Source organism: Streptomyces sp. NPDC004284 (assembly GCF_042874035.1).
In the GTDB taxonomy this organism is placed as follows: Bacteria; Actinomycetota; Actinomycetes; order Streptomycetales; family Streptomycetaceae; genus Streptomyces.
The window spans coordinates 1-109,759 of the sequence record NZ_JBIAMJ010000009.1 but is presented as its reverse complement, the minus strand read 5'-3'; the positions used below and the strand labels follow the sequence as shown (position 1 = coordinate 109,759).

Here is a 109,759-nt window from a genome sequence, read left to right as displayed (position 1 = left end):
GCCGGGCCGCAGCGCCCAGTTCGTTTCCCCGTACATGCACGCATCCTAAGAAGTCCGCACGCATGCCCAACCGTTCCTAAAGACTGAGTATGAGTTGCACGTACTCAGCCGGGCGCCCCGAACGGTCTTGGGCGTCCTGGTCGACTGCGTTCTGCCCGTGTCCGGCGCGCACGGATCGTGTCCGTGGTCCGGGTACGCGGGGGCAGTGTCCCTCGCTTCCCCGGGTGCCGGGTCGGGCCTGGACGGTCCGATGCCCACGACGATCGCTCTGGTCGTCGCGGGGCGGTGCCGTCCGTCGCCTGATCCGGTGCCCGAGGGCGCGTCTGCCGATCGCCACCGCAGCGGCAGCGTGTCGGCTGGTCTTGCGGTGTGTGGCGGTCAGCGGTTTCTGCCAGTGCTCCGCACCCCACCTACTGGTGTAGGCGGGGTCGACGGCGATGACTCCGATATTGGCCTCGGCGCACATCGACAGCAGGCGGGCACGGAGCTTGCTGGTGGGGATGCCGGAGACCAGCTGCCGGAACCGCTTGCGCCGACCGTGCTTCTCGCGGGTGGTGGAGTCGGTGAAGTCGAGGTCCTCGATCGCGAGCGCCTGCACTCCGGTGGCCTTGGCCCAGTGGAGGAGGCGGGTGAGGGTGTGGCGGAGCTGGGCGTCGCGATGGGGCGCGGGGCCGGTCAGGTCGTAGTCGAACCGGCGGGGCGCGCCGACCGGGTTGCCGTGGGCGTCCAGCTGCCAGGCGGCCAGGTGGTCGGCGTTCATGTCCACGCCGACCGCCCCACCCGTCCGCAGCGCGTTCAGTGGCACGACGGGGAGGTTCTTGCGGGTCCAGGAGGCGTCCAGGTACCAGCGGCCGGAGACGGTATCGAGGTGGATGCGGTACGCGACGGCCCGGTTGCCGGTGACACGGTCGCGCCACTCCTCACCCCTGTGCGGGAACGACACCTTCGCGACCAGCACGTACCGGCCGTGTTTCGCGTTGGCCAGACCGGCGAGCGGCGCGGGCAGCTTGATACTGATCTCGCCAGCGGGGGTGACACGGATCGTCTCGTTTCCGAACCGCTTCCCGGACTCACCATCAGCGGTCAGGAACCAGCGCGACGTCTCCCACTCCGCCCGCCACTGGTCAAGGGTCTTGTCGGCGACGCTGAGATGGTGGCGCTGGTTGAGCAGCCGCCTGCCACCCCGTACGACGGACACCTTCCCGGCTTCGCGCTCGGCTCTGACCTGCTCGTGGCGGTCTTCGAGGATCGCCAGGCGGCGGGACTTGTGGAGCCACTCGTGCTTGCTGCGGTAGCCGCCGGGCCTGCCCCGGGATCCCTTCTCCCCGACCGGCAGCGACAGGCGGTGCCGGAGCATCCGGATACCGGCATCCAGCGACTGCAGATGAGCGTGCTGAGCACGCCGGGACAGCCCCCACTGGTCGTGGGTACTCGCCGTGACCGATCCCGCCCACCGGGAGGACGACTCGGCGGTCAGGTCCCGTTTCCGTGCCGCCCACGTGTCGGTGGAGTGATCGAGGCCGTCGCGGACGCGACGGGCGAGATCCCGGGAGGCCAGGCTTCCCATGTGCGCGCCCACCACACGCAGGACCTTCTCGTCCTCGACGGTCAGCCCCTTGAGCCGGTCACGGACGCTCACGCCCGACGGGCCGCCGACGACGAACGGACGCGCGATCTCCCGCAGCGGCCTGTGCTCGTCAGCCACGCCCGACCACCCCCGCCCGATCCATCGATCACCGACACCACGAACGTAACCGACACCACCGACAACCCACCTGGAAACCGCAGAAGAGACCAACTCATACAAAATTCTGCACACTTCTGTGCACCTCACGACCAGCATTTCCACACCCCGCCACCGTCCTGGACCTGGTCCACCTCCGGGCGAGCCAGATCAACGACTGCAGGTACTGCGTGGTCGGCGGGGCCCTGGAGCCGCAGAAGGAGGGCGAGACGGACGAGCGGCTGCACGCCGTCGCGGCCTGGTGGGAGACCCCGTACTTCACGGAGGCGGAGCGGGCGGCGCTGGCCCTCGCCGAGTACGCGACCCGGCTCGCGGACCGCCCGGACGCGGTGCCGGACGCGGTGTGGGACGAGGCGGCCCGCCACTACGACGAGAAGCAGCTGGCCCAGATCGTGCTGTGGCTCGGGGTCACCAACCTCTTCAACCGGATCAACGCGACGACCCGGCAGCCGGCCGGCGCGACCTGGTAGTCGTAACCGGAACGGCGCCGTCCACGTTGGTGCGGGCATGAAGAGGATCCTCACCGCAGCCGCCCTGACCGTCTTCGCCGCCGCCGGTGCCGCCGGCGCGGCCGCCGGGACCGCGTCCGCCGACACCGGCGGCATGAACCTTCCCTCGGTCATCCCGCTCAGCGGCGTCCTGACCCCCAAGGCCAAGCCCGCCCACACACCCGACCTGCCGCCCGCCAACGCGGCGGTGGAGCGGCTGCTGCCCGGGCGGGGCTAGCAGCTCCAGACCCCGCCACCTCGCCAGCCCCTCCTGCGCCTCCTGCGCCTCCTGCGCCTCCTGCGCCTCCTGCCGACCACACCCGGTCCGCAGGAGGCGTTCTGACTGTGCGCCACATTTCGTCACACTGACATGAAAAGCTCTGAAGCTCGGTCTCCCCCGGAACACTCTGCGATGCTGGAGGCCGATCGAGAGGGGCCGCAGCGATGCAGTGGAAAATCCACGGGGAACGTCCGATCTACGAGAACAGCTGGGTGAACCTGTGGCTCACCGACGTCGAGACGCCGGACGGGAACCGCTGGGAACACCACGTCGTCAAGCTCCGGCACCTGGCCGTGGCCGCCGTCGTCAACAAGCGCCGCGAGGTGCTGATGATGTGGCGGCACCGCTTCATCACGGACGCCTGGGCGTGGGAGCTTCCCATGGGCCTGGTCGAGGAGGGCGAGACACCGGCCGAAGCGGCTGCCCGTGAGGTCCTGGAGGAGACCGGCTGGCGCCCCGGCCCGATCAAGCCGCTGATCTACGCCGAGCCGGCCAACGGCATCACCGACTCCCAGCACCACGTCTTCCGGGCCGACGGGGCGACGTACGAGGGTCCGCCGACCGAGAAGAACGAGTCGGACCGGATCGAGTGGATCCCGCTGGCCGACGTGCGGGGCATGATCGACCGACGCGAGATCGTCAGCAGCGGCTCCCTCGTCGGGCTGCTCTACGTGCTCATGGACGAGGCGATCCGCTGACCTGACGGGGCAGCACTTCGCGGAGTCGAGACTCAAAGGCCGCAGCGGGTGGTTCCCTGCGGAAGGGCTCCAGTTGCTCGTAGAACTCCCGGAGGTGGCCCGCAACTCGTTGCGAGCTGACGGCCGCCGCCGGGGCCAGGGCATCCATGGCCGTTTCGCACGCCTCATCGAGCTTCCCGCGCTGGAGTTGGGCGCGGGCCAGCCAGAAGGCGTGGAAGGCACGGCCTCGGTGGTTCGATGCGTGTTCGCGGCGGAGGGCGTCCGCGATGAGGGGTTCGGCTAGGGCTGCTTCGCCCAGGCGGCCGTGCGCGATGCCGGTGTCCACGATCAGCTTCGGCTCGTCGAAGTAGGCGACCCAGGCCGGGTCCGGGTCACCTGTGCTGATCCGCCCGAACTGGGCGTGGGCTTCCGAGATCGCGGTGTGGGTCGCGCCGTGGTTGCCGAGGGTGGCGTGGGCGAAGGCTTCGCGCATGGCGAGCATGGCCAGCACGCGAGGCGTTGTCCCCACGGCGGCTCGGGCCTGGTCCTGGGCGGCCGTGACGAGGGCGAGGGCGTCGCCGGGCTTGTCCTGGCAGGTGGCCTGGAGACTCATGCAGGCGAGGACGTTGGCCATGAACTGGCGGTCGTCGATGGCCTTGGCCAGTCCGAGGGCTTCGGTGAAGTAGGCGCGTGCCTGGTTGTACTGGCGGGCGTCGAAGTAGGTCCATCCGGTGAGCCGGGCCAGCTCGGCCGCGATGCTGTGCAGGCCGTCCCGTAAAGGAGCTGGCCGCTGCTCCTTGAGGAGGTCGACGACGTAGCGGAGCTGGCCGACGACCGCCGGCCGTAAGGTCTCGCCGCCGTGCTCGTCGTCCCGGCGCCAGTAGTCCGCGATCGACGAATGCAGCGCGTCCAGCGTCGACGCGCTGAGGTCCCGCTCGGCAGCAAGGGCGAGGATGCTGTCCACGTCCGCCCCCGGTAGCCCGGCAGCCAGCGGCTCGACGGCTGAGGCTGGCACCTCAGCCGGTTGGCGGGGCGTGACCGTCAGGCTGGGCGGCGCCTCCCAGGAGCGTCGGGCAAGGCCGAGCATGTGTCCGGGGATGCGCAGTCCGTCCGAGATCCGTTCGATCACGTCCATGTGCAGCAACTGCCGCCGCCCGGCGATCACCTCACCGACACGGCTGGGGGTCAGGTCGCAGCGGCGCGCGATCATCGACGAATAGATGCCTGCTCGTGCCTTGACCAGCTGAAAGATGCGGCCGAAGTCTCTGGCCTGGCATGCCTCGATCATCACTGGGTCCGTGAGTAGGCTGACCGGGAGTTCCTTCGAGCGAGATGGCTCGGGCATCGGGCACGCTCCGGCATGAGGACTACGGATCGCTGCACTTGGTCAACCGAGGGTGATGTTACCCAAGTTGGGTAATCCGCTTGGCCTTTCTGGCCGGGCCCGCGGATCGCGATGCTCCTGGCCATGGCGAACGGACAGGACGACGTACGGATGACGTTGCGGGTCTCCCGCGACTCCGGCCAGACGTGGGGGCCTCGCACAGAGGTACGCGTGGGTGAGGACCCGGTGGTCCCGGAGAACCCGGGCCGCTACCCGCCGTGCGTCTGCCCCCGGTGCTCGCAGCAGGCCCGGAACGCCGTCGCGTCCTTCCGGATGGTGTCGTGATGCGTTGCGCGCACTGGCGCCGGGTGCCCCTCGACCTGGCAAGGGAAGCGCGGGGGAAGTCGGCCGCCCCGTACATCGACAGGGCCGTGCAGTGCCAGCTGTCTGCGCACGACGGGGGTGAGCACTTCGGTCTCCTCACCGACGCCGGGGCGTACGGGACCGCGCTGTGGCTCCGCTGGCGCGGGCCGGACGAGGCGGAACTCGTCGTATTGCCGGACTGCCTGGTGGCCGCCCCGGGGCCCGACGGTGAGGGCTGCTGTCTGTTCGCCGACCACACCGCGCAGCACACCTGGGAAGACGCCATGGAGGAGGTCTCGTGCACCAGCTGATCGCGAGCCCGCACAGGCCCCGGCGCCCTCGCTCGCCTCGTAACGAACGGTGCGGCGACTGCGGTGGCAGTGGCGCCAACTCGTCCGGCAAGACCTGCGGCACCTGCAACGGGCTGGGCGAGGTCCACTGCCGCGCCGGCCGGCAGGAGTCCCGTGTGCTGTCCCGCTCCGTGATCCGGAAGGAGGGCCACCGATGGCCCACGCTCTGATCGCCTCTCCGTTCCTCGACGGACACCTTCTCCTCAAGCCGGGAGCACGGGCCGGCGCCCGAATCTCCGCCGACCACTTCGAGGGTCTGCGCCAGGCCGCCGTCGACGGTGAGTCGCTTCCCGCCTGGGCGGTGCGGACCGCCTCCGACCTGTGGGACCTGGACCTGGGCGGTCGATCTACACAGGGCACCGTGCTGGTGCGTGAGCCGTCCCCGTACGGCTACTGCCGGGCCTCCTGGGAGATCAACCTCGGCTGCAACTTCGGCTGCAAGCACTGCTACCTCGGCGAGCGGCCCTTCTCCGGCCTCGGCTGGGACGACAAGGTGCGGCTGCTGGACATCATGCGCGAGGCCGGCGTCCTCTGGCTCCAGATCACCGGCGGCGAGCCCACCATGGACCCCCACTTCCAGGGCGCCTACCGGTACGCCTGGCAGGCCGGGATGATGCTCACCATCTCCACCAACGGCTCGCTGCTCTGGCGGCCGGACCTCCTCAAGCTCTTCCGGGACTGCCCGCCCTACCGCCTGGTGGTCAGCATGTACGGGGCGAGCGAGGAATCCTTCGACACGCTCACCCAGCGCCGCGGGGCGTGGAAGGCGTTCCGGCGCGGCATGGACGCCGCCCGTGAGGCGGGGCTGCCGCTGCGCATCAACGTCGTGGTGACCGAGGACAACGCCTCCGAAGCCGACGAGATGGCCGCCCTCGCCGACGAGTGGAACGTCGAGAACCACGCGTACACGAACATGACACCCACGATCTACGGCGGCGGTGAACCGCTGCTCGCCCAGTCCGCCGTCCACCTGCGGCAGCGCAAGCCGTTCGCCGGCTGCAACGCGGGACACACCTTCTTCCACGCCGACCCGCACGCCAAGGTGTCGATCTGCAAGGTCGGGCGCGACGACCAGATCGACCTCATGGCCGAAGGCATCGACGGCCTCACCCGGCTCGGCGCCATCGCCGACCGCCTCATGCTTCGCACCGGAGGGTGCGAGGGCTGCGCCCTGTCCGGCACCTGCCGGGTCTGCCCCCCTGGCCAAGCACTACCAGGAGGCCAAGGCGCCGCTGCACAGCTACTGCCAGCACGGAGACAAGGAGAACGCCTCATGACCCCGCCCGTAGCGGTGACCATCCTGCCCGGCCCGCCGGCCTCGGCCCGCCGAGCGGCCCCGCCCGTCGCGACCGTGTCGATCACCGCCGTCCAGGACCTCGACGTGATCGTGGAGAGCGCGGAGTGCTCCTGCGACGCCGGTGACGACAACCCCCACTGACCGACACGATCCGGTCAACTCCGTTCAGGCCCCGGCGTACTCGCGTCGGGGCCTGAGCCCCGCCCGTCCCACCGCTAGGGTGCCGCACATGTTCTTCCGCTGGGACTGGCTCCGGCCCCAACTGACCGCGCCGATCGTGCCGACTCTCGGTCCTGTCCACCCCGATGCCCTGACCGTCGGGATCTTCGAGGACGTCCTGCGAGCGGCTGACACCGGTGGCTTCCTGCCCTACGACAAGGACCGGCGCTGGGGCGGCGAGAAGGACGAGAAAGTCCTTCGCGAGGACGTGGTGCATCAGCCTGAGCACACCCTCATCCCCACCCTGACCCGGCGCGGACGCGGCACCGTGAAGGTCTTCGCCTACGGTCTACGCGACAGCGTCGTGGAGGAGGCCGCCGAGCTGGCAGCCAAGCTCGCCGCCGCGCACGACGTGGCGGGCGCCCGGGTCGTACGCCCTCTCGGCCCCGAGGCCGCGTACCCGCACGGCACCCGCATTCAGCTGAAGGACTTCACCGCCGCCCCCTGCCCCGACGCGGGGGGCCCGGTCCGGCCCATCACCGCCTGGCCGACCGCCGTGCAGGAGACCTTCGCCCCGTTCGCCGAGGCCATGGCGGGCGATGGCCTGGCCTTCCTCCATGCCCGGATGCAGGCCGGCCGGTGCGGCCCGGTCCTCACCACCGCCGTCGAGGACCGCATCGTGGGCGCGATCGGCCCCATGGAGATCCAACCCGACGCCATCGGACGTCCCCAGCTCATGCCTCAGTACTTCGCCGTCCTGTCCGAGGCCCGAGGCCAAGGCCTCGGACGCGCCCTGTGGCGGGCCACCATGCACTGGGGCCAAACCCACGGCGCCGCCTACCAACTCCTCCAGACCGAGGTCGGCGGCCCCTCCGACCGGCTGTGCCAGGCCGAAGGACTGACCTCCCTCGGCTTCACCCACACCACACGGGCGTAATCAGAAAAGCAAAGGCAGCGGACCCCCCACGGGCCGCCGCCTTCGCGTTTCAGGGACGCCTCAGGAGGGCGTCAATCAGTCAGTCCTCGACCACCAGAGCCGGCGTCTCCTTCGTCAGGATCTCGCCGCGGAAGAAGGCGGGGCTCCTGCGCTGCATGATCAGCATGATCACCACGCCGAGGAGGAGCAGGCCGACACCGATCACGAAGACCGAGCCGATGCCGAGGACGGAGGAGCCGGAGCCGTAGGCCGGGTCCCACATGTCGTAGAGGGTCTTGCCGAAGACGGCGGTCAGCATCAGGCCGCCGAGGGCCGGGATGACGCCCTTGAAGGCGAGGTCGCGGGCGGAGGTGAAGAGCTCGGCGCGGAAGAACCAGACGCAGGCGAAGGCCGTGAGGGCGTAGTAGAAGCAGATCATCAGGCCGAGGGCGTAGATGGTGTCGACCAGGACGTTCTCGCTGACGAGGGTCATGACGGTGTAGAAGACGCCGGTGGCGACGCCGGCCACGATGGTGGCCTTGCCGGGGACCTTGAAGACGGGGTGGACCCGGGCGAAGGACGGCGGCAGGGCCTCGTAGCTGGACATGGCGAGGACCGTGCGGGCGACCGGGATGAAGGTGGTCTGGAGGCTCGCGGCGGCGGAGGCGAGGACGGCGACGAAGAGCGCGATGCCGAGGACGGGGCCCATGACGGGGCCCGCGAGGGCGGCGAAGACGTTGTCGGAGGTCTCCGGGTTGGCGAGGCCGAGGCCCTTGTCGCCGGAGCCGACGACCATCTGGGCGGCGACGCCGGTGGCCAGGTAGGAGCCGACGAGGACGACCATCGAGATGAGCGCGGCGCGGCCGGGGGTCTTGTCGCTGTCGGTGGTCTCCTCGTTGGCCGTGAGGCAGGTGTCCCAGCCCCAGTACATGAAGATCGACAGCGAGAGGCCGGCGGTGAAGGAGGCGAAGGAGCCGACGGAGAAGGGGTTCAGCCAGGACCAGGAGAAGGAGGCGCCGGTCGGGAAGTCGACCGAGCCGGCCTTCTGGAAGGCCATGACGACGAAGACCGCGAGGACGGCCAGCTGGAGGCCGACGAGGGTGTACTGCACGCCCTTGGTGGCGGTCATGCCCCGGTAGCTGATCGCGGTCGCGGCGGCGATCAGGGTGAGGCAGGTGACGATGTGGACGGCCTTGTTGTCGTCCAGGGCGGCGATCGAGGGGTTGCCGCTGATCTCTCCGGCGAGCAGCCAGAAGTACGAGGTCGCGACGCCGGCCAGGTTGGACAGCACGATGATCGTCGCGATGACCAGGCCCCAGCCGCACATCCAGCCGACCTTGGGGCCGAAGGCCTTCACGGTCCAGGTGAAGGAGGTGCCGCAGTCCGGCATGCGCTTGTTGAGCTCGCGGTACGCGAACGCGACGAGCAGCATCGGCAGGAAGCCCGCGAGGAAGACGGCGGGCATCTGCAGCCCGACCTCGCCGGCGGTGGAGCCGAGCGTGGAGGTCAGGCAGTAGACGGGGGCGACGGTCGAGATGCCGATGACGGCGCTGCCGAGGAGGCCCACGGAGTTGCCGCCGAGGCCCTTGCCGCGCACGCCTGAGGTGCCGTCCGGGGCGCCGTTGCCCCTTGCCGTGTCTCCGGCCTGCGGCCGTACGTCCACCTGAGTCATGAACTCGACGTTAAATGCTGCGGTTTCCACATCCGGAAGATGAGACTCCGCTCATTTGATCGATCATCGCCTTGCATTGCGCGGGTCGAATCGGGCACCCGCCGATGATTGAAAGATCGACCACCCTGGCGGACCGCTCAACCGACAGGTCCGCCAGGGGGTGTCCGATATGCGGGAACCGCAGTCGTGCCCCAAATGTCCGTTTCAAAAATTTCCCGTGAAACTTTGGAGACGCTTCTCACCCCGGCCGTCCGGGGCCGTCACCCCGGCCAGACGACCGCCTGGAGCTCGCTGTACGCGTGCAGCGCGTACGAGCCCACGTCCCGTCCGACACCGCTCTTCTTGAAGCCGCCGAACGGCGCCTCCATGTTCCGGCCGATCGTGTTCACGCCGACCCCGCCGGCCCGCAGCCGGGCCGCGACGCGGAAGGCGCGGGCGACGTCGCCGGACCACACGTAGTCGATCAGTCCGTAGTCGCTGTCGTTCGCGAGCGCGATGCCCTCCTCCTCGTCGTCGAAGGGGACGACCACGACGACCGGGCCGAAGATCTCCTCCCGGACCACCCGCATCTCGTTGGTGCAGTCGGCGAGCAGCGTCGGGGCCACGTAGAAGCCCTTGGCGAAGTCCGGGCGCTCGCCGCCCGCGACGATCCGGGCCCCTTCCTTCCGCCCCAGCTCGATGTACGACTCCACCCGGTCGCGGTGGGCCGCCGAGATGACCGGGCCGACGACCGTGCCCTTCTCCGCCGGGTCCCCCACCTTCATGAAGGCGAGGTAGCCGGTGAGCTTCTCGATCAGCCGCTCGTAGATCCCGCGCTGGGCGAGGACCCGGGTCGGGGCGGTGCAGATCTGTCCGCTGTAGAAGGCGAAGGTCGTCCCGATGCCCATCACGGCCGAGTCCAGGTCGGCGTCGTCGAAGACGAGCGCGGCGCCCTTCCCGCCCAGTTCCATCAGCTGGCGCTTGAGCGAGCGGCCGCAGACCTCGCCGATCGCCTGGCCGACGGCCGTGGAGCCGGTGAAGGAGACCATGTCGACGTCCGGGGAGTCGACGGCCGCCTCGCCGACGGCCTGGGCGGAGCCGGTGACGACGTTCACGACGCCCGCCGGGACGCCGGCCTCCTCCAGGGCGCGGGTCATCGCGTACACGGAGAGCGGGTCCTGCGGGGCGGGCTTCACCACGACCGTGTTGCCCATGGCGAGCGCCGGGGCGATCTTGCCGGCCGGGTTGGCCCAGGGGTTGTTGTACGAGGTGATGCAGGTGACGACGCCGACCGGGCGCCGTACCGCCACCGCGCCGAACACCCCGGCCCTGCCCATCGGGCCGGCCTCGTTGATCTGCGGGGGCAGCGCCTGCTCGACCGGCTCCATGGCCCCGCGCGCGTACCGCCGGAAGCGGGAGGAGCCCACCGCGACCTGCATCCCGCGCGCGGTGCCGGTGGTGGCGCCGGTCTCGGCCCGGGCGAGCAGGACGTTCTCCTCGGCGTCGCGGGCCATCAGGTCCGCCGCCCGGTCGAGGATCGCCGCCCGCTCCTCCGGTCTCGTACGGGACCAGGTCGCGAAGGCCTCGCGGGCGGCGGCGGCCGCCTCGTACACCTGGGCCCGGGAGGCCTCGGGCGCGAGGCCGACGACCTCCTCCGAGGCCGGGTCGATCACCTCGTAGTGGCCGCCGTCGGGCTCGACCCACTCTCCCCCTATGTAGAGGCGCTCGAACCGGGTCATCGCGTGCTCACCGTCCTCGTGTCCTGGCCCGAACGCAGCACCTTCCCCGGTACCGCGCCGGTCACCTCGTCGTCCCGTACCGTCTCCACGCCGTTGACCCGCACCGACACGATCCCCACCGCGCGCGAGTCGAGGCGCGGGCTGTCCCCCGGCAGGTCGTGCACGAGGGTCGCCGGGCCCGCGTCGATCCGCTCCGGGTCGAAGAGGACCAGGTCGGCGTGGAAGCCCTCCGCGATCCGGCCGCGCTCCCGGAGCCCGAAGAGGCGGGCCGGGTCGTCGCTCAGCATCTGCACGGCCCGCTCCAGGGGCACCAGCTTCCGGCCGCGCAGGCAGTCGCCGAGGAAGCGTGTGGTGTACGGGGCGCCGCACATCCGGTCCAGGTGCGCGCCTGCGTCGGAGCCGCCGAGCAGGACGTCCTCGTGCTGCCAGGTCTCGGCGCGCAGGGCCCAGGAGGCCGGGTCGTTGTCGCTGGGCATCGGCCACAGCACGGTCTTCAGGTCGTCGTTGGCGCAGATCTCGACGAGGGCCTGGAAGGGGTCCTGGCCGCGCTCGGCGGCGATGTCGCCGACGACCCGGCCGGTGAGGCCCTCGTTCTCGCGGCTGTACGTGTCCCCGATGACGTACCGGGCGAAGTGCGCGAGCCGCCGGAAGACCCCGGCCTCCCTGGAGTCGGCGCGGCGCAGCATCTCGGCCCGTACGTCCGGGTCGCGGAGCTTCGCGATCCGCTCGGGGACGGGGAGGGAGAGGACCTCGCCCCAGCCGGGGATGAGGTTGAGGGCGCAGAAGGTCCCCAGGGACATGTTCATGGGGGTGAGGATCGGCATGGTGAGGGCGACGATCCGGCCGCCGGACTTGCGGGCCCGCTCGGAGGCGGTGAGCTGGCGGGGGACGCGCTCGGGGACGGCGGCGTCGATGGTGAGGACGTTCCAGTTGAGGGGCCGCCCGGCGGCGGCCGTCATCTCGACGAACAGCTCGATCTCGTCGTCGGAGAACTGGTCGAGGCAGCCGGCGAGGATGGCCTCGATCTGCGTCCCCTCGTGCTCGCCGACGGCCCTGGACAGGGCGATGAGCTCGGCGGGTCCCGCGTGCCGGGAGGCGACGGGGGCGCCGTCGCCGTCGGAGTGGGTGGAGGACTGGGTGGTGGAGAGCCCCCAGGCGCCGGCGTCCATGGCCTCCTTGAGGAGGGCCACCATCTGCGCGAGCTGCTCCTGCGTGGGCTGCCCGCCGACGGCGTCCGCGCCCATCACGTACCGGCGCAGGGCGCAGTGGCCGACCATGAAGCCGGCGTTGACGGCGATCCGGCCGTCGAGGGCGTCCAGGTACTCGGCGAAGGAGGACCAGCTCCAGTCGACGCCCTCCTCCAGGGCCTTGAGGGCCATGCCCTCGACCTTCGACATCATGCGGCGCGTGTAGTCGGCGTCCTCGGGGCGGTCCGGGTGGAGGGGCGCGAGGGTGAAGCCGCAGTTGCCGCCGGCGACGGTGGTGACGCCGTGGTTCATGGAGGGGGTGGCGTAGGGGTCCCAGAAGAGCTGGGCGTCGTAGTGGGTGTGCGGGTCGACGAAGCCGGGCGCCAGGACGAGGCCGGTGGCGTCCTCGGTGGTGCGGGCCGTCGCGCCGGGCTCCGCGAGGACGATCCGCCCGTCGCGTATGCCGATGTCGGCGACGCGGGCGGGAGCGCCGGTGCCGTCCACGACGGTGGCGCCCTTGATCAGGTGGTCGAGCATGACGATCCCTTCCCTCTCTGCACACGGGTGTGCCCCGGACCGGGGCCGCCGCGGGGCCCCGGCCGGGGCCGGTACGGGGCGGCGGTCCGGGAAGACGCCGCCCCGCGCTCGTGCGTGGGGTCAGTTCCCCGCCGCCTGCCGGAAGCGCGTCGTGCGGTGGACCGGGTCCGTGTCGATCTTCGGGATCACGTGCTCGCCGATCAGCTTGATCGAGTTCATCGTGTCCTCGTAGGAGATCCCGATCGGCAGTCCGAAGGACAGCTGGTCGGCGCCGGCCTGCTCCCAGCGCTTGCACTGGGCGAGGACCTCGGACGGGTCGCCGCAGATCATCAGCTCCTCCTGGATGAGGAGTTCGATGATCTCCGCCGAGTACTCGGGGAGGAGTTCGGGCCACTCGGGGATGCCCTCGGGCCGCGGGAAGGTGTCGTGGTAGCGGAAGAGGAGGGACTGGAGGTAGTTGAGGCCTCCGCCGACCGCGATCTCGACGGCCTTCTCGTGGGTCTCGGCGCAGATCGCGGTCGAGGTCACCATGACGTTGTCGTTGACGAAGTCGCCGACCGCCCTGGCCTCCTTGATCGCGTTCTTGTAGGACTCGACGACCCACTCCATGTCGGAGACCTTCTGGACGCTGAAGCCGAGGACGCCGAGGCCCATCTTCCCGGCCATGGCGTACGAGGAGGGGGAGCCGGCCGCGTACCACATGGCGGGGTGGGACTTCCCGTACGGCTTGGGGAGGATCTTGCGGGGCGGCAGCGACCAGTGCTTGCCCTGGAAGCCCACGTACTCGTCCTGGAGCCACATCTTGGGGAACTCGGCGATGGTCTCCTCCCAGATCTCCTTCGTGTGGTTCATGTCGGTGATGCCCGGCATGAACCCGAGGATCTCGTGGGAGCCCGCCCCGCGCCCGGAGCCGAACTCGAAGCGTCCGCCGGAGAGGTGGTCGAGCATGGCGACCTTCTCGGCGACCTTCACCGGGTGGTTGACGGGGGCGAGGGGGTTGAAGATGCCCGAGCCGAGGTGGATCCGGTCGGTGGCGTGGGCGAGGTAGCCGAGGTAGACGTCGTTGGCGGAGAGGTGCGAGTACTCCTCCAGGAAGTGGTGCTCGGAGGCCCAGGCGTACTTGAAGCCGGACCGGTCCGCCTGGATGACGTACTCGGTCTCCTCCATGAGGGCCTTGTGCTCGGCTTCGGGATCGGTCTCGGCGCGCTTGCCGACGTATCCCTGTACGAAGATCCCGAATTCCAAGGGGGTTCACCGTCCTCATCGTTTCTGACGATCCGTCAGATTCCTTGATGTGCCCGACTCTCGCACCGCGCGATGGGTGCGTCAATACCTGACGAGACGTCAGAAGAGGCTCACGCCCGCCAGCCAGCCGCCGTCGATCACGAACGGCTGGCCCGTGATGTACGCCGACTCCTCCCCGGTCAGGAAGAGCGCGAGGGCCGCCACCTCCTCCGGCCGTCCGATCCGGCCGAGGGGCACGAGCTTGCGGTACAGCTCGGCGGTGGCCGCCGGGTCCACGCCCTCCGGATTGCTCATCGCGGTGTCGATCGCCCCGGGGCAGACCGCGTTGACCCGGATGCCCTTCCCGGCCAGCTCCAGGGCGGCGACCCGGGTCAGCCCGAGGACGGCGTGCTTGCTCGCCGCGTAGGCGCCGACCCCGGCCATGCCGGTGATCCCGGTGTACGAGGCGGTGTTGACGATCGTCCCGCCGCCGGCCGCCGCGATCTCGGGCGCGACCGTGCGGATGCCCAGGAAGCAGCCGGTCTGGTTGACGGAGACGATCGCCCGGAACTCGTCGAGCGGGGTCGAGACGAGCTCGTTGAAGCGGAGGACGCCCGCGTTGTTGACGAGTCCGTCGATCTTCCCGAAGCGCTCCTTGGCCGCCGCCACGGCCGCCGCCCACTCGCCCTCGCTCGTCACGTCCAGGTGGACGTACGCGGCCCGCTCCTCCCCCAGCTCCTCGGCCAGCGCCTCCCCCGCCTCGTCCAGGACGTCCCCGAGGACCACCTTCGCGCCCTCGGCGGCGAACAGCCGGGCCTCCTGCTCGCCCTGCCCGCGCGCCGCGCCGGTGACGAGGACGACCCGCCCGTCGAGCTTGCCCATGTCCGACTCCTTGTCCCTCAGAGGTGGGGGGCGACCTCCGTGCCGAAGGCCGCCATCTGGTCGATGAGTTCGGTACGGCTCCGGGACCGGAACCGGACCTGGATCTGGTGCACGCCCATCTCCCCGTACGCGCGCAGGGAGGCCGCGAGCTCCTCCGGCCGGCCGCTCAGGGTGCGCCGGCCGACCTCCCAGCCGGGCGCGCCGACGTACAGCGCCTCGGTGATCGCGCCGACCGTGATCGGCTCGGCGATCCCCGCCTCGGCACGCAGCCGCAGCAGCGTCCGGATCTGCTCGGCGAGCCTGTCGCGCGGATCGCCCTGCGGCAGCCAGCCGTCCCCCTTGAGCGCGGCCCGGCGCACGGCGGCCGGCGAGGAGCCGCCCACCCAGAGCGGGACCCGCTCCTGCGCGGGCCGGGGCAGCTGCCCGAGGTCCTTGAACGCGAACCGCTCCCCCAGGTGCTCCGGGTACTCCTCGGGCCCGAGGGCCGCCCGCAGCGCGTCGAGCGTCTCGTCGAGCACGGCGCCCCGGCGCGCGAAGTCCACCCCGAGCACCTCGAACTCCTCCTGCACGTGCCCGGCTCCGACCCCGAGGACCAGCCGGCCGCCCGAGAGGTGGTCGAGCGTCGCGTACGCCTTGGCCGTCACCAGCGGATGCCGCAGCCCCACGACGGCGACGTGCGCGAGCAGCCGGACCCGCTCGGTGGCGGCGGCGAGGAAGGAGAGCGTCGCCACCGGGTCGTACCAGACCGTGGACATCGGCCCGGCGAGCCTGCGCGGGATGGCGACGTGGTCGCAGCTCGCGAGGTAGTCGAAGCCGTGGGCGTCCGCGGCGCGCGCGACGGCGAGCAGATCCGCCGGCCCCGCGGCCGCCTCCCAGGCCTCGGCGTAGAGGGTGCTCTGCGACTGGACCGGCAGCTGCATCCCGTAGACCACCATGGGGACCCCTTCGATCTGACGTGCCGTCAGGTATGAGCGGACGAGGGCCATGCTGGTACCTGACGGGGCATCAGGCAAGGGGGGCGTCGTGCGGGAGGGGGGCGATCGGGGGCGCCGAGCGCCGGCACCGGGCCGAGAAGGACGGTCGGTGATCCATCTCCTCGGCACGTCCGGCCCGGTCCGGCCGCTCGGCGATCCCGGCCTCCGGTCGGCCCGGTACGGGGCGATCGACGCCGGGGCGATCACGTCCCGCACCCCGCAGCGCGCCGAGTTCCCGTACAGCGCGCGACGGCCGCGAGTACGACGAGATCGCCGAGACGTTCGCCGGCCTCTCCCCCGACGCGGCGGTACCCAAGAACGCGGGACGCCGGATCGGCTCCGTACGGCGCCGGACGGCGAAGGCCGGGGAGCACGGAAGCGCCTCGGCCGTCGACCTGATCATCGCGGCCACCGCGGCCCACCACGGGCCGGCCGTCCTCCACGACGACGCGGACCACCGCACGCTCGCCCGGCACGCACCCGACCTGGGCGAGCACCGCGTGCGCGACGTCCGATGGCCCGGCGGAGCCCCGGGGTGCCCGTCACGGCCTCCAGAGGCCCTCCGGGGTCAGCCCCAGGAGCTCGATCGCGTTGCCGCGGACGATCCGCTCGACGACGTCCCCGGGCAGGTGCCCCATCTGCGCCTCGCCGACCTCCTTCGACTTGGGCCAGGTGGAGTCCGAGTGCGGGTAGTCGGTCTCGTAGAGGACGTTCGCCGCCCCGATCGCGTCGAGGTTGCGCAGCCCGAAGGCGTCGTCGAAGAAGCAGCCGAAGACGTGGCCCGCGAAGAGCTCCGACGGCGGCCGGGTGACCTTGTCGGCGACACCGCCCCAGGCCCGGTTCTCCTCCCAGACGACGTCCGCGCGCTCCAGGATGTACGGGATCCAGCCGATCTGCCCCTCCGCGTACATGATCCGCAGGTTCGGGAAGCGCTCGAACTTGCCGCTCATCAGCCAGTCGACCATCGAGAAGCAGCAGTTCGCGAAGGTGATGGTGGAGCCGACGGCCGGCGGGGCGTCGGCCGAGGTGGACGGCATCCGGCTGGACGAGCCGATGTGCATGGCGATGACCGTGCCGGTCTCGTCGCAGGCGCGGAAGAAGGGGTCCCAGTGGTCCGTGTGGACCGAGGGGAGCCCGAGGTGCGGCGGGATCTCGGAGAAGGCGACGGCCCGCACCCCGCGCGCGGCGTTGCGGCGGACCTCGGCGGCGGCGAGCTCCGGGTCCCAGAGCGGGATGAGGGTGAGCGGGATGAGCCGGCCGCGCGCCTCGGGCCCGCACCACTCCTCGACCATCCAGTCGTTGTAGGCGCGGACGCAGAGGAGTCCGAGTTCGCGGTCGGAGGCCTCGGTGAAGGTCTGGCCGCAGAAGCGGGGGAAGGTGGGGAAGCAGAGCGCGGACTGGACGTGGTTGACGTCCATGTCGGCGAGCCGGGCGGCGACGTCGTACGAGCCGGGCCGCATCTGCTCGTACGTGATGACTTCGAGGCGTATCTCGTCCCGGTCGTAGCCGACGGCGGTGTCGAGGCGTGTGAGGGGTCTGTGCAGATCCTCGTACACCCACCAGTCGCCGATCGGCCCTTCGTCCCCCTGGGCGCCCATGACCGGGGCGAACCTGCCGCCGAGGAAGGTCATTTCCTTGAGGGGGGCGCGGACGATCCGGGGTCCGGTGTCGCGGTACCGGGACGGGAGCCGGTCCTGCCAGACGTGCGGGGGCTCCACGGTGTGGTCGTCCACCGAGATGATCTTCGGGAAGGTCTCCATGGCTTTCACGGTAGCGTCGATCTGACGGTCCGTCAGCTAGTGGGAGGCAGAACGGCCCGGGTTGCGGCCGGGGAGACGGCGGGGCCGCGGGCCGGGAGACGGCCGGGTTGCGGCCGTACAACGGCTTCACAACGGCCGACCCCATGCTGACGGACCCCCTCCGGACAAGGCAGACTGTCCAGGGCGAAACCAGCGGTAGCGGTAGGAGCAGGGGGAGCGATGGACCGTGAGAACGGGCCGCGAGTTCCGGCGCAGCGGTCTCCGAGGATGAGCCCGACGACTCCGGTGGGCGAAGCGACGGACACCGGTACGGGCACGGAGGCCGACGTGCGCGCCGGAACCGGCACGGGCCCGGAGGCCGACGTACGTGCTGGAACCGGTTCGAACGCCTCCGGCGGCGGGCTCCGCTTCGGCGTGCTCGGCCCCGTCCGCGCCTGGCGCGACGGGGAGGCCGTCCCCACCGGCTCCCCGCAGCAGCGCGCCCTGCTCGCCGCGCTGCTCCTGCGCGGCGGCCGCACCGCCACGGCGCACGAACTGATCGACGCGCTCTGGGGCGAGGAACCGCCCTCGCAGGCGCTCGCCGCGGTCCGCACGTACGCCTCCCGGCTCCGCAAGGCCCTCGACCCGAACGTCCTGGTCAGCGAGTCCGGCGGCTACGCGATCCGCACCACCGCGCTCGACGTGACCGAGGCCCAGGAGCTGGCCGCCGAGGCGGACAAGCTCCGCGCCGCCGGGGACCGGACGGCCGCCCGGGAGCGGCTCGCCGAGGCGCTGGACCTGTGGGACGGCGAGGTGCTGGCGTCCGTACCCGGCCCGTACGCCGAGACGCAGCGGGCCCGCCTGGAGGAATGGCGCCTCACCCTCCTGGAGACCCGCCTCGACATCGACCTGGAGGTCGGCGCGCACGCGGAGGCCGTCTCCGAACTGACCGCGCTGACGGCGGCGCACCCCCTGCGGGAGCGCCTGCGCGAACTCCTCATGCTCGCCCTCTACCGCAGCGGCCGGCAGGCGGAGGCGCTCGCGGTCTACGCGGACACCCGCCGGCTCCTCGCGGACGAGCTCGGCGTCGACCCGACCCCCGAACTCTCCCGCCTCCAGCAGCGCATCCTCCAGGCCGACGCCGAACTCGCCCGCCCGGTCGAGGAACCGTCCCCCACGGCGGCGCCCATCGCACGCCCGGCCCAGCTCCCGGCGACGGTCCCCGACTTCACGGGCCGCATCTCCTTCGTACGCGAACTGGGCGCCCGGCTCGCCACCGCCGAGGGCCACGTCATGGCGGTCTCCGCGCTCGCGGGCATCGGCGGCGTCGGCAAGACGACGCTCGCCGTGCACGTCGCCCACGAGGCGCGGCCGCACTTCCCCGACGGCCAGCTGTACGTCGACCTCCAGGGCGCAGGCAACCGCGCCGCCGCCCCCGAGACCGTCCTCGGCTCCTTCCTCCGCGCCCTCGGCACCGCGGACTCCGCCATCCCGGACTCGCTCGACGAGCGCGCGGCCCTGTACCGCTCGACCCTCGACGGCCGCCGGGTCCTGGTCCTCCTGGACAACGCCCGCGACGCCGCCCAGATCCGCCCCCTCCTCCCCGGCACGGCGGGCTGCGCGGCCCTGGTCACGAGCCGCATCCGCATGGTCGACCTGGCGGGCGCGCACCTGGTCGACCTGGACGTCATGTCCCCCGAGGAGGCCCTCCAGCTCTTCACCCGCATCGTGGGCGAGGAGCGGGTGGGCGCCGAACGGGAAGCGGCCCTCGACGTGGTGGCCGCCTGCGGCTTCCTCCCCCTGGCGATCCGCATCGCGGCCTCCCGCCTGGCGGCCCGCCGCACCTGGACGGTCTCGGTCCTGGCGGCGAAGCTGGCGGACGAGCGGCGACGCCTGGACGAACTCCAGGCGGGCGACCTCGCGGTCAAGGCCACCTTCGAACTCGGCTACGGCCAGCTGGAACCGGCCCAGGCGCGCGCCTTCCGCCTCCTCGGCCTCGCCGACGGCCCGGACATCTCCCTCGTGGCGGCGGCCGCGCTCCTGGACCTCCCCCTCTGGGACACCGAGGACCTCCTGGAGGCCCTGGTCGACACGTCCCTCCTGGAGTCCGCCGCCCCCGGCCGCTACCGCTACCACGACCTCGTCCGCCTCTACGCGCGTGCATGCGCCGACCGCGACGAACAGCCCCCGTCCGAGAAGGAAGCCGCCCTCTCCCGCCTCCTGGACTTCTACCTCTCGACGGCCGCGCGCGTCTACGCGATCGAGCGCCCCGGCGACCGCCTCGTCGACCACCTGGAACCCACCTCCTACGACGGCCTCACCTTCACGGACCGCCACGAGGCCCAGGACTGGCTCTACGCGGAGGCCAACTGCCTCCTGGCCGCGGTCCGCCAGTCCGCCTCGACCCCGACGACCCTGCGACGGGGGGTGGACCTGCTGTGGGCGGCCCTCGACCTGGCGGAGTCGGGCGCGAACTCCCGCGAGTACGAGGCGGTGGCCACGGTGCTGCGGGAGGCGGCGCACGCGGCGGCCGACGTACGGGCGGAGGGGCGGGCGGCGCTGACGCTGGCGTACGTCCAGCACGTGGCGGGCCGCTTCGACGAGGCCGACGGCCACGCCCACAAGTCGATGGACCTCGCCTCCGCGACGGGCGATGACCTTCCGCTGTGCTGGGCGGCCAACGCCCTGGGCATCATGGCCCTCTACCAGGGGCGCAACACCGACGGAGAACGCTTCCTCGCCCAGGCGACGGCAGCCTTCCGCGCCTGCGACGACGCGGCCGGCGAGGCCAGCGCCCTGTGCAACCTCTCCCGGATCCACCTGGCCATGGGGCAGACCGACATCGCGGTCGAACTGGCCCAGCGGGGAACCGACATGTACGACGCCATGGGCCACGCCCTCAAGGGCGCCAACGGTCGCTACGCACTGGGACTCGCACTGACCCAGAGCGGCCGGCTGGACGAGGCCACGGCCCGGCTCACCGAGGCCCTCGAAGTGTTCCAGGACAGCAGGCAGCGCCTCTGGGAGGGCATGTCGCTCTTCAGGATCGCCGAGGTGGACATCGCCGCCTGCCGGTACGCCCAAGCCGCGTCGAACTCCGAAACGGCCCTGATCATCCTCCGGGGAGTGGGCGGCGAGTGGCGCCGCGGACAGGTCCTCGTCGTGCTGGGACGCGGGCTGTCCGGCATAGGGCAGCACGGGCGGGCACGGGTCTGCTGGCGGGAAGCCCTCGACATCTTCGTGGAACTGGGTTCACCGGAGGAATCCGAGGTCCGCACCCTGCTGCTGGAGACCGCCGCGGCCTGACCGCTGAACTGCGCGTTCATCGTTCGTTTATGGCAGTGCGGCAGTCTTCTCTCATCGATCCGCCGCGTCGGGGGGCAGACGGGTCGGTGGTACGGCCGTCACACCGTCGCACTAGGGTGAACGGCTCCGAGTGGGCCCCCCGGCTGTCCACGGGGGAACGGCCGGCAGGGCCCACTCGCCCCATCCGAAGTCATCACGGGAGTTGATCACCATGGCCGACCTGGACCCGACCACGCCCATCGCCAAGCCGACGAACATGCACGCCACCGGGGAAGAGATCGTCGGCATGAACATGCACGCGACGGACGCTCCGCTCACCGACGCGGTGGCCGAGAAGCTCGGCATCAGCGGCAACATGCACGCCACCACGGAGCCCATCGACGGCAGCGGCGGCACGGCCACCACGGACAACATGCACGCCACCACGGAGCCGGCCAAGTAGACCACTCCCGACGGGGAACGGCCGCGGCGGCGACTTCGGGGGAGCTGCCGGGGCCGACCAGGGAGGTCCGGTCGACGGGGGAGCACACGGACTCGGGGGACGCCCGACGGAACCAGGGGGGATCCGTCCGGGCAGGGCCCGTGCGCAACGCGATCGGACCACCGAGAGGAGGGCCGGGCAACTGCCCGGCCCTCCTCTGGTTGTGGCGCCGGCGCCGACCTGACGAAGTAACAGGCTCCATTTCGCACCGATATTCGACAACAGGGGAAGATCGAGCCCTTTCGGATCTCCACACCTCTACGGGAAGTCGAACATGACCCGCAGCAAGCGTTTCCTGGCCGGCGCCCTCCTCGCCGCCGCCGTCGCCGCCGGCACCGCGTCTCCCGCACTGGCCAATGCGCACGCCACGAGCGATCCGACCGGCAACATCCACGCCACCAGCGACTCGACCGGCAACATCCACGCCACCAGCGACTCGACAGGCAACATCCACGCCACGAGCGACTCGACCGACAACCTCCACGCCACCTGATCGGTGACCGGACGGGACGGCTCGCCCCCGGTCCGTACTCACGCGCCCTCCGTGCGGCCCTCCGCCGGTGGGGCGACCGCGCCGCGGGAGACGCAGGTGGTCCAGCGGGCCAGAGCCGAGTCGGACTCCTGTTCGGCATAGCGGGTGCAGCCGTCGCCGCAGGCGGTGTCACGGGTGCAGCCGACGGCCTCCTCGACGGTGACGCAGGCGAGGCGGCTCATGGCTGCCGGTACGTACTCGTCGCGCTGCGCGGGCTTCGTCGGCGGGTTGTCGGGGGGCCTTCGTCCCCATCACGGAGGCCCAGGTGTCCGGCTTGTGGCACATGCCGAGGGACCAGACTCGGTGGGCCCGGTTCAGCGGGTCGTCGTACTTGCCGTCGTCCTCCCCGCGCGGCTCCTTGCCGTCCACGCCGGAGTCCCCGCGGGTCTCGGAGCGTATCCGCAGGGCCGGGGGGTGAGGCGGTGGATTCGCCGTGCGTCATCCGGACGGACGGGCGTCCGCCGGGAAGCGCGCCACCAGGCGCGCGCCCCGCGCCGAGTCCTCCACCGTCAGCGTGCCCCCGTGGTGGGTGGCGATGTCGCGGGCGATGGGGAGGCCCAGGCCCGCCCCGCCCGAGGCGCGGGTGCGGGAGGCGTCGAGGCGGGTGAAGCGGTCGAAGACGCGGGCGCGGTCCTTCAGGGGAACGCCCGGGCCGTCGTCCGTCACCGTGAGCGTGACCGTGGAGCCGTCGGTCCCGACCTCGACCTCGACCTCGATCTTCGACTTCGCGTGGCGGCACGCGTTCGTCAGGAGGTTGCGCAACAGGCGTTCCAGGCGGGTCGCGTTGCCGTGGACGACGGCCGGGGCCGGGGCCTCGCAGCACAGGGCGAGGTGTGTCGCGTCCGGGAGGCGCTGGTGTTCGCGGACCAGGTCCTCCGCGAGGGCGGCCAGGTCGACCGGGTACCCGGCGGGGGCGGTGGCGCGGTGGCTGGCGAGGAGCAGGAGGTCGTCGGCGAGCGCCTGGAGGCGTACGACGTCGGCGGTGGCCTCCCGTACGGTGGACGGCCAGTCGGTGACGGTCTCCGGGTGGCGCAGGGACGTCTCCAGTTGGGCGCGCAACGCGGCGAGGGGGCTGCGGAGTTCGTGGGCCGCGTCCGCGACGAACTGCTGTTGACGGGCCGAGGACTGTTCCAGGCGGTCGAGGGTGTCGTTCGTGGTCTCGGCGAGACGGGCGATCACGTCGCCCGTCGGCCGGGACCGGGACCCGGCGGTCCAGTGACCGGCCCGTCAGCCCCTCCCCCGCAGCTCCCCCTTCACCACCTTCCCGCTCGCGTTCCTCGGCAGCTCGTTCACGAACTCGACCTCCCTCGGGACCTTGTAGTTCGCCATCTCCCGGCGCGACCAGGCGATCAGGTCGTCCGCCGTGACGCCCGACCCGGGCCGCCGTACGGCGAAGGCCTTGCCGACCTCGCCGAGGCGGGGGTCGGGGATGCCGATGACGGCGACGTCGGCGATGTCGGGGTGGAGGCCGAGGAGTTGTTCGATCTCGGCCGGGTAGGCGTTGAAGCCGCCGACGATGAACATGTCCTTCAGGCGGTCGGTGATCCGGAGGTTGCCGGCCTCGTCGAGGACGCCGATGTCGCCGGTGTGGAGCCAGCCGTCCGCGTCGATCGTCGCCGCCGTGGCCTCCTCGTCCTCGAAGTAGCCCTTCATGACGTTGTGGCCCCGGACCAGGACCTCGCCCGTCTCCGAGAGGCGCACCCGGGTGCCGGGGACCGGGCGGCCCGACGTCGTGGCGATCGTCTCGTCCGGGTCGTCGCGGCGGCACATGGTGACGATGCCGCTCGCCTCGGAGAGGCCGTACGCGGTGAGGACCGTGGTCACGCCCAGTTCGGTGCGGAGGCGTTCGACGAGCCGGAGGGGGACGACGGCGGCGCCCGTGACGACGAGGCGGAGGGTGGAGAGCCCGTGGGCGGGGCGGGCCGGGTGGTCGAGGAGGGACTGGTGGAGGGTGGGAGGGCCGGGGAGGACGGTGACGCGTTCGGCGGCGATGTTGGCGAGGACGGTGTCGACGGTGAAGACGGACTGCGGGATGATCACCGCGCCCCGCATGAGGCAGGCGAGGATGCCGGCCTTGTAGCCGAAGGTGTGGAAGAAGGGGTTGACCACGAGGTAGCGGTCGCCCTCCGCCAGGCCGGCGAGTGCGGACCAGATCGCGTAGCAGCGCAGGGTCTGGGCGTGGCTGATGACGGCGCCCTTGGGCCGGCCGGTGGTGCCGGAGGTGTAGATGATGTCGGAGGGGGCGTCGGGGTCGATGCCGTCGGCTCGGGCACGGACCCGGGCGGCCGAGACGCCGTCGCCCTCCGCGAGGAAGGCCTTGAAGGTCGTCCAGCCCTCGTCGTCGGGGGCGGTGTCGCCGAGGACCACCACCCTTTCCAGGTCGGGGAGTTCGATGCCCGAGCGGCGCAGGGAGGCCACGTACGAGGTGCCGAGGAAGGTGCCGGTGACGAAGAGCAGCCTGGCCCGGGAGCGCTTGACGACGTCGGCGGCCTCGGTGCCCTTGAAGCGGGTGTTGAGGGGGACGAGGACGGCGCCGGCGGTGACGGCGCCGAGGGCGGAGACGATCCAGTCGAGGGTGTTGGGGGCCCAGATCGCGACCCGGTCCCCCGTCCGTATCCCGGTGGCGAGGCAGGCGGCGGCGGCCCGTTCGACGCGTTCGCCGAGTTCGGCGTAGGTGACGCGGACGCGGCCGTCGACGACGGCCTCCCGCCGCCCGTGGCGCTCGGCGGCCGCCCGTACGAGTCCGGGGATCGTGCTCCACTCCAGGTCGCCGCGCAGGTCATCACCCGGGTCCATGCTCACGTCCATGCCTCGCCTCCCTGTAGCTGACTATCCGTCAGATTAGTTGTAGCCTGACGCGCTGTCAGCAGTGCTGCCCCATGAGGAGGTTCGGTGCTCAAGGACGCCACGGCCATCGTCGGCATTGGACAGACAGCCTTCGCGAAACAGCTCCCCGAGACCGAGAGGACCCTCGCCTGCCGGGCGATCCTCGCCGCCCTCGACGACGCGGGCATCGAGCCCTCCGAGGTCGACGCCTTCGCCTCGTACACGATGGAGGAGACCGACGAGGTCGAGGTCGCCAAGGCCATCGGTGCCGGTGACGTCACCTTCTTCAGCAAGGTGGGGTACGGAGGCGGAGGCTCCTGCGCCACCGTCGGGCACCTCGCCGCCGCGATCGCCACCGGACAGGCGAGCGTCGGCGTCGCCTGGCGGTCCCGGAAGCGGGGCTCCGGCCCCCGCCCGTGGAAGAACACCGCCGTCCAGCTGCCCACCCCCGGCCAGTGGACCCGCCCCTTCGGGCTGCTCCGCCCCGCCGACGAGATCGGCATGCTCGCCCGCCGCTACATGCACGAGTACGGCGCCACCCGCGACCACCTCTTCAACGTCGCCCTGGCCTGCCGCAACCGCGCCAACCAGAACCCCGCCGCGATCATGTACGAGCGGCCGCTGACCCGCGAGATGTACATGACCGCCCGCTGGATCAGCGAACCCCTCTGCCTCTTCGACAACTGCCTGGAGACGGACGGCGCGCTCGCCTGCGTCATCGTCTCCGCCGAGCGCGCCCGCGACTGCCGGCAGAAGCCGGTGTACGTGCACTCCGCCGCCCAGGGCCTGCCCGCCCAGCACCACGGCATGGTCAACTACTGGAACGACGACCCGCTCTCCGGCCCCGCCTGGACCGCCGCCCGCCACCTCTGGAAGCAGGCCGACTTCGGCCCCGCCGACGTGGACGTCGCCCAGATCTACGACGCCTTCACCCCGCTCGTCCCGCTCTCCCTGGAGGGCTACGGCTTCTGCGGACGAGGGGAAGGGGCCGCCTTCACCGAGGGCGGCGCCCTGGAGATCGGCGGGCGGCTGCCCCTCAACACCGGCGGCGGCGGACTCTCCGAGGCGTACGTGCACGGCTTCAACCTCATCAACGAGGGCGTGAAGCAGCTCCGCGGCACCTCCACCGCCCAGGTCCCCGACGCCGCCACCTGCCTGGTCACGGCGGGCGAGGGCGTCCCCACATCGGCCATCCTGCTGCGAGCCTGAGGAGTTGGTCCCGCCATGCTTTCACCGGTCATCGACGAGGACGGCGCCCCCTTCTGGGAGTACGCCGCCCGGGGCGAACTGCGGATCCAGGCCTGCGCCTCCTGCGGCGAGCTCCGTTTCCCGCCCCGCCCCTGCTGCCCGCACTGCCAGTCCTTCGACAGCGAGTGGCGGCTCATGTCCGGACGCGGCCGGATCTGGTCGTACGTCCTCCCCCATCCGCCGCTCCTGCCCGACTACGCCGCCCAGGCCCCGTACAACGCGGTGCTCGTCGAACTCGCCGAAGCCCCCCGCATCCGCCTCGCCGGCAACGTCGTCGCCACCCCCGACGCCCCCCTGAACTCGGTCGACCCCGCACGGCTGCGGATCGGCGCCGCCGTCCGCGTCGCCTTCACCGAGGTCGACGGCGTCATCGTCCCCCGCTGGCTCCTGGAGCGCGGATGAGCGTCCGGGTCGAGCGCGACAAGGAGACCGGGGTCGCGGTCGTCACCCTCGACCGGCCGGAGAAGCACAACGCGATCACCCTGGACATGGCCCGCGAACTGGGCTCCGTCTGGCGGGGGTTCCGGTACGAGGACGAGGTCCGCGCGATCGTCGTCACCGGGGCCGGCGGGCGGGCCTTCTGCACCGGCATCGACCGCTCCGCGGAGGTGCCGCAGCCCTCCTCCCCGTACACGATCGACGACCCCCTGATCGCCATCGGCCCCAAGGCGAACGACCTGTGGAAACCGGTCGTCGCCGCCGTCGAGGGCATGGCCTGCGGCGGGGCCTTCTACCTGCTCGGCGAGGCGGAGTTCCTGATCGCCGGCGAGAGCGCCACCTTCTTCGACCCGCACACCGCCTACGGAATGGTCAGCGCCTTCGAGACCGTCCACATGGCGCAGAGGATGCCGTACGGGGAAATCGCCCGGATGGCCCTCATGGGCACCGCCGAGCGGGTCTCCGCCCGGCGCGCGTACGAGACGGGACTCGTCAGCGAGGTGACCGAGCCGGGCCGGGCCCTCGAAGCCGCCCGCGAGGCCGCCGCCGTCATCGCCTCCTACCCGACGGAGGCCGTCCAGGGCACGGTCCGGGCCCTCTGGTCCACCAAGGAGGCCTCCCGCGCCCAGGCCCTCGCGCACGCCCCGCACCTGGTGGCCCTCGGGAACCTGCCGGCGGACCGGCAGGCGGAGCTGTTCACGAGCCGGAGGACGGGCTTCCGGACGCGCTAGGAGTGGCGGTGGCGTCCTTCCGGCGGACGTCGTACACGAAGCAGTTCTTCACGGACGAGACGGCCTTCGGGTGCTTCATCGCGACCTCGAAGGTCTTGTCCCCGTAGGCCCCGACCGTGACGAGCGCCGTGGCCGTGTCGACCGCCGAACCCGTGACGCCCTTGAACTCCAGGGTCACCTCGTACGTCCCCGGCAGCGCGTCGTGCGAGGTGATCCGCAGGGTCGAGGTGGTGTCCGCCCCGCGGGCGGGCCTGCCCTTGCGCTTCTTCCCGGCGGGCTTCACGCAGTCGACGACCACGACCTCGACCTGCGGTGACGTGGGGGAAGGGCTGGCCGTGGCCGTGGAACCGCCCGAGTGGTCCGAGCTGATGTAGTCGTCGTTGCCCTGCTCGTCGCTGGAGCAGCCGCCGCCCGAGTCGTCATCGTCGTCGTGGGAGCCCGAGTGGCTCCGGCTCTTGCTCTTGCCGCTCTTGCTCTTCCCGCTGCCGCCACTGCTGCCGTGACCCCCGTGGCCGGTGTGGAAACCGGTCAGCGCGAGGACCACCACGGTGAGCGTCGCCGCGAGCTTCAGACGCGTCCGTATCATCGCCGCCACCCCGTCCTGTCTGTCGTGTCCGCGCCACCCTAGCGCCGCCGCGCCACCTGGCAGGCCGCCCCCACCCGGCGTAGCGTCGGGAGCGAGAGCGGGGACCCGCGAGGAGGCCGCAACGATGATCCGCAACATCGTCGGCTCCGTCCTGGCTCTCGCCGGAGCGACGGCCGCCGTCTGGAGCCCCTTCCGTGCCTGGTACGACGGCCGTCACGGGCGCGACTACGCGATCGGCGAGCTCTTCACCGGCATCACCGACGCCAAGGCCGACGTCGTGGGCTCGATCCTGCTGCCCTTCGCCTTCGCCGCCCTCGTCACCCTCGTCGGCGTACTGCTCCGCTCCCGCCTGCTCGTCGCCCTCGCCGGGCTCGTCGTCCTCGGCTTCACGATCCTGTGGATGGTGCGGGTCGGCCAGGCGGAGGGCGGCCTGACGGTCGACGGCGCCGGTACGGGGCTCGGCGACGGGGTCGCGAACGCCCTCGGCGGCGGGATCCTGCTGCTCCTCGGCGCGCTCGTCATGTCGGGCCGGAGGCATCACGTCCACCGGGTGGACGGGCCGCCCCCGCCCACCCGTCCGACGCCGGCCGGCCCGCCGCCGGACGGCGGCCCGCAGGCCCCCGACCCCTACGCGGAGACCCGGACCTTCGACGTACCGGACCCGGACCGGGAAGACCCGCCGCCCCGGGGCTAGCCCGGGGACGGCGGGTCCGGGGAGGCGCTACGGGCGCGCGGGCGCGCCCCTGCCCGTCGCCGTGCCCTTGACCGCGTCGAGCGCGTACACGCAGCGGTCCTTGCTGCACGCGTACACGACCCCGCCCTTCGCCACCGGCGAGCCGGTGATCTCGCCGCCGGTCGCGAGCTTCCAGCGGAGCTGGCCGCCGGTCGCGTCCAGGGTGTACAGGACGTGGTCGGCCGAGCCGAAGTGGATCCGGCCGTCGGCGACGACCGGGGAGCCGACCAGCTCGCCGCCCGCCGCGAACCGCCAGCGGGGGGTGCCGGTGACCGCGTCGAGCGTGTAGAGCGCGCTGCCGCTGCCGACGTGGACGTTGCCGTCGGCGACGAGCACCGGCTCGGTGGACTGGCGCGGCTCGGTCGCGATCCGCCAGCGGTCCTGGCCGGTGGTGGCGTCGAGCGCGTACACCGTGCCGAGGTGGTCCGACAGGTACACCCCGCCGCCCGTGACGGCCGGTCCCGGCGCGAACGTGGGCGGGGAGAGGAAGACGGCCGGCGCCTCGAAGTGCCAGCGGACGTGACCCGCGGCGATGTCGATCGACAGGACCCGGGTCCCGGCGGAGACGTACACGCAGCCGTCCTCGGCGGGGGCCACCCGTACGGGGACGTTGGCGCAGGAGGCCGCGTCGCCGATCGGGTACGACCAGCGCTCCACGCCCGTGCGGGCGTCGAGGGCCTGGAGCCGGGCGTCCCGCCAGACGTACACGGTGTCGCCGTGCACGGCGGGCCCCGCCTCCGCGGTCTCGAAGTCGGTCTGCGCGCCGGTGACCTCCCACAGCTTGGCGCCGTTGGAGGCCTCCCAGCCCTGCACCCCGCCGCCGCGCGTGCCGGTGACGACCGTGCCCCGGTCGACCTTCAGCGAGTACACGTAGGCGTCCGTGTGCAGCCGCCAGCGCTCGCCGCCGTCGAGGGCGTCGAGGGCGTACAGGGTGGGGCCGTCGGAGGCGTGGATGCGGCCCGCGGCGACGGCCATCGACCAGGCCACGTCCCGGGTCTTGAACTGGCGGCGGCCGCTGCCCGTGTCCAGGGCGTGCACCTCGAAGGAGGTCACGTACAGCAGGTCGCCGTCGACGACCGGGGTGCCCCAGACGTCGTTCGACATCCGGAAGCGCCAGGGCCGCCAGTGGCCGGGCTCCGGCGGCGGCTGCGCGGCCGCCTGGTCGGCGCCCTGCGGGGGCACGGACACCGGCCGCGAGCCGGGCTGCGGGCCCGGCTCGGTGCCGCCGGGCGGGCGGATCCAGCCGGTCGCGGGGCCCGCGTCGGCGCCCCGGCCGACGGCGAGCGCCGCCCGGGTGTCGGCGACCCGGGGGCCGGGGCCGATCGGGACGGTCGCGCCGCCGAGGCGTACGGGACCGCCCGCGCTCTCGGAGGGACCGGCGTGCCGGCCGCCGACGGGCGCGGGGTCCGGCGCCCGGTCCGGCCGCTCCGGGAAGCGCGGGTCGGGGCGGGGGCCCGGCGGGGCCGCCGAGGGCCTCGGCGGCACGGCCGGGGCCGGCAGCTGGCGGCCGCCGCCGCGGCGCCGCTCGATCATGGCGGTGGCGCTCAGCGGCAGCCACGCGGACGCCGTGCCGCTGTCGTCGCTGCCGGGGCCGAACAGGTGCGGGGCCAGCTGCGCCTGGAGGTCGGCCGGGGTGGGCCGGCGGGTGACGTCCATCTGCATGCAGGACTCGATGAGGGGCCGCAGTTCGTCCGGGAGGCCCTCCAGGTCCGGGCCCTCCCGCAGCAGCATGAAGACGGTCTCGACCGGGTTGGCGCCGTGGAAGGGCGCGTGTCCGGTGGCGGCGAAGACCAGCATCGAGCCCAGCGAGAAGACGTCGCTGGCGCCGGTGACGCTGCGCGAGTCGCGGGCCTGCTCGGGCGACATGTAGGCCGGGGTGCCGACGGCGACGTTGGTCATGGTCAGGCGCGTGTTGGACACGCCCGACGCGATGCCGAAGTCGATCACCCGGGGGCCGTCCTCGACGACGAGGACGTTGGAGGGCTTGAGGTCCCGGTGGACCAGGCCCGCGCCGTGGATGGACTGCAGGGCCTCGGCGACGCCCGCCGCGAGCCAGCGGACGGCCTGGGCCGGGAGCGGCCCGCACTCGTTCACTATCTCTTCGAGGGAGGGCGCCGGGACGTAGGCGGTGGCCAGCCACGGCACGGCGGCGCGCGGGTCGGCGTCGACCACCGCGGCCGTGTAGAAGCCGGAGACCGCCCGGGCGGCCTCCACCTCCCGGGTGAAGCGGACCCGGAACAGCTGGTCCTCCGCGAGCTCCGTGCGCACGGTCTTGATCGCCACGCGCCGCCCGGAGGCCGAGCGCGCGAGATAGACCAGGCCCATTCCCCCCGCGCCGAGCCGGCCCAGCACCTCGAAGGGCCCGATACGTCTCGGGTCGTGCTGCGTCAGCTGTTCCACTTGCCTGCCACCTCCCCGTACGGGCCATGAGGGTACGGCCCCGTGACCCCTGATTCTTCCTGTCCGGGGGCCTGGTTGCGAACCCGGGGGCGGATCGGGGTGTCACATGTCATACCGACGGGTGTCCTGGCTCATGCCGGCGGCGGAAAGTCAGCTCGCGTCGGCGCGTTCCGCGAGGACGGCGAAGCGGGCGCCCTGGTTGTCGTGGAGGACGGCGACGCGGCCGTGGGAGGTGTCGAGGGCGGGGGTGGCGACGCGGCCGCCGAGGCGGACGGCGGTCTCGCAGGCCTCGTCGCAGTCGGCGACGGCGAAGTGGACGAGGACGTGGCCGGGCATCTCGGCGGGGAAGTCGTCGGTGATGACGGCCCGCCCGGCGAAGGCGGTGCCGTCGCCGGGACGGGAGCCGGGGGGCGACCAGACGCGGTAGTCGAAGCCGGCGCCCTTGCCCTCCTGCGCGGGGTCGGCCTGGCGGCCGAGGTAGCCGAAGACGGTGGCGTAGAAGGTGTCGACGGCGTCCGGGCGGCGGGTGTGGACCTCCATCCAGCAGAAGGAGCCCGGTTCGCCCGTGACCTCGAAGCCGTCGGGGTCGCCCGCCTGGCGGATGCCGAAGACCGCGCCGCCGGGGTCGGCGGCGAGCGCGTAGACGCCGAAGGGGCCGACGGGATAGGGCTCCATGACCATCTGGCCGCCGGCGGCCTTGATCCGGACGGCGAGGGTGCCCGCGTCCTCGGTGGCGAGGTAGAGGGTCCAGGTGGTGGGCATGCGCCCGTCGCGTTTGGGGACGAGCCCGGCGACCCGGCGTCCGTCGAGGAGGGCCTCGTCGCGGTCGGGGTCGAAGGTCCAGCCGAAGAGCTCGCCGTAGAAGCGCTTGCCCGCTTCCAGGTCGGGGAGCTGTGCGTCCACCCAGCAGGGGGTGCCCTCAGTGCGTACGGCCATGTCCACACGCTAGGACGGCGGAGGCGGTCCCGCACGCCCCGAGATGCGAACAAAGAGGCGATTCGGTGGGGTGGAAGCCTTGCGGGGACGGGGTTGTCCACCGAAGTTGTCCACAGGCTGTTCATAAGCCGATTCGGGTACGGGACAGACGCGCGAGTCCCCCGGCCGGCTCCGAAGTGGCTCGAACCCGTCCCCGGGCTCCCCCGCCCGGACCCGCGCCGACCTCGCAGAACGGGGCCGTGAGGGGTGTGCACCCCATTTGCACTCGGCCGAATCGCGCGCGGACCCCCCCTCGGTAAGCTGACGGCATGACAGGACAAGTACGCACCGTCGACGGCCGCGTGGCCGGACGACGCGGCCAGGCGACGCGGCAGAAGCTGCTCGACTGCCTCGGTGAGATGCTCAGCTCCTCGCCCTACCGGGACGTCAAGGTCATCGATGTGGCCCGGAAGGCGGGTACTTCACCCGCGACGTTCTATCAGTACTTCCCGGACGTCGAGGGAGCGGTCCTCGAGATCGCGGAGGAAATGGCCAAGGAGGGAGCCGCGTTGACCGAGCTGGTCTCCGGCCGCTCCTGGGTCGGCAAGGCCGGCTGGCAGACCTCGGAGGAACTCGTCGAGGGCTTCCTGGACTTCTGGCGGAAGCACGACGCGATCCTGCGGGTCGTGGACCTCGGTGCCGCCGAGGGCGACAAGCGGTTCTACAAGATCCGCATGAAGATCCTGAACTCGGTCACCAACTCCCTCACGGACGCGGTGAAGGAGCTCCAGGCCAAGGGCAAGGTCGACAAGGACGTCAGCCCCGCCGCGATGGCGGGCGCCCTGGTGGCGATGCTGGCCTCGGTCGCCGGCCACCAGAAGGGCTTCCAGACCTGGGGCGTGAAGCAGGCCGAACTCAAGCCGAACCTCGCCCTGTTGGTGCATCTGGGCATCACCGGCAAGAAGCCGACCCGATAGCCCCTCCCGGAGAACGAGGCTCCTCCCCCCGTCCTGTCGCCGACGCCGGCGGCGGCCCGCTCCCCCGAACCGGAGCGGAACCGCCGCCGGCGTCGCCGTCTCCCGGGACCGGTCCCACGGACCGCCACCGGCCGCCGCCTCCGGGCGCCGCCGCCCCGGGGACCCGGCCCACGGACCACCGCCCGGCACCACCACCGGCCACCACCACCGGCCACCGCCGCCACCGGGACCCGGCCCGCAGATCACCGCCCGGCACCACCGCCCCCGAGACCCGGCCCACGGACCACCGCCCGGCACCACCGCCCCCGGAACCCGGCCCACGGACCACCCCGGCGCCGCCGCTTCCCCGGGCGCCCGGCTTCACCTCTGCCCCCGGCGCCCGGCTTCACCTCCGCCCCGGCGCCCGGCTTCGCCTTCGCCCGGGCGCCCCGGCTTCATCTCCGGGTCAGGCGGAAGAGGCGGATCTCGCGCTCGATCCGCGCCTGGTAGGTGGCGTACGGGGGCCAGAAGTCCAGGGCCGCCTTCCAGGCGGCCGCCCGTTCCTCGCCCGTGAGGAGTTCCGCCCGTACGGGGATGTCCTCACCGCGCCAGTTGACCTCGACGTCCGGATGGGCGAGCAGGTTCGCCGTCCAGGCGGGGTGGCCCGGGCGGCCGAAGTTGGAGCCGATGAGGAGCCAGCGGCCGTCGCCCTCGGGCATGCAGGCCAGTGGGGTGACCCGTGGCTGCCCGCTCCTCGCACCCCGGGCGGTGAGGATCACCCCGGGCAGCATCCGGGCGCTGAGCAGGACCTTTCCCTTGGTCAGCCGGTGCACGGCCCGGTCCATGGCCGGGATGACGTGCGGGGCGAGCTTGGCGAAGGTCCGGGTCGAGGACACCTTCTGCACGAGTGCGCGTCCTGCGGGCATCTACGCCGCCTCCTCTCCGAAGAGTCCGGTCCGTTCGGCCGCCCGGTCGCGCAGCTTCCGGGCGGGGCCGAAGAGCAGTTCGTCGGAGGCGGCCCGCTTGAAGGAGAGGTCGTCCCAGGTGTCGCCCTCGTGGAGCTGGAGGGCCTCCAGGGCGGTGGCGCGCAGGGCCTCCAGGGCGTGGGCGAGGGCGAGCGGTCCGCCGTCGGGGCCCGGGCCCGGTTCGCGGGCCGCGCAGTGGGTCAGCGAGCGGGCCGCCTCGACCTGGACGTACAGGTCGGCGAGGCGGTGCCTGGCCGCGTGCTCGGGCGGGCCGAGGTGCCCGGCCGCGCGGTCGAGGGCGGCCCCGGCGGCGCCGACGGCCTCGGCGGCCAGCATCACGGCGGCGGCGCGGCCGGTGACGGCGAGGGCGCCGAGGACGTCGGCGGGTTCCTCGCCGAGGAGTTCGGCCGGGGCGTCCCGGAGCTGGACGGTGGCCTGCGTCCGGGTGAGGTCGAGGGCGGGCTGCCGGGTCCGTACGAGCCCTTCGGCGTCCGCGGGGACGAGGAAGAGGAGCGTCCGGCTGCGGGCGAAGCCGCCGGTGTGGGCGGCGACGAGGAGCAGTCCGGCGCTGTGCCCGTCGATGACCTGGGCGGCCTCGCCGTAGAGCCGCCAGCCGCCGTCCGGGGTGCGGGCGGCCTGGATGCCGCCGGCCCGTCCGTCGCCGGACCAGCCGCCGTCGGCGTTGTCGCCGGTGAGGCCGAGGGCGAGGGCGGGGGCGGTGGGGACGGCGAGGGCGCAGGTGAGGCTGCCGTCGGCGACGCGCGGGAGGTGTGCGGCGCGCTGGGCGGGGGTGCCGAGGGCGGTGAGGAGCGGGGCGGCGAGGACGGTGGTGGCGAGGAGCGGGGAGGGGGCGAGGGCGCGGCCGGTCTCCTCGCAGGCGAGGGCGAGTTCGGCGGGGCCGCGGCCGGCGCCTCCGTACTCCTCGGGGAGGGTGAGTCCGGCGAGGCCGAGGGTGCCGGACATGCGGGCCCAGAGGGCGGTGTCGTAGCCCTCGGGGGTGGCGGTGGCCGCGCGGTTCTCGTGCGGTCCGGCCCGTTCGGCGAGGAGGTCCCGCAGGGTGTGGCGGATCTCCTGCTGCTCCTCGGTGAGCGGGTCCGTCGGCGGGACGGGTGGCGAGGTGTCCATGGAGCTTCCTCCGTATCTGACGGTGCGTCATGCTAGGGCGGTGCAGGGCGGGTTGCCCAGAGCGACGCCGGTCCCGATTCAAAGAATCTGATGTACCGTCAGATTCATGCCCACCACCACACGCAGCGCCCGCCGCGTCGCCGTCGTCGGCGTCTCCCTCTCCGACTGCGGCCGGGTCGACGAGGCCACCCCCTACGCCCTGCACGCCCAGGCCGCCCGGCGCGCCCTCGCGGACAGCGGGCTGGACCGCTCACTGATCGACGGCCTCGCCTCGGCGGGCCTCGGCACGCTCGCCCCGGTCGAGGTCGCCGAGTACCTGGGCCTGCGCCCCCGCTGGGTGGACTCGACCGCCGTCGGCGGCGCCACCTGGGAGGTCATGGCCGCGCACGCCGCCGACGCGATCGCCGCGGGCCACGCGAACGCGGTCCTGCTCGTGTACGGCTCCACCGCCCGCGCCGACATCCGGGCCCGGCGCCGCACCGCGAACCTCTCGTTCGGCTCGCGCGGCCCGCTCCAGTTCGAGGTCCCGTACGGGCACACCCTGATCGCCAAGTACGCGATGGCCGCCCGCCGCCACATGCACGAGTACGGCACGACCCTGGAGCAGCTCGCGGAGGTCGCCGTGCGGGCGCGGGCGAACGCGGCGCTCAACCCGGAGGCGATGTTCCGCGAGCCGATCACCGTCGACGAGGTCCTGGACGGGCCGATGATCGCGGACCCCTTCACCAAGCTGCACTGCTGCATCCGCAGCGACGGCGGCTGCGCGGTGCTGCTCGTGGCCGAGGAGTACGTGAAGGACTGCCGCAAGGCCCCGGTCTGGGTGCTGGGCACGGGCGAGCACGTCTCGCACACCACGATGTCCGAGTGGGAGGACTTCACCGTCTCGCCGGCGGCCGTCAGCGGCCGGCTGGCCTTCGAGCGGGCGGGCGTGCGGCCCGCCGACATCGACGTCGCCGAGATCTACGACGCCTTCACCTACATGACCCTGGTGACCCTGGAGGACCTGGGCTTCTGCGCGAAGGGCGAGGGCGGGGCCTTCGTCCAGGAGAAGGACCGGCTGCCGGTGAACACGGACGGCGGCGGGCTCTCGGCCTGTCACCCGGGGATGCGGGGCCTGTTCCTGCTGGTGGAGGCGGTGCGCCAACTGCGCGGCGAGGCGCCGGGCCTGCAGGTGCGACGGCCGGACGGTTCACTGCCGGAGCTGGCGGTGGCGTCGGGGACGGGGGGCTGGTTCTGCTCCTCGGGGACGGTGGTGCTGGGCCGGAACTGAGGGCGGCCCAGGAATCTATACAAGCGTCATAGACAACTGTGTAGGACATCCGTATAGTCATGTCTGCGGGCAGGGGAACGGCCCGCAGACACCCGACAAGGAGTCCCGCCATGACGCACAACGCCACGACCGCCGCCACGAAGACCGCCAAGACCGTCCTGATCTCCGGCGCCTCCGTCGCCGGCCCCGCCCTCGCCCTCTGGCTGCACCGCTACGGCTTCGCCCCCACCGTCGTCGAGCGCGCCCCCGAACTGCGCACCGGCGGCTACAAGGTGGACATCCGCGGCACCGCGATCGAGGTCTGCCGCCGGATGGGCGTCCTGGACGAGATCCGCGCCAAGTCCACGGACATGCGCGGCGGTTCGTACGTCGACGACGCCGGCCGCACCATCGGCGAACTGCCCGCCGACATCTTCGGCGGCCGCGTCGAGGAGGACGACGAGATCATGCGCGGCGAGCTCGCCCGCATCCTGTACGACCGGACCCGCGAGGACGTCGAGTACGTCTTCGACGACTCGATCGCGGCCCTCGCCGAGGACGCCGACGGGGTCACCGTCACCTTCGAGTCCGGCACCGTCCGCCGCTTCGACCTGGTCGTCGGCGCCGACGGCCTCCACTCGAACACCCGGCGGCTCGTCTTCGGCCCGGAGGAGCGGTACAAGCGCCACCTCGACGCGTACATCTCCATCTTCACGGCCCCCAACCACCTGGGCCTGGACCGCTGGGAGACCTACCACGCGCTCCCCGGGAAGCTGACCTGCGTCTACAGCTCCGCCGGCGAGACCGACGCCAAGAACCTCTTCATCTTCTCCTCCACCCAGGAGCAGCCCGACCACCGCGACACCGCCGCCCAGAAGCGCTTCCTCGCCCGCACCTTCGAGGGCGACGGCTGGGAGATCCCGCGCCTGCTCGGCCACGCCGCCGACGCCGACGACTTCTACCTCGACTCCATCGCCCTCGTGGAGATGGACCGCTGGTCCGCCGGCCGGGTCGTCCTGCTCGGCGACGCCGCCCACTGCACCTCCCCCGCCTCCGGCCAGGGCACGGGCCTCGCCCTCACCGGCGCGTACGTCCTGGCGGGCGAACTCGCCCGGGCGGGCGGCGACCACACCGTCGCCTTCGCCCGCTACGAGGAGCGGATGCGGCCCGGCGTGGCACGCAACCAGAAGATGGCCGAGCGCTTCGTCAAGGAGATGGTCGTCGACCGGAAGTGGAAGATCGCCCTGCGCATGCTCATGGTCCGGACGCTGCCGAAGACCCCCTGGAAGAACCTCATCGCGAAGAAGATCCGCGACGAGATCCAGGCCACGGCGAACGCCGTCGCGATCGAGGACTACGACACCACCGCACGGCCTACGCTGGCCGCATGACCGACTTCCACCGCGCCCTGCACTCCCTCAGGGTCTGGGACACCGCCCTCCCGTCCTTCGACCCGGCGGGCGCCCCGCCCGAGCCGCTCCCCCTCTTCCACGACTGGTTCACGGCGGCGGTCGCGGCCGGCCAGACCGAGCCGCACACCCCCTCCCTGGCCACCGTGGACGAGGACGGCCGGCCCGACGTCCGTACGGTGATGCTGCACGACGCCGACGCCCGCGGCTGGCACTTCGCCTCGCACGCCGGCAGCGCCAAGGGCCGCCAGCTCGCCGCCCGCCCCGAGGCCGCGCTCGGCTTCTACTGGCCGGCCCAGGGCCGCCAGGTCCGCGTCCGGGGCCACGTCACCACCGGCACCCCCGAGGAGGCCCACGAGGACCTCCACGCCCGCACCACCGGCGCCCTCGCCGCGGCGCTCGTGGGCCGGCAGAGCGAGGTCCTCGACTCCCCCGCGACCCTCGCCGAGGCGAGCGAGGCGGCCTGGCTCCGGGCCGAGGCCGAACCGGACGCCCCCGCCCCCGGCTGGACCCTGTACATCGTCGAACCGGCCGAGGTCGAGTTCTTCCAGGGCGACGCCCGCCGCCGCCACGTCCGCCTCCGCTACCGCCGCACGCCGGACGGGACCTGGACCCGCGAACTCCTCTGGCCGTGAGCCGCCGGCAGAGCGTGCCGGACGTGTCCGAAAACGGACGCAACCCGAGGGCCGGGGCGCAAGTCGTAGGGGCGTCCCTCACACGGAAGGAAGCCCATGCGCATCCGGCACGAGCTCCGCGCCGTCGCCCTGGCGGCGGCGCTCCTGACGACCACCCTCGCGCTCTCCACCGCACCCGCGGGCGCCGAAGCCTCGGCCGCGACGGCGGCCGTCACCACCCAGGCCGTCTTCAACAACCCGATCGGCACCACGGCCCAGCAGCGGGCCATCGTCGACAAGCAGATCGAGCTGATCAACGGCGCCCCGGCCGGCTCCCGGATCCGGCTGTCGTACTACTACCTGAACGACTCCACCCTCACGAACGCCCTGACCGCGGCCTACGACCGGGGCGTCGGCGTCCAGGCGATCTTCGACGTCAAGGCCACCGGCTACGCGCTGTACAACACGCTCACCGCGAAGCTCGGCACCGACACCTCCAAGCCGTCCTGGGTCACCCACTGCGGCACCGCCCGCGGCTGCGTCGGCACCCTCTCCAAGGGCGGCGTCGACGCCATCAACCACAACAAGTTCATCCTCTTCACCGAGACGAACGGCACGCCCCGCGTCGTCATGCAGTCCTCGGCGAACCTGCACACCGGCCGCGACGGCTACCTCGGCTGGAACAACGCCCTCGTCCTGACCGGCAACGACGGCATCTACCACGCCTACAACGGCTACTTCGACGACCTCGCCGCCAAGGTCCCGAACAACAACTACTACGACACCGGCCGGGCGCCCGTCGCCTCCGGCAACGCGAAGATCCACTTCTATCCGCGCGCCGCGACCGGCGACTCGGTCTTCTACGACGACCCGAGCGAGGACACGGTCGCGACCGTCCTCGACCACGTGCAGTGCTTCGGCAACTCGGTCGTCGGCACCACCGACAACCACCGCACCCGCATCCGCGTCGCCATGACGATCTTCTCCCGCCCCTACCTCGCGGACAGGCTCGTCGAGCTCGACGCCCAGGGCTGCTACGTCGAGGTCGCCCTCACCCACGACGGCACCAACGGCCTCGGCAAGACGTCCCTGGAGAAGCTCCTCGCCAGGACGACGAACGCCTACAACGGCGTCATCACCAAGTACTACTGCGGCAAGGACTCCACCTGGATCCACGACAAGTACCTGCTGGTCGAGGGCAATTACTACGACACCCCCGACCGCAAGATCGTGTGGACCGGCAGCCACAACTGGTCCACCAACTCGCTGCGCCAGAGCGACGAGACGATGCTCCAGATCGAGGACTCCGCGGTCCACGACGCGTACGTCGCCAACTACAACACGCTGCGCGCCGCGACCACGCACCAGCCGGCCAACGGCGACGCCGTCGACGCCACCTGCTGAACCCCGCCCGCTGGGGGGCGCGCCGCTACGGGCGCGCCCCCCAGTCCCCCTCCGCCCCGTACATCTCCTCGATGTCCCGGGCGAAGTCCCGCAGCACCGCCCGCCGTTTGAGCTTCAGGGACGGGGTCAGGTGGCCGGAGGCCTCCGAGAAGTCGGTGGTCAGGACACGGAAGGCGCGGATCGACTCGGCCCGTGAGACGAGGCGGTTGGCGTCGTCCACCCCCCGCTGGAGCGCGGCGAGCAGCTCCGGGTCGCGGGCCAGTTCCCAGAGCGCCAGGTGTTCCTTGCGCCGCATCCGCCGCCAGTGGGTGAGGCCTTCGAGGTCCAGGGTGATCAGGGCCGTGACGTACGGGCGGTCGTCGCCGACCACCATGCACTGGGCGACCAGCGGGTGGGCGCGCAGCCAGTCCTCCAGGGGGGCGGGGGCGACGTTCTTGCCCGCCGAGGTGATGAGGATGTCCTTCTTGCGGCCGGTGATCCGCAGATAGCCGTCGTCGTCGAGCGAGCCGATGTCCCCGGTGGGGAACCAGCCCTCGTCGGTGTACGGCAGGGCCGTCCCGCGCTGCGCGTCCCAGTAGCCGGCGAAGACGTGGCCGCCCTTGAGCCAGACCTCGCCGTCGTCGGCGATCCGCACGGCGGTGCCCGGCAGCGGCCAGCCGACGGTTCCGGTGCGCGGCCGGCGCGGCGGGGTGACCGTCGAGGCGGCGGTGGTCTCCGTCAGGCCGTACCCCTCGAAGACCTCGACGCCGGCGCCCGCGAAGAACTCGGCGAGCCGGGCGCCGAGCGGGGAGCCGCCGCAGATCACGTGCTTGACGCGGCCGCCGAGCGCGCTCCGGATGCGGCGGTAGACGAGCGGGTCGTACAGCGCCCGGGCGGCCCGCAGGGGGAGCGAGGGCGTGGCCGTCCGCCCGTAGCGGCGGGCGATCTCCGCGGCCCGGTCGAAGGCGGCGGCCTTCCCGCCGCGTTCGGCGGTGGCGCGGGCCTTGTTGAAGACCTTCTCCAGGACGTACGGGATGGCGAGGAGGAAGGTGGGCCGGAAGCCGGCCAGGTCGGCGAGGAGCTCCTCGCCCTCGACGGAGGGCGCGTGCCCGACGCGGACGCGGGCGCGGACGCAGCCGACGGCGACCATCCGCCCGAAGACGTGGGAGAGCGGCAGGAAGAGGAGGGTGGCGGCGGGCTCCTCGCTCTCCGAGACGAAGACGGGGTGGAGGAGCCGGACGGCGTTGTCGACCTCGGCGAAGAAGTTGGCGTGGGTGAGGGCGCAGCCCTTGGGCCGGCCGGTGGTGCCGGAGGTGTAGATGAGGGTGGCGAGGGTCGCCGGGGTGAGCAGTCCCCGGCGGGCGGTGACGGCCTCGTCGGCGACCCGCGCGCCGGCCTTGCGGAGCTGGTCGACGGCGCCGGTGCCGAGGACCCAGAGGTGGGCGAGGCCGGGCAGCTGCCGCCGCTCGGCGGAGACGAGCCGGGCCTGCTCGGCGTCCTCGACGACGCAGGCGGCGGCGCCGGAGTCCTGGAGGATCCAGCGGGTCTGGAAGGCGGAGGAGGTGGGGTAGACGGGGACGGTGACGAGTCCGGCGGCCCAGGCGGCGAAGTCGATCAGGGTCCACTCGTAGGTGGTGCGGGCCATGAGGGCGAGGCGGTCGCCGGGGCGCAGGCCGTAGGCGATGAGTCCCTTGGCGACGGAGTGCACCTCGGCGGCGAAGCGGGCGGCGGTGACGTCCTGCCACTCCCCGTCCGCGCCCTTCCGGGAGAAGAGGACGGCGTCGGGTTCCTGCCGGGCGTTGTCGTACGGCAGGTCGGCGAGCGAGCCGCGGGCCACGCGGGGGACGAGCGCGGGAGAGGACACTTCCCGCACCCGCCCGTCCACCACGACCTTCTGCGGCTCGACCGGCTCGGTCCCGGATGCGGCGGTGACGACGGACACGTGCGGCTCCTCGGTCTGCGCGATGAACTGAGGTCGTGCGTCGGTGCGTTGAGCCCTGTGATCCTTTGACCAGTCGGTAACCTTACTGCGCGGTAAGGCTCAACGGGGAGACCAGCGCTCGCTTTTCATGAGGTTTCCGAGCCCGGCCCAGGCGAAGTTCATCAGCGTCGCGGCGGCCTCCTTCGCCGTCACCCCGGGCGTCTCGTTCGCCCAGCCGGCCAGCGACTCGGCCGACCCCACCAGCGCCTGCGCGAGCGCCTCCACGTCCCGCCCGCCCAGGGCCACGTCCGCCTCCCCGACGGCCTCCCCGATCAGCCCCGCCACGAAGCCCACGACCTCGTCCCGCATCCGCGCCGCCTCCCCGGCGAACGGCTCCCCGTGCGTCCGCGCCCGCCGGTTCAGCACCACCCACGAGTCCGGGTGCTCCGCCGCGTACGTGAAGAAGGCGAGCAGCCCCGCCCAGAGCCGCTCGTCGGGCGGCACCTCGGCCCCTCCGACCCCTCCGACCCCGGCGGCCACGGCCCCGAGCAGCGCCCCGGCCTCCCGCCGGATGACCGTGGTGAAGAGCTCCTCCTTCGACCCCAGATACAGATAGACCAGCGGCTTCGACGCCCCGGCCAGCTCCGCGATCTCGTCCATCGACGCCGCCTGGTACCCGCTGCGCGCGAAGCACCTCACGGCCGCGTCCAGCATCTGCCGCTCCCGCACCACCCGCGGCAACCGTCGCGCCTTCGCCCCGCCGGCCATGGCGTCCACCCCTTGCTTCCAAGATCCACTGGATGCCCCGCGAAAGCGTACGCGCCCCCCGCCCGGACGGGGGCGGGGGGCGCGCAGGCTTCACACGGGGGTCAGGCGGCGGCCGTGACCGCGACCTTCTGGTCCTTCTCGCCGAGCTCGACCAGGTCGTCGATCGGGGAGGAGGAGGCGTTCTCGTACGCGGTGAGGTCGAGGATCTTCTCGCGGGCGGAGACGATCACCGGGATCAGCGCCTGGCCCGCCACGTTGGTGGCCGTGCGCATCATGTCGAGGACCGGGTCGATCGCCATGAGGAGGCCGACGCCCTCCAGGGGGAGGCCCAGGGTGGAGAGGGTCAGGGTGAGCATGACCGTCGCGCCGGTGAGGCCGGCGGTGGCCGCCGAGCCGATGACGGAGACGAAGGCGATGAGGACGTAGTCGCCGATGCTCAGCTGCACGTCGAAGATCTGCGCGATGAAGATCGCGGCGAGCGCCGGGTAGATCGCGGCGCAGCCGTCCATCTTGGTCGTGGCGCCGAACGGGACGGCGAAGGAGGCGTACTCCTTCGGGACGCCGAGGCGCTCGGTGACCTTCTGGGTGACCGGCATGGTGCCGACCGAGGAGCGGGAGACGAAGGCCAGCTGGATCGCGGGCCAGGCGCCCTTGTAGAACCGGAGCGGGTTGACCTTGGCGACCGTGGCGAGCAGCGTCGGGTAGACGACGAAGAGGACCAGGGCGCAGCCGATGTAGATGTCGGCGGTGAAGGTCGCGTACTTGCCGATCAGGTCCCAGCCGTAGTCGGCGATGGCGAAGCCGATGAGGCCGACGGTGCCGAGCGGGGCGAGGCGGATGACCCACCACAGGGCCTTCTGGAGGAGCTCCAGGGCCGACTCGGAGAGGGTGAGGATCGGCTTGGCGCGGTCGCCGAGCTTGAGGGCGGCGATGCCGGCGACGGCGGCCATGAAGACGATCTGGAGGACGTTCAGCTCGGTGAAGGGCGTGATGACGTCCGTCGGGATGATGCCGGTGAGGAAGTCGATCCAGGAGCCCTCGTGCTTGGGCAGCTGGCCGTCCTTCGGCGTGAGGCCGGTGCCGGCGCCCGGGTTGGTGATCAGGCCGATGGCGAGGCCGATGCCGACCGCGATCAGCGAGGTGATCATGAACCAGAGGAGGGTGCGGCTGGCGAGCCTGGCGGCGTTGTTCACCTTCCGCAGGTTGGTGATCGAGACCAGGATCGCGAAGAAGACGAGCGGCGCGACGGCCAGCTTGAGCAGCTGGACGAAGATGTCGCCGATCTGGCCGAGGGTCTCCTTCAGCCAGGAGACGTCCTGGCTGCGGGCGATCCAGCCGAGCAGGGCACCGAGGGCCAGACCGGCGATGATCTGGACCCAGAAGGGGACCTTGGGTATGCGGGACGAGGGCTTGGACTCGTTCTCGGTCGTCGCGGTGGCGGACGCGGACACGGGCACACTCCACGGGTGCGTATCGGGGGAATACGGGAGGGGGGTGCGGCACACGCGCGCTCGGCGCGGGCCGCTGCATGATGCCGGATCAGGAGGCGCGGCAACAGACCGCGGACATACCGGGGGTACCCCCTGCACGAGCGAAGCGAAGCGCTTGGGGGAGGCAGAGATCGACGTGCAGGCGCGCCACGAGCGGGGTGCTCGCGGCGTCGTCGGGGCGCACCGCTGTCGTCATGTCCAACACGTTAACACTTGAACTTTGAGAACCTCAAAGCCATTCTTTGAGACCTCTTGGCGCCCGCAGACCTGCGAAACGCAGAACACCCCAGGCCGGAGCCTTGGAAGGCTCCGGCCTGGGGTGGATGTCTGTGAGGAAGCTTACGCAGCCCTTACATGACGGACGGCGGCTACAGCGCGTCCTCCTGGGACCGGTTCGAGTCCAGCCGGCCCTTCGCGCGCTCGACCTTCGCCACGACCTCGGCGCTCGCCTCGTCGCGCACCTTGCGCAGGAGGACGAAGCTCAGCGGGGCGGAGACGAGGATGGCGAGGAGGAGGACCCAGAGCAGGTTCGAGTCGCCCAGACCGCGCGGCAGCACGCCGACGTAGACGAGACCCCACAGGGCGAGGAAGCACCCGGCGAAGATCCCGAGCCGCATCAGCGTGTAGCGGAGCATGTCAGTCCACTCTTCCGTTCCGAATGATCCCAAAGTTCCCATGAGGGACGAGCGCCATCCAGTGAAGCATGCGGCGGCGGCCACCCCGGGACCGGGCCTCTTGAGCGCGGTAGACGTAATAGATAACCTGACGCCATGACCCTTACCTTCGAGGTGGACCCGGCAGTCGACCGAACCCTGCGCGACGGCGTGCTCTCCCTCTGGGCCGACGTCTCCAACGCGGGCGGCGCCGTCGGCTTCGTACCCCCCGTGACCCCCGACGCGATACGCCCCGCCCTGCTCAGGCACCTCGTCGCGATGACCGAGGGCGGCACCCGCCTCCTCGTCGGCCGCGACGAGGACGGCCGGGTCGCCGCCACCGCCTTCTTCACCTTCAACGGCCACCCGCTGATGTCCCACTGGGTGTGGCTCTACACCGTGATGGTCCACCCCCGGCACCAGGGCAAGGGATACGGCCGCGACCTCATGGCGGCGGTCGAGCACACCGCCCGCACGGCCGAGGGCTTCGAGGCGATCGAGGCGATCCGGCTGACCTGCCGCGGCGGCACCGGCGTCGACGGCTTCTACGCCAAGTCCGGCTACAAGGAGGTCGGCCGCGTCCCCGACGCGATCCGGGTCGCCCCCGGGGACGACCGCGACGACATCATCATGCTGCTGCCGCTGAGGTGAGCACGGGAAAGGGCCGGCGGGTGATCCCGCCGGCCCTTTCCGCACCTCGTGTCAGAACCGCATCGACTGCGGCGTCTCGCGCCGCTCCGCGTCCGGACCCGGGTACTCGCGGATGATCTCGTACCGCGTGTTCCGCTCGACCGGGCGGAAGCCCGCGTCGCGGATCAGTTCGAGCAGGTCCTCGCGGCCCAGCTTGTTCGGCGTGCCGTAGTTGTCGGCGTCGTGCGTGATCTTGTACTCGACGACCGAGCCGTCCATGTCGTCGGCACCGTGCTGGAGCGCCAGCTGCGCCGTCTGGACGCCGTGCATGACCCAGAAGACCTTGACGTGCGGCACGTTGTCGAAGAGGAGCCGGGAGACCGCGAAGGTCTTCAGGGCCTCGGCGCCGGTCGCCATCGTGGTGCGGGCCTGGAGCTTGTTGCGGACCTTGCCGTCCTGCATGTCCACGAAGTCGTGCTGGTAGCGCAGCGGGATGAAGACCTGGAAGCCGTTGGTCTCGTCCTGGAGCTCACGGAGCCGCAGCACGTGGTCCACGCGGTGGCGCGGCTCCTCGATGTGCCCGTAGAGCATGGTCGCCGGGGTCTTGAGACCCTTCTCGTGCGCGAGCCGGTGGATCCGGGACCAGTCCTCCCAGTGGGTCCTGTGGTCCACGATGTGCTGGCGGACCTCCCAGTCGAAGATCTCGGCGCCGCCGCCGGTCAGGGACTCCAGACCGGCGTCGATGAGCTCGTCGAGGATCTCGGAGGCGGAGAGGCCGGAGATCGTCTCGAAGTGGTGGATCTCGGTGGCCGTGAACGCCTTGAGGGAGACGTTCGGCAGGGCCTTCTTGAGCTCGGAGAGGGAGCGCGGGTAGTAGCGCCAGGGCAGGTTGGGGTGCAGCCCGTTGACGATGTGGAGCTCGGTGAGGTTCTCGTTCTCCATCGCCTTCGCGAGGCGCACGGCCTCCTCGATGCGCATGGTGTACGCGTCCTTCTCGCCCGGCTTGCGCTGGAAGGAGCAGTAGGCGCAGGAGGCGGTGCAGACGTTGGTCATGTTCAGATGCCGGTTGACATTGAAGTGGACCACGTCGCCGTTCTTGCGGGTCCGGACCTCGTGGGCCAGACCACCGAGCCAGGCCAGGTCGTCGGACTCGTACAGGGCGATGCCGTCCTCACGGCTCAGCCGCTCACCGTCCCGGACCTTCTGCTCAAGTTCGCGCTTGAGTCCCGCGTCCATGTACGGCCGCCTCCCTTATGTCTCCGAAATCAAGCTCTGCCCACCGTACTCTCAGCGCTCTTCGGGGAGCTCCCCGACCCGGTTCTCCCACTTGGTGGAGAGCACGATCGTCGTACGGGTGCGGGAGACGCCCTTGGTGCCGGAGAGCCGGCGGATCGTCTTCTCCAGTCCGTCGACGTCGTTGGCGCGCACCTTGAGCATGAAGGAGTCGTCGCCGGCGATGAACCAGCAGTCCTCGATCTCGGCGAGGTCCTTGAGGCGGCGGGCCACGTCCTCGTGGTCGGCGGCGTCGGAGAGCGAGATGCCGATGAGGGCGGTCACACCGAGGCCGAGCGAGGCGGCGTCGACGGTGGCGCGGTAGCCGGTGATGACTCCGGCGGCCTCGAGGCGGTTGATGCGGTCGGTGACGGACGGGCCGGAGAGCCCGACGAGCCGGCCGAGCTCGGCGTACGAGGCGCGGCCGTTCTCACGCAGGGCCTGGATGAGCTGCCTGTCCACGGCATCCATAGGAATTCACCTTCCATTGTCCAGCGGTACAGCGAGTTTAGGTATAGAATCTAAGGCATGCAGGGGTGACACCCTGTGAATCTTTCAGCGGATCAAAGACGATCTTTCAGGAGTGATCACCGTGTACACGATCGAGATGGCCTACGCCCGCATGCGCGAGCTGCAGGAGATGGCCAACCGCTCGCGTGCCCACCAGACGTCCGCCGCCTCGAAGCGCGCCGCCAAGAAGCACGCCAAGAAGCGCTAATCAGACGAGAGGGCTCCACCGAGCTCTCCCTCCCACCGGCGGTACAGCTGGTGCGGCACCCCCGCCGCGTCCAGCACCCGCCCGGCGACGAAGTCCACCAGATCCTGGATGTGCGTCGCCCCCGCGTAGAACGCCGGAGAGGCGGGCAGCACCACGGCGCCCGCCTCGTCCAGCGTCACCATGTGCTTGAGCGTCTGCCCGTTCAGCGGGGTCTCCCGCACGCAGACCACCAGCGGACGCCGCTCCTTCAGCGTCACGCTCGCGACCCGCTGCAGCAGGTCCTTCGAGAGCCCCAGCGCCACTCCCGCCACCGCGGCGGTCGAGGCCGGCACCACCAGCATCCCCTTCGCCGGGTACGAGCCGGAGGACGGTCCCGCCCCCAGGTCCCCGGCCGCCCAGTACCGCACATCGCCCAGCCGGTCCGACACGTCGAACGCGTCCGGCTTCCCGTCCGCGCCCCGCGCCAGCCAGACCGCCAGGTCCTCGCGCCAGTGCGCGTCCCGGAAGGAGATCCCCGTCTCGTCCAGCAGCGTCAGCCGCGAGGCCCGCGACACGACGAGGTCGACGCTCTCCCCCGCCGCGAGCAGCCCCCTCAGCACGGCGGCGGCGTACGGCGTACCCGACGCACCGGAAACCCCCACGATCCAGGGGGTGCGCTTGCCGTCGTTCATGCCGCCGAGCCTATCCGTCATCGCGCCGGGGCTACGGGGTGAGCCCGCGGACCAGCAGGTCGAGCAGCGCGCACACGAACAGGCTGATCCCGATGAAACCGTTCGTGGTGAAGAACGCCCTGTTCAGCCGGGACAGGTCGTGCGGCTTCACGATCGTGTGCTCGTAGCAGAAGGCGACCGCCACGATCACCAGGCCGACCCAGAAGAACAGGCCCGCGTCCGTCGCCAGGGCGTACCAGACGAGGAGCCCCGTCGTCACGACCGCCGAGGCGCGGGCGCCCCACAGCGCGGCCGGGACGCCGAAGCGGGCCGGGACGGACATGACGCCGTGCGCCCGGTCCGCCTGCACGTCCTGGCAGGCGAAGATCAGGTCGAAGCCGCCGATCCAGATGCCGACCGCGAGGCCCAGGATCACGGCGTCCCAGGACCACTCCCCGCTCACCGCCAGCCAGGCGCCGATCGGGCCGATGGACTGGGCGAGGCCCAGGATCGCGTGCGGGAAGTTCGTGAACCGCTTCCCGTACGGATAGACGACCATCGGGATGACGGCGAGCGGCGCGAGCGCCAGGCAGAGCGGGTTGAGCAGCGCCGCCGCGCCCAGGAACACGACGACGGCGATCCCCGCCCCGGTCCACGCCGAGCGCACGGACACCGCGCCCGTCACCAGCTCGCGGTTCGCGGTGCGCGGATTGCGCGCGTCGATCTCGCGGTCGATGATCCGGTTGCAGGCCATGGCGAAGGTCCGCAGACCCACCATGCAGACGGTGACGAGGAAGAGCGTCCACCAGTGGATGTTCCGGTCGAGCTGGAACATCGCGGTGAGGGAGGCGATGTAGGCGAAGGGCAGCGCGAAGACCGAGTGCTCGATCATCACGAGCCGCAGGAAGGCCTTCGCGCGCCCCGGCTGGGCGCCCGGTACGGCGGCCGTGGTCACAGCCCGTACTCCTTCCAGCGGCGGTCCACCAGAGCCGCCGTCGCCGGGTCCGACTCCACCATGTCCGGCCAGCCGCCGTCCCGGGTGTAGCCCTCCTCGGGCAGCTTCTTCGTGGCGTCGATACCGGCCTTGCCGCCCCAGAACTGCTGGTAGGAGGCGTGGTCGAGATGATCCACCGGCCCTTCCACCACCGTCAGGTCCCGGGCGTAGTCCGTGTTCCCCAGCGCCCGCCAGGACACCTCGTGCAGATCGTGGACGTCGCAGTCCTTGTCGACCACGATGATCAGCTTGGTCAGCGACATCATGTGCGCGCCCCAGATGGCGTGCATGACCTTCTGCGCGTGCTTCGGGTACTTCTTGTCGATCGAGACGATCGCGCAGTTGTGGAAGCCGCCCGACTCCGGCAGGTGGTAGTCGACGATGTCCGGGACGATGATCTTGAGGAGCGGCAGGAAGAAGCGCTCCGTCGCCCGCCCGAGCGGCCCGTCCTCGGTCGGCGGCCGGCCGACGACGATCGACTGGAGCAGCGGACGCTTCCGCATCGTGATGCAGTCGATCTTCAGGGCGGGGAAGGGCTCCTGCGGGGTGTAGAAGCCGGTGTGGTCGCCGAAGGGACCCTCCGGCAGCATCTCGCCCGGCTCCAGCCAGCCCTCGACGACGACCTCGGCGTTGGCCGGGACCTGGAGCGGGACGGTCTTGCAGTCGACCATCTCGATCCGCTTGCCCTGCACGAAGCCGGCGAAGAGGTACTCGTCGATGTCACCGGGCAGCGGCGCCGTCGAGGCGTACGTGACGGCCGGCGGGCAGCCGAAGGCGATCGCGACCGGCAGCCGCTCGCCGCGCTCGGCGGCCACCGCGTAGTGGTTGCGGCTGTCCTTGTGGATCTGCCAGTGCATGCCGATGGTGCGCTTGTCGTGCCGCTGGAGCCGGTAGAGCCCCAGGTTCCGCACACCGGTCTCGGGGTGCTTGGTGTGGGTGAGGCCCAGGTTGAAGAAGGAGCCGCCGTCCTTCGGCCAGGTGAACAGCGCCGGAAGGAGATCGAGGTCGACGTCGTCCCCGGTGAGGACGACCTCCTGCACGGGGGCCTCCTTCACCTTCTTCGGCGGCACGTGGACCATCGAGCCCAGCTTCCCGAAGGCCTCGCGGACCCCCACGAAACCGTGCGGCAGCTCCGGCTTGAGGAGCCCGCCGATCTTCTCGCTGATCTCGCCGTACGACTTGAGCCCGAGGGCCTTGAGCAGGCGCCGGTCGGTCCCGAAGACGTTCATCGCGAGCGGCATGGAGGAGCCCTTGACGTTCTCGAAGAGAAGCGCCGGCCCTCCCGCCTTGTTCACCCGGTCGACGATCTCCCCGACCTCCAGGTACGGGTCGACTTCGGCCTTGATGCGCTTGAGGTCGCCTTCGCGCTCCAGGGCCCTGAGCAGCGAGCGGAGATCGTCGTAAGCCATAGGGGCCAGTATCGGTCACCGGCTAGGCTGGGCTCGTCACCGGGGCCGCCACGACGGCTCCCGCCGCTGCTTCCAGGGGGCTCTCCCGCATGCTCAGGGCACTGATGTACATCCTGCCGCTGGCCCTGACGATCTACGCCTTCATCGACTGCCTGAACACCCCCGAGGACGAGGCCAAGCACCTCCCGAAGGTCGTCTGGGTCGTCATCATCCTGCTGTTCTGGATCGTGGGCCCGATCGTCTGGTTCGCCGCCGGCAAGATGCGCCACGCGCCCGCCGGGGGCCGTACTCCCTCCGAGTGGCACCGCAACCACCGCTCCGAATGGGTCGCCCCGGACGACAACCCCGAGTTCCTCAAGTCCCTCCGCGAGGAGAACAAGAAGGACGAGGCCCTCCTCAAGGACTGGGAGGCGGACCTCCGCCGCCGCGAGGAGGAGCTCAAGCGCCGCGAGCAGGGCAAGGCCGGCGAGGACACCGAGGGCTGATGGAGCTGCGGCTCCTGGCCACCTTCGAGAAGGTCGCCGACGTCCTCTCCTTCACCCGGGCCGCCGCCGAGCTGGGCTACGCCCAGTCGAGCGTCACCAGCCAGGTCCGCGCCCTGGAGTCCTCCCTCGGGGTCGACCTCTTCGAGCGCCTCGGCCCCCGCATCCGCCTCACCGAGGCCGGCGAACGCCTCCTGCCGTACGCCCGCCGGATGGCGGACCTGGCGGAGGAGGCCCGTACCGCCGTCGCGGCCACGGCGGAACCCTCGGGCCCGATCGCGATCGGCACCATGGAGTCGCTGACCTCCTACCGGCTGCCGCCGCTCCTGGAGTACTTCCACCACCGCCATCCGAAGGTCCGCCCGGCCCTCCGCCCCACCCTCGGCGACGAGACCCGCCGAGCCCTCCGCCAGGGCACGTACGACCTCGGCTTCCTGATGGAGCCGGAGACCGAGCACGAGGGCCTGGAATCGGAGGTCCTGGCCACCGAGCCGCTGACCCTCGTCGCCGCCCCGGACCACCCCCTCGCGGACCGTACGGAACTGAGCACGGCCGACCTGGCGAGCACCCCTCTGGTGGGCACCGAACCGGGATGCGCCTACCGCGACCTCTTCGAGGCCGAGCTGCGGGAGTGGGCACCGCCGTTCCTGGAGTTCGGCACGATCGAGGCGAGCAAGCGGGCGGTGGCCTCCGGGCTCGGGATCGCGCTCCTCCCCCGCGTCGCCGTCGCGGAGGAACTCGCGGCGGGAACCCTCGTCCCGCTCCCCTGGGAGGCCCCCTTCACCCTCTTCACCCAGCTCGCGTGGCGGCGGGGCAAGCGGCTTCCGGCGCACGTACGGCTGTTCGTGGAGCAGGCGCGGCGGCTGGTGTCCGAGCAGCGAGGGTGACCTTGAGGCTCGCGAGCACGATCAGTGGCACGCCGAGCGCCTGGACCAGCCCGATGTGATGCCCGTACACCGCCCAGTCGACGCCCATCGCGACGGCCGGGTAGGTGAAGGCGAGGACGGCGATCTTCGCGGTGGGCAGCTTGGCGTAGGCCGCGTACATCAGCACGTACATGAGCCCGGTGTGGATGAACCCGAGCCCGACGAGCCAGCCCCAGCCGCCCCCGCCGACTCCCCCGAAGTCGACGAAGGGCAGCAGCAGCGGCAGCCCCACCAGCACCTGGACGAGCGCGATCAGATGGGGCCGGACACCGGTGACCCGCTTGGTGACGAAGGTCGCGAGGGCGTAGAGCACGGCGGCGGCGAGCGCGAACCCGAGACCGGCGAGGGAGGCGGTGTCACCGGGCCGGACGCCCGAGACGAGCACGAGCCCGGCGAAGGCGAGGGCCAGCCACCCCAGCTTGCCGGCGGAGATCCGCTCCCTCATGAACACCGCCCCGAGCAGCACCAGGAAGAACGGCTGCGTGTGATAGACGACCGTGGCGAAGGAGATCGAGGTCGCCTCGTACGCCTCGAAGAGCAACACCCAGTTCGCCACGATGAACACCCCGCCGAGCGCGGCGAGCCCCAGCTTCCCCGCCGTGAACCCGTGCCCGGTGAAGAAGCCCCGCACCAGGCTGTACGCCCCGAGCGCGACGGCCCCGAACAGGCACCGGAAGAACACCACCTCGAAGGGCGAGGCCCCCGACTCCACGACGAAGACGCCGAGGGTGCCGGAGAGCACCATGGCGAGGGTGAGTTCGACGGTTCCCCTGGTCTCGTTTCTCATGCCGACGACGCTACGGACGACCTCCGGGCCGGGTCCACGGGCCGGTGGGGCGTCCTGCCGATGGGGCCGATCGGCAGGACCGATGGGGGTCTACGGGGGGCCGGTCACTGGCCGCCGGGGCGGATCAGGCCCGTCTCGTACGCGTGGATGGCGGCCTGGGTCCGGTCGCGCAGGGACAGCTTGGTGAGGATGCGGCTCACATAGGTCTTCACGGTCTGTTCGGCGACGACGAGCCGGGTGGCGATCTCGGCGTTGGACAGGCCCTGGGCGATGTGGGTCAGGACCTCGGTCTCGCGTTCCGACAGGCCGCCGAGGCGGTCGGTCAGCGGGGCGCGGGGAGCGGGGCTGAGGCGGGCGAACTCGGCGATGACCCGCTTGGTCAGCTGGGGGGCGAGCAGGGCCTCGCCGCGTGCCACGACCCGTACCGCCTCGGCGAGTTCCTCGGCGGAGGCGTCCTTGAGGAGGAAGCCGGACGCGCCGGCGCGCAGCGCCTCGTACACGTACTCGTCGAGGTCGAAGGTGGTCAGGATCAGCACCTTGACGGTGGCTCCGGCGGGGGAGGTGAGCTGCCGGGTGGCCTCGATGCCGCCGGTGCCGGGCATCCGGATGTCCATGAGGATGACGTCGGGGGCGAGTGCGGCGGCCCGGGCGACGGCGTCCGCGCCGTCGACGGCCTGGCCGACGACCTCGATGCCGGGTTCGGCGTTCAGCAGGACGGTGAAGCCCTGGCGGACCATCATCTGGTCGTCCGCGACGAGCACCCTGATGGGGTCGTTCATGAACCGTCCTTCCTGGAGGGGGGCACGTCCCCCGGGGCGGGGGCGGGCAGGGTGGCGGTGATCTCCCAGCCGCCGTCGGGGGTCGGGCCCGCGGCGAGTTCGCCGCCCAGCATGGCGGCGCGCTCGCGCATGCCGAGCAGCCCGTGGCCCGGTTCCCCGCCGGGCCCGGCGGGCGCGCGGTCGGCCGGGCGGGTGGCGGCGGCGTTGGTGATCCGTACGGTCAGTCCGGCGGGGTGGTAGTGGGTCGACACGGTGGCCGGGGCGCCGGGGGCGTGCCGCATGACGTTGCTCAGCGCCTCCTGGACGATGCGGTACGCGGAGAGTCCGGTGCCCGGGGAGAGCAGCCGGGGGGTGCCCCGGGTCTCGGTGGTGACGTCGAGTCCGGCGGCCCTGAGGTTGGCCAGGAGGTCGTCGAGCCGGTCGAGCGTGGGCTGCGGGGCGTGCCGTGCGGCGTCCGCCGGGCCGCCGGGTCCGGTGTCGCTGCGCAGCACGCCGAGGACGCGGCGGAGTTCGGTGAGGGCGTCGACGGCGTTCTGCCGGATGCCGGCCAGGTTCTCGCGGAGCTCCGGGGACGGGTCGGGCACGAGGTGCGGGGCGACCTGGGCCTGGATGGAGATGACGGACATGTGGTGGGCGACGACGTCGTGGAGTTCGCGGGCGATCCGGCCGCGCTCCTCCAGGAGGGCGCGCCGGGCGCGTTCCCCGGCGGTGAGCACCTCCTGCTCGACGAGGCGGCTGCGGGAGACCCGGGTGGCGCGCAGGGCGCAGCCGAGGACGACGGCGAGGGTGAAGGCGACGGCGCCCGACGGGAAGGTGCCGGTTCCCGGGACGCCGTGCGGAAGCCCGGCGCCGATGCCGGTGAGCAGGGAGATCCCGAGGGCGGCGACGGAGGCGGCGGGGCGCGCCCGCAGGGAGAGCAGGAACAGCAGGAGGGTGTGCAGGGCGATGGCGGGAATGCTCCAGGGCCACATGGCGGAGAAGACCGCGGAGGTCAGTGCGGCGAGGAGGGTGAGGGTCGCCGTGGAGAGCCACAGGGCGGCGGCGGGGCGGCTGAGGGCCAGGACGGGCGCGGCGCTCTGGAGGATGACGAGCAGGGTGACGGCGCCCCTGGAGGGCTGCATGAAGCCCTCGTAGAGGTTCTTCTCCCAGACGCCCATGAGCACGCAGAACAGCACGATGTGGCCGTGGGCGAGCCTGCCGAGGTGGCGGTGGCGGGGCAGCGGGTCGCGGCGCCCCGGCCGCAGGTCGGCGCGCAGGACGCCCGGGACGGCGCGCAGGATGCCGGGGGTGGCGCGCAAGAACCCCGGGGCGGCGCGCAGCCCGCCCGACCACCGTGCCGTGTCCCCCACCGTCGCGTTCCCCCCGCGCCCCTCGTCGTTCCGCTCCTCCAGCCTAGGCAAGACGTGACTCCTTCGTACGGGCGGTCCGCGGCTTCGGGGCGGGCCGGGTGCGGGTGGTGCGTTCGTACACGTGGAAGACCGCGACGCAGACCGCCAGCGCGACGGCGAACAGGGGGAGCCAGCCGAGGCGGGCGAGGACCCAGGCGTAGGTGTCGGGGACGGTGTGCAGCCCGGTGAGCGGGCCGTGGCCGCGCAGGTCCGCGGTGAACAGCCCGCCGGCGGTGACGGCGATCATCGCGGTCTGGTGCCAGAGGAAGACGGTCATGGCGCCCAGGTTGAGCAGGGCCACCGCCGTCCACGCGACGGGCCGGCGCAGGGCGCGCCGCAGCGGCCCGAGGAGCAGGATCGCCGCGCCGGACTGGGCGAGGCCGAGGGTGACGGCGGCGAGGGTCGGCGGGTTGAGGTTGGAGACCGGGGCGCCGGGGACGCCGACCATGGAGGCCGGGTAGCCGGCGAGGCCGACGAGGAGGCCGGTCGCGGCGGCGCCGCCGAGGAGCAGCGCCCAGGCGGCGGACGGGGCGAGCGGGCCGCGGCGCGCGAGGAGGGCGCCGAGGCAGTACGGGACGAGCCAGCCCGCGGGCAGGTTCAGCCAGCCGATCACGTCGGGCCCGTCGAGGCCGAAGCGGATCACGTCGACGTGGAGGACGACGGCGAGCGGCCACAGCGGATGGACGCGCGCGACGAGCGGGGTGGCGGCGGTGAGGGCGGCCAGGACGAGCAGGAACCACAGCGGGGACAGCACCAGCTTGCCGAGCGTGTGGACCGTCTGCCAGGGGACGCCGCAGGCGAGCATGCCGGCCGTCGCGACGGCCCAGACCGCGAGCAGCGGGCCGACCGGCCGGAACAGCCGGCCGAGACGGGCGGCGACCCACCGGCCGTGGCTCTCGCCCCGGGCCCGGGCCGCGGCATGGCCGCGGGCGGCGACGTACCCGCCGACCAGGAAGAACACGGCGAGGGTCTGCAGCAGCCAGGACACCGCGGTGAACTCCGGCAGATGCCCGAGGGGGCTCTCGACGTGCAGGGTGCCGCTGTCGGCGACGAGGGCCGTGACGAGCCAGTGGCCGAGGACCACGCCGAGGATGGCGAAGGCCCGCAGGGCGTCGAGGGCCCGGTCGCGACCGGGCGGGGTGGCGGCGACTACGCGTCGGACGAGCTCACGCACGGGCCGGCTCCTGTCCGTCGACGATCAGCGCGAGATTGCGCAGGGACACGGAGCCGGGAGCGAGGTAGTCGCTGTGCCCGCCGTCGCCGGCGGCGAAGCGGCGGGCCCCGAACGCCGGGTCCATCGGGTCGGTCCCGAAGCCGAGTTCACTGCCGGCGAGGAGGGGGAGACGGACGTGGGGTATCCCCCCGACCCAGTCGTCGGCGCCGCGACCGGCCCAGACGGTCGCGCCCGTACGGAGGTCGGCGACGCGGTCGGCGCCGGTGCCGGGGCTCCCGTAGAGGACGACGGCGGCGGCGGGCAGCCCTGCGGCGGCCCGGGCGCACACCACGGAGCCGTACGAGTGCCCGAGCAGCGTGATCCGGGCACCGGGCCGGAGCCGCGCCAACTCCTCGACGAACGCCCTGAGCCGGGGCGCCGCCTGGTCGGCGCGGCCCGGGGTGAGGGAGGCGGCGCTGCCGGTGGCGGGAGTGCGGTAGCCGAGCCAGGCCACGACGGCGGCCCTGGCGCCGAGCTCCTTCGTGAGCGTGCGCTGAAGCGCGACGGCACCGGCGCGGAAGCGGCCGTAGCTGTCGAGCCCGGTGTCTGCGCCGGGCACGAGCACCGCGATCCGCTCGGCCCGCGCGAGGTCCCCCACCACCTCCACGCTCCGCCCCCCGTCCCTCCCGTCGAACTCCAGGAACCGCCGCCCCTCCCCCGCCATCCCCCGCAAGGACACGGCCCTGCGCCGCGCCCCGTACTCCTCCGCCGTCCGCCCCGCCTCCCCCAACGCCACCCGCTCCGCCGCGTACCGCGCTTCCAGCTCCGCCCGCAGCCGCCCGGGCTCCGCCGCCCTCAACGGCGCGACGGCGGCGGGCACGGGAGCGGGCACCTCCGCCGGCCGCGAGGCCCCCACGATCGGCAGCGCGACGGCGGTGGTCACGGCCGCGGCGAGCAGGGTCCGGCGCAGACGGCCGGGAGCGGCGACGGGTCCGCGGCGGCGGACGCGGGAAAAGGTGCGGGGGAGGGACGCCATGAGGGGCCTTCCGTAAGGGAGTTCGTTCCGCCACGGACAGTAGGAAGCGCCGGTCGTGGTCGGCGTCCCTCCCGGGAGCCAACCTGGCTTGTAGCTCTCAGGTATGACGGGGTGCGGGTGATGCGGGACGGGGCCCGGTCGACCCGGAACGCCTTCGGGAGAAGCGGAGCCGGCGAGGAGGCGGCGCCGTCGCGCCACGGCCGGCCTGCGACGGCCGCATGGCCCACGCCCCGCGGTTCCACGGAGACGCACCGCGCGCCGCCGCCCGCCTCGGTGTCCGCTCGCCCGTGCCGCTCGCCGTCGTACGGGCCTGATCGCGTGATGCCGGCCTCCCGCCGGGGAAGGCTTCCCCCATGGACCTGGAACTGGCACACCGGTGGCTGGCCACCGCCCTGGCCGAGGCGCGGGCCGGGCTCGCCGAGGGCGGGATCCCGATCGGGGCCGCGTTGTACGGGGCCGACGGGGCGCTGCTCGGGCGGGGGCGCAATCGGCGGGTGCAGGACGGGGATCCGTCGACGCACGCCGAGACCGCGGCCTTCCGGGCGGCCGGGCGGCAGCGCTCGTACCGGGGGACGACGATGGTGACGACGCTGTCGCCGTGCTGGTACTGCTCCGGCCTGGTGCGGCAGTTCGGGATCTCGCGGGTGGTCGTCGGGGAGGCGGAGACCTTCCGGGGCGGGCACGGGTGGCTGGCGGAGCACGGGGTGGAGGTCGTGGTGCTCGACGATCCCGAATGCGCCGCGCTGATGCGGGAGTTCGTCGAGAGGAATCCGGCGCTGTGGAACGAGGACATCGGGGAGGAGTGAGGGCGGGCCGCCCACCGTCGGGCCCGGACCCGCTCGAAGATCAGGGTCGAAAACAGAGTCGAAAAGACCGACGCCTTACCAACACACCGTCGATATCCTTGAGTTGACGGTGATACGGGGGTGGCGGGGGATTGGACAGAGAGCTGTACGGCCGCGAGGCGGTCCTCGACGACGGCGGGCTCGCGGCCCGGCTCGTCGGGCTCGGCAGGCAGGGTGCCGCGCGCGGCGCGTACGAGCACGGGGACGACCCGCCGGTGACGGTCTTCACCGGCGGGCGCGGCATGGGGAAGACCGCCCTGCTCAAGGAGGTCCGCAACCGCTACAAGGGCTACACCCCGCTCGCCCTCCTCGACTGCGCCCACGTCGAACCGCCCGCCGACCACGGCCCCGGATGGACCCCGGTCACCGGCGCGCTCGCCGAGCTGGCCGTGCAGCTGTCGCCGAAGGTGCTCGCCGCCCGGCCCGTGCGGTTCCCCCGGCTCTCGCTCGGTCTCGTCGCGGTCGCCTCGCTCGCCTGGTCCCAGGAGGACGACGAGCGGGCACGGCGCGACCTCCAGCGGCTCAGCCCGCTCCTCGCGACCGTCGACGCGACCCGGGGCGCCGCCGGCAACTGGGTCGGGAAGGTCCTCACCAAGCTCGCCGCCACCTTCGCCGACGCCGCAGCCCCGCTCGCCGGACTGCTCGCCGAGGCGACCGTGGAGACCGTCCTCGAAGAGGTCTTCGGCCGCCTCCAGCGCTCCTCCGAGAGCTGGTACGGCAGCTATCGCAACGCCGGCGGGCGCGGCAAGGCCGGACTCCAGCAGCTCGCCATCGACTTCGAGCACGAAGGCCGGCGCCGCCGCGAGGCCGAGGACTTCCTCGTCGGCGCCCTCACCGAGGACCTGCTGACCGCCTACACCGGGCTCCGCCGCGGCAGCCGCGTCGGCAGGCCCCTGCTCCTCCTCGACAACGCCCACGAACCGCTCGGCCGGCAGCTCGTCGAACCGATCCTGCGCGCCCGCGCCGAGGGCCGCCGCGACAAGGTCGTCGTCCTCGCCGCCTCCCGGGTCCGCGACCACGAGGGACTCCGCCAGGCCACCCGCACCCGGCTGCCGGAGACCGCGCACCGGGCACCCTGCCCGCGCGGGACGAGCGTCGGCTCCGGCATCCTCGCCGTCGAACTGACCCCGCTCTCCCCCGCCCAGACCCGGTCCGCCTTCGACCACCACGACCCGGCGGGCCGCACCCCCTCCGAACTCGCCCGCGCCGTCCACCGGCTGACCGGCGGCCGCCCCCTCGGCGTCGCCCTCCTCGGCCGGGCCGCCGGCGAGGCCCCCGCCGGGCTGCGGGCCGGCCTCACCCCCGGCGGGCTCCTCGACCTCACCGTGGAACTGCGCGAGGACGCCCCGCCGGTGCCCGTCGCCCCCACGCTCCTCGCCGAACTCCTGCCGGTCCGCAGACCCGGGCCGTACGCCGTCCTCGCCGCGACCCACGACGAGGAGTCCGCCCGGATGCTCGCCCACGCCCGGCTCCAGGCGGAGTCCCTCGACGGGGACGTGGCGCTGCGGGTCCGCGACCAGTTACGGGCCGAGAACTGGGGCGAGGGCCCCGGCCACTTCGTCGCCGACCCGCTGCTGCGCGCCCTGCTCCTGTACCGGCTCCGCTTCGAGGACGGCGACCACCCGCGGTACGCCGCCTGGCACGCCGTCCACGAGACGCTGTACCGGTACTACGGGCCGACCCCGGACCCGGACCGCCCCCAGGGCGAGGCCGTGGTGAACCCGTACCGCCTCCACCACGGCCTCGCCCTCGGCCGCACCGAGGAGGCCGTCACGCACCTGCGGGAGACCTTCCCCGGGCAGGACGTCCTCGGCTGGCTCGGCCGGCTCCGCTTCATCGCCGCCGCCCCCTACCCGCGCGAGCGGGGCCGCCCGGGACCCGACCCGCGCCGGGCGGTCGCCCTCGGCGAGGGACCCGCCGGCCCCCTGCCCGACGGCCTCGACCCCGACACCACCGCACTCCACCTGTCCGTACGGCGACTGCTGCACGCCGTGTGGCTGCTCACCGACCCGCTCGCGCTGCCCGACGACGAGGTCACCGAGCTGCTCGCGCACGAACTGCGCCGGCTCTCCGGCCGCCATCTGACCGGCAGCGGTTCACTCTGGGACGCGGCGGGCCAGTGGCCGCGCGACATCCGTGCCTGGCAGGAGCTCTCGCTGCCGCCGGGCCGTGAGAACGGAGTCTGACGCCATGCCCAACGTCATCAGCGGTCGTATCCGCACCCCCCGCCAGAAGCTCATCGCCTCGCTCGTCACGGCCGCCGTCGTCCTCGGCCTCGGCTGGTACGGCTTCGCCCGGCTCACCCGCCCGGAGGACCGTTCCTGCGCCCCGGGCGTGGCCCGCCCCGTCGGCAGCGACGAGTGCATCGGCGTCAACGGCACCGGCCACGACTTCGGCTTCGCCGACCTCAAGGACGTCGCCGAGGCCATCCGCGGCGAGAACGCCGCGCTCAAGGACGGCGAGTACGTCACCGTCGCCGTCCTCCTCCCCCTGTCCTCCCCCGACGCCGGCATGCGGATCAAGGTCCTGCACGAGGTGCAGGGCGCGTACGCCTACCAGCGCCGGGCCAACCAGGAGTCCAACGGGCAGCGGCCCACCATCCGCCTCGTCCTCGCCAACACCGGCCGGGGCAACGCCCACTGGCGCACCACCGTCGACCAGCTCATCGGCATGGCCGACGGCCCCGAGCGGCTGCGGGCCGTCTCCGGCATCGCCACCTCCTCCGGCGAGATGCGGGAGGCCGTCGGCGTCCTCACCAAGGCCAAGGTCGCCGTCGTCGGCACCACCATCACCGCCGACGACATCGCCAACGGCCCCGGCCGCAGGCCCTTCCCCGGCCTCGCCCGCGTCTCCCCCACCAACAGCGACGAGGCCAGGGCGCTCGCCCACTTCGGCCGGGTCGACGCCGCCAAGGCGCTCCTCGTCCAGGACACCCGCAGCGGCGACCACTACGTCGACACCCTGAAGGCCGCCTTCGCCTCCTCCCTCAAGAACGCTCCCCTGGAGCCGCAGGAGTTCACCTCCGCCCCCGACTCCACCCAGGAGGGCACGACGGCGAACACCTTCACCAACATCACCCATCTGATCTGCGACACCCGCGCCGAGACCGTCTTCTTCGCCGGCCGCCACACCCAGCTGCGCCAGTTCATCAACGCGCTCGGCGACCGCGGCTGCGTCGACCGCTCCTTCACCGTCCTGACCGGCGACGAGGGCTCGTACCTGGGCGCCGACGAGAAGCTCGACCGCAAGGCCCTCAAGAACCGGGTGACCGTGCGGTACGCGGCGCTCGCCCACCCCGACGCCTGGAAACCGGCCCCGGGACGGCAGCTCCCCCGCACGGGCGGCTCCGAGCAGGCGTACGCGGACTTCGCGGCGGACATCGCCAAGGCCGCCCCGAAGGACAGGCCGGTGGCGCTCGCGGACGGCCAGGCGATCATCGCGTACGACGCGATGGCGACGGCGGTCCACGCGATCCGCCAGGCCACCCCGGAGGGCGCGGCCTACCCCTCGAAGGAGGACGTCGGCACGCAGTGGCCGCAGGTCAAGGGCTCCCTGCGGGTCGAGGGCGCGAGCGGCTGGATCTGCCTGGACAACTACGGCAACCCGTACAACAAGGCGGTCCCGATCGTGGAGCTCGCCCAGGACGGCACCCAGCGCTTCGTCCAGATGGCCTGGCCGGAGGGCAGGCCCCCGACGGAGACGTGCCTGCCGCCGAAGAAGGGCTGAGTCCTACGGTCCCGCGGGCCTACGGCTCCCACTTGGGCCAGGGTTCCTCGTCCCGGGCGTACAGGTCGCGCAGGTGCTGCCACCGCTCGGGCGACCAGTCCCGCCAGTCCGTGGGGTGCCCGTCCAGCGCGGCGGCGAGCCGTTCGAGGTGCTCGTGCCACCCGGCCAGGAGGTCCAGCCGGTACTCCCGCGTCCCGCGGAACTCGTTCGTGAAACGCAGAACGGTCGACCCGCCGCCGTCGGACCCCGGTTCCAGATGGAACCGGATCCGGCCGTGCGTCGGGCCGACCGTGTACTCGGCGACGTAGTCGGGATCCCAGGCGGTCACCTGCCCCGAGACCTCGGTGTCGCTGTTGAACCAGCGGAGGGTGACCCGCCCGCCGAGCCGCGGCTCCAGCGGGTCCGCCTCGCAGAGCCAGCCCGGCAGGCCCTCGGGCGAGGCGACGGCCGCCCAGACCATCGGCACGGGATGCGGAAGGTCCACCACGAACCGCAGCAGGTGCGCGTCGCCGTCGTGGGTCTCGCTCCTGCCCCGGGTGATCTCGCTCATACCTCCAGCGTCACCCCGGGACAGGCCCGGTGCCAGCGCAGGGGGCTCAGACGCCCGCGTACGAGTGCTTGCTGCTGACGAAGATGTTGACGCCGTAGTAGTTGAAGAGGAAGCAGCCGAAGGCGATGAGCGCGATGTACGCGGCCTTCCGCCCCTTCCAGCCGGCCGTCGCGCGCGCGTGCAGGTACGCCGCGTAACCGACCCAGGTGATGAAGGACCAGACCTCCTTGGCGTCCCAGCCCCAGTAGCGGCCCCACGCGTCACCGGCCCAGATCGCGCCGGCGATGATCGTGAAGGTCCAGAGCGGGAAGACGGCCGCGTTGACCCGGTAGGCGAACTTGTCGAGCGAGGCCGCTGCGGGCAGCCGCTCCAGGACGGAGCGGGCGAAGGAGCCGGGGTTCCCGCCGGTCGCGAGCTTGTTCTCGTACGAGTCGCGGAAGAGGTACAGCAGGGTCGCGACCGCGCCGAGGTAGAAGACCGCGCCACAGAAGATCGCGGTGGAGACGTGGATCCACAGCCAGTACGAGTCGAGCGCCGGCACCAGCTGGTCGCTGGGGGTCTTCAGCCAGGTGACGGCCATGCCCAGGTCGAGCAGGACGGTGGTGACCAGGGGAAGGCCGATCCAGCGGACGTTCTTCTTCGCGAGGAGGAAGCCGAGGTACGCGCCGACCGCCACCGTGGAGAAGGTGGTGGAGAACTCGTACATGTTGCCCCAGGGGGCCCGCTGCACGGACAGCGCCCGGCTGACCACGCCCGCCGCCTCGATCAGGAAGGCGAGGACGGTGAGCGAGACGGCGATGCGGCCGTACAGGTCGCCCTGGACGGTGCCGCCGGCCGCGCCGGGACCGTCCGGCACGTCACGGGCGCCGGCCGCGGAGCGGGTGACGACCTTCGGCTTGTCGAGGACGGCGGTGCCCCCGGCCTTCTTGACCTGCACGGTCACGGCCGGGGCGGCGGCGCCCGAGGCCTGCGGCGTGAGCGCGGCGGCCGTGCGGCCGACCTTGCTGCGGCTGCCGAACACCCACTCGGCGATGTGGGCGAAGAAAGCCAGGGTGTAGACGGCCATCGAGGAGTAGATGAGCAGGTCGCTCAGCTGCGCCAGGCCCTCGTTGGTTTCGGCGGCGAGGATCACTTCTCAGCCCCTTCGGACTTCTCGGCAGGATCTTCTGCGGGTTCCGGCGCGGTCGGCGCCTCGGTGTTGAGCGTGACCGCGAGCTCGGCCAGCTCCTCGGGCAGCTTGGCGGACTCGCTCCGGCCAAGGCCCGCCATCTCGACGACGGTGACGCCGTCCTCGCCCCGTACGGCCCGGACCCAGACCCGGCGGCGCTGGATGAACAGCGAGCCGCTGAGTCCGGCGATCGCGGCGATCGCCCCGGTGAGGGCGAGGCCGCTGCCGGGCTGCTGGGTGATGGAGAAGCTCGCCCACTCCTTGATGTCCTTCTCGAAGGTGATCGAGCCGGCGCCGTCGGGCAGCGTCATGGTCTCGCCGGGCAGGAGGCGGTTGGCCTTGCCGGTGCCGCCCGTGACGGCGAACTGCTTCATCTTGGTGGTGTCGAGCTGGTACACGTTCTGCGGCAGACCGGAGTCCACGCGCAGGTCGCCGTGGTAGCCGGTGAGCGCCATGGCGGGGAAGCCGAGGCCGGGGAACTGCGAGAACATCGTGCCCTTGCCGGCGCCCGCGAAGGTCGGCACGAAGAAGGCGTTGAAGCCCAGCTGCTCCTTCTTGCCGTTCTTGTCGCGGTAGCCGTCCATCACCTTGATGGCGCCCCTCGACGTGACGTTGGCGTCGATCGGCAGCAGCGGCACGGCGCCGTGGAAGACGGTCTTGCCGCGGCCGTCCCTGACGGTGACGACGGGCGCGTATCCGTGCTGGAGCAGATAGACCTTGGAGTCGCCCACGACGAGCGGCTCGTTGACCCGGATGACCGCCTTCTTGTCGGCGCCGCCCTGCGAGTAGGTGACGTCCGCCTCGAAGGTGCGCGGGGTGCCGCGCTGGGGGCCGCTCTTCTCGTACGTGCCGGTGAAGGAGTTCAGGGTGAAGTTGAACGGCTCCAGGTCCTCGGTGCCGAACTGGGAGCCGGACTTGAAGTCGTCGTACTGGGTGAGCGTGTTGGAGAAGCCGTCGCCCTCGACGATCAGCTTGCCGCCCTCGGACTTGAAGAGCTGGCCCCAGGCGAAGGCGACGAGCATCACGATCAGCGCGACGTGGAAGACCAGGTTGCCGGCCTCGCGGAGGTAGCCCTTCTCGGCGGCGACCGCGTTCCCCGCCGTGTGGGCGCGGAAGCGGCGCCCCTTGAGGAGGGCGAGCGCGGCCTCGCGGACCTGCTCGGGCTCGGCCTCGGTGCGCCAGGTGGTGTACGCGGGGAGCCGGTCGAGGCGCCGGGGGGCACCCGGCGGGCGGCTGCGGAGCTGGCCGACGAACTGCCAGGTGCGGGGCAGGATGCAGCCGATGAGGGAGACGAACAGCAGGATGTAGATCGCGGAGAACCACACCGAGCTGTAGACGTCGAAGAACTGCAGCTTCTCGTACAGCGGGGTGAGGGTCTTGTGGGCTTCCTTGAAGGTCCGCACCTTCAGCTCGTCCGCGCTGTTCTGCGGGATGAGGGAGCCGGGGACGGCGCCCAGGGAGAGCATGAAGAGGAGGATCAGCGCGACCCGCATGGAGGTCAGCTGCCGCCAGAACCAGCGGACCCAGCCGATGACCCCGAGGGTGGGGCCGCCGATGGAGGTGTCGGTGTCCTCCTGGGGAGCGGTCGACAGCTGGGCCCCGGCGTTGCCGAGGCTCTCCTGCTGCTCCGTCGTTTCGGTCTTGCTCATGGAACTCAGATCCCCACCGTGAAACCGCTGGACCAGCTCTGCATCGTGGCCACCATGCTGTCCCACGCACCTGTGAGGAGCAGGACTCCGGTGACGATCATCATGCCGCCGCCGATCCGCATGACCCACACATAGTGCTTCTTCACCCAGCCGAACGCGCCGAGCGCCTTGCGGAAGGCGATGGCGGCGAGCACGAACGGGACGCCGAGGCCGAGGCAGTACGCGAAGGCGAGCACCGCCCCGCGGCCGGCGCTGGCCTGGTCGAAGGCGAGGGCCTGGACCGAGGCGAGCGTCGGGCCGATGCACGGGGTCCAGCCGATGCCGAAGAGCGCGCCGAGCAGCGGGGCGCCGATGAGTCCGGCGACGGGCTTCTTGTGGAAGCGGAACTCCCGCTGGGTGAACCAGGGCATCAGGCCGAGGAAGAACACGCCCATGAGGATCATGAGCACGCCGAGGACCTTGGTGAGCGTCTCGCGGTAGTCCTGGAGCGTGGACCCGAAGTAGCCGAAGAGCGCGCCGCCGGAGACGAACACGGCGGTGAAGCCGAGGACGAACAGGACGGCGCCGGCGGTCATCCGGCCGCGGCGGCTCTCGGCGAGGTCGGTGCCGGTGACCCCGGTCACGTAGCTCAGATAGCCGGGGACGAGCGGCAGGACGCAGGGGGAGAAGAAGGAGACGAGGCCGCCGAGCACCGCGAGGGGCAGGGCGAGCAGCAGGGCTCCGCTGGTGACCGTCTCGTTCACGGGCTCACTTCTCCTTGAGGAGAGGCTCGATCATCGACCGGAGCTTCTTCTCGTCGAGCGCCATGAGGGAGCGGGCGGCGATCTTGCCCTCCTTGTCGAGGACGACGGTGGAGGGGATGGCCTGCGGGTTGAGCGTGCCCTTGGGGAAACCGAAGAGGATCAGCTTGCCCTGCGGGTCGTAGAGGCTGGGGTAGGGAATCCCGTAGTCCGCCTCGAACGCGAGCGCGGGCTGCTGGTTGGGGTCGCGGGTGTTGAGTCCGACGAACTCGACGTCCTGGCCCTTGAGGTCCTTGGCGACCTTCGCGAAGTGCGGGGCCTCGGCGCGGCACGGTGCGCACCAGGAGCCCCAGACGTTGAGGACGACGACCTTGCCCTTGAGGTCGGCGACGTCCAGCTGCTTGCCTTCGAGCGTCTCGCCGGCGAGCTTGCCTGGGGCCTCGCGCTCGCCCTTGGCGACGGTGGAGATGCCACCCGTGTTGGTCACGAAGTTGGTGTTGCCACCGCCGCCGGACTTGCCGTTGTTGTCGCCGCCGCAGGCCGAGAGCGTGAGGGCGGCGGCGGACAGCATTCCGACGGCGACCAGGGTGCGCCGGGTGCGGCGGGGGGCACGGCTAAGGCTCATGTGAAAAGTTTCGCATGGGCGTTTGGGGGATCTTGGGCACCCCCCTACGTGCCCGTAAAGCCCCTTGTCAAGATCGCCTAAGCGGTCGGGGTGGAAGAGGCCGTGGGGGAATCGGGCCTGAGGAAGGCGTTCCATCCGCCGGCGGGCTTCTGGCCGACCTCCAGACTGCGCAGTTTCTCCAGGATCTTCGGGTCCTGGACGTCGAGCCAGTCCACGAACTGCTTGAAGGAGACGAGCCGCACGTCCTTCTTTCCGGCCATTCCCTTGAGCGCCTCTTCGACGGCGTCCATGTAGATGCCGCCGTTCCACTGCTCGAAGTGGTTGCCGATGAAGAAAGGCGCGCGATTCGACTCGTACGCGCGCGTGAAGCCGGAAAGGTACGCCTCGGCGGCCTGCGTGCGCCAGCCCGGATAGCGCGAGGGCATGCCCTTGGTCGTGTTCTTCGACTGGTTGGCGAGCATGTTGTAGTCCATGGAGAGGACTTCGAAGGAGTGCCCGGGGAAGGGCACGGCCTGGAGCGGCAGGTCCCAGATCCCCTGGCGCTTGACGGGCCAGGTCTGGCGGCCGCCGGGCGAGCTGGCGTCGTAGCGCCAGCCCAGGCGCTTGGCGGTGGGGAGCAGGTTGTCCTGGCCGAGGAGGCAGGGGGTGCGGCCGCCGACGAGCTCCTTGGAGTAGTCGAAGGGCAGCGGGTCGAGGTCGGTCCAGCCGCTGTTGGTCTTCCACTCGGTGACGAACTTCGTCGCCTGGTCGATCTCGTTCTGCCACTGGCCGGGGGTCCAGTTGCCGACGGAGCCGGAGCCGCCGCAGAAGTGCCCGTTGAAGTGGGTGCCGATCTCGTGGCCGTCGAGCCAGGCCTGCCGGACGTACTTCAGGGTCTCCTTGATGTGCCCGTCGGTGAGGTAGCCGATGTCGGAGGCGCCGACGGGGTTGTTCGGCGGGCGGTAGAGGTGCTTCTTCGACTCGGGGAGGAGGTAGATCCCGGAGAGGAAGAAGGTCATGGCCGCGTCGTTGTTCTTCGCGAGTTCGAGGAAGCGCGGGAAGAGGCCGTTGCCGACCTCGCCGGCGCCGTCCCAGGAGAAGATCACGAACTGGGGCGGGGTCTGGCCGGGTTCGAGCGGGACGGGGGCGTCGGGCTGGTGCGGCTGCTTGCCGGTGTCGGCGGTGGAACCGTCGCCGATGAGCCGGGCGTCGTCCTTGGTCGGGGCGGCCGTGTCCGGGGCCGTCGAGACGTCACCACCCTTGCCGGGTCCGGAACGTCCCGGTTTGTCCTGGCCGCCGGTATTGCATGCGGCGAGCCCCATCGCCGCGGCCGCCCCAACGCCCGCCCCGAGCAGCCCCCTTCGACTGATCCCGCTGATCCCGCGCATGACATCCCCATTCGCGCTGACGTATGACTGAAAAGTCATCCAAACCGACAATGAGTGAGATGCCGGGAGGAACACGGAGGTTCCGGAAAATCGCACAAAAATTTTAGGCGGCCGGATGACATGAACATCATCCGACCGCCTGAACTGTGGCGCTCCGGCACCCCCCTGTCCAGGGGATGTGGGGGGCTTCGCGATCAGGCCCCGAAGGCCTTCGACTTCCCCTTGACCGGCTTCGCGCCCGCCAGGAGGTGCGCCGGGACGAGGTCCCGGGCCGGCTCGCTGTACCCGACCGAGACGATCTTGTCCCCGCGGTACGTGAACGAGGTCAGCGAGGCCAGCGTGCACTGCCGGCGCCGCGGGTCGTGCCACAGCCGCCGCTTCTCCACGAAGCTGCGGACGATCCAGATCGGCAGCTGGTGGCTGACGCAGACCGCCTCGTGCCCGCGGGCCGCGTCCTTCGCCGCGTCGAGCGCGCCCATCATGCGGACGACCTGCTCGACGTACGGCTCGCCCCAGGACGGCCTGAACGGGTTGGTGAGGTGCTTCCAGTTCGCCGGCTTCTTCAGCGCCCCGTCGCCGACGCCGAAGGTCTTGCCCTCGAAGACGTTCGCCGCCTCGATCAGCCGCTCGTCGCTGGCCAGGTCCAGACCGTGCGCCTTGGCGATCGGCGTCGCCGTCTCCTGCGCCCGCTCCAGCGGGGAGGCGACGACGTGCGTGATGTCCCGGTCGGCCAGGTGCTCGGCGACCCGGTCCGCCATCTTCCGGCCGAGTTCGGAGAGGTGGTAGCCCGGGCGCCGCCCGTACAGCACGCCGTCGGGGTTGTGGACCTCGCCGTGCCGCATCAGGTGGACGACGGTGATGTCCTGGTCACGGGTGTTCTCGCTCATGCCGTGGCCTCCGCGGCGGCACGGGCCGCGGCCGGCAGCGCGGCGGCGATCCGCTCGATCGCCCGCTCGTCGTGCGCGGTCGACACGAACCAGGACTCGAACGCGGACGGCGGCAGGTACACGCCGTCGGCCAGCATCGAGTGGAAGAAGGCGTTGAAGCGGAACGCCTCCTGCTTCTTCGCGTCGTCGTAGTTCCGCACCTCGTCCTCGGTGAAGAACACCGAGAACATGTTGGAGGCGGTCTGCAGCCGGTGCGCCACGCCCTCCTTGGCCAGCGCGTCCGTGACCAGGCCCTGGATCTCCTTCGAGACCGCGTTCACCTTGTCGTACGCGGCCTCGTCGAGCAGCCGCAGCTGCGCGAGCCCGGCGGCGGTCGCGACCGGGTTACCGGAGAGGGTGCCCGCCTGGTAGACCGGGCCCGCCGGGGCCAGGTGCCCCATGACGTCCGCGCGGCCGCCGAACGCGGCCGCGGGGAAGCCGCCGCCCATGACCTTGCCGAAGGTCATCAGGTCGGGCTTCACGCCGTCGACGCCGTACCAGCCGGCCCGGCTCGTACGGAAACCGGTCATGACCTCGTCGGAGATGTACAGCGCGCCGTTCTCCCGGCACAGGTCCGCGAGGCCCTGGTTGAAGCCCGCCACCGGCGGGACGACGCCCATGTTGCCCGGCGAGGCCTCGGTGATCACACAGGCGATCTCGCCCGGGTGCGCGGCGAACGCCGCCCGCACCGCGTCCAGGTCGTTGTACGGCAGCACGATCGTGTCGCCGGCCTGGGCACCGGTCACACCGGGCGTGTCCGGCAGGCCGAAGGTGGCCAGACCGGAGCCGGCCGCGGCCAGCAGCGCGTCCACGTGACCGTGGTAGCAGCCCGCGAACTTGACGACCTTCGCGCGCCCGGTGAACCCGCGGGCGAGGCGGATCGCGGACATCGTGGCCTCCGTACCGGAGGAGACCAGACGCACCTGCTCGACCGGCTCGATCCGCGCGACGATCTCCTCGCCGAGCGCGACCTCGCCCTCGCCGGGCGTGCCGAAGGAGGTGCCGCGGGCCACGGCGGCCTGCACGGCGGCGGTGACCTCGGGGTGCGCGTGGCCGAGAATCATCGGTCCCCACGAGCAGACGAGGTCGACGTACTCACGACCGTCGGCGTCGGTGAGGTACGGACCGGAACCGGACACCATGAACCGGGGCGTTCCGCCCACGGCCCGGAAGGCACGCACCGGTGAGTTCACGCCGCCGGGCGTCACGAGGGAAGCGCGGTCGAAAAGCGTCTGTGAGACTGGGGCTTCGTATGAATACGGCACTGTGATCCTGACCTGCGAGAACGACTTCGGGCACGACATCGGGAACGGAGGGACGGTGATGAGCATCCTCTGTATTACGCCGGGACGCTCGCCCTCCGCGTCTGCGAAACTGGGGCGACATGGGGATGACTCACGGAATCCATGGTGTCAGAGGCCACGGCGTTCTTGCGGACAGGTGTTTCACCGTACGAACGCGGGGGAGGTCACTGACACGATGATCGGGTTGCGCGGCGGGGTCGTGTTGCCGAGAAAAAGCAGTCGGGTGGAGATATGCATCGCGGTGGCGGACCGGGCGAGGGGACGGGTGACCCGGGTCCGGAGTCTGCCCGGCGGGGAAGGCACCGGCGCGGGCGATCAGAGGAGCCGACCGCTTCCGAGCACCGGCCGAAGCCGGAGCCCGCGGCGGAATCGGCCCCGACGATCGGGGGCCGGAGCTTGGGGGTGACGTACAAGTACTTCGGCGCGCCCAACAGCGCGACCGCCGCCCAGGTCCCGATCTCGATGCGCCCCGAGGAGCTCGGCGGGGACGAGCTCGGCATGGGCGGAATGTTCACCAAGATCAAGCCCGAGACCATAGCGGCCATGGTCCTCACCGGCATCCAGGGCATGCCCCTGCACAAGGTGCCGCCGCTCGAGCTGGTGGTGCTGCACCCCGACTACGCGGTGGTGAAGCTGCCCATGACCGTGGTCGACCCGCTGCGCGGGATCGGCGAGGAGTCGGTCGGCGCCGCCGCCTTCATCTGGTCGACCGTCCCGGACCGCGGCGGCCCGCGCGACGCCTTCGACGTCTACCAGCTCCTCCACGAATGGCAGGACTTCTCGGTCCGCCTCCACGAGGCGGGACACCAGCCGTACTGCCTGGTCTGGCCGTGAGGCCCTGGGCCCTGGGTCGGGTGTGAGCCCTCAGATCGGACGTGAGGCCCTGGGTCGGGTGTGAGCCCTCAGGTCGAGGGGGTCCCCGCCCGCTCGGCGGCCAGCTCGCGCGCGGAGGCGAGCCGGTACGGCACGTCGATGATCACGACGTTCTTCATGAAGAGCAGACGGGTCTTGAGGCGCAGCGCGATCTGGTTGTGCAGCGGCTGCTCCCACCAGTGCCCGACCACGTACTCGGGGATGACCACCGAGATCATCGACTCCCCCCTCCGCTCGGGCGCGTCCCTGACGTGCCGCATGAGGGGCTGGACGATCGAGCGGTACGGGGAGCTGAGCACCCGCAGCGGCACGTCGATGCCGTGCGCCTCCCAGGCCTCACGGAGCACCTCCGCCTCCGCCGGGTCCTCGGCGACGGTGACGGCCGTGAGCGAGTCGGGCCGCAGGGTCTTCGCGTACGACAGCGCGCGCAGGCTCGGCGCGCTGACGGAGGACACGAGGACGAGGACGTGGTTCTCGGCGAGGGTGTGGGGCGACTCCCCGGGGGCGACGGAGACCTCGGCGGCGACGGTGTCGTAGTGCTGCCGCACGGCCTTCATCCCGGCGTAGAGCACCGGCATCGCGATGACGACGAGCCAGGCGCCGTGGGTGAACTTGGTGATGAGGACGATCACGAGGACGACCGCCGTCATGCAGGCGCCGAGGGCGTTGATGGCGAGGCGGCGGTGGATGTTGTGCCGGTTCGCGGCCCCGGCGGGGGTGGCGAGTTCTCGCCTCCAATGCTTGACCATGCCCGCCTGGGAAAGGGTGAAGGAGACGAAGACGCCGATGATGTACAGCTGGATGAGGCGGGTCAGCTGCGCGTCGAAGGCCACGATCAGGGTGATGGCGGCGAGCGCGAGGAGGACGATGCCGTTGGAGTAGACGAGCCGGTCGCCGCGGTGGACGAGCTGGCGGGGCGCGTACCGGTCGCGGCCGAGGACCGAGGCGAGCATCGGGAAGCCGTTGAAGGCGGTGTTGGCCGCCAGGACCAGGACGCCCGCGGTGACGGCCTGGAGCGCGTAGAACAGGACGTGCCAGTCGCCGAAGGTGGCCCGGCCGATCTGGGCGAGCGCGGTGGACATCGGGGTGCCGGGGGCGAGCCCGAGCTCCGTGGGGTCCTCCGCGACGTGGACCTCGTAGACCATGGCGAGCACGGTGATCCCGAAGAACATGGTCGCCGAGAGCCCGCCCATGATCGCGAGCGTCATGGCCGCGTTGCGGCTCTTCGGCTTCTCGAAGGCCGGCACGCCGTTGCTGACGGCCTCGACACCGGTCAGCGCGGTGCAGCCGGAGGCGAAGGCGCGCAGCGCGAGGAGCACGAGCGCGAGCCCCGAGTAGGTGGAGACCTTGTCCACGGGCAGGCCCGCGGACTCGGCGCGGATCGTCGCACCGGTCGCCATCCGGATGCCGGCCACGGCGAACATCAGGTAGATCACGGTGATGAAGGCGTACGTGGGGACGGCGAACCAGCGCCCCGACTCGCGCACCCCGCGCAGGTTCATCCAGGCGAGGACCACGACGAAGAACACCGACAGGGCCACGGCGTGCCCGTCGAGCGCGGGCGCGGCGGAGGTGATGGCGGCGACCCCGGAGACGACGGAGACGGCGACGGTCATCACGTAGTCGATGAGCAGCGCGGAGGCGGCGGTGAGCGCCGCCCGCTGCCCGAGGTTCTCGGCGGAGACGACATAGGCCCCGCCGCCGCCCGGGTAGGCGTAGCAGGTCTGCCGGTAGGAGGCGACGACGACCAGGAGCAGCACGACGATGCCGACCGCCGCGTACCAGGCCAGATGGAGCACGGCCAGGCCGCCGAGGGCGAGGACGATCAGGATCTCCTCGGTGGCGTAGGCGACCGAGGAGAGCGGGTCGCTGCAGAAGACCGGCAGGGCGACCCGCTTGGGCAGCAGGGTCTCCCCGAGCCGCCCGCTGTCCAACGGACGGCCGACGAGCAGGCGTTTCGCCGCATGTCCAGCTCTCATAAGTGCTGAAGTTAGGACGAATGGTATGTAATGCCCGGGAGCCGCGCCCTGAGGGGGCCCGTACGCCCCGGGGAGCCCCCGTACGAGGAAGGACCAGACGCGTGAGCGCAGTACGCATGACCGGTCGGCCCATGCAGATCGGCGAGGTCGCCGCACGCACCGAACTGCCCCTGCGGACCATCCGCCAGTACGAGGACAACGGCCTGGTCGTCCCCTCCGCGGCCTCGCCCGGCGGCTTCCCCCTCTACACGGACGCGGACGTGTCCCGGCTGATGGTGGTCCGCCGCATGAAGCCCCTCGGCTTCACCCTCGACGAGACCCGCGAACTCCTCACCGCCGTCGACCGGCTGTCCGCCGACCGCCCGGACACGGACACCGCCCTCGACCCCGACGAGCGCGCCGCCCTCGTCGCCCGCGTCCGCCGCTACGAGACCGCCGCGGCGGAGCGGGTCGCCGAACTCCGGGCCCAGCTGGCCCGCGCGGAGGAGTTCGCGGATTCCCTCCGCACCTGCCTGAACTAGGACCTATGCGGCCAGGGCCTCGGCCAGCACACGGAAGAAGCGGGCGTACGCGGCGGCACTGGGCGGGGTCTCCGGGTTCCAGGGGGTCAGCCGGACACCGGAGGGCAGCTCGTACGGCAGGGTCGCGTGCTCCCGCTCGTCGAACAGGACGAGCCCGGGACGGAGCCCGACCGCCCCGGCCCAGTCCCCCGTGAGCCAATTGGCCCCGGGCCCCGGCCCCGGATCGATCAACCGGACCCCCAGCCCGGCCAGATGCGCCAACTCGGGCCAGGCCTGCGGCCGCGCCAGATGCACCTGCCCGGGCCCCGCCCCGGAAAGCGCGAGCACAGCGAGCCCGGACCGCCCGGCGACGTCCCGGAGCGCGGCCTCGGCGGCGGCCAGGTCGTCGCGGGCGAAGTCGGCGCCCGAAGGCATACGCGCCGGCGTGACGGCGGCCGGCTCGGCGACGGAGTCCGGGCGCGCCGGCTCGGCGACGGAAGGCTCGGCGACGGAGTCCGGGCGCACAGGCCCCGCGTCGGCCGGCTCGGCGGCGGAGTCCGGGCGCACAGGCCCCGCGTCGGAGGCCGCCCGCGCCGGCTCCGCGCCGAGGCTCGCGGCCAAGGCGGCGAAGCGGCCGAGGATGGCGGGAAGCGTGAGTTCGTTCCCCACGGAGAGCGCGACGAGCGGGACGCCGAGCCGCTCGGCGACCGCCTCGTCCAGCGCGTACGGGCTCTTGCCGTCGTAGGTCACGTCGACGATCACGTCCGGGCGCAGCTCCCGCAGGGCCGCCTCGTCCAGGGCCCGGCCCGGCCCCAGGTACGGCACCCCGGCCGCCCCGAGACCGCCCGCCTTGGCGGGGTCGAGCGCCTGGCCGTCGTGCCCGGAGCCGTAGACGCCGGCCGGTGTCACCCCCAGGTCGAGCAGCGCCGCGCCCGCCCGCACGTACGCGACCACCCGCAGCGGCACGTGGGCCGCCCCCAGCTCCGTACCCCTGTCGTCCGTGAATCCCCATGCCTGCGTTCCGGACATAAGGCTGCTCCCTCCCCGGCCGGAATCTCCCTCGTCCGTCACCTTGGAACGCTTCCCCGCCCCGCACAAGAGGGCCTCCCGGGCGGCACCCGGGCCAGGACTTCGGCCCAGATCCCCCCTGCCGAAATCCCCCCGGGGTGGTGTTAACTGAACGAATCGGGAGGAAGCAGCAGAAAGCGGCCCTTGCCGTCGCGCACGCGCGCACCACCTGCCCGGGCGCGCCGGGGACGGGCGGCCCTCGCGCCCTGGAGTGAGCCATGTCCTTGCCCGGCCAGTTCTCGGACCCCCGCGTGATCACGCTCTTCGGCCTGCTCGCCGTCTCGACGGTGGCGTGGCTGACGCTGAGCCTCCGCACCCGTGCCCGCGCCCGCGGCGCGCCGGAGGACCCCCCGCTCGAGCGGGTCTGGCACCCGCAGGAGTCGGTGCCCCTGACGCCCGCCGAGGAGCACGCCTTCGGCCAGGTCGTCTCCCGGCTCACCCAGGACCCGACGGGCCGCCTGCGCTGACCGCACCGCCTAACATCCGGGCCATGCCCGCATCCACGCCCCTGCCCCGCCGGGACACCCGGGGCATCGTCGACCCCGCCGAACTGCTCGCCCGCGTCCGTTTCCGCCGGCACAGCCCGGCGCCGGAACTGCGGCCGTACCTGGAGCACTACTGGCTGATGGACTGGGAGCTGCCGGAGCCGTACGCGAGCCGTGTCGTCCCGCACCCGTCGGTGAACGTCGTCTTCCAGCGGTACGGAGCACAGGGCGCCCCGTGGGCCGAGGTGGCAGGGGTCGGGCTCGGCCTGTTCACGCAGAGGCTGACGGACACGGGCCGGGTCTGCGGGGTGCAGTTCCGCCCCGGCGGCTTCCGCCCCTTCGCGCCCGCGTGGCCGGTGTCGGACTGGACGGGCCGCCGGGTGCCGCTGGGCGAGGTGTTCCCGGAATCCGGCGGCGAGAGCGCCCTGACCGCCGTCCTGTCCCCCGACGGCGACCACGCGCGCGTGGCGGCGCTCGACGCCTTCCTCCTGGCCCACGGCCCGGCCGTCGACCCGGCCGCCGAGCAGGCCATGGAGCTGGTGGAGCTGATCCGCTCGGACCGCACGGTCCGCAAGGTGTCCCGGCTCGCCGCCGCGAGCGGCCTGTCGCCGCGCTCGCTCCAGCGCCTGTTCGCCGGCCATGTCGGCGTCGGCCCGAAGTGGGTGATCCTGCGCTACCGGATCCACGAGGCCCTGGAACGCGCCGAGGCGGCGGGCGCCCCCGACTGGTCCGTACTCGCCGCCGAGCTGGGCTACAGCGACCAGGCCCATCTCGTACGGGACTTCACGGCGACGATCGGACTCCCGCCGACCGCGTACGCCCGCGCGGTGTCAGCGCCCTGACCTACCGTACGAACATGACCGACACCACGCCACAGGTCCTCCTCGAACCCTGGTCCGAGGAGGACGCGGGCCTGCTCCACGCCCTGAACGCGCCGGAGTTGATGGGCCACCTCGGCGGCCCGGAGACCGAGGAGCAGCTCGTCCGGCGCCACCGACGGTACGTGGACCTGAGCTCCGACGACACGGGCGCGGGGCGCATGTTCCGCATCGTGCTGCCGCCGGAGAAGGCCGTCGTGGGCAGCATCGGCTTCTGGGCCCAGACCTGGGACGGCGAGCCGGTGTACGAGACGGGCTGGTCGATCCTGCCCGCCTTCCAGGGCCGCGGCCTCGCCACCTCCGCCACACGCGCGGTGATCACCGAGGCCCGGGCCGCAGGACCGCACCGCCACCTGCACGCCTTCCCCTCCACGGACAACGCCGCGTCGAACGCGGTCTGCCGCAAAGCCGGCTTCGAGCTCCTCGGCGAGCGCGACTTCGAGTACCCGCCGGGCCGCCCCATGCGCTGCAACGACTGGAGGATCGCCCTCCGCTAGTCGCCGAGCACCCGCGTGAAGTGAAACGCCGTGATGTCGAACCGCTCCCTCAGATAGAACCGGTGCGCACCGGTCCGGTGGGTCCCGGAATCGAGATCGAGCTCCCGGCAGCCCGCCGCGCGAGCGTGCCCCTCCAGGTGGGCGATGAGCGCGTGCCCGACGCCGGTCGAGCGGTCGGCGTCGGCGGTCACCAGGTCGTCGATGTAGAGCTCGCGCAGGGAACTGGTGTTGACGACGACCCGCCACCCGGCGACACCGACACAGCGTCCACCATCCGCATAAGCAGCACTGAACCGCAGCCCCTGCGCGTGCCCGGCCTCGTACACCTCACGGAAGAGCTCCGGGGTGAGATGCGGCCGAAGCTCACAGAGCACGGGCAGGAGGTCACTCTCCAGCCGGGGGTCACCGGGCTCAAGGTCGATGATCTTCATGCTGGGACGGTACCTCCCCCGCCGTTGTGGGCAATCGTTCCGCCCGTTGTGGGCAATCGTTCCGCCGGGGCGGGACGGGTGGGCACAACGGAACGGCGCCCTTGCCGGCGCCAGAGACTTCCGGGCCCTGACCCGCACCCGTGGCAGCGGCGCACTCGTGGTGCGGGCCCTGACCCGCACCCGTGGCGGCGGCGCACTCGTGGTGCGGGCCCAGGCGCCGAAACCAAAGGCCCCGCCCCGCCCAGGGCCGAATTCTCTGGCCCCGCACCAGACCCCGATGCCATCCTGTCCCCGTGAACGGACCGGAGATCCACATCAGCTTCGCCCCCGGCCTGCACCTCTTCGTCTCACCGGAGCGCCGCGCAGCCCGCACCCCCCTCACCACCGACGGCACCTCGTCCCTCGGCCACGTCGTGGAGTCACTGGGCGTGCCCCTCACGGAGGCCGGACGGCTCCTGGTCGACGGACGGCAGGTGGACGCCTCGCACGTCCCGGGCGCGGGCGAGACCGTCGAGGTGGAGGACGTCGTCCGCCCGCAGCGGGTCCCGGGCGGCGCGCCGCTCCGTTTCCTGCTCGACGTGCACCTCGGCACGCTGGCCCGGCGCCTGCGGCTGCTGGGCGTGGACGCGGCGTACGAGAGCGAGGACATCGGCGACCCCGCCCTCGCCGCGCTCTCCGCGCGCGAGCGGCGCGTGATGCTCTCGCGGGACCGCGGCCTGCTGCGCCGCCGTGAGCTGTGGGCGGGCGCCTACGTCTACAGCGACCGGCCGGACGACCAGCTCCGCGACGTGCTGGAGAGGTTCGCGCCGCCGCTCGCGCCCTGGACCCGCTGCACGGCGTGCAACGGGGAGCTGAGCGAGGCCGACAAGGACGCGGTGCGCGAGCAGCTGGAGCAGGGCACGGAGAAGACGTACGACGTGTTCGCGCAGTGCGTGGAGTGCGGCCGGGTCTACTGGCGCGGCGCCCACCATTCCCGCCTGGAGGCGATCGTGTCGGACGCGGTACGGGAGTTCGGCGGGGCGACGGCGCGCTGAGATCCCCTGGCCCGCGCGCGGTCAGCCGAGGTCGCCGCCCCGCAGCCGCTCGACCTGCACCGCACTGACCTCGACGGTCCGCCGCATGTGGGCGATGAGCAGGGAGACCTCGGCGTCGCTGTAGGCGTCGAACATCGTGCCCCAGGTGTCGTTCAGCTTCCGCCAGAGCTCGCCGAGCTCGGCCATCCGCGCGGGGACGGGCGCCACGAGGACCCGGCGCCGGTCCTCGGTGGAGCGCTCGCGGGTCACGTAGCCGGCGCGTTCGAGCCGGTCGACGAGCCGGGTCGCGGAGCCGGTGGTGAGCCCGGTCAGCTCGGCGACCCGCCCGGTGGTCACCGGGCCCTCCTCCAGGCTGAGCAGGTTCAGGCACTGGACGTCGGTCGGGTGGAGTCCCAGGTGGTCGGCGACGGCCTGGTTGAACAGGGCGTAGGCGGCCATGTAGCGGCGGGCCTCCCCGTACAGCTCGGCCATGAGCGCCTCGCGCCGACCGGAACTCTTCTGCGTCATGCAGAGATTGTACGACCCAGACACCGCGGGGTCACGGGCCACGAGGCCACGGGGGAGCGCGGGGACACGCGGGGGCACGGGCGGACGGCCCCGCGCCCTCAGGGCGCCTCGGCGGTCAGATAGCGCTGCACGGTGGGCCCCAGCCAGGCCACGACCTCCTCGGCGGACATCGCGATGGCCGGCGGCAGGCGCAGCACGTAGCGGGCGAGCGCCATGCCGAGGATCTGGGACGCGACGAGCGCCGCCCGGCGCGGGGCGTCCTCGGGGTCGGGGCAGACGCCCCGGGCGACCGGCCCGAGCTGCTGGGCGAAGACCTCCTGCATGCGCGCGGCCCCGGCCTCGTTGGTGACGCCCACCCGCAGCATCGCGGTGAGGACCTCGTCGCGCTCCCAGCGCTCCAGGAAGTGCGTGACCAGGACGGCCCCGATGTGGCGGGCGGGCAGGGCCCCCAGCTCGGGCAGGCCGATCTCGATGTCGGAGGCGGCGGCGAACAGTCCCTCCTTGTTGCCGTAGTAGCGCATCACCATCGACGGGTCGATCCCGGCGTCGCGGGCGATGGCGCGGATGGTGGCGCGCTCGTACCCGTCGGAGGCGAAGCGCTCGCGGGCGGCCTCCAGGATGGCGGCTCTGGTGGCGTCGGAACGGCGGACGGTCGTCATACCAACAACTGTAGGCCAACAAGCGTTGACACACCATCCGAAGCGCCCTAACGTTGCCAACAAGCGTTGACCAACACCTGTTGGCAAACGATCGTGGGCACCCAGGAGGCAGCCATGAGCACCACGAACACGAACGTGGAAAGCACGAACACCACACACACGCACACCGACGTGCTCGTCATCGGCGCGGGCCCCACCGGCCTCCTCCTCGCCGGCGACCTCGCCGCCGCCGGCATCGACGTCACCCTCGTCGAGCGCCGCCCCCAGGGCCTCTCCAACATGACCCGGGCCTTCGGCGTCCACGCCCGCACCCTGGAGCAGCTCGACGCCCGCGGCCTCGCGGACGAGCTCCTCACCACCGGCACCACCCTGACCACGGCACGCCTCTTCGGCCGCCTCGACCTCGACCTGACCCGCCTGCCCACCCGCTTCAACCACCTGCTCGTCACCCCGCAGTACGAGGTCGAGCGCCTCCTGGAGCACCGCGCGGCCACCGCCGGCGTCACCTTCCGGTACGGCACGGAGCTGCGCGGACTGCGCCAGGACGCCGACACCGTCACCGCGGAGCTCACCGACCCCGACGGCACCCCGCTCACCCTCCGCGCCCGCCACCTGGTCGGCACGGACGGCCACCGCAGCTCCGTGCGCACCGCCCTCGGCCTCCCCTTCCCCGGCCGCTCCGTGATCCGCTCCATCGTCCTCGCCGACGTACGCCTCACCGAGGAACCCGCCGACGTCTTCAGCGTCAACGGCTCCGGGGACACCTTCGCCTTCCTCGCCCCCTTCGGCGACGGCTGGTACCGGGTCATGGGCTGGACCCGCACCCGCCAGGTCCCCGACAGCGCACCCGTCGACCTCGACGAGGTCCGCGAGATCACCCGCAAGGCCCTCGGCACCGACCACGGCATGCACGACGCCCGCTGGATCTCCCGCTTCCACAGCGACGAGCGCCAAGCCCCCGCCTACCGCGTCGGCCGCGTCTTCCTCGCCGGAGACGCCGCCCACGTCCACTCCCCCGCCGGCGGCCAGGGCATGAACACCGGCCTCCAGGACGCCGCCAACCTCTCCTGGAAGCTCACCGCCGCACTCCGCGGCGAGGCACCCGACCCCGAGGCCCTCCTCGACAGCTACCAGTCCGAGCGCCACCCCGTCGGCACCATGGTGCTCCGCAGCAGCGGAGCCCTCGTCCGCCTCGCGATGGCCCACACCCCGCTCACCCGCGCCGCCCGCACCCTCGCCGCCCGCTTCCTGAACGCGGTCCCGCCCGCCTCGGCCCGCGCCATGGGCATGCTCAGCGGCATCGGCATCGCCTACGCCCCCGCACCGGGCGCCGGCCGCCTCTCGGGCCGCCGCGCACCCGACGTCCACCTGCGCGAAGGCCGGCTCCACGAACTGCTCCGCCAGGGCGAGTTCGTCCTGATCGCCCCGCGAGGAGCGACCCCCGCACCACCGGCGACCGCCCCCGTCACCCCGAGACACCTGGTCCGGGCCACCTGGCAGGACCCCGCGAAGAGCACGACGGTCCTGGTCCGCCCCGACGGCTACGTCCACTGGACGAGCCGCTGACGACCGGACGGCCGACGGACTCAGAAGACGTAAGGATCCCCGGTGGCGAGCACCAGCACACGGTGCCGGTCGTTCCCCGGATTCCGGTCGGCGACCCCGTCCCGCCAGGCCGTGGTGACCTCGACCGTCATCTCGTCCGGAAAGCCCGCGGTCCGCAGATCGAGCGCCAGCTCACCGGCACCCCCCGCGGCCCGGAGCGCGCCCGTCCGGCAGGACACCACCCGGTCACTGCTCCACAAGCAGGCCGGCGGCAGCTCCTGGCCGCCCGCCATCGGCTCGGAGAAGGCGAGCCGGACCGTCGCCTGGGGGATGTCGGCGGGCCCGCGGTTCTGACTGACCAACCAGACACCGACCCTCCCGTCCCAGAGGGAGACCTGCCCGTGATGGGACAGATCCGCCTCACCCACGGCCCCCGACCCCGCAGCCCCGGCACTCCCGCCGGACCCCATCACCACCGCGGCCGCGAGAACGGCCCCCAGCACACCCATCCACAATCGACGCATAGACCAAAAATACCCACGAATAATCACACATCATGACAAGCCATCAACCCAGCGTGTCCCATGGCACCCTGCCCCCATGCTGATCGCCCGCTCCACCGCCCTGTTCGCCCTCGCCGCCCTCTTCGAGATCGGCGGCGCCTGGCTCGTCTGGCAAGGCGTCCGGGAACACCGGGGCTGGATCTGGATCGGCGCGGGAGTCATCGCCCTCGGCGTCTACGGCTTCGTCGCCACCCTCCAGCCCGACGCCGAATTCGGCCGCGTCCTCGCCGCCTACGGCGGAGTCTTCGTCGCCGGCTCCCTCGCCTGGGGCATGGCCGCCGACGGCTACCGCCCCGACCGCTGGGACGTCACCGGCGCCCTCATCTGCCTCGCCGGCATGGCCGTGATCATGTACGCCCCCCGAGGCCGCTGACCCCGCCCGCCTATCCTGACCGGGCGATCGACCCGCAATCGACCACACGCGCGAGGAGCACGTCATGACTGCCGCCGGCACCCCCATCGCCGTCATCACCGGAGCGAGCAGCGGAATCGGCGCCGCCACCGCCCGGCAACTGGCCGCCGCCGGCTACCGCGTCGTCCTCACCGCCCGCCGCAAGGACCGCATCGAAGCCCTCGCCGCCGAGATCAACGACGCCGGCCACCAGGCCACCGCCTACGCCCTCGACGTCACCGACCGCGCCGCCGTCGACGAGTTCGCCACCGCCTTCCGCACCCTCGCCGTCCTCGTCAACAACGCCGGCGGCGCCCTCGGCGCCGACCCCGTCGCCACCGGCGACCCCGAGGACTGGCGCCGCATGTACGAGGTCAACGTCCTCGGCACCCTCCACATGACCCAGGCCCTGCTCCCCGCCCTCACCGCCAGCGGCGACGGCACCGTGGTCGTCCTCTCCTCCACCGCCGGCCACTCCACCTACGAAGGCGGCGCCGGCTACGTCGCCGCCAAGAACGGCGCCCGCGTCCTCGCCGAAACCCTCCGCCTGGAGATCGTCGGCACCCCCGTCCGCGTCATCGAGATCGCCCCCGGCATGGTCAAGACCGACGAATTCGCCACCACCCGCTTCCGCGGCGACACCACCAAGGCCGCCAAGGTCTACGCCGGCGTCGCCGAACCCCTCACCGCCGACGACGTCGCCGACACCATCACCTGGGCCTGCACCCGCCCCCCGCACGTCAACATCGACCTCCTCGTCGTCCGCCCCCGCGCCCAGGCCTCCAACACCAAGGTCCACCGCGAGCTCTGACACGTCCGGGTGAATCCCCTCGATCACCCACACCACACTCGAAGACCCGCTCTACCGTCGAAAACAACTCCATACAGAAACGGCCCTCGGCAGGGATTGCAGTCCCAGCCGAGGGCCTCACCAGCAGGAAGGTGCAACTTCCCATGGCTGAACAGGACCCTAGCGCGCCCGCACTGTTCGACATCAGCGCCCTCACGCCCGCCGCGCCGTCCTTCATGGACCTCAAGAGCCCCGAATACGCCTACATGTTCGGCTTCCTGCAGGCCGACGGGCACCTCAGCGAACAGACGCGTAACCGCGGGCGGCTGACCGTCGAACTCAACGTGCGGGACATCGGCATCCTCCGCGAGTTCCAGCGACTGACCCCGTACAACAGCAGCATCAGGGAACGCACCCGGGCCACGAACTTCTCGACGAGCCACCACTCGGCCACCTGGTCCCTGTCCGCGCTGGAGGCACGCACCATCCTGAACCAGCTCGGCCTGCCGTACGGCAAGAAGTCCAAGAAGATCACGCCACCCCGGGTGCCCTTCTCGCGCCGTGACTACCTGCGTGGCGTGATCGACGCGGACGGCTCGGTCGGCTACACCGGCCAAGGTCTCCCGTTCGTCTCCCTCACCACCGCCAGCACCGCGATCGGCGCGTACCTGTGCCACTACACGAAGAAGGTCACCGGCGCCGAGCGCCGGATCAAGCGGAACGCTCGTGACGGGATCTACAACGTCCTGTACACGAAGGAGGCGGCCGTGCAGTTGGCCGCGCACCTTTACTACCCGGGCTGCCTCGCCCTGGAGCGCAAGAAGAGCGCCGCCGCCTCACTCGCCGATTGGGTGCGTCCGGCCGGAATGAAGATCCGCCCCCCGCGGAAACCCTGGACCGCCGAGGAAGACCGCACCCTGCTCGCGGCGCCCACGCCAGCTCAGGCGGCCGCAGAACTGGGCCGGTCCCAGAGCAGCTGCCAGGTGCGGCGTTGGCGCTTGATCAACGGCATCGGGCCGAATCCACGCGGCTACTAGGGCACGCCGAATGGCTCCCGGCACGTCGTGCCGGGAGCCATTCTCGGGCGTCAGCCCTTCACGTTCACGACCTGCTTGAGCTTGGCGACCACCTCGACCAGGTCCCGCTGCTGCTCCATGACCTGCTCGATCGGCTTGTAGGCGCCAGGGATCTCGTCCAGCACGCCGGCGTCCTTCCGGCACTCCACGCCCCGCGTCTGCTCCTCCAAGTCCCGAATCGTGAATCGCCGCTTCGCCGCGCTCCGGCTCATCCGCCGGCCTGCGCCGTGCGAGGCCGAATTGAACGCGGCCTCGCTGCCGAGCCCCTTCACGATGTACGAGCTGGTGCCCATCGAACCCGGAATGATCCCGAACTCCCCGGATCCAGCGCGGATCGCGCCCTTGCGGGTGACCAGGAGGTCCATGCCCTCGTACCGCTCCTCCGCCACGTAGTTGTGGTGGCAGGAGATCACCGGCTCGAAGGTCACCTTCGCTTTCCGGAACTCCCGGCGGATCACCTCCTGGAAGAGCGCCATCATGATCGCCCGGTTGTACTTCGCGTACTCCTGCGCCCAGAACAGGTCGTTCCGGTACGCCGCCATCTGCGGAGTGTCCGCAACGAACACAGCTAGGTCTCGGTCGACCAGACCTTGGTTGTGGGGCAACTTCTGCGCCTCGCCGATGTGGTACTCGGCGAGCTCCTTGCCGATGTTCCGGGACCCGGAGTGCAGCATCAGCCAGACCGACCCTTGGCCATCGATGCAAACTTCGCAGTAGTGATTACCCGACCCGAGCGTTCCCATCTGCTTCTCGGCCCGCTCCCGGCGGAACTTCACCGGATCAGCAACCGTGTCGAACCGCGACCACAGGTCCCCGAACCCCGCCGTCGGGAACTGATACAGCCGCCCCGCGTCCACCATCTCCCTATGCATCCCCCGGCCCACCGGGATCGCCTGCTCGATCTTCGAGCGGAGGCGGGAGAGGTCGCCCGGAAGGTCGTTCGCGGTGAGGGAGGTCTTGACGGCGGACATCCCGCAGCCGATGTCGACACCGACCGCCGCCGGACAGACCGCACCCTGCATCGCGATCACCGAACCGACGGTCGCGCCCTTGCCGTAGTGCACGTCCGGCATCACGGCGAGGCCCTTGATCCACGGCAGCGTCGCCACGTTCTGCAGCTGCTGCATGGCGCCGCCCTCGACCGAGGCGGGGTCGGCCCACATCCTGATCGGTACTTTCGCGCCCGGTACCTCTACGTACGACATACTTCCTCGATTCCCCCGAAAAGACTGATAACGCAAAAACCGGAGCCAAAGCCCGTACAGGTGACAGGGGACCGGCATCAACGGCTGCGTGTGCGATAGACATTGTGTCCATCGGCCGGGTTCACGCGGCAAACAGTTTTCGGGAATGACTTCGGGCGAAGGGAGTCTGGGACCGTGCAGCGAAAGAGGTACGCACCCGGCCGCGCCGGGTCCACGGCGCGCACCGCCGTCGCCCTCGCACTCGGCCTGGGCCTGGGGGCCGGCCTCACCGCCTGCTCCGCCGGCGCGCCGGCCGGCGACGTCGCCGTCGACGCCAAGGTCGGCCAGGCCGCCGACCCCGTCGCGCGCCCCGGCCGCTACCGCACCCTCTTCGAGCCCTGCGGCGCCGTCCCGCAGGCCACGCTCAAGGACCTGCTCCCGGGCGCCGCCGCGCTGCCCGACGCCGAGCGCGACAAGGCGTACCGGGGCGTCGCGGCCGTCACGTACGACACCGACCGGCGTGTCGGCTGCACGTGGAAGGCCGACACGCCGGACACCTCGCACCGGCTGTCCCTCGACATCGAGCGGGTGGTGTCGTACGACGCGGCGGTCAGTGACGACGACCGGGCGCAGGAGGTGTACGCCCGCAAGCAGCTCGCGGCGGGCATCCCGCTGCCTCCCACCGCCTCGCCCACTCCGACGGGAACACCCGGGGGAACGCCCGCGGGAACGCCCGCGGGCACCGCCTCCGCCTCCGCCTCGGGCAAGCCGGCCGCGGCCACCACCCCGCCGGGCAAGCCCGCGACGACCGGCGCCGCCCCCACCTCCTCCGCCTCTTCCTCCGTCGCCCCCCTCTCCCCCACCTCCTCCGCCTCCTCGGGCGCTCCCGGTGCCGACCCGTCCGGTCTGGAGCCCCGTGTCCTCGACGGCCTCGGGGACGTCGCGTACGTCGACGACGTGCTCAGCACGGTCGGCGCGAACAGCCATCAGCGTGCCGTGAGCGTGGTGTTCCGCACATCGAACGTGATCGTGACGGTGTCCTACCGGGAGCAGACCTCGGGTTCCGTCGAGGTGCCGGACAGCGCGGAACTGCAGGAAAAGGCCCGGAATCTGGCCCGGCAGCTCGCCGAGCGGCTGGAGGAGTAGCGGTTCGCATCCGCTCCGTGAGCGGGCAGCGACCACGTAACGTGTCGCCGTACCTGTGGCCGACAAGCGACTGAAGGAACCATGCAGCGATCAGCTCCGCGAACGCGACTCACCCGCATACTCGCCTGCGCCGCCGTCCCGGTGATGCTCGTCGCCGCGGGCTGCTCCTCGGATTCCGGTGATTCCGGGAAGGCGGAGGGGCAGGGGCAGGGGCAGGGGCAGGGCAACGCGTCCGCGTCGGCGTCCGTGACGCCTTCGCCGTCGCAGTCGACGAAGACGGTCGAGCCGGCGAAGTTCGCGAAGCTGCCGGAGGTCTGCAAGGCGATCTCGACGAAGACGACGGCGTCGCTGGTGCCGAAGGCGAAGACGAAGAACGGCACGCCGGCCGCGTCCAGTGATCTGGCGAGCCGTGGCGGCTGCTCGTGGAACGGCCTTGAGGACAAGGGCGTGAAGGGTTCGCAGTACCGCTGGCTGGATGTGTCCTTCTACCGGTACGAGTCGGACGCGTCGCTCGGCAGCGGCCAGGAGCGTGCGCAGGAGAACCTGGCGAAGGAGCTGGCGAAGGTCCAGGAGACGCCGGGCGCGAAGAAGCTGCGGACGGTGCCGGCGCCGGGCATCGGTGACGAGGCGAGCGCGGTCACGTACCAGCTGCGCAAGACGGACGAGGATTTCGTGTACACGTCGATCGTGGCGCGTACGGGGAACGTGCTGGTCCTGCTGTCGTACAACGGTGCCGGTTACGCGGGTGCCGAGACTCCGTCGGAGAAGACGGTGACGGCCGGTGCGGTGACGGCGGCCAAGGAGGCTGTCGCGGCGGTCGCGGCGGCCAACAAGTAGTCACGAACCAGCACAGAGTGGCATATTCATGCGGAGCCCGTCCCTCCCCCGAGGGCCGGGCTTCGCGCACATGTGCCACTCTGTGCGCGCCGGATGTCGAATGACGGGAGGGGATCGCGGGTGGCCGCGATGGAGCTGAATCGCACGCACCGAATACTCATCGGCCTCGTCATCGGCGGTGCGCTGATCATCGCGGGGATCGGTTTCGCGGGTTCGTACGCCGCCGTGCGCGAGCTCGCTCTGACGAAGGGCTTCGGCACCTTCTCGTACTTCTTCCCGATCGGCATCGACGCGGGCATCTGTGTGCTGCTCGCGCTGGATCTGCTGCTGACGTGGCTGCGGATCCCGTTCCCGCTGCTGCGTCAGACGGCCTGGGTGCTGACGGCCGCGACGATCGCCTTCAACGGTGCGGCGGCCTGGCCGGATCCGCTGGGTGTGGGGATGCACGCGGTGATCCCGGTGCTGTTCGTGGTGGCGGTGGAGGCCGCGCGGCACGCGGTGGGCCGGATCGCGGACATCACGGCCGACAAGCACATGGAGGGTGTCCGGCTGACCCGCTGGCTGCTGTCGCCGGTGCCGACGTTCCGGTTGTGGCGTCGGATGAAGCTGTGGGAGCTGCGCTCGTACGAGCAGGTGATCAAGCTGGAGCAGGAGCGGCTGGTCTATCAGGCGCGGCTCCAGGCCCGTTATGGGCGCATGTGGCGGCGGAAGGCTCCGGTGGAGGCGCTGATGCCGCTGCGGCTCGCGCGGTACGGGGTGCCGCTGGCGGAGACGGCGTCGGCGGGTCTGGCGGCGGCGGGCATCGATCCGGCGGTCCTGCCTGCGGAGTCCGCGCTTCCGGTCCAGCCGTCGTCCCCGTCTCAGCCGGCCGCGCTCCCGCAGGGCCAGCCGGCGGCGCTCCCGGCGCAGGCGCAGGTTCCGGCGCAGGCGCAGGTTCCGGCGCAGGTTCCGGCGCAGGAGCAGGCGCAGGTTCCGGACCAGGCGCAGGTCCCCGCTCCGGTCGCGGTCCCGGTGGGGCCGGCGGGGCCGGTGAACCATGAGAGCCACTGGTTCGATGCCTCGCAGGTCTCCCCGGAGTCGTACGAGGGCAACTACAACCCGCAGATCGTGGAGGGCCTGGAGCCCATGCCGGTCCCGGTGCCGCAGGGGCCGGAGGACGTTCCTCCGGCGGGTCCGGAGGAGTTCGTGGAGTACCCGGAGTACGTGGAGCAGCCGGAGCCCCAGGCGAACGAGTTCGAGGACGTCGTCTACAAGGTCATGGGTTCGTACGTGCTTGAGCACGAGCGGTTCCCGGCCGAGGCCGAGCTGGCGCGGCTGGTGGCCGAGCAGTACGGCCTTCCGGAGTTCCCGGCGTCCGACATCGATCTGCTGCGGCAGGCGGTGCCGGCCGCGCAGGAGCGGGTCCAGCAGGCGAGGGCCGACGTGGACACCCCGTAACGAGGTGCGTGAAAAGGGCCGCCGCCCCGGTCTCCCGGGGCGGCGGCCCTTTCCCGTGCTCAGCTCACCGGCTCAGACGGCGAGCAGCTTGCGCACGCGGTCCGCGCCCACCGCGAGCAGCAGCGTGGGCAGGCGGGGGCCGGACCCCTCCCCCCACGCCGCTCTCGCACCGCTCGGCCCCAGGGGGGCCTCCCGGGCTTCGGTCGGCTGCGCCGGACTCCGTCCGTCGGCGTGTGGCCCGGCCTGGAGCCTCCGGTTGCTACGCGGCGAGCAGCTTGCGCACCCGGTCCGCGCCCACCGCGAGCAGCAGCGTGGGCAGGCGGGGGCCGGTCTCGCGGCTGACGAGGAGCTTGTAGAGCAGGGCGAAGAAGGCGCGCTGGGCGAGCTTCAGTTCGGGGGTCGGCTTGGCCTCGGGGTCGAGGCCGGCCATGATCTTCGGGACGCCGTAGACGAGGGTGGTGAGCCCGTCGAGCGACCAGTGGGTGTCGAGGCCGTCGAGGAGGAGGCGGAGCGACTCGCGGCCTTCGTCGTCGAGGGAGCCGAGGAGTTCGGTGTCGGGCTCGTCGCGGACGATGGTGCGCTGGTCGGCCGGGACCTGGTTGGTGATCCAGTTCTCGGCGCGGTCGAGGCGGGGCCGGACCTCGTCCAGCGAGGTCACCGGGTTCTCGGGGTCGAGTTCGGTGAGGATCCGCAGGGTCTGCTCGTCGTGGCCGGCGGTGATGTCCATGACCGAGGCGAGGGTGCGGTACGGGAGCGGGCGCGGGGTGCGCGGCAGCTCGCCGGCGGCGGTGCGGGCGGCGCGGGAGTGCGCGGCGGCGTCGGCGGGCAGGACGGTGCCGTCGGCGACCTTGGCCTCCAGCTTGTCCCACTCGTCGTAGAGCCGCTGGATCTCCTGGTCGAAGGCGATCTTGAAGGACTGGTTGGGCCGGCGGCGGGCGTAGAGCCAGCGCAGGAGCTGCGGCTCCATGATCTTCAGGGCGTCGGCCGCGGTGGGCACGCCGCCGCGGGAGGAGGACATCTTGGCCATGCCGCTGATGCCGACGAAGGCGTACATGGGGCCGATGGGCTGGACGCCGTCGAAGATGCCGACGATCTGGCCGCCGACCTGGAAGGACGAGCCGGGCGAGGAGTGGTCGACGCCGGAGGGCTCGAAGATGACGCCCTCGTAGGCCCAGCGCATGGGCCAGTCGACCTTCCAGACCAGCTTGCCGCGGTTGAACTCGCTGAGCTTGACGGTCTCGGCGAAGCCGCAGTTCGTGCAGGTGTAGGCGAGCTCGGTGGTGTCGTCGTCGTACGAGGTGACGGTGGTGAGGTCCTTCTCGCACTGGCCGCAGTAGGGCTTGTACGGGAAGTAGCCGGAGGTGCCGCTGGAGCCGTCGTCCTCGGCGGCGGCGCCGGAGCCCTCCTCGGCCTCCAGCTCGGCCTCGTCGACGGGCTTCTGGGACTGCTTCTTCGGGGCCTTCTTCGTCCGGTACTGGTCGAGGATGGCGTCGATGTCCCCGCGGTGCTTCATGGCGTGCAGGATCTGCTCGCGGTAGGTGCCGGCGGTGTACTGCTCGGTCTGGCTGATGGGGTCGTACTCGACGCCCAGCTCGGCGAGCGACTCGACCATGGCGGCCTTGAAGTGCTCGGCCCAGTTGGGGTGGGGCGAGCCGGCGGGGGCCGGGACGGAGGTCAGCGGCTTGCCGATGTGCTCGGCCCAGGACGCGTCGATGCCCTCGATGCCGTTCGGCACCTTGCGGTAGCGGTCGTAGTCGTCCCAGGAGATGAGGTGCCGGACCTCGTATCCGCGGCGGCGGATCTCGTCGGCGACCAGGTGCGGGGTCATGACCTCGCGGAGGTTGCCGAGGTGGATCGGGCCCGACGGGGAGAGGCCGGAGGCGACGACGACCGGTTTGCCAGGCGCACGTCGCTCCGACTCGGCGATGACCTCGTCCGCGAAACGGGAGACCCAGTCGGTCTCGGTGCTGCTCTGAGCCACGGTCGGTACGTCCTTCTTCCTGAGGGGTGCTGCCTGACAGCCCTACGCAAGCCATTCTCCCAGACGGAACGAGACTCCCGGAGGTTGTCCACAGGCGGGGAAATCACGTTGCGGTCCCGTGGGACACTTGACAAGCGAATTAGACCTGACGAACTCAACAGGAACGGAAGCTCATGGCCTCGGTCCCTTCCCTCGCTTCGACCGTGCAGCAGCGCCTCGCGGACGGCCTCTCGGCAGCTGTGCCGGACGCCGCGTCCGCCGACCCGCTGCTGCGACGAAGCGACCGGGCCGACTTCCAGGCCAACGGCATCCTGGCGCTGGCCAAGCGGCTCAAGGGCAATCCGCGTGAGCTGGCGACGAAGGTCGTCGAGGCGATCCCGGCCAATGACGTGCTGAAGGAGATCGAGGTCTCGGGCCCCGGCTTCCTGAACATCACGGTGACGGACGCGGCGATCGTCGACACCCTCGCGGCCCGTGCGGCGGACGCGCGTCTCGGCGTGCCGTTCAGCGAGTCGGCGGGCACGACGGTCATCGACTACGCGCAGCCGAACGTGGCGAAGGAGATGCACGTCGGCCACCTGCGGTCGGCCGTGATCGGCGCGGCGATGGTCGAGATCCTGGAGTTCACGGGCGAGACGGTGGTGCGTCGCCACCACATCGGCGACTGGGGCACCCAGTTCGGCATGCTCATCCAGTACCTGATCGAGCACCCGCACGAGCTGGACCACTCCTCGGAGACGGAGGTCTCCGGCGAGGAGGCCATGTCGAGCCTGAACCGGCTGTACAAGGCCTCGCGTGCCCTGTTCGACTCCGACGAGGAGTTCAAGACGCGGGCGCGTGCCCGGGTCGTGGACCTCCAGGCGGGCGACGAGGAGACGCTGGCGCTCTGGCAGCGGTTCGTCGACGAGTCGAAGATCTACTTCTACTCGGTCTTCGACAAGCTGGACATGGACATCCGGGACGGCGACGTCGTCGGCGAGTCCGGCTACAACGACATGCTGCAGGAGACCTGCCGGATCCTGGAGGAGTCGGGCGTCGCCGTCCGCTCCGAGGGCGCCCTGTGCGTGTTCTTCGACGACGTGAAGGGCCCGGACGGCAACCCGGTCCCGCTGATCGTGCAGAAGTCCGACGGCGGCTTCGGCTACGCGGCGACGGACCTGTCCGCGATCCGTGACCGCGTGCAGAACCTCAAGGCGACGTCCCTGCTGTACGTGGTGGACGCCCGCCAGTCGCTGCACTTCAAGATGGTCTTCGAGACGGCCCGCCGCGCGGGCTGGCTGAACGACGAGGTGAAGGCGCACCAGCTGGCCTTCGGCACGGTCCTCGGCAAGGACGGCAAGCCGTTCAAGACCCGTGAGGGCGAGACGGTGCGGCTGGTGGACCTGCTGGACGAGGCGATCGACCGTGCGACCGAGGTCGTGCGCGAGAAGAACAACGAGAAGATCGCCCTCACCGAGGAGGAGATCGTCGAGAACGGCGCGCAGATCGGCATCGGCGCGGTGAAGTACGCCGACCTGTCGACCTCCGCCGTGCGCGACTACAAGTTCGACCTGGACCAGATGGTGTCGTTGAACGGCGACACGTCGGTGTACATCCAGTACGCGTACGCGCGTATCCAGTCGATCAAGCGGAACGCCGGCGACGCCGTTCCGACGGCCCACCGGAAGCTGGAGCTGGCCCCGGCCGAGCGCGCGCTCGGTCTACACCTGGACCAGTTCGGTGCCGCGGTCGCCGAGGTGGCGGAGGAGTACGCGCCGCACAAGCTGGCCGCGTACCTCTACCAGCTGGCGTCGCACCTGACCGCGTTCTACGACCAGTGCCCGGTCCTGAAGGCGGACACGCAGGAGCAGAAGGAAAACCGGCTGTTCCTGATCGACCTCACGGCCCGCACGCTGCACCAGGGCATGGCGCTGCTGGGCATCCGGACGCCCGAGCGCCTCTGAGTCTCGTAGCGGCCTCGTAGCGTTCGAAGCCCCCGGTACGGATCGCCGTGCCGGGGGCTTCGTCGTCACCAGGCGTCAGCGGATGGCGTGCGAGGTCCGGCCGGAGACCTCGTCGATCTCCTTGTGGGCCTTCTGCAGCAGCTGCGAGGCGAGGTCCATCAGGGCGCGTGCGCCCGCGATCTCCTCGCCCACGCGCAGCTGGTCCGGGTCGGAGGGGTGCCGGTTCGCGGTGCCGTGGGCCCGGAACTCGGTGCCGTCGGTGAGCCGGACCATGGCCGCGGCCTTCGTCCGGTCGCCCTCCTCCTGGAACTCCATCTCCACATGCCATCCGACAAGCGTGTGCATCATGAGGACCACCTCCACCGAGGACCTGTCGGCTACTCCTCCAGAGTGCGCCGCCCTCTGTCGCCCCACCACTCGTTGTCAGTGGCTCCCCCTACGTTCTGATCATGGCGATGATCCCGAACCAGCTGCCCAAGCTCGTGTCCGATCCGACCGGCCGTTCCCTCGGTCTCGACCTGCCGCCCGGCGCCCTCACGGGCCCGGCGGACTCCCCGTACCTCTGGTCGGGGCACGGCCCGGCGGGTCCTGCCGCGTGGGCGGCGCTGCGCCCGGCGGCGCGGACGGCGGGGCTGCTGCCGGTGCTGCTGGGGGGTGAGTGGGGGCTGGACCGGTGGGACCTGATGCCGGAGCGGATGAGCGATCCGGCGGACCACGACGCCGAAGAGGTCCTGGCCGAGTTCTGGGAGTACTACGCGGCCTCGGAGACACCGGAGGAGGAGCGGGGCCCCGCCGTGACGGACCTGTCCGGCGAGCAGCCGGGGTACCTGGGCATCGTCGCCCCCTTCACCACGGGCTGGCCGGGGCTGGCTCCGGAGCAGCCCCTGACCACGGACCCGGACCGGGCGGCGGCCACGGTCGCGGAGATGCTGACGGAGCCGGGTTTCTGGCTGGACGACGCCCGCCCGGCGCTGGTGCCGGCGCGGCGGAGCGCGGACATACCGGCGGTCATCGGCTGGGGAGGGCCGCTGAACCACGAGAACGACGTGGCGCGGCTGTGTGCGGTGCTGCGCTCGTGGGAGGACCGTTTCGGTGCCCGTGTCGTCGCGCTGACCTTCGACCGGCTGGTGGTGTCGGTGGAGGCACCGCCCCGGACTCCGGAGGAGGCCGAGGCGGTGGCGGCGGAGCACTTCGCGTTCTGCCCGGACACCATCACGCAGGGGCACTACGGCAGCCTGCGCGAGTACGCCCGGAAGGCCCTCCTGGACACCCCGGTGTGGACCTTCTGGTGGGACTGACTAGCCGCGCAGGTTCTGGGCGACCTCGGTGGCCCAGTAGGTGAGGATCATCTGCGCGCCGGCGCGGCGGATGCCGGTGAGGGTCTCCAGGATGGCCTTGTCGCGGTCGATCCAGCCCTTCTCGGCGGCGGCCTCGACCATCGCGTACTCGCCGCTGATCTGGTAGGCGGCGACGGGGACGTCGACGGATTCGGCGACCTTGGCGAGCACGTCGAGGTACGGGCCCGCGGGCTTCACCATGACCATGTCGGCGCCCTCCTCCAGGTCGAGCGCGAGCTCGCGCATCGACTCGCGGAGGTTGGCGGGGTCCTGCTGGTAGGTCTTGCGGTCGCCCTGGAGGGAGGAGCCGACGGCCTCGCGGAAGGGGCCGTAGAAGGCGGAGGAGTACTTCGCGGTGTACGCGAGGATCGACACGTCCTCCTTGCCGATGGTGTCCAGGGCGTCGCGGACGACCCCGACCTGCCCGTCCATCATTCCGGAGGGGCCCACGACGTGGACGCCGGCGTCGGCCTGGACCTGGGCCATCTCGGCGTACCGCTCCAGCGTGGCGTCGTTGTCGACGCGGCCGTCGGCGTCGAGGACGCCGCAGTGGCCGTGGTCGGTGAACTCGTCGAGGCACAGGTCGGACATGATGATGAGGTCGTCGCCGACCTCGGCCTTCACGTCCCGGATGGCGACCTGGAGGATCCCGTCCGGGTCCGTGCCGGCCGTGCCGGCGGCGTCCTTCTTCGCGTCCTCGGGCACGCCGAACAGCATGATCCCGGAGACTCCGGCCTCCAGTGCCTCCACCGCGGCCTTCCGCAGGGTGTCCCGCGTGTGCTGCACGACCCCCGGCATGGCCTGGATCGGCACGGGCTCGGTGATCCCCTCGCGCACGAACGCGGGCAGGATCAGGTCGGCGGGATGCAGCCGGGTCTCGGCCACCATCCGGCGCATGGCAGGCGTCGTCCGCAGCCGCCGCGGCCGCGCCCCGGGAAAGGATCCGTACGAGTTCATGAATCCGAGGCTACGCCCGCGCCTGCCGTGCCTTTGCCGACGAGGTGTGGGCAAGGGCCCCGCCCCGCGCCGGTGGGGGCAATCGTCCCGCTGGGCGGAACGATTGCCCCCACCGGCGAACCGCTACGTCGTCCGACGCCTCCGCGCCCCCGGCCGTCGCTCGCTCGGCCTGGTCACCGGGTCCCCCGCCTCCAGCGCGGACTCCCGGCGCCGCAGACCGAAGTCGGCCAGCGCCTCGGCGAGCTTGTGGACGGAGGGCTCGGGCGAGAGCACGTCGACGCGGAGCCCGTGCTCCTCCGCGGTCTTCGCGGTGGCGGGCCCGATGCAGGCGATGACGGTGACGTTGTGCGGCTTGCCGGCGATGCCGACCAGGTTCCGCACGGTCGAGGACGACGTGAACAGAACGGCGTCGAAGCCGCCGCCCTTGATCGCCTCGCGCGTGTCCGCCGGCGGCGGCGAGGCGCGTACGGTCCGGTAGGCGGTGACGTCGTCGACCTCCCAGCCGAGCTCGATGAGCCCGGCGACGAGGGTCTCGGTCGCGATGTCGGCGCGCGGCAGGAAGACGCGGTCGATCGGGTCGAAGACCGGGTCGTACGGCGGCCAGTCCTCCAGCAGCCCCGCCGCGGACTGCTCGCCCGACGGCACGAGGTCCGGCTTGACGCCGAAGTCCACCAGAGCGGCGGCGGTCTGCTCGCCCACCGCCGCGACCTTGATCCCGGCGAAGGCGCGGGCGTCGAGCCCGTACTCCTCGAACTTCTCGCGCACGGCCTTGACGGCGTTGACCGAGGTGAAGGCGATCCACTCGTAGCGGCCGGTGACGAGGCCCTTGACCGCCCGCTCCATCTGCTGCGGGGTGCGCGGCGGCTCGACGGCGATGGTCGGGACCTCGTGCGGCACGGCGCCGTACGAGCGCAGCTGGTCGGAGAGCGACGCGGCCTGTTCCTTGGTGCGCGGCACGAGGACCCGCCACCCGAAGAGGGGCTTGGACTCGAACCACGACAGCTGGTCCCGCTGCGCCGGGGCGCTGCGCTCGCCGACCACGGCTATGACCGGCCGGTGGCCCTCGGGCGAGGGGAGGACCTTGCCCTGCTTGAAGACCTGGGCGATCGTCCCGAGGGTCGCGTTCCAGGTGCGCTGGCGGGTGGTCGTGCCGGCGATGGTCACGGTGAGGGGGGTGTCCGGCTTACGGCCAGCCGCCACCAGTTCACCGGCCGCCGCCGCGACCGCGTCCAGGGACGTGGAGACGACCACGGTCCCGTCGGAGGCGCCGACCTCGGCCCAGCACCGCTCGTCGGCGGTGCGGGCGTCGACGAAGCGCACGTCGGTGCCGTGCGCGTCGCGCAGCGGTACGCCGGCGTACGCGGGCACGCCGACGGCGGTGGCGACGCCGGGGACGACCTCGAAGGGGATGCCCTCGGCGGCGCAGGCGAGCATCTCGGCTCCGGCGTTCCCGTCGAGGCCGGGGTCGCCGGTCACCGCACGGACGACCCGCCTGCCGCCGCGCGCGGCCTCCATGACAAGATTGGCCGCATCCCTCAACACGGGGACACCGGCGGTTGTTGACGCCTCGTCAACAACCGTCAGTTCAGGCGTGCTCACCCCCGCGCGCGCGTGGCAGCGAACGACGTCGAGGACCTCCGGCTCGGCGATCAGGACGTCCGCTCCCGACAGGGCTTCGACGGCCCTGAGGGTCAGCAGTCCGGGGTCGCCGGGGCCTGCGCCGAGGAAGGTGACGTGCCCGTGGCCGGTGAAGGCCGGGGACACAGGGCTTGTGGTCGGGCGGGTGGGGTTCAAAGTGCTCGCTCCCCCATAAGACCAGCCGCACCCTTGGCGAGCATCTCGTCCGCGAGTTCGCGTCCGAGCGCCATCGCCTCGTCGTGCGAGGTGGGTACGGGACCGGTGGTGGACAGCTGCACCAGCGTGGAACCGTCGGTGGTGCCGACGACGCCGCGCAGGCGCATTTCGGTGACAACCTGCCCGTGACCGGGGTCGTCGGCCAGCAGGTCGGCCAGCGCACCCACGGGTGCGGAGCAGCCGGCCTCCAGGGCGGCGAGCAGGGATCGCTCGGCGGTCACGGCGGCCCGCGTGTGCGGGTCGTCGAGCTGCGCGAGCGCGGCGACGAGTTCGGTGTTCGACGCCAGGCATTCGACGGCCAGGGCCCCCTGGCCGGGGGCGGGCAGGACGGTGTCGACGGCCAGCGGCTCGGCGGACAGGCCGCCGAGGAGCTCGTCGGTTCCGCCGATGCGGTTGAGTCCGGCCGCGGCCAGGACGACGGCGTCCAGCTCGCCCTTGCGGACGTAGCCGACGCGGGTGTCGACGTTGCCGCGGATGGGGACGCAGGTGATGTCGAGGCCGTGGTTGCGTGCGTACGCGTGGAGCTGGGCCATGCGTCGCGGGGAGCCGGTGCCGACGCGCGCGCCCTGGGGCAGCGTGTCCAGCGTGAGGCCCTCGCCCGTGATCAGTACGTCGCGCGGGTCCTCGCGCGGCGGGATCGCGGCCAGCACCAGGTCGGGGTGCCGGGTGGTCGGCAGGTCCTTCAGGGAGTGCACGGCGAAGTCGACCTCGCCGGCGAGCAGCGCGTCGCGCAGGGCGGCGACGAAGACGCCGGTGCCGCCGATCTGCGCGAGGTGCTCCCGGGAGGTGTCCCCGTACGTCGTGATCTCCACGAGCTCGACGGGCCGGCCGGTCAGCTGCCGGACCGCGTCGGCCACGTGCCCGGACTGGGCCATGGCGAGCTTGCTGCGCCTGGTCCCGAGCCTCAGTGCCCTCTCGGTCATACTCGCCCTCGGTTCTTGACGTCGGCGTCATTCAGGTCGGCCCGGCTGACGGAAGCCACCGTCTCCGGGTCGAGGTCGAAGAGTGTCCGCAGCGCGTCCGCGTACCCGGCGCCGCCGGGCTCGCTGGCCAGCTGCTTGACCCGCACGGTCGGCGCGTGCAGGAGCTTGTCGACCACGCGGCGCACGGTCTGGGTGATCTCGGCGCGCTGCTTGTCGTCGAGGTCGGGGAGGCGGCCCTCGAGGCGGGCGACCTCGCCCGCGACCACTTCGGCGGCCATGGTGCGCAGGGCGACGACGGTCGGGGTGATGTGGGCGGCGCGCTGGGCGGCGCCGAAGGCGGCGACCTCGTCGGAGACGATGCCCCGGACCCGGTCGACGTCGGCGGCCATGGGCGCGTCGGCGGAGGCCTCGGCGAGCGATTCGATGTCGACGAGCCGGACACCGGGGATGCGGTGGGCGGCGGCGTCGATGTCGCGGGGCATGGCGAGGTCGAGGAGGAAGAGCGGGTTCCTGCGGCCGCGTGCGGCGTCCTCGACGGCCTCGCCGGTGAGGACGAGTCCGGTGGCGCCGGTGCAGGAGACGACGACGTCGGCACGTGTCAGTTCGTCGCCGACGGCAACCATCTCGGCCGCGCGTGCGACGACTCCCGTGCCGCCGGGCTCGCCCAGGATCTGCGCGAGCCGCTCGGCGCGGGCCAGGGTGCGGTTGGCGATGACGATCTCGGAGACGCCGGAGCGCGCGAGGGTGGCGGCGGCGAGCGAGGACATCGAGCCGGCGCCGATGACGAGGGCCTTCTTGCCCTTGGCCCAGGTCTCGACGTCGGTGTCCTGCGCGAGCTGCTCCAGGCCGAAGGTGACGAGCGACTGCCCGGCCCGGTCGATCCCGGTCTCGCTGTGGGCGCGCTTGCCGACCCTCAGGGCCTGCTGGAACAGGTCGTTGAGGAGGCGTCCCGCGGTGTGGAGGTCCTGGCCGAGGGCGAGGGTGTCCTTGATCTGGCCGAGGATCTGGCCCTCGCCGACGACCATGGAGTCGAGTCCGCAGGCCACCGAGAAGAGGTGGTGGACGGCCCGGTCCTCGTAGTGCACATAGAGATAAGGAGTGAGCTCGTCCAGGCCGACGCCGCTGTGCTGGGCGAGGAGCGTGGACAGCTCGGCGACCCCGGCGTGGAACTTGTCCACGTCGGCGTAGAGCTCGATGCGGTTGCAGGTGGCGAGGACGGTGGCCTCGGCGGCCGGTTCGGCGGCGAGGGTGTCCTGGAGGAGCTTGGCCTGGGTGTCCGCCGGCAGCGAGGCCCGCTCCAGGATGGAGACCGGGGCGCTGCGGTGGCTCAGTCCGACGACGAGGAGGCTCATGCCGGCATCACCGCGGGGACGTCCCCGTCGGGTCCCTTGCGACCGGTGGTGTCCGTGATGCCACGGGGGGCCGGCGGCACGACGGCCGCGGCGGGCTCGGGCTCGTGGCCCGTGCCGTGTCCCTCGTCGGTGCTCGTCTCCTCGCCGGCCTTGCGCTGCTCGTGGAAGGCGAGGATCTGGAGCTCGATGGAGAGGTCCACCTTGCGCACGTCCACGCCGTCGGGCACGGAGAGCACGGTCGGGGCGAAGTTCAGGATGGAGGTGACTCCGGCGGCCACGAGCCGGTCGCAGACCTGCTGGGCGACGCCGGCCGGGGTCGCGATGACGCCGATGGAGACGCCGTCCTCGCTGACGATCTTCTCCAGGTCGTCGCTGTGCTGGACGGGGATCCCGGCGACCGGCTTGCCGGTCATGGCGGGGTCGGCGTCGATGAGCGCGGCGACGCGGAAGCCCCGGGAGGCGAAGCCGCCGTAGCCGGCGAGGGCCGCGCCGAGGTTTCCGATGCCGACGATGACGACGGGCCAGTCCTGGGTGAGCCCCAGCTCACGGGAGATCTGGTAGACGAGGTACTCGACGTCGTAGCCGACACCGCGGGTGCCGTACGAGCCGAGGTAGCTGAAGTCCTTGCGCAGCTTCGCGGAGTTGACCCCCGCCGCGGCCGCGAGCTCCTCGGAGGAGACCGTGGGTACGGAGCGCTCCGAGAGCGCGGTGAGTGCGCGCAGATACAGCGGAAGCCGGGCGACGGTGGCCTCGGGAATTCCTCGGCTACGGGTCGCCGGTCGGTGAGTTCGGCCAGTTGCCACGGTGCTCCTGCGGGATGAGCGGGGCTGCAGGCGGCCATACGTCACACGACCGCCCCGTCGAATGCAGGCTATGTCTTTGTGAACGCGTGCACAAAGATGGTGTCCGTTTTGTCTGCCCAAAGTGACCGGGGTCACGCGGCCGGTTCGTATCGTCCCGGAACCGCGGAGCGTGTCAGCGCGTTGAGAACCCGAAGGGGGCAAAGCCGCACACTCTCCTCACGAAACCGCCCCCGAAGCCCAACAAAACGTCCATGATGGTAGCCGTCTTTCGGTCACGCACCCAGTTCGCGCCGGAGCCGGCCGGCGTCCACGCGCCAGAAGGTGTGCTGCTCGCCGTCGACGAGGACGACGGGGATCTGCTCCCAGTACGCCCGGTGGAGCTCCTCGTCCCGGGTGATGTCCTTCTCCTCCCAGGATGCCCCGGTCTCCGCGCACACGGCCTCGATCACCGCGCGGGCGTCGTCGCAGAGGTGACATCCCGGCTTGCCGATCAGCGTGACGGTCCGCGAGGCGGCGTCCTTCTTCTTCACACGTCCGAACATGGCGTCCATTCTGGCGCCGGGTAACAGTGGAGTACCCCACTGTTCACACGACGGCATCCTCACAAGTCGGGAAGTACCGAACAGACTGGCTATGCTCAACGGCATGGCCGCTCTGGGATGGCTCACCCCCCGTAGGCGCTCCGCCACCGCGCGCAGCGTCCTGGCAGGCGAGGCCGCCGCCGAGGCGGCGCGCAAGTCCTCGCTCCAGCTGGAACAGGAGCGCGAGGAGGCCGCCGCCGAGGAAGTCGCGCCCGCGGAACCGGAATTCCCGGTGCCCGGCGACGCGAAGGCCGCCGCCTTCTTCGATCTCGACAACACCGTGATGCAGGGCGCCGCGATCTTCCACTTCGGTCGCGGCCTGTACAAGCGGAAGTTCTTCCAGCGCCGTGAACTCGCGCGCTTCGCCTGGCAGCAGGCCTGGTTCCGGCTCGCCGGCGTCGAGGACCCCGAGCACATGCAGGACGCCCGCGACAGCGCCCTGTCCATCGTCAAGGGCCACCGCGTCTCCGAACTGATGTCGATCGGCGAGGAGATCTACGACGAGTACATGGCCGACCGCATCTGGCCGGGGACCCGCGGCCTCGCCCAGGCCCACCTGGACGCCGGCCAGAAGGTCTGGCTGGTCACGGCCGCCCCGGTCGAGACGGCCACGATCATCGCCCGCCGGCTCGGCCTGACCGGTGCGCTCGGCACGGTCGCCGAGTCGATCGACGGGATCTACACGGGCAAGCTGGTCGGCGAGCCCCTGCACGGGCCGGCCAAGGCCGAGGCGGTACGGGCCCTCGCCGCCGCCGAGGGCCTCGACCTGGGGCGCTGCGCCGCGTACAGCGACTCGCACAACGACATCCCGATGCTGTCGCTGGTGGGGCACCCGTACGCGATCAACCCGGACGCCAAGCTCCGCAAGCACGCGAAGGACCGGGACTGGCGGCTGCGCGACTACCGGACCGGCCGCAAGGCCGCCAAGGTCGGCATCCCCGCCGCCGCGGGTCTGGGGGCGCTGGCCGGCGGCACCGCCGCGGCGGTCGCCCTGCACCGCCGCCGCCGCTGACACCGCCCCGACACCGCCGGCGGCACCGGCGTTCCCGGGAGGATCCTGCCGATACGTTTCGGCTGCGATCATCTGCGACAACCCCGGACCAGGCGCACTCACCCGTCCGTGGTCGAACAGCCCCGCACAGGTCGACTCCCGGGCATTCCGCACTCCTTACCCCGCAGCGGCCCGGATCACTCACCCGTCCCGCACTTGAGCACAACGCATCGCCCGCGCAATCACACTCGGAAGCAAACCGATCAACAACCGGCCCCAAACCGCGCCTTGATGCGACTACAAGCAGTAACAGATACGACGGAACCGGCGATTTGAGCAACTGGGTGTAGTGCCGCCTGTACGAAGCGTTATTCTCCTCAGACGCACAAAGGACCCCTCACGTCGCCACGACGGGTGAACGGTCCCGCACTGCACGTGATGGAAGCTCTGCCTCTGGGAGTCCCGTGTACCCACACGTCGGGGTTGACACCTCGGGCCTGGCTACGCTGCGCGCAACGGTCCTCGACCACTTGCGCGGCTTCGTCCCCACCGCGTACGCCGGCCCTGTCCCCGCCTTCGCCTTCGCCGCACCGGCACCCGTCGGCCCTTGCTACGCCCTGGCCGAGGGCGGCGCCGCCGTGAGCAGACGCGGCGCCCGCTCCGGCTCCGGAACCTCGACCACCACCCGCCGCCCCACCGCGGACAGCGACAGCGCCCGCATGATGGACCTCGTCGAGCGCGCCCAGGCGGGCGAGGCCGAGGCCTTCGGCCGCCTGTACGACCAGTACAGCGACACGGTCTACCGCTACATCTACTACCGGGTCGGCGGGAAGGCGACGGCGGAGGACCTCACCAGCGAGACCTTCCTGCGCGCCCTGCGCCGGATCTCCACCTTCACCTGGCAGGGCCGCGACTTCGGCGCCTGGCTCGTCACCATCGCGCGGAACCTGGTCGCCGACCACTTCAAGTCCAGCCGCTTCCGCCTGGAAGTCACCACGGGCGAGATGCTCGACGCCAACGAGGTCGAGCGCAGCCCGGAGGACTCCGTCCTGGAGTCGCTCTCCAACGCCGCACTCCTCGACGCGGTCCGCCGCCTCAACCCCCAGCAGCAGGAGTGCGTGACCCTGCGCTTCCTCCAGGGCCTCTCGGTCGCCGAGACCGCCCGGGTCATGGGCAAGAACGAGGGCGCGATCAAGACCCTCCAGTACCGGGCCGTCCGCACCCTGGCCCGCCTCCTCCCGGACGACGCCCGCTGACCGCTCCGCGCCCCCCACACGCACCCCCCTGTCCCGGGCCGCGCCCCCACGCCCCCGGTTCCCCCACACCCCCTACCCCAGCCCAACTCACAGTCGGTGACGACTCGATGACGCACTGGTCCGATCATCTTTCGCGCGTAACCCAAGTGCCGCGCCGCTCGTTGTGCGGGATGCAGGCTCCCTGTGGTCACGCCATGTCCACAGCCACTCACTCTTTCGTGTGGATGTGCTCAAGGCGTGCAACCTTCCGGACACCCCGGGGAGTCGACCGTCATGACGAGAGGAGGTGCCGCCAGTGATCGCGAACGTATCGGCACACCGGCGGGCGAACGCCTTCGCCCAGGCCCTGGAGGACCGGGCGTCCGAGGACGCGGCGGCCGAACAGCCCGAGGCCCCGGCGGAACCGGCCGAACCCGCCGAGCAGGGGCGGCTGTTGGCCTTGGCGAACGGCCTCGGCGAGCTACCGAAGCCACAGCTCGACCCCGAGGTCAAGGTGGTGCAGCGAGCCCAGCTCGTCGCCGCCATGGAAGCGATGCTCATGGAGGGGAGCGCTGCCGGGGGCCCTACGGTGCCGGAGCAGCGGACGTCCGTGGGCAAGGGAGCCCACCGGGCGTCCCCGCTCCGGAAACTGCGCCCCCGCTCCCGCTGGACCAAGGGCCTGGCCGCCGGCGGCCTCACGGTCGGTGTGGCGGCGGGCGCCTTCGGCGGAGTGGCCGCTGCCAGCTCCGACGCCCTCCCCGGTGACTCGCTCTACGGGCTCAAGCGGGGCATGGAGGACATCAAGCTGGGCATGGCGGACGACGACGCGGACCGCGGCGGCATCTACCTCGACCAGGCCTCCACCCGCCTCAGCGAGGCCCGCCGCCTCATGGAGCGCGGCCGCGCCGGGGACCTCGACCACGAGTCCCTCGCCGAGATCCGCCGCGTCCTGGGCGGGATGAAGCACGACGCCGCCGAGGGCCACCGGCTGCTCCACGAGGCGTACGAGCGGGACGGCGAGCTCGGGGCCATGGCCCGGCTCAACTCCTTCGCCCAGGCCCACCGGGACACCTGGAACGGCCTCCGCGACCGGCTCCCCGTCCAGCTCGCGGACGTCGGCAGCGAGGTCACGGACGTCTTCGACGCCATAGACGAAGAGGTCGAGCCGCTCCAGTCGGTGCTCCCCCGCACCCCCGAGAGGGGCGTGGTCGGCTCCGAGGGTCCGCGCAGCAGGCCCGGCGCCCCACAGGGCACCCAGGGCGCGGACACCCAGAGTCCGCCGACCGGCCCGCAGTCCTCCCCCTCGGGCAGCCACTCCGCCCCGCCGCGCCCGTCCGGGCCCAGCACCGGAGCGAGCCCGAGCGCGACCGGCGGCACCGGCTCGCCCGAGGAGGACGGCCTCCTCGGCGGCACCGGCGGCCTGCTCAAGCCCTCCCCGACGGGCACACCGACGGCCCCCGCCGAGGGCCAGTCGCCCCCGGACATGCCGGACGTGACCCTTCCGCCACTCCTGCCGGGCCTCCTTCCAGGCCTCGGCATCGACAGCGAGGACGCTCGCTAGCAAGAAGAAGGGGCGCCCCCACGGACGGGGGGCGCCCCTTCTTCACGCCATGACGCAAAAGCACAGGGCCCAGAAGAACACGACTCAGAAGAACACCGACCGCCTCTGCACCAACAACTTGTACAGCGTGTGCTGGATCTGCTCCCGGACCTGGTCCGTCAGGTTGAACATCAGCATCGGGTCCTCCGCCGCCTCCGGCGCGTACGAGTCCGTCGGGATCGGCTCGCCGAACTGGATCGTCCACTTCGTCGGCAGCGGCAGCGCGCCGAGCGGCCCCAGCCAGGGGAAGGTCGGGGTGAGCGGGAAGTACGGGAAACCGAGCACCCGCGCCAGCGTCTTGGCGTTCCCGAGCATCGGGTATATCTCCTCCGCGCCCACGATCGAGCAGGGCACGATCGGCACCCCGGCCCGCAGCGCCGTCGAGACGAAGCCGCCCCGCCCGAACCGCTGGAGCTTGTACCGCTCCCCGAAGGGCTTCCCGATGCCCTTGAAGCCCTCCGGCATCACCCCGACGATCTCGCCGGCGCGCAGCAGCCGCTCCGCGTCCTCCGCGCAGGCCAGCGTGTGCCCCGCCTTGCGGGCCAGCTCGTTGACGACGGGCAGGACGAAGACGAGGTCGGCGGCGAGCAGCCGCAGGTGCCGCCCGGCCGGATGGTTGTCGTGGACGGCGACCTGCATCATCAGCCCGTCCAGCGGCACGGTCCCGGAGTGGTTGGCGACGATCAGGGCCCCGCCCTCGGCCGGGATGTTCTCGATGCCCTTCACCTCCACCCGGAAGTACTTCTCGTACAGCGGGCGCAGCAGGGACATCAGGACCTGGTCGGTGAGCTCCTCGTCGTAGCCGAACTCGTCGACCTCGTACTCGCCGGTGATCCGCCGCCGCAGGAACGCGAGCCCGCCCGCGAGCCGCCGCTCCCAGCCGCTGCCGCCGGCCGGTGTCCCGGGCTCCTCCGCCTGCTCGGGCTCCTGGGCCGCCGGGCCGGGCTCCGGCGTCTCCTTGGGCCCCGGCAGGGCCCGTACGGCCGCCGCCTCGCCGTCGGCCCTGGCGGGCCTTCGGCGGGCCCGTGAGCGGTCGTCGTCGAACGGAATGACCTTGGCGTCCGCCATCGCAGTCGGGTCTCCTCAGGCGCCGTGGTGAAGGGTGGAAGCGTCAGTGGGGGCGAGGTGCCCGGCGAGCCGGTCCACCGCCCCGGCGAGCAGCTCGGGCGGCAGCAGCCCCGGCCCCCGGCCCCGCGCGAAGTCCGCGAGCGCCTCCGCCGTCGAGTAGCGCGGCGAGAAGCCGAACACCTCGCGCGTCTGGACGGTCGAGACGACCCGGCCGTGCGTGAGCAGCCGGATCTGCTCGGGCGCGAAGTCGGTGATCCCGACCGTGCGCAGCGCGGTGCCCACCCAGGTGACGGCGGGCAGCAGCACCGGGACCGTCGGGCGCCCGAGGCGCCGCGCGCACTGGGAGAGCAGCAGCACCCCGTCCCCGGCCACGTTGAACGTGCCGCTGTTCTGGGTCGCCCTGCGGGGCTCGTGGGCCGCCAGGCGCAGGACGTCGATGACGTCGTCCTCGTGGACGAACTGCAGCCGCGGGTCGTAGCCGAGGACGGTCGGCAGCACGGGCAGCGCCAGGTACTCGGCGAGCGGGGAGTCGATCCGGGGCCCGAGGATGTTCGCGAACCGCAGGACGCACACCGCCACGTCCGGCCGGCGCCGGGCGAAGCCCCGGACGTATCCCTCGACCTCGACGGCGTCCTTCGCGAAGCCGCCGCTCGGCAGGGACTTCGCGGGCGTCGTCTCGGTGAAGACGGCCGGGTCCCGGGGCGCGGAGCCGTAGACGCTCGTACTGGACTTGATCACCAGGCGTGCGATCCGCGGCGACTTCTGGCAGGCGCCGAGGAGCTGCATGGTGCCGATGACGTTGGTCTCCTTGACCGACGTCCGTCCGCCGCCGCCGAGGGCCGTACCGGTGACGTCCAGGTGGACGACCGTGTCGACGTCGTGTTCGGCGAGGACCTTGGCGATCTCGGGCCGGCGGATGTCCGCCCGTACGAACTCGGCGGCGCCGAGCTGGTGCGCGGGGGCGACCGCGTCCACGGCGATCACCCGCTCCACTTCCGGGTCCCGCTGGATCCGCCGCACGAAGCGACCGCCCAGATGCCGGGCGGCACCGGTGACGAGCACGACCTTGCCCACAGCAGCGCCTTCCGTCCGTCACTCCCGTTGGTCGACACCGTAGCGCCTCGACATTTCCACGGGATAAAAGCGTGGCCCTCCACCGCGAACGGTGGAGGGCCACGCTGACGCACAAACGCTGCGAAGCAGCGGTCGCCTTACTTCTTGTTGCGACGCTGAACGCGCGTGCGCTTGAGCAGCTTGCGGTGCTTCTTCTTCGCCATCCGCTTGCGCCGCTTCTTGATAACAGAGCCCACGACTACCCTCGCTCACTTCTCGGAACATCCCCGCCTCCCGGCGGGGATCGGTGCGGGGCGTCTGGGCCCACACGACCTACGTCGGCCTAGCCTACCGGCATGAGCGCCGACGTTGTAATCCGAGGGCCGCACGGAGCTCTCCCTGTGTTCAGCCCGCGCGCTCGCTACGCGGTCCCCACCCCCACGAAGGACTCCCGCAGGTACTCGTGAACCGCCTGCTCCGGCACCCGGAAGGACCTGCCCACCCGGATCGCCGGCAGATGACCGCTGTGCACCAAGCGGTACACGGTCATCTTCGACACGCGCATCACCGAGGCGACTTCCGCCACGGTCAGAAACTTGACCTCGTTGAGAGGTCGATCTCCAGCAGCCATGACCCACCACCTGTACCTTCCGCCGCGACGCCCACCGGCTTCCCCTCCGGTGACTCTTCGTCGCCGAGCGCTCACTCTCCAGACTAGGGGCGGGTGGTACGAGTGGGGAAGAGGAGCTGCCATCGGCCGTTTACCGTGACAGACACGCTCGATTGAGTACATAGCGCGTCAGCGGGAGGTACGAGGCGGAGCGGACGCCGTCGTCGAGCGGAACGGCCACCGACACCTGCCCCTCGGCCTCTCCGACGAACAGCGCGGGATCGTCCGTATCGGCGAGACCGATGGCCTCGATACCCAGCTGACCTGCCCCGCAGACCCATCCGTGGTCCCCCACCACGAGCTCCGGCAGCGGCCCGCCGCCCTCGGCCGCGCTCTCCAGGACGGCCCTGACCGGCAGCGGCGAATGGGAGTGCGCCCCTGGTACGCGCCCCTCTCCGGGCGGGCCGGGTTCCCGTACCAGCGCGACCCCCCGTACGTAGTCGAGGAGGTACGTGCGTAGACCGAACCGGGTCGTTATGTCGACACATCGCCCCTGCGCCGGGGTGAGAACAAGACATCCCGCCGCCGACAAGGCGTCTGCGAGAGCGACGTAGAAACCGAGCAGACGGTGCGGATGCCCCGTCCCGAGGAGCACCGGAACCCGCCGCGCCGCCGCCGCGCCGAGCCGCGCCGCGAAGGCGTCGAGGCCCCGCACCGTACGCTCCGGATCGATGACGTCCGGCCCCGACCGGTGCGCCGGATCCCCCGACACCCCGCACTTGTCGGCCATCAGCCGCAGCAGACCGGCCTCGTCCCACCCCCACGCCGGGTCGAGACCGAGCAGCACCCGCGGATCACGCGCGGCGAACAGCCGGTAGCTCCGCAGGTTTTCCTCCCGCGAGGTCGCCACCGTGCCCGCCAACCCCGCCGCCAACAGATGCGCCCGCAGCGCCCCGGAAGTCAACACCCGTCCGATGCTGCCGGAACACCACCGCCCCGGGATCCAAACCTCCCGGACACCCCACCGTCGGCGTAACACCCGGGAGAACGTTCCCTCTCCCTCAGGCCAGCAGCCCCCGCAGCGGGAAGGCCGCCTTCCGCGTCGCGAGCACCGCCTGGTCGAGCCGGTCCGCCGGGTCGTACCCCTCGTCCCAGCCCCGGAAGCCCACCGGCCACCGCCCGTCCGTCATCCGCGCCGGCCCCGGCTGCCGGGTCCGCGCGTACGCCTCGTCCCGCCAGGACGCCGGGATCACCGACTCCGGGTCCACCGGGGCGTGCGCCGCGATCCCCACCAGATGCGTCCACGACCGCGGCACGACGTCCACCACCGCGTACCCGCCACCGCCGAGCGCCAGCCAGCGCCCGTCCGCGTGCGCGTGCGCCAGCTCGTGACAGGCCTCCTGCACCGCCCGCTGCGCGTCCAGCGACACCGCCAGGTGCGCCAGCGGATCCTCGAAGTGCGTGTCCGCCCCGTGCTGCGTCACCAGGACCTGCGGCCGGAAGTCCGCGATCAGCTCCGGTACGACCGCGTGGAAGGCCCGCAGCCACCCCGCGTCCCCCGTCCCCGCCGGCAGCGCCACGTTCACGGCCCCGCCCTCACCGGCCCCCGCCGCGCCGGTCTCCTCCGGCCAGCCCGTCTGCGGGAACAGCGTCCGCGGATGCTCGTGCAGCGACACCGTCAGAACCCGCGGGTCCTCCCAGAACGCCGCCTGCACCCCGTCCCCGTGGTGCACGTCCACATCCACGTACGCGACCCGCTCCGCCCCCAGTTCGAGCAGCCGGGCGATGGCGAGCGAGGCGTCGTTGTAGATGCAGAAGCCGGAGGCCGCCCCCGGCATGGCGTGGTGCAGCCCGCCGGCGAAGTTCACCGCGTGCGCGGCCTCCCCGCGCCAGATCGCCTCCGCCGCGCCCACCGACTGCCCGGCGATCAGCGCCGACACCTCGTGCATCCCGGCGAACGCCGGATCGTCGGCCGTGCCGAGCCCGTACGACTGGTCGGCCCGGCGCGGGTCCGCCGAGGCCGCCCGCACCGCCGCCACATAGTCCTCGCGGTGCACGAGCCGCAGCGTCGAGTCCCCCGCCGGCTTCGCGGCCACCACGTCCACCGCCCGGTCGAGCCCGTAGGCCCGGACCAGCGACATCGTCAGCGCGAGCCGTACCGGATCCATCGGGTGCTCGGACCCGAAGTCGTACCGCGTGACAGCTTCATCCCACATCAACAGTGCGCGGCTGCTCATGCCCGCCACCGTATCGGGCCTTTCGCGTGCCGAACGACGTGGCGTACACCACCGTCACCAGGACCAGCACCATCGGCACCAGCATGGCCCCCCGGTAGCTCCACGCGTCCCCGAGCGCCCCCACCAGCGGCGACCCCACGAGGAATCCCACGTAGTTGAAGACGTTGAGCCGCGCGACCGCCGCGTCGCTCGCCCCCGGGAACAACCGCCCCGCCGCGGCGAAGGTCTGCGGCACGAGCACGCTCAGCCCGAGCCCCAGCACCGTGAACCCGGCGATCCCCGCCCAGGCCCCCGGAGCCACCGCGACCGCCGCGAACCCGAGCCCCGCGACCACCGCCCCCGCACGCACGACCACGGCGGCCCCGAAGCGCCGCACCCCGAAGTCCCCGACGGCCCGCCCGAGCAGCGTCGTCATCATGTACGCGTTGTACGGCACGGTCGCCAGCTCCTCCGAGCTGCCGAGCACGTCCTGGAGGTACTTGGCACTCCAGTTGGAGACCGTCGAGTCCCCGATGTACGCGAAGGTCATCACGAGGCAGAGCGGCAGCAGCACCTTGAAGACGACACCGCTCCCCTGCCCCTGCCCCGCCCCAGCGGCCCCGGGGTCCCCACCGGCCACGTACCACCGGCTGCCGACCAGCACGACGGGCAGCGCCACCGCCACCATCGGCAGGTACGACGTGAACAGCGACAGGTGCCAGTGCGCCCCCACCCAGGCCAGCGAGGCCCCCGCGATCCCGCCGAGGCTGTACGAGGCGTGGAAACCGAGCATGATGCTCCGCCCGTACGCCTGCTGGAGGCTCACCCCCAGCATGTTCATGGAGGCGTCCAGGGCGCCCACGATCAGCCCGAAGAGCCCCAGCGCGATCGCGGCCTGCCAGAGCCCGGACCCCAGCCCCACGGCGAGGAGGGCCAGCAGCAGGAAGGGCTGCGCCCAGCGCAGCACCACCGCCGGCCCGACCCTGGCGACGACCTTCTCGGTCACCACACTCGCCACACCCGCCAGGATCGGGACCGCCGCCAGGAAGGCCGGCAGCAGCCCGTCCGAAATTCCGTACTGGTCCTGGATGGCCGGTATTCGAGTCACGAGCAGGGCGAAAGTGACCCCCTGCACGAAGAAACCGACCGCCAGGGATCCCCGCCCACGCCGCAAACGCGCATCCGTCATGGCGGCACAGCGTACGGCCGGAAACTACCGCTGGGTAGATGGATCACATCCCCAAAATCGCGGGAAGCTCGTCCATCTGCCCGAAGAAGCCCTTCGCCCCGGCGAGCTTCGCCTCCGGCGTCATCGCGGTGAACCCGTACACGTCCATCCCGGCGGCCAGGGCGGCCTGCACCCCGGGCCCGCTGTCCTCGATCACCAGGCACCGCTCGGGAGCGACTCCCATCCGCTCGGCGGCGTGCAGGAACAGGTCCGGCCACGGCTTGCCCCGGCCGACGTCCTCGGCGCTGAAGACGGTCTCGTCCCCGAAGTGGACGTCGAGCCCGGTCTTCCGGTGCCCCACCCGGATCCGCTCATGACTCCCCGAGGAGGCCACACAGTACGGAACCCCGGCCGCGGCCAGCCCCTTGAGCACCTCCCCGGCCCCCGGAACGGCCTCCAACTCCGCCTCGAACCCGGCGAACACGCGCGCGTGGAAGACGTCGTCGAAGTCCTCGGGCAGCTTCTTCCCGCTCCGCTCCTCCACCATCTCGTGGATGCGGTGCATCGCGGACCCCATGTAGTCCCGCACCGACTCCTCGTACGTGGTGGGGTGCCCGAGCTCCGTCAGATAGCCGGCCAACAGCGTGTTGGAGATCGGCTCGCTGTCCACGAGCACACCGTCGTTGTCGAAGATGATCAAGTCATATCGCATGGCTCCAGCCTAAAAGTCCGGAACGCAAAAATGCCTCAACCCCCGGACAAAGTCCGGGGGTTGAGGCTAAAAATTGTTCGGCGGCGTCCTACTCTCCCACAGGGTCCCCCC

General features: G+C 71.8%; 106 protein-coding genes and 1 pseudogene (1 of these 107 cut by a window edge). 44 read left to right on the top strand and 63 right to left on the bottom strand.

Translation table 11 applies throughout. The features are described 5' to 3' along the window. Together ACFYUS_RS23820 and ACFYUS_RS23815 are read right to left on the bottom strand one after the other, a co-directional pair. Nucleotides 1-36, bottom strand: the 5' portion of a protein-coding gene (locus ACFYUS_RS23820) for a GNAT family N-acetyltransferase (protein ID WP_388855483.1). The gene continues 438 nt to the left of window position 1, outside the view; 36 of the gene's 474 nt are visible here — the first part of the coding sequence; its start codon is at nucleotides 34-36; the stop codon falls past the left edge of the window. Nucleotides 37-76: 40 nt separating this feature from the next. Beyond that, nucleotides 77-1,705, bottom strand: a complete 1,629-nt coding sequence (locus ACFYUS_RS23815) for an IS200/IS605 family accessory protein TnpB-related protein (protein ID WP_388855480.1) — start codon at nucleotides 1,703-1,705, stop codon at nucleotides 77-79. 116 nt (nucleotides 1,706-1,821) lie between these two features. Between ACFYUS_RS23815 and ACFYUS_RS23810 the strand changes: the two genes are divergently transcribed. The 3 genes from ACFYUS_RS23810 to ACFYUS_RS23800 all read left to right on the top strand — a co-directional run bounded on the left by ACFYUS_RS23810 (nucleotide 1,822) and on the right by ACFYUS_RS23800 (nucleotide 3,210). Further along, the gene (locus ACFYUS_RS23810) at nucleotides 1,822-2,214 is read left to right on the top strand and encodes a carboxymuconolactone decarboxylase family protein (RefSeq protein ID WP_388855856.1); all 393 of its coding nucleotides are present in this window, start codon (nucleotides 1,822-1,824) and stop codon (nucleotides 2,212-2,214) included. A 37-nt stretch (nucleotides 2,215-2,251) separates the two neighbouring features. Continuing rightward, nucleotides 2,252-2,470: a hypothetical protein gene (locus ACFYUS_RS23805; RefSeq protein WP_388855477.1), complete on the top strand. Its 219-nt coding sequence runs from the start codon at nucleotides 2,252-2,254 to the stop codon at nucleotides 2,468-2,470. 206 nt (nucleotides 2,471-2,676) lie between these two features. After that, on the top strand, nucleotides 2,677-3,210 hold the full coding sequence (locus ACFYUS_RS23800) for an NUDIX hydrolase (RefSeq protein WP_388855474.1): 534 nt from the start codon (nucleotides 2,677-2,679) through the stop codon (nucleotides 3,208-3,210). Here ACFYUS_RS23800 and ACFYUS_RS23795 read toward each other — a convergent pair. Then, nucleotides 3,188-4,534, bottom strand: coding sequence for a hypothetical protein (locus tag ACFYUS_RS23795; RefSeq protein WP_388855472.1), 1,347 nt, complete (start codon nucleotides 4,532-4,534; stop codon nucleotides 3,188-3,190). The two genes, ACFYUS_RS23800 and ACFYUS_RS23795, sit on opposite strands and share 23 nt — an antisense overlap. 323 nt (nucleotides 4,535-4,857) lie before the next feature. Between ACFYUS_RS23795 and ACFYUS_RS23790 the strand changes: the two genes are divergently transcribed. The 4 genes and pseudogenes from ACFYUS_RS23790 (at nucleotide 4,858) to ACFYUS_RS23775 (ending at nucleotide 7,619) form a co-directional block, all read left to right on the top strand. After that, nucleotides 4,858-5,187: a hypothetical protein gene (locus tag ACFYUS_RS23790; protein ID WP_388855470.1), complete on the top strand. Its 330-nt coding sequence runs from the start codon at nucleotides 4,858-4,860 to the stop codon at nucleotides 5,185-5,187. A 193-nt stretch (nucleotides 5,188-5,380) separates the two neighbouring features. Beyond that, nucleotides 5,381-6,503: pseudogene (locus ACFYUS_RS23785) on the top strand (radical SAM protein). After that, complete coding sequence (locus ACFYUS_RS23780; protein WP_388855468.1) at nucleotides 6,500-6,664, top strand: hypothetical protein; 165 nt, start codon at nucleotides 6,500-6,502, stop codon at nucleotides 6,662-6,664. Before ACFYUS_RS23785 ends, ACFYUS_RS23780 begins: the two are co-directional and overlap by 4 nt. Before the next feature lie 88 nt (nucleotides 6,665-6,752). Beyond that, entirely contained in the window at nucleotides 6,753-7,619 is an 867-nt protein-coding gene (locus tag ACFYUS_RS23775) for a GNAT family N-acetyltransferase (RefSeq protein ID WP_388855465.1), read from the top strand. Between the two features lie 79 nt (nucleotides 7,620-7,698). Here ACFYUS_RS23775 and ACFYUS_RS23770 read toward each other — a convergent pair whose 3' ends face one another. The 7 genes from ACFYUS_RS23770 to ACFYUS_RS23740 form a co-directional block, all read right to left on the bottom strand. Beyond that, the gene (locus ACFYUS_RS23770; RefSeq protein WP_388855462.1) at nucleotides 7,699-9,270 is read right to left on the bottom strand and encodes an APC family permease; all 1,572 of its coding nucleotides are present in this window, start codon (nucleotides 9,268-9,270) and stop codon (nucleotides 7,699-7,701) included. Nucleotides 9,271-9,530: 260 nt separating this feature from the next. Next, a complete protein-coding gene (locus ACFYUS_RS23765) occupies nucleotides 9,531-10,988 on the bottom strand; it encodes an aldehyde dehydrogenase family protein (RefSeq protein WP_388855459.1) in 1,458 nt (485 codons plus the stop codon). Continuing rightward, nucleotides 10,985-12,712 (bottom strand): amidohydrolase family protein, encoded by a 1,728-nt coding sequence (locus tag ACFYUS_RS23760; RefSeq protein ID WP_388855455.1) that lies wholly within the window; start codon nucleotides 12,710-12,712, stop codon nucleotides 10,985-10,987. Before ACFYUS_RS23760 ends, ACFYUS_RS23765 begins: the two co-directional genes overlap by 4 nt. Nucleotides 12,713-12,832: 120 nt before the next feature. Further along, nucleotides 12,833-13,957, bottom strand: coding sequence for an LLM class flavin-dependent oxidoreductase (locus ACFYUS_RS23755; RefSeq protein ID WP_388855452.1), 1,125 nt, complete (start codon nucleotides 13,955-13,957; stop codon nucleotides 12,833-12,835). A gap of 99 nt (nucleotides 13,958-14,056) precedes the next feature. Then, entirely contained in the window at nucleotides 14,057-14,818 is a 762-nt protein-coding gene (locus ACFYUS_RS23750; protein ID WP_388855449.1) for an SDR family NAD(P)-dependent oxidoreductase, read from the bottom strand. 17 nt (nucleotides 14,819-14,835) lie between these two features. Further along, entirely contained in the window at nucleotides 14,836-15,753 is a 918-nt protein-coding gene (locus tag ACFYUS_RS23745) for a TIGR03619 family F420-dependent LLM class oxidoreductase (RefSeq protein ID WP_388855446.1), read from the bottom strand. Nucleotides 15,754-16,334: 581 nt separating this feature from the next. Further along, a complete protein-coding gene (locus tag ACFYUS_RS23740) occupies nucleotides 16,335-17,552 on the bottom strand; it encodes an amidohydrolase family protein (protein WP_388855443.1) in 1,218 nt (405 codons plus the stop codon). A gap of 267 nt (nucleotides 17,553-17,819) precedes the next feature. On the opposite strand from ACFYUS_RS23740, the gene ACFYUS_RS23735 reads away from it, so the two are divergent. From ACFYUS_RS23735 to ACFYUS_RS23725, 3 genes are all read left to right on the top strand, one after another. Next, on the top strand, nucleotides 17,820-20,837 hold the full coding sequence (locus tag ACFYUS_RS23735) for a BTAD domain-containing putative transcriptional regulator (RefSeq protein ID WP_388855440.1): 3,018 nt from the start codon (nucleotides 17,820-17,822) through the stop codon (nucleotides 20,835-20,837). A gap of 211 nt (nucleotides 20,838-21,048) precedes the next feature. Further along, nucleotides 21,049-21,279 (top strand): hypothetical protein, encoded by a 231-nt coding sequence (locus tag ACFYUS_RS23730; protein ID WP_388855437.1) that lies wholly within the window; start codon nucleotides 21,049-21,051, stop codon nucleotides 21,277-21,279. 313 nt (nucleotides 21,280-21,592) lie between these two features. Continuing rightward, nucleotides 21,593-21,811 (top strand): hypothetical protein, encoded by a 219-nt coding sequence (locus ACFYUS_RS23725; RefSeq protein WP_388855434.1) that lies wholly within the window; start codon nucleotides 21,593-21,595, stop codon nucleotides 21,809-21,811. A 38-nt stretch (nucleotides 21,812-21,849) separates the two neighbouring features. On the opposite strand, the gene ACFYUS_RS23720 is transcribed toward ACFYUS_RS23725, so the two are convergent. The 3 genes from ACFYUS_RS23720 to ACFYUS_RS23710 form a co-directional block, all read right to left on the bottom strand. Next, complete coding sequence (locus ACFYUS_RS23720; protein WP_388855432.1) at nucleotides 21,850-22,032, bottom strand: hypothetical protein; 183 nt, start codon at nucleotides 22,030-22,032, stop codon at nucleotides 21,850-21,852. A 256-nt stretch (nucleotides 22,033-22,288) separates the two neighbouring features. After that, nucleotides 22,289-23,029 (bottom strand): sensor histidine kinase, encoded by a 741-nt coding sequence (locus ACFYUS_RS23715; protein WP_388855429.1) that lies wholly within the window; start codon nucleotides 23,027-23,029, stop codon nucleotides 22,289-22,291. A 48-nt stretch (nucleotides 23,030-23,077) separates the two neighbouring features. Next, complete coding sequence (locus tag ACFYUS_RS23710) at nucleotides 23,078-24,628, bottom strand: FadD3 family acyl-CoA ligase (protein ID WP_388855853.1); 1,551 nt, start codon at nucleotides 24,626-24,628, stop codon at nucleotides 23,078-23,080. Nucleotides 24,629-24,742: 114 nt separating this feature from the next. Between ACFYUS_RS23710 and ACFYUS_RS23705 the strand changes: the two genes are divergently transcribed. The 3 genes from ACFYUS_RS23705 to ACFYUS_RS23695 are packed head-to-tail and all read left to right on the top strand — an operon-like array spanning nucleotide 24,743 to nucleotide 27,093. Next, complete coding sequence (locus ACFYUS_RS23705; RefSeq protein WP_388855426.1) at nucleotides 24,743-25,885, top strand: lipid-transfer protein; 1,143 nt, start codon at nucleotides 24,743-24,745, stop codon at nucleotides 25,883-25,885. Nucleotides 25,886-25,900: 15 nt separating this feature from the next. After that, the gene (locus ACFYUS_RS23700) at nucleotides 25,901-26,326 is read left to right on the top strand and encodes a Zn-ribbon domain-containing OB-fold protein (RefSeq protein WP_388855423.1); all 426 of its coding nucleotides are present in this window, start codon (nucleotides 25,901-25,903) and stop codon (nucleotides 26,324-26,326) included. Next, nucleotides 26,323-27,093, top strand: a complete 771-nt coding sequence (locus ACFYUS_RS23695; protein ID WP_388855420.1) for an enoyl-CoA hydratase/isomerase family protein — start codon at nucleotides 26,323-26,325, stop codon at nucleotides 27,091-27,093. The genes ACFYUS_RS23700 and ACFYUS_RS23695 overlap by 4 nt, the downstream gene beginning before the upstream one ends. Here the strand turns inward: ACFYUS_RS23695 and ACFYUS_RS23690 are convergent. Next, nucleotides 27,059-27,679 carry a hypothetical protein gene (locus ACFYUS_RS23690; RefSeq protein ID WP_388855417.1) on the bottom strand — a complete coding sequence of 207 codons (621 nt, stop codon included), beginning with the start codon at nucleotides 27,677-27,679 and terminating at the stop codon, nucleotides 27,059-27,061. The two genes, ACFYUS_RS23695 and ACFYUS_RS23690, sit on opposite strands and share 35 nt — an antisense overlap. Before the next feature lie 124 nt (nucleotides 27,680-27,803). Between ACFYUS_RS23690 and ACFYUS_RS23685 the strand changes: the two genes are divergently transcribed. Further along, a complete protein-coding gene (locus tag ACFYUS_RS23685) occupies nucleotides 27,804-28,373 on the top strand; it encodes a hypothetical protein (RefSeq protein WP_388855414.1) in 570 nt (189 codons plus the stop codon). Between the two features lie 27 nt (nucleotides 28,374-28,400). Here the strand turns inward: ACFYUS_RS23685 and ACFYUS_RS23680 are convergent, their stop codons facing one another. After that, the gene (locus ACFYUS_RS23680) at nucleotides 28,401-30,812 is read right to left on the bottom strand and encodes a PQQ-binding-like beta-propeller repeat protein (RefSeq protein ID WP_388855411.1); all 2,412 of its coding nucleotides are present in this window, start codon (nucleotides 30,810-30,812) and stop codon (nucleotides 28,401-28,403) included. 150 nt (nucleotides 30,813-30,962) lie between these two features. Then, a complete protein-coding gene (locus ACFYUS_RS23675) occupies nucleotides 30,963-31,748 on the bottom strand; it encodes a VOC family protein (protein ID WP_388855408.1) in 786 nt (261 codons plus the stop codon). A 308-nt stretch (nucleotides 31,749-32,056) separates the two neighbouring features. On the opposite strand from ACFYUS_RS23675, the gene ACFYUS_RS23670 reads away from it, so the two are divergent. After that, nucleotides 32,057-32,704, top strand: a complete 648-nt coding sequence (locus tag ACFYUS_RS23670) for a TetR family transcriptional regulator (RefSeq protein ID WP_388855405.1) — start codon at nucleotides 32,057-32,059, stop codon at nucleotides 32,702-32,704. Between the two features lie 434 nt (nucleotides 32,705-33,138). Here ACFYUS_RS23670 and ACFYUS_RS23665 read toward each other — a convergent pair whose 3' ends face one another. After that, nucleotides 33,139-33,609 carry a nitroreductase family deazaflavin-dependent oxidoreductase gene (locus ACFYUS_RS23665; RefSeq protein WP_388855402.1) on the bottom strand — a complete coding sequence of 157 codons (471 nt, stop codon included), beginning with the start codon at nucleotides 33,607-33,609 and terminating at the stop codon, nucleotides 33,139-33,141. After that, entirely contained in the window at nucleotides 33,610-34,773 is a 1,164-nt protein-coding gene (locus tag ACFYUS_RS23660; protein WP_388855399.1) for an acyl-CoA dehydrogenase family protein, read from the bottom strand. 106 nt (nucleotides 34,774-34,879) lie between these two features. Here ACFYUS_RS23660 and ACFYUS_RS23655 point away from each other — a divergent pair, with 106 nt between their 5' ends. The 4 genes from ACFYUS_RS23655 to ACFYUS_RS23640 all read left to right on the top strand — a co-directional run bounded on the left by ACFYUS_RS23655 (nucleotide 34,880) and on the right by ACFYUS_RS23640 (nucleotide 39,449). After that, the gene (locus tag ACFYUS_RS23655; RefSeq protein ID WP_388855396.1) at nucleotides 34,880-36,043 is read left to right on the top strand and encodes an acetyl-CoA acetyltransferase; all 1,164 of its coding nucleotides are present in this window, start codon (nucleotides 34,880-34,882) and stop codon (nucleotides 36,041-36,043) included. 110 nt (nucleotides 36,044-36,153) lie between these two features. After that, nucleotides 36,154-37,413: an FAD-dependent monooxygenase gene (locus ACFYUS_RS23650; protein ID WP_388855393.1), complete on the top strand. Its 1,260-nt coding sequence runs from the start codon at nucleotides 36,154-36,156 to the stop codon at nucleotides 37,411-37,413. Beyond that, a complete protein-coding gene (locus tag ACFYUS_RS23645) occupies nucleotides 37,410-38,066 on the top strand; it encodes a pyridoxal 5'-phosphate synthase (protein ID WP_388855390.1) in 657 nt (218 codons plus the stop codon). Before ACFYUS_RS23650 ends, ACFYUS_RS23645 begins: the two co-directional genes overlap by 4 nt. A 96-nt stretch (nucleotides 38,067-38,162) precedes the next feature. After that, the gene (locus ACFYUS_RS23640) at nucleotides 38,163-39,449 is read left to right on the top strand and encodes a phosphatidylserine/phosphatidylglycerophosphate/cardiolipin synthase family protein (RefSeq protein ID WP_388855387.1); all 1,287 of its coding nucleotides are present in this window, start codon (nucleotides 38,163-38,165) and stop codon (nucleotides 39,447-39,449) included. A 25-nt stretch (nucleotides 39,450-39,474) separates the two neighbouring features. On the opposite strand, the gene ACFYUS_RS23635 is transcribed toward ACFYUS_RS23640, so the two are convergent. The 4 genes from ACFYUS_RS23635 to ACFYUS_RS23620 all read right to left on the bottom strand — a co-directional run bounded on the left by ACFYUS_RS23635 (nucleotide 39,475) and on the right by ACFYUS_RS23620 (nucleotide 44,242). After that, complete coding sequence (locus ACFYUS_RS23635) at nucleotides 39,475-41,370, bottom strand: AMP-dependent synthetase/ligase (protein WP_388855384.1); 1,896 nt, start codon at nucleotides 41,368-41,370, stop codon at nucleotides 39,475-39,477. 99 nt (nucleotides 41,371-41,469) lie between these two features. Further along, nucleotides 41,470-42,117, bottom strand: a complete 648-nt coding sequence (locus tag ACFYUS_RS23630; RefSeq protein ID WP_388855382.1) for a TetR/AcrR family transcriptional regulator — start codon at nucleotides 42,115-42,117, stop codon at nucleotides 41,470-41,472. A gap of 101 nt (nucleotides 42,118-42,218) precedes the next feature. Beyond that, nucleotides 42,219-43,568, bottom strand: a complete 1,350-nt coding sequence (locus ACFYUS_RS23625; RefSeq protein WP_388855379.1) for a dicarboxylate/amino acid:cation symporter — start codon at nucleotides 43,566-43,568, stop codon at nucleotides 42,219-42,221. Between the two features lie 407 nt (nucleotides 43,569-43,975). After that, the gene (locus ACFYUS_RS23620; RefSeq protein WP_388855377.1) at nucleotides 43,976-44,242 is read right to left on the bottom strand and encodes a DUF4229 domain-containing protein; all 267 of its coding nucleotides are present in this window, start codon (nucleotides 44,240-44,242) and stop codon (nucleotides 43,976-43,978) included. 135 nt (nucleotides 44,243-44,377) lie between these two features. Here ACFYUS_RS23620 and ACFYUS_RS23615 point away from each other — a divergent pair, with 135 nt between their 5' ends. Continuing rightward, on the top strand, nucleotides 44,378-44,911 hold the full coding sequence (locus ACFYUS_RS23615; RefSeq protein ID WP_388855374.1) for a GNAT family N-acetyltransferase: 534 nt from the start codon (nucleotides 44,378-44,380) through the stop codon (nucleotides 44,909-44,911). A gap of 51 nt (nucleotides 44,912-44,962) precedes the next feature. On the opposite strand, the gene mqnE is transcribed toward ACFYUS_RS23615, so the two are convergent. Beyond that, on the bottom strand, nucleotides 44,963-46,126 hold the full coding sequence (gene mqnE / locus ACFYUS_RS23610; RefSeq protein ID WP_388855371.1) for an aminofutalosine synthase MqnE: 1,164 nt from the start codon (nucleotides 46,124-46,126) through the stop codon (nucleotides 44,963-44,965). Between the two features lie 51 nt (nucleotides 46,127-46,177). Next, entirely contained in the window at nucleotides 46,178-46,633 is a 456-nt protein-coding gene (locus ACFYUS_RS23605; protein WP_388855368.1) for an Lrp/AsnC family transcriptional regulator, read from the bottom strand. 112 nt (nucleotides 46,634-46,745) lie between these two features. On the opposite strand from ACFYUS_RS23605, the gene ACFYUS_RS23600 reads away from it, so the two are divergent. Next, entirely contained in the window at nucleotides 46,746-46,880 is a 135-nt protein-coding gene (locus ACFYUS_RS23600; protein ID WP_388855903.1) for a hypothetical protein, read from the top strand. On the opposite strand, the gene ACFYUS_RS23595 is transcribed toward ACFYUS_RS23600, so the two are convergent. From ACFYUS_RS23595 to ACFYUS_RS23585, 3 genes are read right to left on the bottom strand one after another with little or no spacing between them, the layout of a single operon-like run. Beyond that, entirely contained in the window at nucleotides 46,877-47,551 is a 675-nt protein-coding gene (locus ACFYUS_RS23595) for a UbiX family flavin prenyltransferase (RefSeq protein ID WP_388855365.1), read from the bottom strand. The two genes, ACFYUS_RS23600 and ACFYUS_RS23595, sit on opposite strands and share 4 nt — an antisense overlap. 31 nt (nucleotides 47,552-47,582) lie before the next feature. Continuing rightward, nucleotides 47,583-48,485, bottom strand: a complete 903-nt coding sequence (mqnP, locus tag ACFYUS_RS23590; RefSeq protein ID WP_388855362.1) for a menaquinone biosynthesis prenyltransferase MqnP — start codon at nucleotides 48,483-48,485, stop codon at nucleotides 47,583-47,585. Then, the gene (locus ACFYUS_RS23585; RefSeq protein ID WP_388855359.1) at nucleotides 48,482-49,933 is read right to left on the bottom strand and encodes a menaquinone biosynthesis decarboxylase; all 1,452 of its coding nucleotides are present in this window, start codon (nucleotides 49,931-49,933) and stop codon (nucleotides 48,482-48,484) included. The genes mqnP and ACFYUS_RS23585 overlap by 4 nt, the downstream gene beginning before the upstream one ends. An 89-nt stretch (nucleotides 49,934-50,022) precedes the next feature. Here ACFYUS_RS23585 and ACFYUS_RS23580 point away from each other — a divergent pair, with 89 nt between their 5' ends. Then, nucleotides 50,023-50,418 (top strand): PLD nuclease N-terminal domain-containing protein, encoded by a 396-nt coding sequence (locus ACFYUS_RS23580; protein ID WP_388855357.1) that lies wholly within the window; start codon nucleotides 50,023-50,025, stop codon nucleotides 50,416-50,418. Next, the gene (locus ACFYUS_RS23575; RefSeq protein ID WP_388855354.1) at nucleotides 50,418-51,302 is read left to right on the top strand and encodes a LysR family transcriptional regulator; all 885 of its coding nucleotides are present in this window, start codon (nucleotides 50,418-50,420) and stop codon (nucleotides 51,300-51,302) included. Before ACFYUS_RS23580 ends, ACFYUS_RS23575 begins: the two co-directional genes overlap by 1 nt. Here ACFYUS_RS23575 and ACFYUS_RS23570 read toward each other — a convergent pair. The 5 genes from ACFYUS_RS23570 to ACFYUS_RS23550 form a co-directional block, all read right to left on the bottom strand. Continuing rightward, entirely contained in the window at nucleotides 51,205-52,128 is a 924-nt protein-coding gene (locus ACFYUS_RS23570; protein WP_388855351.1) for a DMT family transporter, read from the bottom strand. The two genes, ACFYUS_RS23575 and ACFYUS_RS23570, sit on opposite strands and share 98 nt — an antisense overlap. Nucleotides 52,129-52,232: 104 nt before the next feature. Further along, nucleotides 52,233-52,907 (bottom strand): response regulator, encoded by a 675-nt coding sequence (locus ACFYUS_RS23565; protein ID WP_388855348.1) that lies wholly within the window; start codon nucleotides 52,905-52,907, stop codon nucleotides 52,233-52,235. Next, a complete protein-coding gene (locus tag ACFYUS_RS23560; protein ID WP_388855345.1) occupies nucleotides 52,904-54,307 on the bottom strand; it encodes a sensor histidine kinase in 1,404 nt (467 codons plus the stop codon). Before ACFYUS_RS23560 ends, ACFYUS_RS23565 begins: the two co-directional genes overlap by 4 nt. After that, nucleotides 54,300-55,469: an acyltransferase gene (locus ACFYUS_RS23555; protein WP_388855342.1), complete on the bottom strand. Its 1,170-nt coding sequence runs from the start codon at nucleotides 55,467-55,469 to the stop codon at nucleotides 54,300-54,302. The genes ACFYUS_RS23560 and ACFYUS_RS23555 overlap by 8 nt, the downstream gene beginning before the upstream one ends. Continuing rightward, nucleotides 55,462-56,484, bottom strand: coding sequence for an alpha/beta hydrolase (locus ACFYUS_RS23550; protein ID WP_388855339.1), 1,023 nt, complete (start codon nucleotides 56,482-56,484; stop codon nucleotides 55,462-55,464). Before ACFYUS_RS23550 ends, ACFYUS_RS23555 begins: the two co-directional genes overlap by 8 nt. Before the next feature lie 353 nt (nucleotides 56,485-56,837). Here ACFYUS_RS23550 and ACFYUS_RS23545 point away from each other — a divergent pair, with 353 nt between their 5' ends. The 3 genes from ACFYUS_RS23545 to ACFYUS_RS23535 all read left to right on the top strand — a co-directional run bounded on the left by ACFYUS_RS23545 (nucleotide 56,838) and on the right by ACFYUS_RS23535 (nucleotide 61,055). Beyond that, a complete protein-coding gene (locus tag ACFYUS_RS23545; RefSeq protein ID WP_388855336.1) occupies nucleotides 56,838-57,290 on the top strand; it encodes a nucleoside deaminase in 453 nt (150 codons plus the stop codon). A 131-nt stretch (nucleotides 57,291-57,421) separates the two neighbouring features. Then, entirely contained in the window at nucleotides 57,422-59,515 is a 2,094-nt protein-coding gene (locus ACFYUS_RS23540) for a hypothetical protein (RefSeq protein WP_388855333.1), read from the top strand. Nucleotides 59,516-59,519: 4 nt separating this feature from the next. Continuing rightward, the gene (locus tag ACFYUS_RS23535; protein ID WP_388855330.1) at nucleotides 59,520-61,055 is read left to right on the top strand and encodes an ABC transporter substrate-binding protein; all 1,536 of its coding nucleotides are present in this window, start codon (nucleotides 59,520-59,522) and stop codon (nucleotides 61,053-61,055) included. A 19-nt stretch (nucleotides 61,056-61,074) separates the two neighbouring features. Here ACFYUS_RS23535 and ACFYUS_RS23530 read toward each other — a convergent pair whose 3' ends face one another. The 8 genes from ACFYUS_RS23530 to hemL all read right to left on the bottom strand — a co-directional run bounded on the left by ACFYUS_RS23530 (nucleotide 61,075) and on the right by hemL (nucleotide 69,384). Then, nucleotides 61,075-61,605: an SRPBCC domain-containing protein gene (locus ACFYUS_RS23530; protein ID WP_388855327.1), complete on the bottom strand. Its 531-nt coding sequence runs from the start codon at nucleotides 61,603-61,605 to the stop codon at nucleotides 61,075-61,077. 46 nt (nucleotides 61,606-61,651) lie between these two features. Further along, on the bottom strand, nucleotides 61,652-62,737 hold the full coding sequence (gene ccsB, locus ACFYUS_RS23525) for a c-type cytochrome biogenesis protein CcsB (RefSeq protein WP_388855324.1): 1,086 nt from the start codon (nucleotides 62,735-62,737) through the stop codon (nucleotides 61,652-61,654). After that, nucleotides 62,734-64,422 carry a cytochrome c biogenesis protein ResB gene (locus ACFYUS_RS23520; protein WP_388855321.1) on the bottom strand — a complete coding sequence of 563 codons (1,689 nt, stop codon included), beginning with the start codon at nucleotides 64,420-64,422 and terminating at the stop codon, nucleotides 62,734-62,736. Before ACFYUS_RS23520 ends, ccsB begins: the two co-directional genes overlap by 4 nt. Before the next feature lie 5 nt (nucleotides 64,423-64,427). After that, complete coding sequence (locus tag ACFYUS_RS23515) at nucleotides 64,428-65,165, bottom strand: cytochrome c biogenesis CcdA family protein (protein WP_388855319.1); 738 nt, start codon at nucleotides 65,163-65,165, stop codon at nucleotides 64,428-64,430. A gap of 4 nt (nucleotides 65,166-65,169) precedes the next feature. Further along, the gene (locus ACFYUS_RS23510) at nucleotides 65,170-65,787 is read right to left on the bottom strand and encodes a TlpA family protein disulfide reductase (RefSeq protein ID WP_388855317.1); all 618 of its coding nucleotides are present in this window, start codon (nucleotides 65,785-65,787) and stop codon (nucleotides 65,170-65,172) included. A gap of 77 nt (nucleotides 65,788-65,864) precedes the next feature. Continuing rightward, entirely contained in the window at nucleotides 65,865-67,154 is a 1,290-nt protein-coding gene (locus ACFYUS_RS23505; protein WP_388855314.1) for a hypothetical protein, read from the bottom strand. A gap of 194 nt (nucleotides 67,155-67,348) precedes the next feature. Continuing rightward, nucleotides 67,349-68,041: a histidine phosphatase family protein gene (locus ACFYUS_RS23500; RefSeq protein WP_388855311.1), complete on the bottom strand. Its 693-nt coding sequence runs from the start codon at nucleotides 68,039-68,041 to the stop codon at nucleotides 67,349-67,351. Then, on the bottom strand, nucleotides 68,038-69,384 hold the full coding sequence (gene hemL, locus ACFYUS_RS23495; RefSeq protein ID WP_388855850.1) for a glutamate-1-semialdehyde 2,1-aminomutase: 1,347 nt from the start codon (nucleotides 69,382-69,384) through the stop codon (nucleotides 68,038-68,040). Before hemL ends, ACFYUS_RS23500 begins: the two co-directional genes overlap by 4 nt. A gap of 231 nt (nucleotides 69,385-69,615) precedes the next feature. Between hemL and ACFYUS_RS23490 the strand changes: the two genes are divergently transcribed. Then, nucleotides 69,616-70,218 carry a hypothetical protein gene (locus tag ACFYUS_RS23490; RefSeq protein WP_388855308.1) on the top strand — a complete coding sequence of 201 codons (603 nt, stop codon included), beginning with the start codon at nucleotides 69,616-69,618 and terminating at the stop codon, nucleotides 70,216-70,218. Nucleotides 70,219-70,286: 68 nt separating this feature from the next. Here the strand turns inward: ACFYUS_RS23490 and ACFYUS_RS23485 are convergent, their stop codons facing one another. Beyond that, the gene (locus tag ACFYUS_RS23485; protein ID WP_388855305.1) at nucleotides 70,287-72,236 is read right to left on the bottom strand and encodes an APC family permease; all 1,950 of its coding nucleotides are present in this window, start codon (nucleotides 72,234-72,236) and stop codon (nucleotides 70,287-70,289) included. Between the two features lie 116 nt (nucleotides 72,237-72,352). Between ACFYUS_RS23485 and ACFYUS_RS23480 the strand changes: the two genes are divergently transcribed. Beyond that, complete coding sequence (locus ACFYUS_RS23480) at nucleotides 72,353-72,757, top strand: MerR family transcriptional regulator (protein WP_388855847.1); 405 nt, start codon at nucleotides 72,353-72,355, stop codon at nucleotides 72,755-72,757. A gap of 3 nt (nucleotides 72,758-72,760) precedes the next feature. Here ACFYUS_RS23480 and ACFYUS_RS23475 read toward each other — a convergent pair whose 3' ends face one another. Further along, complete coding sequence (locus tag ACFYUS_RS23475; protein WP_388855302.1) at nucleotides 72,761-73,765, bottom strand: ABC transporter substrate-binding protein; 1,005 nt, start codon at nucleotides 73,763-73,765, stop codon at nucleotides 72,761-72,763. A 257-nt stretch (nucleotides 73,766-74,022) separates the two neighbouring features. On the opposite strand from ACFYUS_RS23475, the gene ACFYUS_RS23470 reads away from it, so the two are divergent. From ACFYUS_RS23470 to ACFYUS_RS23460, 3 genes are read left to right on the top strand one after another with little or no spacing between them, the layout of a single operon-like run. Continuing rightward, entirely contained in the window at nucleotides 74,023-74,271 is a 249-nt protein-coding gene (locus ACFYUS_RS23470; protein ID WP_388855299.1) for a hypothetical protein, read from the top strand. A 23-nt stretch (nucleotides 74,272-74,294) separates the two neighbouring features. Next, a complete protein-coding gene (locus tag ACFYUS_RS23465) occupies nucleotides 74,295-75,131 on the top strand; it encodes a DUF6597 domain-containing transcriptional factor (RefSeq protein ID WP_388855296.1) in 837 nt (278 codons plus the stop codon). 14 nt (nucleotides 75,132-75,145) lie between these two features. Then, nucleotides 75,146-75,664, top strand: a complete 519-nt coding sequence (locus tag ACFYUS_RS23460; RefSeq protein ID WP_388855293.1) for a GNAT family N-acetyltransferase — start codon at nucleotides 75,146-75,148, stop codon at nucleotides 75,662-75,664. On the opposite strand, the gene ACFYUS_RS23455 is transcribed toward ACFYUS_RS23460, so the two are convergent. Further along, nucleotides 75,661-76,095 (bottom strand): GNAT family N-acetyltransferase, encoded by a 435-nt coding sequence (locus ACFYUS_RS23455; protein ID WP_388855291.1) that lies wholly within the window; start codon nucleotides 76,093-76,095, stop codon nucleotides 75,661-75,663. The two genes, ACFYUS_RS23460 and ACFYUS_RS23455, sit on opposite strands and share 4 nt — an antisense overlap. A 293-nt stretch (nucleotides 76,096-76,388) precedes the next feature. On the opposite strand from ACFYUS_RS23455, the gene ACFYUS_RS23450 reads away from it, so the two are divergent. After that, on the top strand, nucleotides 76,389-77,129 hold the full coding sequence (locus ACFYUS_RS23450) for a Mut7-C RNAse domain-containing protein (RefSeq protein ID WP_388855288.1): 741 nt from the start codon (nucleotides 76,389-76,391) through the stop codon (nucleotides 77,127-77,129). 21 nt (nucleotides 77,130-77,150) lie between these two features. Here ACFYUS_RS23450 and ACFYUS_RS23445 read toward each other — a convergent pair whose 3' ends face one another. Further along, nucleotides 77,151-77,636, bottom strand: a complete 486-nt coding sequence (locus ACFYUS_RS23445; protein WP_388855285.1) for a MarR family winged helix-turn-helix transcriptional regulator — start codon at nucleotides 77,634-77,636, stop codon at nucleotides 77,151-77,153. A gap of 98 nt (nucleotides 77,637-77,734) precedes the next feature. After that, a complete protein-coding gene (locus tag ACFYUS_RS23440) occupies nucleotides 77,735-78,295 on the bottom strand; it encodes a TetR family transcriptional regulator (protein ID WP_388855282.1) in 561 nt (186 codons plus the stop codon). A 114-nt stretch (nucleotides 78,296-78,409) separates the two neighbouring features. Here ACFYUS_RS23440 and ACFYUS_RS23435 point away from each other — a divergent pair, with 114 nt between their 5' ends. Beyond that, a complete protein-coding gene (locus ACFYUS_RS23435; RefSeq protein ID WP_388855279.1) occupies nucleotides 78,410-79,861 on the top strand; it encodes an FAD-dependent oxidoreductase in 1,452 nt (483 codons plus the stop codon). Nucleotides 79,862-79,881: 20 nt separating this feature from the next. Here ACFYUS_RS23435 and ACFYUS_RS23430 read toward each other — a convergent pair whose 3' ends face one another. Continuing rightward, nucleotides 79,882-80,202 carry a hypothetical protein gene (locus tag ACFYUS_RS23430; RefSeq protein ID WP_388855276.1) on the bottom strand — a complete coding sequence of 107 codons (321 nt, stop codon included), beginning with the start codon at nucleotides 80,200-80,202 and terminating at the stop codon, nucleotides 79,882-79,884. 238 nt (nucleotides 80,203-80,440) lie between these two features. Between ACFYUS_RS23430 and ACFYUS_RS23425 the strand changes: the two genes are divergently transcribed. The 3 genes from ACFYUS_RS23425 (at nucleotide 80,441) to ACFYUS_RS23415 (ending at nucleotide 82,621) form a co-directional block, all read left to right on the top strand. Next, entirely contained in the window at nucleotides 80,441-80,776 is a 336-nt protein-coding gene (locus tag ACFYUS_RS23425) for a YnfA family protein (protein ID WP_388855273.1), read from the top strand. Nucleotides 80,777-80,840: 64 nt separating this feature from the next. Beyond that, nucleotides 80,841-81,605, top strand: coding sequence for an SDR family NAD(P)-dependent oxidoreductase (locus ACFYUS_RS23420; RefSeq protein ID WP_388855270.1), 765 nt, complete (start codon nucleotides 80,841-80,843; stop codon nucleotides 81,603-81,605). Nucleotides 81,606-81,748: 143 nt separating this feature from the next. After that, the gene (locus ACFYUS_RS23415; protein WP_388855267.1) at nucleotides 81,749-82,621 is read left to right on the top strand and encodes an LAGLIDADG family homing endonuclease; all 873 of its coding nucleotides are present in this window, start codon (nucleotides 81,749-81,751) and stop codon (nucleotides 82,619-82,621) included. A gap of 50 nt (nucleotides 82,622-82,671) precedes the next feature. Here the strand turns inward: ACFYUS_RS23415 and ACFYUS_RS23410 are convergent, their stop codons facing one another. Further along, the gene (locus ACFYUS_RS23410; RefSeq protein ID WP_388855844.1) at nucleotides 82,672-83,865 is read right to left on the bottom strand and encodes an RtcB family protein; all 1,194 of its coding nucleotides are present in this window, start codon (nucleotides 83,863-83,865) and stop codon (nucleotides 82,672-82,674) included. Between the two features lie 174 nt (nucleotides 83,866-84,039). On the opposite strand from ACFYUS_RS23410, the gene ACFYUS_RS23405 reads away from it, so the two are divergent. The 3 genes from ACFYUS_RS23405 to ACFYUS_RS23395 all read left to right on the top strand — a co-directional run bounded on the left by ACFYUS_RS23405 (nucleotide 84,040) and on the right by ACFYUS_RS23395 (nucleotide 87,264). Beyond that, nucleotides 84,040-84,990, top strand: a complete 951-nt coding sequence (locus ACFYUS_RS23405; protein ID WP_388855264.1) for a DUF3558 domain-containing protein — start codon at nucleotides 84,040-84,042, stop codon at nucleotides 84,988-84,990. 81 nt (nucleotides 84,991-85,071) lie between these two features. Further along, nucleotides 85,072-85,827, top strand: a complete 756-nt coding sequence (locus ACFYUS_RS23400) for a DUF3558 domain-containing protein (protein WP_388855261.1) — start codon at nucleotides 85,072-85,074, stop codon at nucleotides 85,825-85,827. 120 nt (nucleotides 85,828-85,947) lie between these two features. After that, nucleotides 85,948-87,264 carry a DUF2637 domain-containing protein gene (locus ACFYUS_RS23395; protein ID WP_388855258.1) on the top strand — a complete coding sequence of 439 codons (1,317 nt, stop codon included), beginning with the start codon at nucleotides 85,948-85,950 and terminating at the stop codon, nucleotides 87,262-87,264. A 259-nt stretch (nucleotides 87,265-87,523) separates the two neighbouring features. Here the strand turns inward: ACFYUS_RS23395 and lysS are convergent, their stop codons facing one another. Continuing rightward, entirely contained in the window at nucleotides 87,524-89,245 is a 1,722-nt protein-coding gene (gene lysS, locus ACFYUS_RS23390; protein WP_388855255.1) for a lysine--tRNA ligase, read from the bottom strand. Nucleotides 89,246-89,418: 173 nt separating this feature from the next. Here lysS and argS point away from each other — a divergent pair, with 173 nt between their 5' ends. Next, nucleotides 89,419-91,188 carry an arginine--tRNA ligase gene (gene argS, locus ACFYUS_RS23385; protein ID WP_388855252.1) on the top strand — a complete coding sequence of 590 codons (1,770 nt, stop codon included), beginning with the start codon at nucleotides 89,419-89,421 and terminating at the stop codon, nucleotides 91,186-91,188. A 75-nt stretch (nucleotides 91,189-91,263) separates the two neighbouring features. Here argS and ACFYUS_RS23380 read toward each other — a convergent pair whose 3' ends face one another. Then, nucleotides 91,264-91,533 carry a DUF1876 domain-containing protein gene (locus ACFYUS_RS23380; RefSeq protein ID WP_388855842.1) on the bottom strand — a complete coding sequence of 90 codons (270 nt, stop codon included), beginning with the start codon at nucleotides 91,531-91,533 and terminating at the stop codon, nucleotides 91,264-91,266. Between the two features lie 104 nt (nucleotides 91,534-91,637). Here ACFYUS_RS23380 and ACFYUS_RS23375 point away from each other — a divergent pair, with 104 nt between their 5' ends. Next, complete coding sequence (locus ACFYUS_RS23375; protein ID WP_388855250.1) at nucleotides 91,638-92,486, top strand: DUF4253 domain-containing protein; 849 nt, start codon at nucleotides 91,638-91,640, stop codon at nucleotides 92,484-92,486. Here the strand turns inward: ACFYUS_RS23375 and hemB are convergent, their stop codons facing one another. The 6 genes from hemB to ACFYUS_RS23345 form a co-directional block, all read right to left on the bottom strand. Continuing rightward, nucleotides 92,487-93,482: a porphobilinogen synthase gene (hemB, locus tag ACFYUS_RS23370; protein ID WP_388855247.1), complete on the bottom strand. Its 996-nt coding sequence runs from the start codon at nucleotides 93,480-93,482 to the stop codon at nucleotides 92,487-92,489. It abuts the gene before it with no gap. Between the two features lie 123 nt (nucleotides 93,483-93,605). Beyond that, entirely contained in the window at nucleotides 93,606-95,276 is a 1,671-nt protein-coding gene (locus ACFYUS_RS23365; protein ID WP_388855244.1) for a uroporphyrinogen-III synthase, read from the bottom strand. Further along, the gene (gene hemC, locus ACFYUS_RS23360) at nucleotides 95,273-96,259 is read right to left on the bottom strand and encodes a hydroxymethylbilane synthase (protein WP_388855241.1); all 987 of its coding nucleotides are present in this window, start codon (nucleotides 96,257-96,259) and stop codon (nucleotides 95,273-95,275) included. Before hemC ends, ACFYUS_RS23365 begins: the two co-directional genes overlap by 4 nt. Beyond that, on the bottom strand, nucleotides 96,256-97,611 hold the full coding sequence (locus ACFYUS_RS23355; RefSeq protein WP_388855238.1) for a glutamyl-tRNA reductase: 1,356 nt from the start codon (nucleotides 97,609-97,611) through the stop codon (nucleotides 96,256-96,258). The genes hemC and ACFYUS_RS23355 overlap by 4 nt, the downstream gene beginning before the upstream one ends. Beyond that, nucleotides 97,608-98,414, bottom strand: coding sequence for a redox-sensing transcriptional repressor Rex (locus ACFYUS_RS23350; RefSeq protein WP_388855235.1), 807 nt, complete (start codon nucleotides 98,412-98,414; stop codon nucleotides 97,608-97,610). Before ACFYUS_RS23350 ends, ACFYUS_RS23355 begins: the two co-directional genes overlap by 4 nt. A gap of 272 nt (nucleotides 98,415-98,686) precedes the next feature. Then, nucleotides 98,687-98,965, bottom strand: coding sequence for a glutaredoxin family protein (locus tag ACFYUS_RS23345; RefSeq protein WP_388855232.1), 279 nt, complete (start codon nucleotides 98,963-98,965; stop codon nucleotides 98,687-98,689). A 94-nt stretch (nucleotides 98,966-99,059) separates the two neighbouring features. Here ACFYUS_RS23345 and ACFYUS_RS23340 point away from each other — a divergent pair, with 94 nt between their 5' ends. The 3 genes from ACFYUS_RS23340 (at nucleotide 99,060) to ACFYUS_RS23330 (ending at nucleotide 102,782) form a co-directional block, all read left to right on the top strand. Beyond that, entirely contained in the window at nucleotides 99,060-100,007 is a 948-nt protein-coding gene (locus ACFYUS_RS23340; RefSeq protein ID WP_388855229.1) for an HAD family hydrolase, read from the top strand. Nucleotides 100,008-100,450: 443 nt separating this feature from the next. Then, nucleotides 100,451-101,242, top strand: a complete 792-nt coding sequence (locus ACFYUS_RS23335; protein ID WP_388855226.1) for an ECF subfamily RNA polymerase sigma factor, BldN family — start codon at nucleotides 100,451-100,453, stop codon at nucleotides 101,240-101,242. A gap of 295 nt (nucleotides 101,243-101,537) precedes the next feature. Then, on the top strand, nucleotides 101,538-102,782 hold the full coding sequence (locus tag ACFYUS_RS23330) for a DUF5667 domain-containing protein (protein ID WP_388855223.1): 1,245 nt from the start codon (nucleotides 101,538-101,540) through the stop codon (nucleotides 102,780-102,782). Nucleotides 102,783-102,866: 84 nt separating this feature from the next. On the opposite strand, the gene ACFYUS_RS23325 is transcribed toward ACFYUS_RS23330, so the two are convergent. The 8 genes from ACFYUS_RS23325 to ACFYUS_RS23290 all read right to left on the bottom strand — a co-directional run bounded on the left by ACFYUS_RS23325 (nucleotide 102,867) and on the right by ACFYUS_RS23290 (nucleotide 109,648). Further along, entirely contained in the window at nucleotides 102,867-103,889 is a 1,023-nt protein-coding gene (locus tag ACFYUS_RS23325) for a lysophospholipid acyltransferase family protein (protein WP_388855220.1), read from the bottom strand. A 15-nt stretch (nucleotides 103,890-103,904) separates the two neighbouring features. Then, on the bottom strand, nucleotides 103,905-104,963 hold the full coding sequence (locus ACFYUS_RS23320; protein ID WP_388855218.1) for an NAD-dependent epimerase/dehydratase family protein: 1,059 nt from the start codon (nucleotides 104,961-104,963) through the stop codon (nucleotides 103,905-103,907). A gap of 137 nt (nucleotides 104,964-105,100) precedes the next feature. Next, nucleotides 105,101-105,199 (bottom strand): 30S ribosomal protein bS22, encoded by a 99-nt coding sequence (locus ACFYUS_RS23315; protein ID WP_003948845.1) that lies wholly within the window; start codon nucleotides 105,197-105,199, stop codon nucleotides 105,101-105,103. A 164-nt stretch (nucleotides 105,200-105,363) separates the two neighbouring features. Further along, nucleotides 105,364-105,573: a helix-turn-helix domain-containing protein gene (locus ACFYUS_RS23310; RefSeq protein ID WP_030223786.1), complete on the bottom strand. Its 210-nt coding sequence runs from the start codon at nucleotides 105,571-105,573 to the stop codon at nucleotides 105,364-105,366. Nucleotides 105,574-105,703: 130 nt separating this feature from the next. Then, nucleotides 105,704-106,519: a phosphatase gene (locus tag ACFYUS_RS23305; RefSeq protein WP_388855215.1), complete on the bottom strand. Its 816-nt coding sequence runs from the start codon at nucleotides 106,517-106,519 to the stop codon at nucleotides 105,704-105,706. Between the two features lie 94 nt (nucleotides 106,520-106,613). Beyond that, on the bottom strand, nucleotides 106,614-107,789 hold the full coding sequence (locus ACFYUS_RS23300) for an acetoin utilization protein AcuC (RefSeq protein ID WP_388855212.1): 1,176 nt from the start codon (nucleotides 107,787-107,789) through the stop codon (nucleotides 106,614-106,616). Beyond that, a complete protein-coding gene (locus ACFYUS_RS23295; RefSeq protein ID WP_388855209.1) occupies nucleotides 107,758-108,957 on the bottom strand; it encodes an MFS transporter in 1,200 nt (399 codons plus the stop codon). Before ACFYUS_RS23295 ends, ACFYUS_RS23300 begins: the two co-directional genes overlap by 32 nt. Before the next feature lie 43 nt (nucleotides 108,958-109,000). Continuing rightward, complete coding sequence (locus ACFYUS_RS23290) at nucleotides 109,001-109,648, bottom strand: HAD family hydrolase (protein ID WP_388855206.1); 648 nt, start codon at nucleotides 109,646-109,648, stop codon at nucleotides 109,001-109,003. Nucleotides 109,649-109,759: the final 111 nt, after the last annotated feature.

What these genes read in the sequence shown, in the direction of transcription:
- ACFYUS_RS23805 (WP_388855477.1), top strand. Translation starts at nt 2,252, where the DNA reads ATGAAGAGGATCCTCACCGCAGCCGCCCTGACCGTCTTCGCCGCCGCC.
- ACFYUS_RS23800 (WP_388855474.1), top strand. Translation starts at nt 2,677, where the DNA reads ATGCAGTGGAAAATCCACGGGGAACGTCCGATCTACGAGAACAGCTGG.
- ACFYUS_RS23795 (WP_388855472.1), bottom strand. Translation starts at nt 4,534, where the DNA reads ATGCCCGAGCCATCTCGCTCGAAGGAACTCCCGGTCAGCCTACTCACG.
- ACFYUS_RS23790 (WP_388855470.1), top strand. Translation starts at nt 4,858, where the DNA reads ATGCGTTGCGCGCACTGGCGCCGGGTGCCCCTCGACCTGGCAAGGGAA.
- ACFYUS_RS23780 (WP_388855468.1), top strand. Translation starts at nt 6,500, where the DNA reads ATGACCCCGCCCGTAGCGGTGACCATCCTGCCCGGCCCGCCGGCCTCG.
- ACFYUS_RS23775 (WP_388855465.1), top strand. Translation starts at nt 6,753, where the DNA reads ATGTTCTTCCGCTGGGACTGGCTCCGGCCCCAACTGACCGCGCCGATC.
- ACFYUS_RS23770 (WP_388855462.1), bottom strand. Translation starts at nt 9,270, where the DNA reads ATGACTCAGGTGGACGTACGGCCGCAGGCCGGAGACACGGCAAGGGGC.
- ACFYUS_RS23765 (WP_388855459.1), bottom strand. Translation starts at nt 10,988, where the DNA reads ATGACCCGGTTCGAGCGCCTCTACATAGGGGGAGAGTGGGTCGAGCCC.
- ACFYUS_RS23760 (WP_388855455.1), bottom strand. Translation starts at nt 12,712, where the DNA reads ATGCTCGACCACCTGATCAAGGGCGCCACCGTCGTGGACGGCACCGGC.
- ACFYUS_RS23750 (WP_388855449.1), bottom strand. Translation starts at nt 14,818, where the DNA reads ATGGGCAAGCTCGACGGGCGGGTCGTCCTCGTCACCGGCGCGGCGCGC.
- ACFYUS_RS23745 (WP_388855446.1), bottom strand. Translation starts at nt 15,753, where the DNA reads ATGGTGGTCTACGGGATGCAGCTGCCGGTCCAGTCGCAGAGCACCCTC.
- ACFYUS_RS23740 (WP_388855443.1), bottom strand. Translation starts at nt 17,552, where the DNA reads ATGGAGACCTTCCCGAAGATCATCTCGGTGGACGACCACACCGTGGAG.
- ACFYUS_RS23735 (WP_388855440.1), top strand. Translation starts at nt 17,820, where the DNA reads ATGAGCCCGACGACTCCGGTGGGCGAAGCGACGGACACCGGTACGGGC.
- ACFYUS_RS23730 (WP_388855437.1), top strand. Translation starts at nt 21,049, where the DNA reads ATGGCCGACCTGGACCCGACCACGCCCATCGCCAAGCCGACGAACATG.
- ACFYUS_RS23725 (WP_388855434.1), top strand. Translation starts at nt 21,593, where the DNA reads ATGACCCGCAGCAAGCGTTTCCTGGCCGGCGCCCTCCTCGCCGCCGCC.
- ACFYUS_RS23720 (WP_388855432.1), bottom strand. Translation starts at nt 22,032, where the DNA reads ATGAGCCGCCTCGCCTGCGTCACCGTCGAGGAGGCCGTCGGCTGCACC.
- ACFYUS_RS23700 (WP_388855423.1), top strand. Translation starts at nt 25,901, where the DNA reads ATGCTTTCACCGGTCATCGACGAGGACGGCGCCCCCTTCTGGGAGTAC.
- ACFYUS_RS23695 (WP_388855420.1), top strand. Translation starts at nt 26,323, where the DNA reads ATGAGCGTCCGGGTCGAGCGCGACAAGGAGACCGGGGTCGCGGTCGTC.
- ACFYUS_RS23690 (WP_388855417.1), bottom strand. Translation starts at nt 27,679, where the DNA reads ATGATACGGACGCGTCTGAAGCTCGCGGCGACGCTCACCGTGGTGGTC.
- ACFYUS_RS23685 (WP_388855414.1), top strand. Translation starts at nt 27,804, where the DNA reads ATGATCCGCAACATCGTCGGCTCCGTCCTGGCTCTCGCCGGAGCGACG.
- ACFYUS_RS23675 (WP_388855408.1), bottom strand. Translation starts at nt 31,748, where the DNA reads ATGGCCGTACGCACTGAGGGCACCCCCTGCTGGGTGGACGCACAGCTC.
- ACFYUS_RS23670 (WP_388855405.1), top strand. Translation starts at nt 32,057, where the DNA reads ATGACAGGACAAGTACGCACCGTCGACGGCCGCGTGGCCGGACGACGC.
- ACFYUS_RS23665 (WP_388855402.1), bottom strand. Translation starts at nt 33,609, where the DNA reads ATGCCCGCAGGACGCGCACTCGTGCAGAAGGTGTCCTCGACCCGGACC.
- ACFYUS_RS23660 (WP_388855399.1), bottom strand. Translation starts at nt 34,773, where the DNA reads ATGGACACCTCGCCACCCGTCCCGCCGACGGACCCGCTCACCGAGGAG.
- ACFYUS_RS23655 (WP_388855396.1), top strand. Translation starts at nt 34,880, where the DNA reads ATGCCCACCACCACACGCAGCGCCCGCCGCGTCGCCGTCGTCGGCGTC.
- ACFYUS_RS23650 (WP_388855393.1), top strand. Translation starts at nt 36,154, where the DNA reads ATGACGCACAACGCCACGACCGCCGCCACGAAGACCGCCAAGACCGTC.
- ACFYUS_RS23645 (WP_388855390.1), top strand. Translation starts at nt 37,410, where the DNA reads ATGACCGACTTCCACCGCGCCCTGCACTCCCTCAGGGTCTGGGACACC.
- ACFYUS_RS23640 (WP_388855387.1), top strand. Translation starts at nt 38,163, where the DNA reads ATGCGCATCCGGCACGAGCTCCGCGCCGTCGCCCTGGCGGCGGCGCTC.
- ACFYUS_RS23630 (WP_388855382.1), bottom strand. Translation starts at nt 42,117, where the DNA reads ATGGCCGGCGGGGCGAAGGCGCGACGGTTGCCGCGGGTGGTGCGGGAG.
- ACFYUS_RS23620 (WP_388855377.1), bottom strand. Translation starts at nt 44,242, where the DNA reads ATGCTCCGCTACACGCTGATGCGGCTCGGGATCTTCGCCGGGTGCTTC.
- ACFYUS_RS23615 (WP_388855374.1), top strand. Translation starts at nt 44,378, where the DNA reads ATGACCCTTACCTTCGAGGTGGACCCGGCAGTCGACCGAACCCTGCGC.
- mqnE (WP_388855371.1), bottom strand. Translation starts at nt 46,126, where the DNA reads ATGGACGCGGGACTCAAGCGCGAACTTGAGCAGAAGGTCCGGGACGGT.
- ACFYUS_RS23605 (WP_388855368.1), bottom strand. Translation starts at nt 46,633, where the DNA reads ATGGATGCCGTGGACAGGCAGCTCATCCAGGCCCTGCGTGAGAACGGC.
- ACFYUS_RS23595 (WP_388855365.1), bottom strand. Translation starts at nt 47,551, where the DNA reads ATGAACGACGGCAAGCGCACCCCCTGGATCGTGGGGGTTTCCGGTGCG.
- ACFYUS_RS23585 (WP_388855359.1), bottom strand. Translation starts at nt 49,933, where the DNA reads ATGGCTTACGACGATCTCCGCTCGCTGCTCAGGGCCCTGGAGCGCGAA.
- ACFYUS_RS23580 (WP_388855357.1), top strand. Translation starts at nt 50,023, where the DNA reads ATGCTCAGGGCACTGATGTACATCCTGCCGCTGGCCCTGACGATCTAC.
- ACFYUS_RS23575 (WP_388855354.1), top strand. Translation starts at nt 50,418, where the DNA reads ATGGAGCTGCGGCTCCTGGCCACCTTCGAGAAGGTCGCCGACGTCCTC.
- ACFYUS_RS23570 (WP_388855351.1), bottom strand. Translation starts at nt 52,128, where the DNA reads ATGAGAAACGAGACCAGGGGAACCGTCGAACTCACCCTCGCCATGGTG.
- ACFYUS_RS23565 (WP_388855348.1), bottom strand. Translation starts at nt 52,907, where the DNA reads ATGAACGACCCCATCAGGGTGCTCGTCGCGGACGACCAGATGATGGTC.
- ACFYUS_RS23550 (WP_388855339.1), bottom strand. Translation starts at nt 56,484, where the DNA reads ATGGCGTCCCTCCCCCGCACCTTTTCCCGCGTCCGCCGCCGCGGACCC.
- ACFYUS_RS23545 (WP_388855336.1), top strand. Translation starts at nt 56,838, where the DNA reads ATGGACCTGGAACTGGCACACCGGTGGCTGGCCACCGCCCTGGCCGAG.
- ACFYUS_RS23535 (WP_388855330.1), top strand. Translation starts at nt 59,520, where the DNA reads ATGCCCAACGTCATCAGCGGTCGTATCCGCACCCCCCGCCAGAAGCTC.
- ACFYUS_RS23530 (WP_388855327.1), bottom strand. Translation starts at nt 61,605, where the DNA reads ATGAGCGAGATCACCCGGGGCAGGAGCGAGACCCACGACGGCGACGCG.
- ACFYUS_RS23520 (WP_388855321.1), bottom strand. Translation starts at nt 64,422, where the DNA reads ATGAGCAAGACCGAAACGACGGAGCAGCAGGAGAGCCTCGGCAACGCC.
- ACFYUS_RS23510 (WP_388855317.1), bottom strand. Translation starts at nt 65,787, where the DNA reads ATGAGCCTTAGCCGTGCCCCCCGCCGCACCCGGCGCACCCTGGTCGCC.
- ACFYUS_RS23505 (WP_388855314.1), bottom strand. Translation starts at nt 67,154, where the DNA reads ATGCGCGGGATCAGCGGGATCAGTCGAAGGGGGCTGCTCGGGGCGGGC.
- ACFYUS_RS23500 (WP_388855311.1), bottom strand. Translation starts at nt 68,041, where the DNA reads ATGAGCGAGAACACCCGTGACCAGGACATCACCGTCGTCCACCTGATG.
- hemL (WP_388855850.1), bottom strand. Translation starts at nt 69,384, where the DNA reads ATGTCGTGCCCGAAGTCGTTCTCGCAGGTCAGGATCACAGTGCCGTAT.
- ACFYUS_RS23490 (WP_388855308.1), top strand. Translation starts at nt 69,616, where the DNA reads ATGCATCGCGGTGGCGGACCGGGCGAGGGGACGGGTGACCCGGGTCCG.
- ACFYUS_RS23485 (WP_388855305.1), bottom strand. Translation starts at nt 72,236, where the DNA reads ATGAGAGCTGGACATGCGGCGAAACGCCTGCTCGTCGGCCGTCCGTTG.
- ACFYUS_RS23480 (WP_388855847.1), top strand. Translation starts at nt 72,353, where the DNA reads ATGACCGGTCGGCCCATGCAGATCGGCGAGGTCGCCGCACGCACCGAA.
- ACFYUS_RS23475 (WP_388855302.1), bottom strand. Translation starts at nt 73,765, where the DNA reads ATGTCCGGAACGCAGGCATGGGGATTCACGGACGACAGGGGTACGGAG.
- ACFYUS_RS23470 (WP_388855299.1), top strand. Translation starts at nt 74,023, where the DNA reads ATGTCCTTGCCCGGCCAGTTCTCGGACCCCCGCGTGATCACGCTCTTC.
- ACFYUS_RS23465 (WP_388855296.1), top strand. Translation starts at nt 74,295, where the DNA reads ATGCCCGCATCCACGCCCCTGCCCCGCCGGGACACCCGGGGCATCGTC.
- ACFYUS_RS23460 (WP_388855293.1), top strand. Translation starts at nt 75,146, where the DNA reads ATGACCGACACCACGCCACAGGTCCTCCTCGAACCCTGGTCCGAGGAG.
- ACFYUS_RS23455 (WP_388855291.1), bottom strand. Translation starts at nt 76,095, where the DNA reads ATGAAGATCATCGACCTTGAGCCCGGTGACCCCCGGCTGGAGAGTGAC.
- ACFYUS_RS23445 (WP_388855285.1), bottom strand. Translation starts at nt 77,636, where the DNA reads ATGACGCAGAAGAGTTCCGGTCGGCGCGAGGCGCTCATGGCCGAGCTG.
- ACFYUS_RS23440 (WP_388855282.1), bottom strand. Translation starts at nt 78,295, where the DNA reads ATGACGACCGTCCGCCGTTCCGACGCCACCAGAGCCGCCATCCTGGAG.
- ACFYUS_RS23435 (WP_388855279.1), top strand. Translation starts at nt 78,410, where the DNA reads ATGAGCACCACGAACACGAACGTGGAAAGCACGAACACCACACACACG.
- ACFYUS_RS23425 (WP_388855273.1), top strand. Translation starts at nt 80,441, where the DNA reads ATGCTGATCGCCCGCTCCACCGCCCTGTTCGCCCTCGCCGCCCTCTTC.
- ACFYUS_RS23420 (WP_388855270.1), top strand. Translation starts at nt 80,841, where the DNA reads ATGACTGCCGCCGGCACCCCCATCGCCGTCATCACCGGAGCGAGCAGC.
- ACFYUS_RS23415 (WP_388855267.1), top strand. Translation starts at nt 81,749, where the DNA reads ATGGCTGAACAGGACCCTAGCGCGCCCGCACTGTTCGACATCAGCGCC.
- ACFYUS_RS23410 (WP_388855844.1), bottom strand. Translation starts at nt 83,865, where the DNA reads ATGTCGTACGTAGAGGTACCGGGCGCGAAAGTACCGATCAGGATGTGG.
- ACFYUS_RS23400 (WP_388855261.1), top strand. Translation starts at nt 85,072, where the DNA reads ATGCAGCGATCAGCTCCGCGAACGCGACTCACCCGCATACTCGCCTGC.
- argS (WP_388855252.1), top strand. Translation starts at nt 89,419, where the DNA reads ATGGCCTCGGTCCCTTCCCTCGCTTCGACCGTGCAGCAGCGCCTCGCG.
- ACFYUS_RS23380 (WP_388855842.1), bottom strand. Translation starts at nt 91,533, where the DNA reads ATGCACACGCTTGTCGGATGGCATGTGGAGATGGAGTTCCAGGAGGAG.
- ACFYUS_RS23375 (WP_388855250.1), top strand. Translation starts at nt 91,638, where the DNA reads ATGGCGATGATCCCGAACCAGCTGCCCAAGCTCGTGTCCGATCCGACC.
- hemB (WP_388855247.1), bottom strand. Translation starts at nt 93,482, where the DNA reads ATGAACTCGTACGGATCCTTTCCCGGGGCGCGGCCGCGGCGGCTGCGG.
- hemC (WP_388855241.1), bottom strand. Translation starts at nt 96,259, where the DNA reads ATGACCGAGAGGGCACTGAGGCTCGGGACCAGGCGCAGCAAGCTCGCC.
- ACFYUS_RS23355 (WP_388855238.1), bottom strand. Translation starts at nt 97,611, where the DNA reads ATGAGCCTCCTCGTCGTCGGACTGAGCCACCGCAGCGCCCCGGTCTCC.
- ACFYUS_RS23345 (WP_388855232.1), bottom strand. Translation starts at nt 98,965, where the DNA reads ATGGACGCCATGTTCGGACGTGTGAAGAAGAAGGACGCCGCCTCGCGG.
- ACFYUS_RS23340 (WP_388855229.1), top strand. Translation starts at nt 99,060, where the DNA reads ATGGCCGCTCTGGGATGGCTCACCCCCCGTAGGCGCTCCGCCACCGCG.
- ACFYUS_RS23325 (WP_388855220.1), bottom strand. Translation starts at nt 103,889, where the DNA reads ATGGCGGACGCCAAGGTCATTCCGTTCGACGACGACCGCTCACGGGCC.
- ACFYUS_RS23310 (WP_030223786.1), bottom strand. Translation starts at nt 105,573, where the DNA reads ATGGCTGCTGGAGATCGACCTCTCAACGAGGTCAAGTTTCTGACCGTG.
- ACFYUS_RS23300 (WP_388855212.1), bottom strand. Translation starts at nt 107,789, where the DNA reads ATGAGCAGCCGCGCACTGTTGATGTGGGATGAAGCTGTCACGCGGTAC.
- ACFYUS_RS23295 (WP_388855209.1), bottom strand. Translation starts at nt 108,957, where the DNA reads ATGACGGATGCGCGTTTGCGGCGTGGGCGGGGATCCCTGGCGGTCGGT.
- ACFYUS_RS23290 (WP_388855206.1), bottom strand. Translation starts at nt 109,648, where the DNA reads ATGCGATATGACTTGATCATCTTCGACAACGACGGTGTGCTCGTGGAC.